The sequence below is a fragment of the Streptomyces sp. NPDC002573 genome, from assembly GCF_042889625.1.
GTDB lineage: Bacteria > Actinomycetota > Actinomycetes > Streptomycetales > Streptomycetaceae > Streptomyces > Streptomyces gibsoniae.
In genome coordinates this window covers 54,037-167,192 of sequence record NZ_JBIARC010000013.1, presented here as the reverse complement: position 1 = coordinate 167,192, position 113,156 = coordinate 54,037, and the positions used below count along the sequence as shown (strand labels likewise).

The window sequence follows — 113,156 nt, the reverse complement described above, 5'->3', positions numbered from 1 at the left end:
CCCGTCACCGGCCTTCTTCGGCATGTGCTCCGCACTGCGGCCGGCCCTTCGCCGTGCGGCCCCGCGGCTCCCACCGCGGGGCCCCTGGCTCCTTCGCTCCTGGCTCAGCCGCTGTGCCCGGCGTGGGAGTGGTGGTCGACACCGATCTCGACATCGCCGCCGAGCGTGCCGCGCAGCGCCTTGACCACCCCGTTGTCCCCGACGGCGACCCACTTGCGGCCCACGAGGTAGTAACCGCCGTAGTCCTTGGCATCGTTGATCCACTCCCGCTGCCCCCGGTCGGTGGCGAAGGTGGCGAGCACGAACTTGCCGTCGGAGTTGATGCAGATGGCCTGCCGGATCTCGTCGGCGTCCGTCTGGATGTTCGGCTTGCACTTCACGTCCGCCGCCAGGTCCTCCAGGCTGCCGGTCGCAGTCGCCGGAACCTTGCTCTGGGCGGCGGCCGACCCGCCGGACCCGCCCGACCCGGCACAGCCGGTCAGCACCAGCAGGGCGACGGCCGCGCCGGCCGCCAGCTTCTCGCGCGTCCTCATGTCTTCTCCCGGTCGTTCCGGCCCATGCCACTGAAGGCCCCCGCGAGGACCCTGCCTTCTCGTACGGCTGGGACGCCTTCTGTGCTCAACGGCCGCCCGGCTCCCTGTGGGATCACGGAAATCCGGTGCCCCGCCCGGCACACGTGTGCGAAGGTGGGCGGCCTGACACGGGGCGAGGGGGAAGCGTGGACACGCAGGACTGGGACGAGCGCGTGGCGGCCGCGTGGGCGACGTTCGACGACTACGCCGAGGAGGACGCCGCGGACTTCCGGGCCGTGATCGACGCCCTCGCCGCCGAGCTGCCCGACGGCAGTCCGTTCGGCCCCTTCGAGCGGGCCTGCGCCTGGGACTCGACGGGCCACTCGGACCGGGCGGTGCCGCTGTACCGGGAGGCGCTGGCGCGCGGTCTCGACGGCTACCGCGGCCGCCGGGCGAAGATCCAGCTGTCCAGCTCGCTGCGGAACATCGGACAGGCCGAGGAGGGCGTCAAGCTGCTCACCCCCGAACTCGACGCCCCCTCCGACGAACTGGACGACGCCGTGCGCGGCTGCCTCGCCCTGTGTCTGTCGAGCCTGGGCCGTGACCGCGAAGGGCTGTCCCTGGTGCTCGGCGCGCTCGCGCCGCATCTGCCGCGCTATCAGCGGTCGATGGCGAACTACGCCCGGCTGCTGGTCGAGCCCGGCGACTGACCGCCCCGTGCACGCGCACGCCCGGGTACCGCTCCCCCGCGCTCGCCCGTCCAGGTGACCAACCACCGTTTCGCTCGTTCTGCTGAACGTGCAGTCACAGGACGTCGCCCCCCACCCCGCATCGGCCTCCGGTCCGGCCATCGACGTCGAGCAGGCCGAGGCCACGCTCGTCGAGCACTATCCCCGGCTCGTCCGGCTCGCCTATCTGGTGCTGCCGCCGGGCCTCGGCCGCAACCGCCGGGTGCTGACCGCGCACGGTCTCGTCCAGCGGGCACTGCCCCGGGGGCGCGCCCTCTCGGCCGTGAACCCCTCCCAGAGCGGCGGCCGGCACAGCGCCGGGGCATCCCACCGCTCCGGCGGTGCCGGAGGAGCCGGGAGCCAGGCGGAGGGCTGTGACGGCGACCCCGGGTACGCCCTGCTGCGGCTGCGCGTGGTACGTACGGCGCTGGAGGCGGGCCGCCCGCTTCGGGGCACGGCCTGGCCGAAGCGGCCCCAGCTGCCGCCGCTGCTGCCCCTGGTGTGGGGGCTGCGGCTGTTCCCGCGCTCGGGCGGCGCCGACGAACTCGCCTTGGACCAGCGGCTGTCCGCGCTGTCCGCCCCGGCCCGCGCCGCCCATGTGCTGCGCGGGCTGGAGGGGCTCCCCGAGGGCGGGGTGCGCCGGGTGCTGTCCGCGGCAGGGGTCGCGGACCCGGCGGCGGCGATCCGCGAAGCCGCGTCCGTACCGGCCGAGGACGCCCTGCTGCACTCCCCCGAGTTCGACCCGTGTGCGCTCCAGGCCCGGCCGACCGACCTGATGCGGCGCCGGCAGCACACCAAGGCCGCGCTCGCCGCCGCGGCGGCCGCAGCGGTGTGCGGGGCGCTGCTGACGGTGCCGAGCGGCGGCTGGGGCCCGGACGGCGCCGCCGCCCCCGCCGACGCGCAGAACCCGGCCGCCCGGGCCGCCCTGGATCCGGCCCGGGTGACCCGGGTGGCGCCCACCGCGTGGCAGACGTCGGCACGTACCGACTTCTCCGTGTGGCCCGCCCGCGGCGGTCTGACCGGCGACCGGGGGCTGCTGCGGCGCGCGCTCGCCGTCTGGGCGCGGCCCGGGGAGTCCGTACGGGTCTCGGCCACCCCCGGCACGCCCTCGGGCGGCCCCGCCGGCCCGCCGCAGCTGCTGTACGCGGGCCGGGTGGACGCGGCGCGCGTGGTGGTCCTCTACGACGGTCTGCGCATCGTGCGCTACGCCGAGCCGAGCAACGGCACGGACGGGGCCGCGCTCGACCTCGCCCGGGCGGACGCGGCGTCCGGGGCCGAGGCGGAGGCGCTGGTGCTGGACCGCGCCGATGGCAACGTCCGCTATCTGACGGCCCCTTGGGTGCGCGCGGCGGTGCAGCGGGACCTCGCGCGGCCGTCGGCCGGGGCGATGGACCTGCGCCCGGCGGACGGGGTGACCGCGCCGCTCGCGAGTCCGGCCCAGCAGAGCGGCTCGTGCGGGTCGTGGAACGTGCTGCAGCTGACGGACGGTTCGGGTACGCGGGTGCTGGCCGACCTCGGGGAGCTGATGCCGGCGCATCTCACCGTGGGGCGGCCGGCCGGGCCCCGGGAGGCGTCCGGGGCGGCGGACCTGCTTACCTGGGCACCGTTCGCGTGCTCGCTGGCGGCGGTGCGGTCGCAGGGCGTGCGGTCCGTCAACGCGTGGGAGTTCGCGCGGCAGTCGCTGCCGCACGGGTCGGGGGTCGCGCAGTGGGTGTGCACCCGGGCGGACACCTGGCGGGGCGACGCGCCGCGTGTGCTGGCCCAGTTCCGCACGCCGGGCGGGCGGTCCGGGGCGGTCGCGGCGCAGGCCGAGGGCGTCGCGGCGTGCGGGGCGAAGGATCCCCATGTGCTGGCCGGGGTGTTGTGGAAGTCGGCGGGGGGCGCCTGGTACCTGCTCGCCGCGGGCAGCAAGGACACCGTGTCCGTCCGGACGACCGGCCAGGTGAACGGGTCGGCGCGGGGCAGCCTGCTGACGGTGCGGACGAGGCAGGGTGTCCGGGCCGGGCTGAGGGGCACCCTAACCGATGGGAGGACCGTCGGCGGACTGCGGTGAGCACACACCGAACCGGCCCTCGGATCACGGGGGTACGGTGAGGGAGTTGTGCCGGAGGTGTGAACACACCACAGGGATCCGGCCGGTTCAAGGCCGGATTCGATCGGTAAGGTGTTCGTATGACTACCGGGGTACGCCGCAGATTGGGAGTCGAGGAGCGACGGCAGCAGTTGATCGGCGTCGCCCTCGAACTGTTCAGCCAGCGCTCCCCCGACGAGGTCTCCATCGACGAGATAGCGTCGGCCGCGGGCATCTCGCGCCCGCTCGTCTATCACTACTTCCCGGGCAAACTCAGCCTGTACGAGGCCGCGTTGAGGCGGGCCGCGGACGATCTGGCGAACCGGTTCACGGAGCCGCACGAGGGTCCCCTCGGGGCCCGGCTGCTCCGGGTGATGCGCCGCTTCTTCGACTTCGTGGACCAGCACGGCCCCGGCTTCTCGGCGCTGATGCGCGGCGGCCCGGCGGTCGGCTCGTCGACGACGAACGCCCTCATCGACTCGGTGCGCCAGGCCGCGTACGAGCAGATTCTCTCGCATCTGGAGATCGAGGAGCCGCCCGCGCGGCTGGAGCTGATCATCCGCTCCTGGATCTCGCTCGCGGAGTCGACCGCGCTGCTCTGGCTGGACGGCCGGCGCGTCCCGCGCGCCGAGTTGGAGAGCCAGCTGGTGCACGACCTCGGCGCGCTCACGGCCGTCGGCGCCGCCTACGACAAGGAACTGGCCGCCGTGGTGCGCCCCATGTTCGAGGGCGAGCCGGCCGACGGTCCCTTCGGTGACCTGGTCGCCCGGCTGATCGCCCTCGCGTCCTGACGGCTCAGGCGTCGAACCTCTGGTACGACGGGTCGAGGTCGCGCACCTCCGCCGAGGCGTGCAGCGCCAGGCCCTCGGCGGGCTTCACATACTGGCGCAGCAGCTCCAGCGCGGTCTCGGCGAGCCGCGCCCGCGTCTCCTGGGTGCGTCCGGCCAGCAGACCGATGGAGATGCACACGACGGCGTGCCCCTCGCTGTCGGGACCGACCACGGTGTCCTCGGTCCGGCGGAACTGGGTCTTGCAGGCCGGGGGCTTCGCCGTCGCGATCTCCACGGTGGCGGCATGGAGCGCCTTGGCGAACCCGGGCCGGTCGAAGTCCTCGGCGAGTCGGGCCGAGTAGTCGACGATGATCTGCGGCATGAGCACTCCTGTTCTACGACGACACGGCTCACCCTAGCCGCCGTGCCGCCCCTCTCCCCAGCGGCTCCCGCACAGCGCGGGGCCGGGCCCGCGAGCGGTCCCGGCCCCGCTGTCGGGGTGCGTCGTCACGCGCCCCGGGAGAACACCGCCACCGTGCGCGCCGGGACGGCGAAGGTGCCCGTGGCCGCCGCGTAGGCGGAGGTCTTCACCACCGCGTCCGCGCCGGCCGCCTGCACCGGGTGCAGCCGGTAGTGGGCCCCGGCGAGCGTCTGGACGCGCTGCTCCTGCCGCTCGGGCGTCGCGTTGAACACCACGACCAGGTCGCCGAGGGTCATGGTGATCACGCCGGGTGTCTCGTCCTTGCCGGACAGCGGGAAGGCCAGCCGGTCCTGCACCTGCGCGGCCGTGCCGAGGGAGAACGCCTTCTCGGTCGTACGGATCCTCAGCAGGTCCCGGTAGGCAGCGGAGGCACCGTCGATCTGCGGGCACCCCACCTTGACAGTGTCCAGCAGCGGCTTGGCGTAGGCCCACTTGGACAGGTTGTCGGCCGCCGTCGGCAGCCCGCGGCCGAAGCCGTTGCCGTCCGCGCAGTTCCAGTGGATGGCGTTGAACCAGTCGCCGCTGTCGAAGGAGTTGCGGTCCAGCGACTTCGAGCGCAGCAGGTCGGTGCCCGCCTGGGAGAGGGCCGGTCCCTGCGAGAGGGCGGCCGTGGCCATCGCCAGCACCTGCATCCGGGCCCGGTCCGGTGCGCTGGTGGACGCGGGCAGTTTGTAGGTGAGGGCGTCGAACAGGGACTCGTTGTCGTGCGCGTCCACGTAGGCGAGGGCGTCGCCGGGGGCGTCCGCGTAGCCGGCCGGGGCGCCGTTGTAGTCGATCTCCGCCCCGGTGACCTCCTTGCCGTCGTCGTCGGTGAAGCGGTACTTCGCGAGGTTGCCGGTCAGACCGACCTTGATGAGGTCCTGGTAGTGCAGCAGCCGGGCCTTCTGCTCGGCCGGAGTGCCGTTGGCCGTGGACGCGTTGGGGTCGGTGTACAGGCCGGACGCGAAGCCCTGGACGCCCGGGTCGGCGTCGAAGGGGCTGCCGCCGCGCACGGCGTCACGGGCGCGGTCGGAGAAGGTGGCGATGCCGGTGCCGGCCATGTTCTTCTGGGTGGCCTGGACGAAGCGGGCGTCGTTCGCGACCTCGCCGAAGTTCCAGCCCTCGCCGTAGAGGATGATCTTCTTGCCGTCGACCCCGTCCTTCGCGGGGGTCAGCGCGTCCAGCGCCTTGCGCACCGCGAGGATGTTGGCCTTCGGGTGGTGGCCCATGAGGTCGAAGCGGAAGCCGTCGACCTTGTACTCCCTGGCCCAGGTGACGAGCGAGTCCACGACGAGCTTGCCCATCATGGCGTTCTCGGGCGCGGTGTTCGCACAGCAGGTGCTGTTGGCCACCGAGCCGTCGGCGAGCAGCCGCTGGTAGTAGCCGGGCACGATCCTGTCCAGGACGCTGGTGTCCGCCTGGCCGCTCGCCGCCGTGTGGTTGTAGACGACGTCCATCACCACCCTGAGGCCGTCGTCGTTGAGGGACTTGACCATCGTGCGGAACTGGACCGTGCGTCCGGTGCCGTCCGGGTCCGTGGCGTACGAGCCCTCGGGGACCGTGAAGTGGTACGGGTCGTAACCCCAGTTGTAGGCGTCCTTCGCGGCGGTCGCGGCGACGCAGGCCTGCTGCCGGTCGGAGTCGGCGGCGTAGGAGGCGAGGTCGCAGCCAGGGGTCTGCTGCTCGGACTTCTTCTCGGGGATGGTCGCGATGTCGAAGGCGGGCAGCAGATGGACGTACGAGGTGCCCGCCTTCGCCAGCGCGCGCAGATGGCGGGAGCCGTCGCTCTTCTTGTCGGCGAAGGCGAGATAGGTGCCCTGGTCCTTGGCCGGCACGGTCTTGTCCGCGACGGAGAAGTCCCGGATGTGCAGCTCCTGGATCTGGGCGTCCCTGAGCGGCACCGCCTTCGGCTTCCTCAGCTGCGCCCAGCCGCTCGGGGCGAGGGACCGGTCGTTCAGGTCGACGACGAGGCTGCGCGCGGAGTCGGCGGTGAGGGCGAGGGAGTACGGGTCGGTGACCTTGTTGGTGACGATCTTCCGGACGCTGGGCGCCCACACCTTCACGACATACCGGTAGGGCTTGTTCTTCCAGGACGCCGGGCCCGTGACAGACCAGACGCCGGTGGTGGCGTCGCGCCGCATGGCGACCGTGGAGCCGCCCACCTCGAGCCTCACCGACTGCGCGGTGGGCGCCCAGACGGCCAGCGTGGGACGGCCGTGGTGGAACGTCGGCCCGAGATCGGCCTTCGTCGCGTCGTACACGTCATCGAGTACGCCGGCGATCTGGACGCCCGTCGCCGCCAGCACCGCCCCGTTGGCTGCCCGCTGCGAGGCGACGAGCTGGCCGCTCAGGGCCTCGCGCACCCGGCCGCGGTCGCGCGGGTCGACTGACCAGGCGGCGTAGTCCTTCAGATAGGGGAACTTCGCCTTCTGGGCGTCGGTGAGCGTGGTCCTCGACAGCCGCAGCCAGCGCTCGTCGTCGCTCGTCAGCGCCCCGTCCTTGACGGCGATCGAGCCGTCGTGGGAGTAGACCAGCTGGGTGGAGGCGGCGCCGTCGACGCCGTTCCAGGCGAGCGTGTTCCGGTCGATCCAGACGGCCTTCGAGGTGGTCAGGTCGAGGGCGGCCGAGCTGCCCGCGGGCTGCGGCAGCAGGTACTTCTCCTGACCGTTCAGCAACCACACCTCGTGGCCGTTCGCCTTCAGGTCGAGCGACTGGTCGGCGGCGAGGTCCTTCTCGTCGCCCTTGTGGATGATGTAGCTGAGGCTGGTGGCGCCGTCGGCGAGCGGCACCTCGAAGACCGCGCCGTACGCGTCGGTGCGTACCGGCTCGAGCGGGCTGGACCAGTCGGTGGGGTTCGCGGCGCCCGTCCAGACGTGGAGGCCCCAGCCGCCGTAGTTCCCGTCGGCGCGGTGGTAGTGGACGACCGCCTTGGTGGTGTCCTGCGGCGGGTAGTCGGCCGTCGGCTTCTCGGTGAGGACGGTCTCCTTGCCCTGCTCGACCCAGACCTCGCCCGTCTTGGTGACATCGATGGTGCGGTCGGCGGAGACGTCCTTGTCGCCGTTCTTGTCGATGACGAGGAAGCCGACGCTGGAGGCACCGGGCTTCAGCTTGACGTAGGCGAAGGCGCCGTAGGCGTCGCGGCCCACGAAGGGGTGGCTGTCCGGCCAGGTCGTCGCCTCGCCGTCGGCGAGGTCGCCCCAGGCGTACAGGCCCCAGTCGGCGTAGTTCCCGTCGGCGCGCTTGTAGTGGACGATCGCGTAGTCGCGGGAGGAGGCGGTGGGGACCTGTGGGGCCGGCGGGGTGCCGGTCGTGCTGTCCGCCGTCGCGCTCGCCGTGCGGCCCGCCGAGTCGATCACGACCGCCTTGTAGCGCAGGGCGGTTCCGGCCGGGACGTTCTTCGCGAGGGTCTGGGTGACCTTGTACGGGGCGTGGTCGGCGGAGCCGAGGGTCCGCCAGGGGCCGTTGCCGGTCTGGGCGGCGAAGACGACCCGGTCGAGCTGCCCGCCCTCGGCGTCGGCGGAGACCTCGACCGTGCCGGTGGCGCCCGCGTCCGGGGCCTTCAGGGTGATCGTCGGCCTGGTGGCCGGTGCGCCGAGCGGGCGGGCGGCCTTGAGGACGACGGCGGAGTAGGCCGGGACGGTGACGGTGACCTTGCGGTCGGCGTCGCTGCGGACCGACGCGTCCGTCCCGTGGATGCCCCGGAAGGTCATGTCCGCGGAGCCGGTGGCGACGGCGGCCGTCCTCTGCTCGCCGGCGTTGTTGAGGGCGACGAGGTACTCGGTGCCGTCGGTGCCGGTGCGCGAGAAGGCGTAGATGCCCGCGCCGTCGGCCGCGTAGCGCTCGGTCTGGACCCCGTCGGCGAGGGCGGGGTTGGCCTTGCGGAGCGCGGAGAGAGCGGCGATCTGACGGTAGAGCGGCGCACCCGTGTCGTAAGAATCGCTCGCGTGGGTGCGGTCGGTGCCGATCTCGTCGTCGTCCAGATAGTCCGCGACCTTGGAGGCGAACATCGTCTGGCGGGCGTCCTTGTCACCGCCCGAGCCGGTGAAGCCCTGCTCGTCGCCGTAGTAGACGACGGGGTTGCCGCGGCTGAGGAACATCACCTCGTTGGCGAACTCGTCCTTCTTCAGCAGCTCCGCGTCGGACGCCTTAGGGTTGTCCTGCTTCAGGAAGTACCCGATCCGCCCCATGTCGTGGTTGCCGAGGAAGGTGACCTGCTCGTACGCGTTGGCCTTGTCGGTCGTGTACTTGTAGTCGTCGGCGAAGACGCCCGCGAGTTTCCGGGCGCTGCCGCCCTGGGAGGCGTACTCCCGGGCCGCCTCCTGGAAGGGGAAGTCGAGCGTGGCGTCCAGGCGGCCCTGGGTGACGTACGGCGCGGTGACCGACGGGTCGGCGGAGTAGACCTCGCCGAACATGAAGAAGTTCCTGCGGCCGTGCGCGGCGGCGTACCGGTCGAGCGCGGTCGCCCACTGCGTCCAGAAGTCCATGTCGACGTGCTTCACGGTGTCGATGCGGAAGCCGTCGACGCCGAAGTCCCGCACCCAGCGCTCATAGATCTTCTCCATGCCGCTGACGACCTCGGGGCGCTCGGTCCACAGGTCGTCGAGGCCGGAGAAGTCGCCGTAGGTGGCGTTCTCGCCGGCGTAGGTGGAGTCACCTCGGTTGTGGTACATCGTCGGGTCGTTGAGCCACGACGGGACCTTGATGTTCTTCTTCGCGGCGGGCACGACGGGCGTACGCGGGAAGGAGCCGGTGCCGACCGGCGGGAAGCCCTTGGTGCCGTCCGCGTAGTCGGCGTCGTCGAAGGGCCGGCCGTCCTTGGTCAGATACGGGAAGGCGCCCTTGGAGAGATAGTCGTGCGAGGCGCCCTCGTAGGCGACGACGTCGGCGGTGTGGTTGGTGATGACGTCGAAGAAGACCTTCATGCCCTTGGCGTGCGCCTTGGAGATGAGGTCCGCCAGGTCCTTGTTGGTCCCGAAGTGCGGGTCGACCTTGGTGAAGTCGGTGATCCAGTAACCGTGGTACCCGGCCGAGGCGTCGGCGCCGGTGCCCTGCACGGGCTGGTTCTTGAAGATCGGGGCCAGCCAGATGGCGGTGGTGCCGAGGCCCTTGATGTAGTCGAGCCTCCGGGTCAGGCCCTTGAGGTCGCCGCCCTGGTAGAAGCCCTTGTCCGTGGGGTCGTATCCGGTGGCGAGCCGTGAACCGGTCAGACCGCCTCGGTCGTTGGAGGTGTCGCCGTTGGCGAACCGGTCCGGCATCACGAAGTAGAACTGCTCGCGCGTGTCGTCGTGCCGGCCGGGTTCGGCCGCCAGCCGCGCGTCGGAGGGCGGCGCGGGCGGGGTGGCCGCCCTGGCGGCGAGGGGCGGCAGGAGCGCCGCGGCGAGCGCGGTGACGGTGAGGGCCGTGACCCTTCTCCGGCTGGGGGTACGACGCCTCTGGGGCGTCGGCCATCTCGGTATCACAGGCGTGAACTCCTTGCGACTGCGGCTCAATCGGGTCCGACCCCTGCGCCGCGGGACGGCTGCGTCGCCGGGCGCCGGCGCGACCGTACCGCCGACGAAAGCCTTACAGCAAGAGTCTTGAAACTCACGGCAAGTACTTTCAGAGCCAATTCCGCCCGACCCGACTCATGGGCGGTGCAAGGCTGTTGGGCGCGGACACGACGGGGTGCCCTCCGGCGGATCTGCCGGAGGGCACCGCGGCGGTACGGACTGTCAGTGGGTCAGCAGCTCGACTTTCCCGCGTAGAGGGCGAGCGCGGCGTTCGGGGCGACGGACGCCTGGAACCAGCCGCTGCCGTTCACCGTCACGGTCCTGTTGCCCTGCACGTCGCAGTAGGTGCCGGCGGGCAGCGCGGTCTCGTACCACCGGTCGGCCGCGGTGCTCTCATGGTTGATCACCACATAGCCCTTGCTGCCGCGGCCGAACGCGATGAGGTTGTTGCCGTCGTCCCACCACTTGGTGACCGCCTGGCCTCGCGTGGCGTTGCGGAAGGCGACCATGGACCTGATCTCCGGCCACGCGTGCTGACACTTCCAGCCGTCCTGCCAGCAGGCGTTCACCGCACCGCCGTTGGGCGGACCGGCGTCCGCGTCGGACCACTCGTAGCCGGAGTTGATGTCGGGGGAGCCGTAGGGCCAGGCCAGCATGAAGACGTTCGCCAGGGTGTAGTTGGCGCCGTCCTTGTAGTTCAGGGTCGAGCCGTTGCGCTCGGTGTCGTGGTTGTCCACGAAGACCCCGGCGACCGAGTTGCCCAGATAGCCCCAGCCCTCGCCGAAGTTGTTCAGATAGGCGAGCTTCTCGCTGTTGAAGACCCGCTTGAGGTCGTAGGCGTAGCGGAACTCCTGGACGTCGCCGTTGCCCGTGTACTCGCTCGGCTGGACCGCCTCGCCGGCGCCGTAGATGACCTCCTGCTTCCAGTACGCGGAGGGGTTGGTCAGCCGGGACTTGATGTTGGCCAGGTCCTCGGCCGGGATGTGCTTGGCGGCGTCGATGCGGAAGCCGTCCACGCCCAGGCTGAGCAGGTCGTTCATATAGCCGGCGATGGTCGCGCGGACGTGCTCCTCGCCGGTGTCGAGGTCGGCGAGGCCCACCAGCTCGCAGTGCTGGACGTTCCAGCGGTCCTGGTAGTTGGTGACCTGGGAGGTGCAGTCGTCGAAGTCGGCGTACGAGTACAGGCCCGGGTAGTCGTACTTCGTGTACGACGAGCCTCCCGTGCCGGTGCCCGTGCCGCCGCCCGCCGACATGTGGTTGATGACGGTGTCCGCGACGACCTTCACACCGGCCGCGTGGCAGGTGTCGACCATGTTCCGGAAGGCCGTGCGGTCGCCGAGGCGGCCCGCGATCCTGTAGCTCACCGGCTGGTACGACGTCCACCACTGGGGGCCCTGTATGTGCTCGGCGGGCGGGGAGACCTGGACGTAGCCGTAGCCTGCCGGGCCGAGGGTGTTGGTGCACTCCTTGGCGACCGAGGCGAAGTTCCACTCGAACAGAACCGCGGTGACGTCCTTGCTGCCGGGCGGGGAGGCGTACGCGGTCCCGGCGGGGACGGCGAGGGCGACCGACGCCGCCGCCGCGAGGGCGAGGGCGCCGGAGAGCGTTCTACTGGCCATGTGGGGGTTCCTTCTCCGTTGAAGGATCTGCTGTGGGGGTCCCTGACGGACCGTGAGATCCCCTGAAGGTAATTACTGCAAGTTTTCAACTACTTGCAGTGCAGCAGACCGTACGAGCCCCGACCTCGACGGTCAACCCCCCAGACATGTTCCTGTCACATACGCGAAATAGTGGTCGGTTGCGACTGGTTGACGCCGCATCACCCGGTGCGGGCACACGACGGGGCCCGCCGTCCCGGTCGGACGACGGGCCCCTGAAACCCGATGAAAGGCTTGCGCCGGATCAGGCGGTGGTCCACCACACGGTGGTGTCGGCGGGCACCGTGCTCTCGCCGTTCGCCTCCGTCACCTCACCGCTGGCGACCAGGACACGGCCGTACGGCGGGACCGTGACGGCCTCGCCCGTGGTGTTGGCGACGCAGACGAAGTCCCCGCGGCGGAAGGCGAGCACCCCCTCGGGGGCCCTCAGCCACTCCACCGAGTCGCCCGCGCCCAGTCCGGGCTGCTCGCGCCGCACGGCGAGAGCGGTGCGGTACAGCTCCAGGGTCGAGCCGGGGACCCCCTGCTGGGCCTCGACGCTGAGGTCGCCCCAGCTCACGGGCTGCGGCAGCCAGCTGCCGCCGCTGCCGAAGCCGTACGACGATCCGGTGCGGGTCCACGGGATCGGCACCCGGCAGCCGTCACGGAAGCCGTCCTGGCCCTCGCCCCGGAAGTAGGCGGGGTCCTGACGCACCTCGTCCGGGAGGTCCACGACGTCCGGCAGACCGAGTTCCTCGCCCTGGTAGAGGTACGCCGAGCCGGGCAGCGCCAGCATCAGCAGCGTGGCCGCGCGGGCACGCCGCAGCCCCAGCTCGCGGTCGCCCGCCAGCCGGATCTGGGTGCCGAGGCCGGGCTCGTTGGCGAAGCGGGTGGCGTGCCGGGTCACATCGTGGTTGGACAGCACCCAGGTGGCCGGGGCACCGACCGGGCGCATCGCGTCGAGGGTGCGGTCGATGACCGTGCGAAGCTCCGCCGCGTCCCAGTGGGTGCCCAGGTACTGGAAGTTGAAGGCCTGGTGCAGTTCGTCGGGGCGTACGTAGTGGGCGGTGCGCTCGATGGTCGGCGTCCAGGCCTCGGCCACGAAGATGCGCTCGCCCGCGTACTCGTCAAGGATCGTGCGCCACTGCCGGTAGATGGCGTGCACACCGTCCTGGTCGAAGAACGGCATGACATCGTTGCCCAGCAGTTTCAGCTGGTCGTGGCTGCCGAGGTCGGGCAGGCCCGCCGCCTTCACCAGGCCGTGGGCGACGTCGATACGGAAGCCGTCGACCCCCATGTCCAGCCAGAAGCGCAGGATCGAGCGGAACTCGTCGCCGACCGCCGGGTGGTCCCAGTTGAAGTCGGGCTGCTCGGGCGCGAAGAGGTGCAGGTACCACTCACCGGGCGTGCCGTCGGGCTCGGTGACCCGGGTCCAGGCCGGGCCGCCGAAGATGGACTCCCAGTCGTTGGGGGCCAGCTCGCCGTTCGCGCCCTTGCCGGGGCGGAAGTGGTAGCGCTCCCTCAGGGGCGAGCCCGGACCCTCCGCGATCGCCCGCTTGAACCACTCGTGCTGGTCGGAGGAGTGGTTGGGAACCAGGTCGACGATGATGCGCAGCCCCAGCCCGTGGGCGTCGCGGATCAGCGCGTCGGCGTCCAGGAGGTTGCCGAACATGGGGTCGACGGCGCGGTAGTCGGCGACGTCGTAGCCGGCGTCGGCCTGCGGCGAGGCGTAGAAGGGGCTGAGCCACACGGCGTCCACGCCGAGGTCGCGCAGATACGGAAGTCTGGAACGTACGCCCTCCAGGTCGCCCATGCCGTCGCCGTTGCTGTCGGCGAAGCTGCGCGGATAGACCTGGTAGATCACCGCGTCACGCCACCAGTCGCGATGGGTGGCGACGGTGGCGAGGGCGGTGTTCGGGGCCGGGTCGGCGGAGTGCTGGCTCATGGCGTCCTTGATGCGGTGGGGTTCCCCGCCCGGGCGGGGCCGGGCGGGGAGGAGTCGGGGTCATGGAGTCTGCGAAGGGGCGGGGGTGACATGGCGGCCGCGGTGTCAGCGGGGTCGGAACGACACCGCGGCCGCCACCCGCGCGGATCAGGCGCGCGGGGGCTCCGGGAGGCGGGTCAGCCCTTGGTCCCGCCCGCGGTGAGGCCGGTCACCAGGTTCTTCTGCACAAGGTAGAAGAACACGGACACGGGTATCGCGATCAACACCGCGGTGGCGGCCATGTAGTTCCACTGCGCGTCGTGTTCGCTGACGAAGGTCTGCAGGCCGACGGCGAACGTGTACTTCGAGTCGTCGAGCATGAAAGTGGTCGCGAAGGCGACCTCGCCGACGGCCGTGATGAAGTTGTAGAAGGCCGCCACGGCCAGTCCCGGGCGGGCCAGCGGCAGGACCAGCCGGAAGAAGGTGCCGAACGGGCTCAGCCCGTCGACGCGGCCCGCCTCGTCGATCTCGAACGGGATGGTGTCGAAGTACCCCTTGAGCAGCCAGGCGCTGTACGGCACGGCCGTGGTGCAGTTGATGACGATCAGCGCCCAGTAGGTGTCGATGAGATCCAGCTCGCTGAAGATCTCGTACATCGGCACGATCAGGATGGCGATCGGGAAGGCCTGGGTCAGCAGCAGGACCCACATCAGCGGCTTGTAGCCGGGAAAGCGCATCCGCGAGACCGCGTAGCCGGTGGTGGCGGCGACGAAGACACCGATCAGGGTGGTGCCGAGGGCCACGATCATCGTCGACTTGAACCAGTCGAAGAAGCCGGTGTGCTGGAGCACGTAGCTGTAGTTGGAGAAGGTGACCTTGCCCAGGATCTTGCCCGGGTGCAGATAGTCGTCCTTCTCGGGACCGAGAGACAGGAAGATCAGCCACGCCACCGGGGCGAGCGCGATCAGGCTCGCGACGGCGAGGCCGCCGTGCAGCAGGGCGATGCCCAGCGGGCCGCGCTCGCCGCGCCGGCGGGTCCGGCGCGCGGGCCGGGCGGCGGGGGCCGGTGCGGCCGCTGTCTTGTCCAGGGTCGTGGTGCTCATGGCGGCGGCTCCTGCGGCGTCAGACGGCGAGCTGGTCATTGCGCTTCAGCCAGCGGAAGTAGAAGGAGGTGAAGACGGTGATGATCGACAGCAGCAGTACGCCGTACGCGGCGGACTGGGCGAAGTCGCGCGGCTGCTGTCCGAAGCCCAGGAAGTAGGCCCACGTGACGAGGATCTGGGCGTCGGGGGCACTGGTCGGGCCGAACAACAGGAAGATGATGGCGAACTGGTTGAAGGTCCAGATGATGCCGAGGAGCACGACGGTGGAGCTGACGGACCTCAGCCCCGGCAGGGTGACGTGCCGGAAGCGCTGCCAGGCGCTCGCGCCGTCCATCTCGGCCGCCTCGTAGAGCGAGGAGTCGATGGACTGCAGACCGCCGAGCAGCGAGAGCATCATGAACGGCACGCCGCACCAGGTGTTGACCATGATCGCGGCGAAGCGCTGCCAGAAGGTGTCCTCCAGCCACTGCGGCTGGGGCAGGTGCAGGGTGTGCAGGACCTGGTTGATCACGCCGGAGTCGGCGAGCATGATCCGCCAGGAGAAGACCGTGACGAAGGTCGGTACGGCCCAGGGCACGACCAGCAGCAGCCGGTAGATGGTGCGTCCGCGCAGCTTCTCGTTGAGCATGAGCGCGAGGCCCAGGCCGAGGGTGTAGTGCAGGGCCACACAGGCGACCGTCCAGACGACGGTCCACAGGAAGTGCGACCAGAAACGGTCGTACGACAGCGGGCCGAACAGGATGTCCTTGTAGTTGTCGAACCCGATGAACTTGTAGGTCGCCGCGATGTGGTTGACGCCGATCGTGCGCGCCGAGTTGAGGCTGTTGGCGTCCGTGAGGGTCAGGTAGAAGCCGCGGATCAGGGGATAGCCCACGATCACGGCGAGTACGACGACCACCGGGGCGATCATCGCGTAGGCGTACCAGTACTTCTGGTAGCCGTTTCTGATGCGCTGCCCCAGCCCGGGCCGGGGCCCGCGGTCACCGCGGCGCTTGCCGGTCGCGCGGTCGATGGCGACTGTCATGGTTCGACACCTTCAAAACGGTCAGGAGTTGGGCTGGGCCGGGCACAGGGCGGTGGCCGCCGGCTCCCCCTCCCCCCGGTGGGGAAGGTCCGGCGGCCACAAGGGCTCACTTGCTGAAGTCGGGGACCAGCTTGGCGATGGCCACCTCGGCGTTGCTCAGGCCCTTGTCCAGCGGCTCCTTGCCGCCTGCGATCTTGGGCAGCTCGGTGTCGAGCGGGCCCCACAGCGAGCTGTACTCGGGCAGCGCCGGGCGCGGCTGGGCGGCGCTGAGCACGCTCTGGTAGCCGGCGATACCGGGGTCGGCCTTGACCTGGGCGCTGTAGGCGTCCTCGCGCGTCGGCAGCGTGGAGTTCTTCAGCGCGATGGTCTCCTGGGACTTCGCCGAGGTCATGAAGTTGACGAACTTCAGCGCCGCGTCCTGGTGGGCCTTGTCCGAACCCGCGTACACGGAGAGGTTGTGACCGCCGGTCGGGGCGCCCGCCTTGCCGGAGGAGCCGGCCGGGACGGGGGCGATGCCGAGGTTGGACTTGTCCGAGAAGGCCGAGCCCTTGTAGAAGTTCGTGATCTCCCAGGGGCCCTGGATGATCGCGGCGACCTTGCCGTTGACGAACGCGTCCTGGATGTGGGCGTAGGCGTCGGCGGTGGTGTCGGCCGCGTGCAGGCCCTTGCCGGAGAACAGGCCCAGCCAGGTGCCGTAGGCCTTCTTCGCGGGGGCCGAGTCCACGGTGATCTTCTTGGCGGAGGCGTCGACCGTGTCGGTGCCCTCGCCGTAGAGGAAGCTCTGCGCGTAGTAGGCCTGGGTGGAGCCCCAGTAGCCGTCGACACCGGCCTTGTCCTTGACCTTGGCGGCGTCGGACTTCAGCTCGTCCCAGGTCTTCGGCGCCTCGGTGATCCCGGCCTTCTTGAAGAGGGCCTTGTTGTAGACCAGCGCGAGGGTGTCGGTCACCAGCGGCACACCGTAGGTCTTGCCCTGGTACTGGGCCTGCTGGACCAGGCTGGACTGGAACTTGTCCTTGTCCGCGAGGGCCTGCGTGCCGTCCAGCGGCAGGAAGTAGCCCTTCTTCGCGAAGGCGGGGGTCCAGCCGACCTCGGAGCGCAGCACGTCCGGGGCGCCCTTGGAGCCGGCGGCGGTGTCGAACTTGTTCTGCGCCTGGTCGAAGGGGACGTCGACGTAGTTGACCTTGATCTTCGGGTTGGCCTTCTCGAAGTCCGCGACCAGTGCCTTGTACGTCGGCGCCTCATTGGTGGCGTTGGAGGTGTCCCACCAGGTGATGGTGACCGGCCCGTCGGACTTGCTGCTGCCGCTGTCACTTCCGCCGCAGGCCGTCGCCGCAAGGGCAACGGACGCCACCAGCGCGGTGGCCGCTATGCCACGCCGCATGAGTTCTCCTTGAGGGTGAAAGCCCGTGTAGCTACAGGTGGCGGTCCCGTCCGCCGCCCCTGCCGACTGTGCCGATGGGAACCCCGCCCCTCGAGTGAGGTCGAGGGGTGGGGGGCTCCGCCGGGCGACGTGAACGTAACAGCGATGCAACCAACGCGAAAGACCTTGCAGAAAAAAAGTGCAAGGGCTGACGATGGTTACCCGCCCGTGATCTGTCCGTGAGGGTCGGTACACCTGGCTTCCGGGCTGATCTGGGGGACACAGACACTTGTGCAAGACTCTGCAAGCTCTTGCCATGCGTTGCCCGCGCGGGGATCATCCCCTTGCGGACACGGACGCCGAACACGATCACGAGGGAGCGCGATGACGCAGCAACCCGCAGCGGGCAGGCCAACCGCCCGGGCCCGGCGTCCGATTGGTGGGCAAGCGGAGACACCACCGGTACAGTCCAGCCACGTGACCACACGGCTTGCCGACATCGCGGCGCAGGCGGGGGTCAGCGAGGCGACCGTCAGCCGTGTCCTCAACGGGAAGCCGGGCGTCGCCGCGACCACCCGCCAGTCCGTGCTGGCCGCACTCGACGTGCTGGGCTACGAGCGCCCGGTGCGGCTGCGCCAGCGCAGCGAGGGCCTGGTCGGCCTGATCACCCCGGAGCTGGAGAACCCGATATTCCCGGCTCTCGCCCAGGTCATCGGCCAGGCGCTGACGCGGCAGGGGTACACGCCGGTGCTGGCGACCCAGACCCCCGGCGGCTCCACGGAGGACGAGCTGACGGAGATGCTGGTGGACCGCGGGGTGGCGGGCATCATCTATGTCTCCGGACTGCACGCTGACACCAACGCCGACATGCAGCGCTATGAGCGGCTGCGCGCCCAGGGCGTGCCCTTCGTGCTGGTGGACGGCTTCTCCCCCAAGGTGCAGGCGCCCTTCATCTCCCCCGACGACCGGGCCGCGATGTCGCTGGCGGTCACCCATCTGGTGTCCCTGGGGCACAGCCGGATCGGGCTGGCTCTCGGGCCCAGGCGTTTCGTGCCGGTGCAGCGGAAGATCGAGGGCTTCGTCCGCGCGATGCAGGACCAGCTCGGGCTGTCCCCGGAGGACATCGAGTCGCGGCTGATCCAGCACTCCCTGTACACCCTGGAGGGCGGCCAGGCGGCGGCCGGCGCGCTCATCGAGCGGGAGTGCACGGCCGTGGTGTGCGCGAGCGACATGATGGCGCTGGGTGCGATACGCGCGGCGCGGCAGCGCGGGCTGGAAGTCCCCACGGACGTCTCGGTGGTGGGCTTCGACGACTCCCCGCTCATCGCCTTCACGGACCCGCCGCTGACGACGATCCGCAAGCCGGTCCCGGCGATGGGGCAGGCGGCCGTGCGGACGCTGCTGGAGGAGATCGGCGGGACGCCCGCGCCGCACAGTGAATTCGTGTTCATGCCGGAGCTGGTGGTACGGGGATCGACCGCTTCGGCCCCTGGGGACCGGAGTCGTCCCTAGCTAGTGCTGCGACCGGAAAGGTTCGCCGGCTCGCGGCGTCCGGCACGGCACCTCGCCGCGTTGTCGCATCGCCCGAGTACACCCAGTACGCGGGCGATCCTCCGCCTTGCGATGCTTTCCCACTGCCTGAAAGGCGCGGGGGCACCCCCAGCACCGGACGCCACGAGCTGTCCGGCAAACCTTCCCGGCCACAGCACTGGGCAGTAGCCCCCGGCGCCCGCCACGGGTCCTCCAGGTGGAGAACATGCGGCCAGAACCCTTCCAAGGGATGATCGGCAGAGGATGGCTTTTCTGGCAGACTCTGTGCCTATGGGTGATAGGACCGTGTCGACAGTGGAGGGCCGGGCGCCGGCCGAGCCACAGGACGTCACGGACCACGCGCAGGACCGGACGGGTCAGAGTCTCCTGCGCAGAATGCGCACTCCGCGCCGCCCGCGCTTCTGGTTCGAGATCCTGCTCATCGGGGTCAGTTACTGGACGTACTCCCTGATCCGCAACGCCGTGCCGGAGCAGAAGACGAAGGCCCTGGCCAACGCGGACGGGCTGTGGCGCCTGGAGCACCAGCTGGGGATGGCGGTAGAGAACTCGGTCAACCACGCCGTCAACTCGGTGACATGGCTGATCGTCGGAATGAACTACTACTACGCCACCCTGCACTTCGTGGTGACGATCGGGATCCTGGTGTGGCTGTACCACAGCCATCCGGGCCGGTACGCGGCCACCCGGCTCGCGCTGTTCGCCACCACGGCGGCAGCGCTGCTCGGCTACTACTTCTTCCCGCTCGCGCCGCCCCGTCTGATGAACGGGGGGCACTTCGTCGACACGGTGGTGGTGCACCACACCTGGGGCTCGATGGCGTCGGGCGATCTGAAGCACATGTCCAACCAGTACGCGGCCATGCCGTCGATGCACATCGGCTGGTCGCTGTGGTGCGGACTGACGCTGTTCGCCCTGGCCGGCGTGGACTGGGTACGGATCCTGGGCCTGCTGTACCCGGTGGTGACACTGACGGTGATCGTCGCCACGGCGAACCACTTCTGGCTGGACGCGGTCGGCGGGACGCTCTGCCTCTCGGCCGGCATCGCGACGGCCTGGCTGTGGTACGGCGCCCTGCCGTTCTCACTGCCACGCCGGGTGGCCGGGGCCGGCGGCCCGGTGCTGCGGCCCGCGAAGGCGTGAGGGCCGCGCCCGGACCGCTTCGCCCACCGTCACCGGCCGCGGACCGCCGTCACGAGCCGTAGAACAGCTCCTCCACCACGGTCCTGGCCCGGCGGGTCGTCCGCCGGTAGTCGTCCAGCATGTCGCCCGCGTGCCCCGGCCCGTACCCCAGGTAGCGGCCCACCGCGGCCAGCTCCCGGCTCTCCGTCGGGAACGTGTCGCCCGCCCGCCCCCGGACCAGCATCACCGCGTTGCGCACCCGGGACGCGAGCACCCATGCCTCGTCCAGGGTCGCCGTGTCCTCCTCCGACAGCAGTCCGGCCTGGAGCGCGGCGGAGAGGGCGGCGCGGGTGCGGGTGGTGCGCAGCTCCGGCACCTGCGCGCCGTGCCGCAGCTGCAGCAGCTGGACCGTCCACTCCACGTCCGACAGGCCGCCACGGCCCAGCTTGGTGTGGAGTGTCTTGTCCGCGCCCCTCGGCAGCCGCTCCGACTCCATACGGGCCTTCAGCCGCCGGATCTCGCGCACGGCGTCGCCGCCGAGTCCCGCCGCCGGATAGCGCAGCGGGTCGATCAGCTCGATGAAGCGGCGGCCCAGTTCCTCGTCCCCGGCCACGGGCTCGGCCCGCAGCAGGGCCTGCGACTCCCACACCAGCGACCAGCGCCGGTAGTACGCCTCGTACGACGCCAGGGTGCGCACGAGCGGCCCCGACTTGCCCTCGGGCCGCAGTCCCGCGTCGATGAGCAGCGGCGGATCGGTGCTCGGCAGCTGGAGCAGCCGCCGCATCTCCGCCACCACCTTGTTCGCGGCCTCGCCCGCCTCCCGCTCGTCCACGCCCTCCTGCGGCTCGTGCACGAAGAGGACGTCCGCGTCGGAGCCGTAGCCCAGTTCGTGCCCGCCGAAGCGGCCCATGCCGATGACCGCGAACCTGGTGGGCAGGGTGTCGCCCCAGCCGGCCCGCACGACCGCGCGGAGCGTGCCCGCGAGGGTGGCCGCCGTCAGGTCCGAGACCGCGCCGCCGACGAGGTCGATCAGCTCGCCCTGGTCGGCGGGGGCGGGGGCGTCCTCGGTCCCGTACGAGCCGACGATGTCCGCGGCGGCCGTCCGGAACAGCTCGCGCCGGCGTACCCCGCGGGCCGCCGTGACCGCCTGCTCGGCGTTCTCGGCGCGGCGGACGGCGGCGAGGATCTCCTGCTCCAGCGGGGTCCGGCCGCGCGGTTCGAGCCCGCCGCCGCTGCCGTCGCCGTCGCCGAGCAGGGCCACGGCCTCGGGCGCGCGCATCAGCAGGTCGGGGGCGAGCCGGCCCGCGGACAGCACCCGGGCGAGGTTCTCGGCGGCGGCGCCCTCGTCCCTCAGCAGCCGCAGATACCAGGGGGTCTTGCCGAGCGCGTCGGAGACCTTGCGGAAGTTCAGCAGACCCGCGTCCGGGTCGGCGGAGTCCGCGAACCAGCCGAGCAGGACGGGCAGCAGGGTGCGCTGGATGGCGGCCTTGCGGGTGACGCCGGAGGCCAGCGCCTCCAGATGGCGCAGCGCGGCGGCCGGGTCCGCGTAGCCGAGCGCGACCAGGCGCTCCCGGGCCGCGTCGGGACTCAACCGGGCCTCGCCGGGGGCAAGTTGGGCGACCGCGTCGAGCAGCGGGCGGTAGAACAGCTTCTCGTGCAGCCGGCGTACGACACCGGTGTGCTGCTTCCACTCGCGCCGCAGCCCGTCCACGGGGTCGGTGCGCAGCCCGAGGGAGCGGCCGAGGCGCCGCAGATCGTTCTCGTCCTCGGGGACGAGATGGGTGCGGCGCAGCCGGTAGAGCTGGATGCGGTGCTCCAGGGAGCGCAGGAAGCGGTACGCCTCCTCCAGCTGCCCGGCGTCGACGCGCCCGACGTAGCCGCCGGCCGCGAGCGCCTTCAGGGCGTCCAGGGTGGTGCCGCTGCGCAGCGAGGTGTCGGCGCGCCCGTGCACCAACTGCAGGAGCTGTACGGCGAATTCGACGTCCCGGAGGCCGCCGGGACCGAGCTTCAGCTCGCGCTCGACCTCTCCCACGGGGATGTTGGCGACCACCCTGCGGCGCATCTTCTGCACGTCCGCGACGAAGTTCTCGCGCTCGGCGGCCACCCAGACGAGGGGGGCGAGGGTGGCCGCGTACTCCTCGCCGAGTTCCACGTCTCCGGCCACCGGACGGGCCTTGAGCAGGGCCTGGAACTCCCAGGTCTTGGCCCAGCGCTGGTAGTAGGCGAGATGGCTACTCAGGGTGCGCACGAGCGGGCCGTTCCTGCCCTCGGGCCGCAGATTGGCGTCGACGGGCCAGATGCTCCCCTCGACGGTGGTCTCGGAGCAGATCCGCATCATGTGCGAGGCGAGCCGGGTCGCGGCCTGCAGGGCCTTGCGTTCGTCGCCGCCGTCGCGGGTCTCGCCGACGAAGATGACGTCCACGTCGGAGACGTAGTTCAGCTCGTGGCCGCCGCACTTGCCCATCGCGATCACCGCGAGCCGGCAGTGCGCGGCGTCGTCGGGGGCGGCGGTCCGGGCGATGGCGAGGGCGGCGCGGAGGGTGGCGGTGGCGAGGTCGGCCAGTTCGGCGGCGGTCTGGGCGACATCGGTGGTGCCGCACACGTCGCGTGCGGCGATCGACAGCAGACAGCGGCGGTAGGCGACGCGCAGGGAGACGGGGTCGGCGGCCTCCGCGAGCTGCCGTTCGAACTCCTCCACCCCGGGGTGGAGGTCCTGGGGTTCGTAGGTGACCAGGACGTGCCAGTCGCCGGGGTGGCGGGCGAGGTGGTCGGCGAGCGCGGCGGACGCGCCGAGGACGCCGAGCAGCCGGTCCCGCAGGGGCTTGGCCGCGATCAGGGTGTCGAGCAGCTCGCGCCGGGCGGTGGGGTCGGGCTGCGCCTCCACGAGCCGGACCAGTCCGTGCAGCGCCAGATCCGGGTCGGCGGTCGCGCCCAGGGCCTCCAGCAGAACGGGGTCGGTCCTTATCGGCGCCAGCTCGACGCTCTCCAGGAGCCGCTCGGCGGCGGAGGGGTCGGTGAAGCCGTGCCGCAGCAGCCGGGTGAAGGTGCTGCTTCTGCGTCCTTGGGGCACGGTCATCCCTTGGCCTCCCGAGCGTCGATCAAGGTCCTGCGGCTTTGAGCCTAGCCCCAGTGCCCCGCCCAGGCGTCGCGCGGTGCCTCGGGATCGTGTTCCCACCGGCGTATTCCGGGCCACGGGGTCCGGCGGACCGCAGCTGGTGCGGGAGTTGCGAACACGCCCCCACGAGGGCCCGGCGGCGGCCGCGCGGCAGCAATTCACCGGCTCTTCATCCGACGGGTGAGACGCCGAGAGGGGGCGGCATGTTGGCGTGTGCATGATCTGTTCGCACCGCCACCCCGTACCCTCCCCCCACCGGAGGTTGAAGTGTCCGGCAGTTCCGGCCTTTTCGGCCGTTCTAGCAGTTCTGGCAGTTCTGGTAGTTCATTGGTCCGCCGTACCCGCACCGCAGTGGCCTCCGCGACGGCCCTCGCCGCCGCGGCGTTCGGACTGTGGGCGGGGCTCGGCGGCGAGTCCCCCGCGCACGCCGCGGGCGCCGTGCCGACCCCGGACCACGTGGTCGTCGTGGTCTTCGAGAACCACGCCTACAGCCAGGTGATCGGCTCCTCCAGCGCCCCGTACCTCAACTCGCTGAAGTCCGGCGGCGCCAACCTGGCCCAGTCGTACGCCGAGACCCACCCCAGCCAGCCCAACTACTTCGCGCTGTTCTCCGGCTCCACCCAGGGCGTCACGGACGACAGCTGCTACACGCCCGGCTTCTCCTCCGCCCCGAACCTGGCCTCCGAGCTGATCGCCGCAGGCCGGACCTGGGCGAGCTACAACGAGACGCTGCCCAGCCAGGGCTCGACCACGTGCAGCAGCGGCAACTACGCCCGCAAGCACAACCCGTGGTTCGGTTTCAGCAATGTGCCGACGTCGTCCGCGAAGACGTTCGCGCAGTTCCCGAGCGACTACTCGACACTGCCGCAGGTGTCCTTCGTCGTCCCCAACCTGTGCAGCGACATGCACGACTGCTCGGTGTCGACCGGTGACACCTGGCTGAAGAACAACCTCGGCGCGTACGCCACCTGGGCCAAGACCCACAACAGCCTGCTCGTCGTCACCTTCGACGAGGACAACCGGCTCAGCGGCAACCGCATCCCGACGGTGCTGTACGGCCAGCCGGTCACGGCCGGGGCGAGCAGCTCCACCACGTACAACCACTACGACCTGCTGCGCACCCTGGAGGACTCCCAGGGTCTGACGACGCACGCGGGCAACGCGGCCTCCGGCAAGGACATCACCGGCATCTGGGCGTCGTGACGTGTACGTAGCGGACAGCCGCGCGAGTACCCCATCGGCGCCGGCGTCCGCGGACGGCGCCGTCCGGCCCTTCGCCGGGCGGCGCCGCGCCGCGATCGCCCCCACGGTGCTCGCCCTCGGCACGGTCAGCCTGGTCACCGACGTCTCGTCCGAGATGGTCACGGCGGTGCTCCCGCTGTACCTGGTGGCGGGGCTCGGCCTGTCCCCGCTGGGCTTCGGCCTCCTGGACGGCGTCTACAACGGCTTCTCCGCGGTCGTACGGCTGGCCGGGGGCCATCTGGCCGACCGGGGCGGCGGGCGGCACAAGTGGGTGGCGGGCCTCGGCTACGGCATCTCGGCCCTCTGCAAACCGCTTCTGCTGCTCGCGCACACCCTGACCCCCATCGGCCTGGTCCTGGCCGCCGACCGCACCGGCAAGGGACTGCGGACGGCACCCCGGGACGCCCTGATCTCGCTGTCCAGCACGCCGGAGACCCGTGGCCGGGCCTTCGGGGTGCACCGGGCGATGGACACCGCGGGCGCGCTGCTCGGCCCGCTCCTGGCGTTCGTGGTCCTGCGGGCCACCGTGGATGGGTACGACGCGGTGTTCACGGTCAGCTTCTGTGTCGCCCTGGCGGGTGTCCTGGTGCTGGTCCTGTTCGTCCCGAACGGCGGCCGTACCGCGCAACCGCGCGACAGCCGCGTCGCGGAGCCCGGCGGCGGCCACGCCGTGGAACCCGCCGACCGCCGCGCCCCGGCTCCCGAGGACGACGCCCGCCCCACCCTCCGTGCCGCTCTCGCCCTCCTCCGCCGCCGCGAGCTGCGCCGGATCACGGTCTGCGCGCTGCTGCTGGGCCTCGCGACCGTCAGCGACTCGTTCGTCTATCTGCTGCTGCAACGGCGCCTCGGCGTCCCCGACCGCTGGTTCGCGCTGCTTCCGCTGGGCACGGCGGCGGCGTTCCTGGTCCTCGCGGTGCCGCTGGGGCGGCTAGCGGACCGGGTGGGCCGCTGGCGGATCTTCCTGGCGGGTCACGGCGCGCTGCTCGCGGCGTACGCCCTGCTGCTCACCTCCTGGCACTCGGCCGCGTTGCCGTACGCCGTGCTCGCCCTGCACGGCGGCTTCTACGCGGCGACCGACGGCGTGCTCATGGCGGCGGCGTCGGACAGCGTCCCGGAGGCCCTGCGCTCCTCCGGTCTCGCCCTGGTGCAGACGGGTCAGGCGCTGGCCCGGTTCGTCTGCTCACTGGGGTTCGGGGCGCTGTGGACCGTGTGGGGCGACCGCAGCGCGCTCCTGGTGTCGACGGCGGCGCTGGCGGTGTGCGCGGTCTTCGCCCTGACCCTTCGACCGCAGGCCCCGGCGGTCCGGCACCCGGACGCCGCGGCGACGAACCGCTCGGAAGGCACGGCATGACGACCCGCACCCGCATCCTGGTCCTGCTCTCGGCGCTCGTGGTGCTCACCGGGGTCGCCACGGCCTCGGTGCTGCACGCCTCGGCGCGCGCGGAGCGCAGAAACCAGCCCCGGGTGGGCGGCCCGCGGATCACCTCCGGCGCGGTGACCCTGACGGAGCCCGGCCGCGTGGTGTTCCGCAACATGGCGTGGGGCCCGCACCGCGACGAACTGGTGTCGGCCCCCGCCACCGACCCCTCGGGGCCGCGCACGGCGTCACGCGTGAAGTGCCTGCGCTTCTACGCCGCTTCGGGCACCGGGGTCTGTCTCCAGGCGGTCCACGGCCCGGTCTCCGACACCTACCGCGCGGTGATCCTCGACGCCTCCCTGCGCATCAGGGCCCGCTACGACGTCCCGGGCATCCCGTCCCGCGCCCGGGTCTCCCCGAGCGGCCGCTATGCCGCGTGGACGGCGTTCGTGGGCGGCGACTCGTACGCCGGGACGAACTTCTCGACCCGCGCGGCGATCGTGGACACCCGCACGGGCGAGCTCACCGAGTCCCTGGAGGCGTACCGGATCGTCAAGGACGGCCGGACCTACCACGCGGCGGACGTGAACTTCTGGGGCGTGACCTTCGCCTCCGACGACCGCACCTTCTACGCGACGCTCGCCACACAGGGGAGCACCTATCTGATCCGCGGCGATCTGCGCAGTCGCACGGTGACCACCCTCCACACCAATGTGGAGTGCCCGTCCCTGTCGCCCGACGGCACCCGGATCGCGTTCAAGAAGCGCGTACCGGGCCTGCCCAAGGACGCGCCCTGGCATCTGTACGTCCTGAATCTGCGCACGCTCCACGAGACAGCGCTGGCGGAGCCCCGGAGCGTGGACGACCAGGTCGTCTGGCGGGACGACCACACCCTGGCCTACGCCCTCCCCGGCGACTACGGGGCGGATCTGTACACCCTCCCGGCGGACGGCACGGGAAAGCCGCGGCGCATCAGCACCGCGGCCGTGTCCCCGGCGTACGTCAGATGACGCGTTCGGCCTCGGCCGACGGCGCCTCGCCGATGTCCTCGGCCCAGACGTCCGGATAGCGCTTCTGGAATTCCGCCATCAGATCCTTGCAGCGCGCGTCGTCGAGGAGAATGACTTCCACGCCGCGTTCCGTGAAGGCATTCAGATTCCCCGCGAAGGTCGCCGCCTCACCGACCACCAGTCGCTTGATACCGAAAAGAAGAACCGCTCCGGTGCACATTTCACACGGAGACAAGGTCGTGTACAGCGTGGTGCCCTCGTACGACGTCAATCGGCCGGCGTTGCGAAGGCACGCCATCTCGCCGTGGGCAATGGGATCGTTGCGCTGAACCCGCTCGTTGTGGCCTACGGCGACGAGACCGCCGTCCCGCTGGAGGGCGGCGCCGACGGGAACCCCACCGGCCTCCAGCCCCTTCCGCGCCTCTGCCAGCGCGGCTTCGAAGCATTCCCTGTCCACCGTTGTGAGAGTCACGCCCGGCAGCATACGCCAGGAGACCTGACAGGTCGACAGTGCGGGTAAGCGTCCTTTTCAGGGAAAAGAAGCGAAACGCGAGGCGGCGACGAGACTCTTCGGGAAATCCTATCGACGCCGCTTTCACGCCGCCCTTCTCTGGAGGACCACGCCGAGCAGAAGCAGGATCGCCGCCAGTTGCGCGACGATCCAGGAGATCCGATAGCTCAGCGTCCTCCGGTTGCGCACATGCAGCAGTTTCAGAAAGAGGTCCTCGGAGTTCTCCAGCTCGCCCGTGTCGGTCCAGTGCACCCATACGACACTCAGACACAGGGCGGAGGAGACGACACTCACGACAAGGGACGAGAGGACCAGCAAGCTGCCCGTGGTGATGTCCCGCGAGAACAGGGACAGCGTGATCGAACTGGCGGCCATCAGGATTCCGTCGTAGGAGAGAAGCGCCTGGGCCTTGGAATCGAGAACACTGAGGCACGAATACAGATAGTCGTGCTCGAAGGCATCGTCACGCTGCGGCTGAAGCGCCCGAATCGCCTCGAGATGACGTTCCCCGTCCTCGTCCCCCCGGTACACCCCTTCGAACAGCCATGAGAATAAATTGCCGAAAACAGCCACCGTTCCCCCGCCCGCTCTTCGCCCCCGAAGCGGTGAAACCACAGCACCGCCGCGAGCAGCATAGGGGCGGGCCCGGCTTGATCGGTAGATATTCGACCCACCACCGGAAGCGGAAGAAAATCAAACTGTTCGCGACCCACGACGCCCCGGCCACCGGAAAACGAGAGCACCCTGCGTCGCGCCAGGACGGCGGAGACTGCTTTGGGCGCGTCGGGCGGGTACTGGTGCGCTCGGACCGCTACCGTCCAGTAGGTCTCATCGTGCGACTGCCGAGGAGGGCTGATGAGTCCCACTCCCGCGGACGCTGCCGAGGTCACCGTCGAACGGGACGGGCACGTCCTGCTGATGGGCCTGAACCGCCCGGCCAAGCGCAACGCGTTCACCCGGCGGATGCTCACCGAGCTGTCGGCCGCCTACGGCCTGCTGGAGTCCGACGACGACCTGTGGTGCGGGGTCCTGTTCGCCCACGGCGACCACTTCACGGGTGGCCTGGACATGGTCGACGTCGGCGAGGAGCTGGCCGCGGGGAAGCTCGGCGCCGCCGAGGGCGGCCGTGACCCCTGGCGGCTGGACGGGCCCTGGACCAAGCCGGTCGTCGCGGCGGCGCAGGGCTGGGTGATGACGCTCGGGATCGAGCTGCTGCTCGCGGCCGACATCCGCGTGGCGGCCCAGGACGCGCGCTTTGCCCAGCTGGAGGTCCGCCGCGGCATCTACCCCTTCGGTGGCGCCACCTTCCGCTTCCCTCAGCAGGCCGGCCGGGGCAACGCCATGCGCTGGGTCCTCACCGGGGAGGAGTTCGATGCCGCGGAGGCTCACCGCATCGGCCTGGTGCAGGAACTCGCCGCCGACGGACCGGCCGCGATCGAGCGCGCCACGCAGATCGCCCGCGTCATCGCCGAGAAGTCGGCCCCGCTGGGAGTGCGGGCCGTCCTCGGCTCCGCCCACCTGGCACAGGAGCAGGGCGAGAGGGCCGCGATCGGGCGGCTGCGCCCCGACGTCGCCCGGCTCGTCGCCACCGCCGACGGCGCCGAAGGCATCCGGTCCTTCGTCGAGCGCCGCGACGCCGCGTTCACCGGCCGCTGAGTGATGTTCGGCGCCTACGAGATCGCCCTGCAGTACGCAAAGGATCGCCTGCAGTACGGGCGCCCGATCGGGGGCTTCCAGCTCATTCAGGACCTGCTGGCGAAGATGATCGGCAACGCCACGGCCTGCTGCGGGATGATGGTGTGCCTGGCCCAGCTGCAGGACGCCGAGGTGTACCGGGACGAACAGTCCGCCCTTGCGAAGGCCTACTCCACCTCGCTGATGCGCGAAAACATGGGGTGGGCGCGGGAACTGCTGGGCGGCAACGGCATCCTCCTCGACTACAACGTCGGCCGTTTCGTCGCCGACGCGGAGGCCCTCTACTCGTACGAGGGCACGCGGCAGATCCAGACCCTCATCGTCGGACGTGCCGTGACCGGCGGACTGAGCGCCTTCGTGAAGTGACGGCCGACTGTTTCCCCTGCCCACGTCAGAGTTGGTTGTCGTTGAGCTCCCTCGCACGGCCCAGAGACGGCCCGAGAGTCATCAGTCAGGCAACCGAATCCTCGCTCTGGTGTTTGCTGTGAGCATGATCAATCACTGTGTCTGCCACGCGGGACAGCCGACCGGAGAGCCGGACCCGAAGCCAGTTCGCACGCGGCCCTCCCGGCTGTGCCCCTTGGCACGGGGGCCCGCCAGATGACTACTGCCTTGCAAATGGGTCGGTGCCACGTGATCAGGGGGCAACCAATGTCATGACGTCATCAGCGCTTGAAGGAGTCCTTGGTCTTCTCCTTCGCGCCCCGCATCCGACCCTGCGCTTCGAGGGCGGCGCCCTTTGCTGCGAGGGTTTCTTTGTGCACCGCGTGGGCCGTCTTCCGCACGATCTTTCCGGCGACCTGTTCGGCCTTCGCCTTGGCCTTCTCCCCGACACTCATCTCAGCACCTCCGCGGACTCTCACTGGCCGCGTGCCCTTGAAGCAGGGGGCAAAACCATCCTGCGGAACGCGCCGATCGGCGACGGACGGGGTCTTGGGGGCCTGGAGGCGCGTGGCTGGTTTGGAGGACTGAGGCTGGCGAGCATGACCAGATGACCTGCCGATCTGGCAGGGTCATTCGGGGGCGATCATTGGGGTGACCTCTGGCTTGTCATCCTTCTTCGGCCGGTATCGTTCCGTCGCCTTTCTTCTCTTCCCTCTCCGCAGAGGAGCGCCGTTGCGCAGGGTTGCTTGCATCGTCCTCGGTCTGGTGCTGATCGTCGAGGCCATCTGGCTGTTTGTTCTGCTCGCCGGGATCACTGTCATTGCTGTGGCCTTCCCCCGCGAACCTGACCGCCCCGGCCCTACGTGGATGACTTATGTCTACTTCGCCCTCGCCCTGCTCTGGGTCGTCGCATGCTTTCGGGGGGCGTCCCGGGCCTTCGCCTGTGCTTGCGGCCGACCGACCGCGACCTGGTCCCGGGACTTCCTTTTCCTCGCCCTCGGCCACCTCGCCGCCACCGTCCCGACCGCAACCGACGGCCTCCCACTCGCGGCCCTCGCCGAACTCTCGCTCGTGCCTCTTCTCCTCCTGGCAGCCCGGCCCTCGCGTTCCCGCGCCTCGATGCCCACTTGTGATCTTCGAGTCGAGCCCCTCGTGTCTGGGTCATCACCGCAGCTCGGGGAGCCGAAGCGAGACGAATCTCAGTGAGGTGCGGCTCCTCATTCAGCCCACCACTCACCCCGGCTCGGTATGCACGCACTGCTTCACCACTACGCGTCCGTGCTCCTGGACGCCGGCGAGAACATCAAGGCGCTGAGCACGTACCTCGGGCACAGTGACCCAGGGTTCACGCTGAGGGTCTACACGCACCCCATGCCGAGCAGCGAGGGACGGACCCGGAAAGCCGTGGACGGCACGTACGACGCCGCCTCCGCGCCCGACGGCCCGTAGACGGCCCAGAGCCCGAAGAGCGCCCGTGGGGCCTACGACCAGTCGTCGTGGGCCCCACGGCTCTTTTGTCGATCTATGGCCTCTGACCTGCGCCTACAGCACCGGCAGGTTCTTGCGCAGCTCGAACGCCGTGACCTCCGAGCGGTACTCGTGCCACTCGGCCTGCTTGTTGCGCAGGAAGAAGTCGAACACGTGCTCGCCGAGGGTCTCCGCGACGAGGTCGCTGCGCTGCATCAGGTTGAGCGCCTCGCCGAGGTTCTGCGGGAGGGGTTCGATGCCCATCGCGCGGCGCTCGGCGTCCGTGAGGGCCCAGACGTCGTCCTCGGCACCCGGCGGAAGCTCGTAGCCCTCCTCGATGCCCTTCAGACCGGCCGCCAGCAGGACCGCGTAGGCCAGATACGGGTTGGTGCCCGCGTCGAGCGAGCGGACCTCGACCCGCGCCGACCCGGTCTTGCCCGGCTTGTACATCGGGACGCGGACGAGGGCGGAGCGGTTGTTGTGGCCCCAGCAGATGTAGGAGGGGGCCTCGCCGCCGGCGCCCGCCGTGCGCTCGGAGCCGCCCCAGATGCGCTTGTAGGAGTTCACCCACTGGTTGGTGACCGCCGAGGTCTCCGCCGCGTGCCGCAGCAGACCCGCGATGAAGGAGCGGCCGACCTTGGAGAGCTGGTACTCGGCGCCCGACTCGTAGAACGCGTTGCGGTCGCCCTCGAAGAGGGACAGATGCGTGTGCATTCCGGAGCCGGGGTGCTCCGAGAAGGGCTTGGGCATGAAGGTCGCCTGCACGCCCTGCTCCAGCGCCACCTGCTTCATGACCAGGCGGAACGTCATGATGTTGTCCGCCGTGGAGAGCGCGTCCGCGTAGCGCAGATCGATCTCCTGCTGGCCCGGCGCGCCCTCGTGGTGGGAGAACTCGACCGAGATGCCCATCGACTCCAGCATCGTGATCGCCTGGCGGCGGAAGTCCATGCCGACGTTCTGCGGGGTGTGGTCGAAGTAGCCGGAGTTGTCGGCCGGGGTGGGGCGGCTGCCGTCGAGGGGGCGGTCCTTCAGCAGGAAGAACTCGATCTCGGGGTGGGTGTAGAAGGTGAAGCCGAGGTCGGAGGCGCGGGCCAGGGCGCGCTTGAGGACGTAGCGCGGGTCCGCGAACGACGGGGAGCCGTCCGGCATGAGGATGTCGCAGAACATACGGGCCGTGCCCGGGGCCTCGGCGCGCCAGGGCAGGACCTGGAAGGTGGACGGGTCCGGCTTGGCGATCATGTCGGACTCGTAGACCCGCGCGAAGCCCTCGATGGCGGAGCCGTCGAAGCCGATGCCCTCGTCGAAGGCCTGCTCCAGTTCGGCGGGCGCCACGGCCACGGACTTGAGGAAGCCCAGCACGTCCGTGAACCACAGGCGTACGAAACGGATGTCGCGCTCCTCCAACGTACGGAGCACGAACTCCTGCTGCTTGTCCATCTTCCGCTTCCCCATCCTTGCTGGTCAGGCCGCCTGCCGCCCGATGCCACGGGAGAGACGGTCGGGCACCTGAGCATCCCACCACACCACCGTTTCGTGCGCGTTGCGGACCTTGATCGGCCGACCGGCCCCGCACTGAACGCCCGCGCACCGCAGGTGTTCCGCTCTGCCGCCCATCTTGCCTGTTCGTCGGCCCATTCGTAACGGCTGCCCCCGTCCGGCTGCCCCCGAGTTGAAAACTTGCATCTGAGATGCAAATTTTATTACCGTTGGGGACGCCGAACGGGCCGCCCCCACCCCCACGCAAAGGAGACCCGATGCTGTCCGAACAGTCCGCCGCCACCGTGCGCGCCACCCTTCCCGCCGTCGGTGCCGCTCTGGGCGAGATCACCGAGCGCTTCTACGACGGGCTGTTCGCCGCCCACCCGGAGCTGCTGCGCGACCTCTTCAACCGCGGTAATCAGGCGGCCGGCACCCAGCGCCAGGCGCTGGCCGGCTCGATCGCCGCCTTCGCCGCGTACCTGGTGGACCGCCCGGACGAGCGCCCCGACGTGATGCTCAACCGCATCGCCCACAAGCACGCCTCGCTGGGCGTGGCGCCCGACCAGTACAAGGTCGTCCACCAGCACCTCTTCGCGGCCATCGTGGAGGTCCTCGGCGACGCGGTGACCGCCGAGGTCGCGGCCGCCTGGGACGAGGTCTACTGGCTGATGGCGAACGCGCTGATCGCGATCGAGAAGCGGCTGTACGCGGTGAGCGGGCAGACCGGCTGGCGGACCTGGACGGTCGCCGGACGCATCGAGGAGACCGAGGACGTCGCCACCTTCCAGCTCCGCCCGGCCGACGACGGCCCCGTCCCGGAGTTCCTTCCCGGCCAGTACGTCTCCGTCCGCGTCGAACTCCCCGACGGCGCCCGGCAGATACGCCAGTACAGCCTCTCCGCCGCCCCCGGCTCGCCGCTGCGCCAGATCAGCGTCAAGCGCGTGCAGGGCGACACGGGCCCCGACGGCGAGGTCTCCAGCCACCTCCACGCCCAGGTGCACGAGGGCGACACCGTCGAACTGTCGGCCCCGTACGGCGATCTCGTCCTGGAGCAGACGGACCAGCCGCTGGTGCTCGCCTCCGCCGGTATCGGCGTGACCCCGATGATCGCCATGCTGGAGCAGCTCGCCCGCACCGGCCACACCGCCCCGGTCACGGTCGTGCACGCGGACCGCTCCCCCGTCACCCACGCCCTGCGCGGTGATCACGAGGCCTTCGCCGCGAAGCTGCCGGACACCGCCGTGCACTTCTGGTACGAGCAGGAGGCTCCCGAGACCGCGCGCACCGGTCGCGTCGACCTCTCCACGGTGCCGGTCGCCTCGGGCACGCGCGCGTACCTGTGCGGTCCGGTGCCCTTCATGCGGGCGGTGCGCACCCAGCTCCTGGACAAGGGCGTGGCGCCCGCCGACATCCACTACGAGGTGTTCGGGCCGGACCTCTGGCTGGCCCAGGGCTGACCTGCCCGCAATCCCCCAGTGACCCAGCACCCCGGGCCGCGGCGCCCGGGGTGTTCCGCATGGGGTCGGAGCCCTCGGTCAGGGCCTGCGGGAGATGTTCAGCAGGAGCAGTCCCGTCGGCGCCGCCACCACGTCCTCCACCGTCACCGGGTCCAGCGCTGCGAAGAACGCCTCCTGGGCCCGGCGCAGCGCGCCGCGCAGCCGGCAGCCGGTGTGCAGGGGGCACGGCGTGGCCCCCTCGCACTCGACGACGTCGCCCTCCCCCTCGAAGGCGCGGACGATCGCACCGACGGACGCCTTGCGTCCCGTCTCGGTGAGCGCGAGCCCGCCGCCCCGGCCGCGACGGGCCACCAGCAGGCCCATGTGCTGGAGTTCGGCGACGACCTTGGCGGCATGGGTGTAGGGCACGTCCATGGCCTCCGCGACCTCACGGGTCGTGGGGTTGGACTCGCCGACGACGGCGAGCCGCATCAGGACGCGCAACGCGAGGTCGGTGGATCGCAACAGCCGCATGCCACCAGCGTAAATAATGCGCATCTCGTCTTCAAATTATCGGAACGAAAGCCGCTTCTTCGGTCATTCGCGTGTCCGGTCTACGTTCCCGTCTCCCGTCCCCATTACCATCAGCGGTCCCGAACGTCCCTCCTTCCAAAGGACTGGCCATGGGTTCCGCCAACAAGACCGGCTCCGCCGAGCGCAAGGCCCGGATAGAGGAGATGCGACGCGCAGAGCGCGCCCGCGAGCGGCGCAACCGGATCCTCACGATCGCGGCGAGCGTGGTCGTCGTCGGCGGCCTCGTCGCCGGTGGAGTCGTCCTCATCCAGTCGCAGACCGGCGACAAGGCCGTCGCGGCGAGCAGCACGAAGGACGGCATGAAGGGCGACGGGAAGAGCGGTGCGAAAGGCACCACGAAGGGTGACACGGGCCACTTCGTCACCGGCGCGGACGGGGTGAAGACCTGGAAGGGCACCCTGGGCCGCACCCACACCACCGCCCCCGTGACCTACCCCATGGAGCCCCCGGTCGGCGGCAACCACAACCCGATCTGGCAGAACTGCAACGGCGACGTCTACACCAAGCCGGTCAACAACATGAACGCCGTGCACTCCCTGGAGCACGGCGCGGTCTGGGTGACGTACAACAGCAAGGCGGCCAAGAGCGACGTCGAGGCGCTCGCCGCCAAGGTGAAGGGGACGCCGTACACGCTGATGAGCCCCGTCGAGGACCAGAAGGACCCGATCATGCTCAGCGCCTGGGCCCACCAGCGCACGGTCAGGAGCGCGAACGACCCGGCCGTGGACAAGTTCTTCGCCACGTTCGTCCAGGGTGACCAGACGCCCGAGCCGGGCGCCGCCTGCACGGGCGGGCTGGGCCAGTGAGGCACATCGGCTGGATCGCGGGGGCCGCGGCGGCGGCGCTCGTCGCGGCCGGAGCGATCACCTACGCCGCGGCCGAGGACACCCCGCCCACCACGAAGGTGCCCACCGCCGAATCCGCCGACGCCGGCTTCGCGCGGGACATGGCGGTCCACCACCAGCAGGCCGTGGAGATGTCGTACATCGTGCGCGACCGCACGAACAACGAGGAGTTGCGCCGGCTCGCGTACGACATCGCGCAGACGCAGGCCAACCAGCGCGGCATGCTGCTGGGCTGGCTCGACCTCTGGGGACTGCCGAAGGTGTCCGCCGATCCGCCGATGACCTGGATGGGCATGGGCGACATGGCCTCCGGCAAGGACGGCGCGCTGATGCCGGGCATGGCCACCAACACCGAGCTGCAGAAGCTGAACACGCTGCGGGGCGAGCAGGCCGAGATCCTCTATCTGCAGCTGATGACCGACCATCACAAGGGCGGCATCCACATGGCCGAGGGCTGTGTCGCCAAGTGCACCGTGGGCGTGGAGAAGAGACTCGCCCAGGGCATGGTCGACGCCCAGCAGTCGGAGATCGAGCTGATGGCGACGATGCTCAAGGAACGGGGCGCCAAGCCGCGCGACTAGGACCACCGTCCCCCGGGCAGAGACGGCCCGGGGCTGTCACGAGGGGATCGCACGTCTCCGCAAGGGATCCACGACGATCGCAACCTCCCCGCAATCAACGGCAGTTCCCTGAAACCGTGACAAAAACCCCTTACTGACGGTCACTTGGGGTCTTCTTGGCCTTTTCATTCCCCTGGCATGAACGGTTCATCGCCAGAGTGACCCCATCGCGTGATCCATTCACCGCGCCGTCACCACGCGGTTGTCTACGCGGATCATTCGCGACCACATCGTGCGACGCATCGCATAGCAGGGGGTTTTATGAGATCCAACCGCGCCAAGGCGCGCGCCGGGGTGAGCTTGGCTGCCGCATTGCCGCTGCTCACCGGCGCACTGGCGCTCGGCATTCCCGCGGCGCACGCCGCGGACAACCCCGGCCGGGACCTGCTCGCGGGCACCAAGCCCGCGTGGGCCACGGCCAAGGCGGACAAGGGCGCGACCGCGAACAGCGCCCAGGTCTCGGCCCGCGTCTACTTCGCCGGCCGCGACTCCGCCGGCCTCGCCGCCTACGCGAAGGCCGTCTCCGACCCGAGCTCGCCGCTCTACGGCAAGTACCTCGACGCCAAGCAGTCGCAGGCGCGCTTCGGCGCGACCAAGGCGCAGGTGGCCGCGGTCAAGTCGTGGCTGAAGTCCTCGGGCCTCAAGGTCACCGCGGTCACGCAGCACTACGTCGCCGTCACCGGTGACGTGGCCGCCGCCGAGAAGGCGTTCGGCACTCAGCTGCACAACTACACCAAGGGCTCGAAGACGTACCACGCGCCTTCGAAGGCGGCCTCCGCGCCCCAGGCCCTCAAGGGTGCCGTCCTGACCGTCACCGGCCTGGACAACGCCCCGCACAAGTCCGACCACAGCGACCAGCTGCCGCCGCCGGACGCCGTGTTCAAGAACGCGGGACCGTTCTCCTCGTACTACGGCTCCAACGTCGCCTCGACGCTGCCGGACGCGTACGGCTCCAAGATCCCCTACGCCGTCGAGGGCTACACCGGCAAGCAGCTCCGGGCCGCCTACGGCGCCGGGAAGTACACGGGCAAGGGCGTCCGGATCGCCATCACCGACGCCTACGCCTCGCCGACCATCGCCTTCGACGCGGCCACCTACGCGAAGAACCACGGCGACGCCGCGTTCAGCACCAGCCAGCTGCACCAGGTGCTGCCGGCCAACTACACGAAGACCCAGGAGTGCGGGGCCGCCGGCTGGTACGGCGAGGAGACCCTGGACGTCGAGGCCGCGCACGCGGTCGCCCCCGGTGCGAACATCACGTACGTCGGCGCGGCGTCCTGCTACGACGACGACCTGCTCGACTCGCTCAGCAAGGTCGTCGACAACCACCTGGCCGACATCGTCTCCAACTCCTGGGGCGACATCGAGGCCAACCAGACGCCGGACCTCGCGGCCGCCTACGACCAGGTCTTCCAGTTCGGCGCGGTCGAGGGCATCGGCTTCTACTTCTCCTCCGGTGACAACGGCGACGAGGTCGCCCACACCGGGACGAAGCAGGTCGACACCCCGGCCAACTCGGCGTGGGTGACCGCGGTCGGCGGCACCTCGCTGGCCGTCGGCAAGGGCGACAAGTACCAGTGGGAGACCGGCTGGGGCACCGAGAAGGCCACGCTGTCCGCGGACGGCAAGAGCTGGACGAACTTCCCCGGCGCGTTCACCTCCGGCGCGGGCGGCGGCACCAGCAAGACCGTGCCGCAGCCGTACTACCAGAAGGGCGTCGTCCCGAACGCGCTCGCCACGGCGAACAACGCCGCGGGCAACCGCGTCGTCCCGGACATCGCGGCGATCGCCGACCCCAACACGGGCTTCAAGGTCGGCCAGACGCAGACCTTCCCCGACGGGTCGCAGCAGTACAGCGAGTACCGGATCGGCGGCACCTCGCTCGCCGCGCCGGTGATCGCGGCCGTCCAGGCCCTGGCGCAGGAGGCGCACGGCGGCTCGGCGATCGGTTTCGCCAACCCGGCGATCTACGCCAAGTACGGTTCGAAGTCGTTCCACGACGTCACCGACGACCCGACGGGCTCCGGCCTCGCCGTGGCGCGCATCGACTTCGTGAACGGCATCGACGCGACCGGCGGTGTGAGAACCTCCGTCCGCAGCCTCGGCAAGGACAGCTCCCTGCAGGCCGTGAAGGGCTACGACGACGTGACCGGCGTGGGCTCGCCCGCCCCGGGCTACGTCGACTCGTGGCGCCGTCACTGACCGGCTCGCCCTGAGGTGACCGCGTCGCGCCCGTCCCCCTCCCGGAGGGGGGCGGGCGCACGTGCGTGCACGGCCTCGCCCAGCCCCCATTGCGTCTCTCTGACGATTACACTGGGCGGGTGCCTCAACTTCGCCTCGCCCTGAATCAGATCGACTCGACCGTCGGAGACATCGCCGCGAACACCGAGGCGATCGTCCGCTGGACCCGGCACTCCGCCGACCAGGGAGCGCACCTGGTGGCGTTCCCCGAGATGGTGCTGACCGGGTATCCCGTCGAGGACCTGGCCCTGCGGTCGTCGTTCGTGGAGGCCTCGCGCGCGGCTCTGAGGGACCTTGCCGCGCGTCTGGCCGGCGAGGGTCTCGGGGAGCTGCCGGTGGTCGTCGGCTATCTGGACCGCTCCGAGACCGCCCAGCCGAAGTACGGCCAGCCGGCCGGCGCCCCGCAGAACGCGGCGGCGGTGCTGCACCGCGGCGAGGTCGCCCTCACCTTCGCCAAGCACCATCTGCCCAACTACGGCGTCTTCGACGAGTTCCGCTACTTCGTGCCCGGCGACACGATGCCCGTGGTGCGGCTGCACGGCATCGACATCGCGCTCGCCATCTGCGAGGACCTGTGGCAGGACGGCGGGCGGGTGCCGGCCGCGCGCAGCGCGCAGGCCGGGCTGCTGCTGTCGATCAACGCCTCGCCGTACGAGCGCGAGAAGGACGACACACGTCTGGAGCTGGTGCGCAAGCGGGCGCAGGAGGCCGGCTGCACCACCGCCTACGTCGCCATGATCGGCGGCCAGGACGAGCTGGTCTTCGACGGGGACTCGATCGTCGTCGGCCCGGACGGCGAGGTGATCGCGCGGGCCCCCCAGTTCGTCGAGGGCTGTGTGGTCCTGGACCTCGACCTGCCCGCGGCACGGCCGGACGCCCCGGCGGGCGTCGTGGACGACGGGCTGCGCATCGACCGCCTGGTGCTGTCCGAGGAGCCGCTGCCGGCCTACGAGCCCGAGCTGACGGGCGGATACGCGCAGCGGCTCGAGGACCACGAGGAGGTGTACTCGGCGCTGGTCACGGGCCTGAGGGCGTATGTACGGAAGAACGGCTTCCGGTCCGTGCTCATCGGCCTGTCCGGCGGTATCGACTCGGCGCTGGTCGCGGCGATCGCGTGCGACGCGGTGGGCGCGGAGAACGTGTACGGGGTCTCGATGCCGTCGAAGTACTCCTCGGGGCACTCCCGGGACGACGCGGCGGAGCTGGCGCGGCGCACGGGCCTGCACTTCCGTACCGTCCCCATCGAGCCGATGTTCGGCGCCTACATGGACGCCCTCGGGCTGACCGGCCTGGCGGAGGAGAACCTCCAGTCCCGGCTGCGCGGCACGCTGCTGATGGCCGTCTCCAACCAGGAGGGCCACATCGTGCTGGCGCCCGGCAACAAGTCGGAGCTGGCGGTGGGCTACTCGACGCTGTACGGCGACTCGGTGGGCGCGTACGGCCCGATCAAGGACGTGTACAAGACGTCGGTCTTCCAGCTGGCGCGGTGGCGCAACCGTGCGGCGGCCGAGCGGGGCCAGACGCCGCCGATCCCGGAGAACTCGATCACCAAGCCGCCGAGCGCGGAGCTGCGCCCGGACCAGGTCGACACCGACTCGCTGCCCGACTACCCGGTCCTGGACGCGGTCCTGGATCTGTACGTGGACCGGGACCAGGGGGCGGACGCCATCGTGGCGGCGGGCTTCGACCGGGAGCTGGTGGTGCGGACGCTGCGGATGGTCGACACGGCCGAGTACAAGCGCCGGCAGTACCCGCCGGGCACGAAGATCTCGGCGAAGGGCTTCGGCAAGGACCGCCGGCTGCCGATCACCAACCGCTGGCGCGAGCACACGTGACACGAACGCCGGGGGCGCCGTGGTCTCCACGGCGGCGTTCGTGTGCCGCCCGGTCCGTCAGCCGCGCACGCTCTGCGGGTGCTCCGGTACGTGCGCCGCCACCAGGCGTTCCCGCGCGGTCGCCGGAGCGCTCCGGCGGCGGTCCACCGCGTAGGCGACCCCCGCCACCGCGAGGCCCAGCACCGCCAGGGCCGCGCCCGCGAGCGCCGGGGAGGTGGCACCGAGGCCCGCGGCCAGGGCGAGGCCGCCGATCCAGGCACCGCCCGCGTTGGCCAGGTTGAAGGCCGCCTGGTTGGCCGAGGAGGCGAGGGAGGGGGCGGCGGACGCCTTCTCCATCACCATCAGCTGGAGCGGGGAGCCGGTGACGAACGCGGCCGTCCCGAGCAGCACCACGGCCACCGCCGCGCTCCACTCGGCGTGCATGAGCAGTGGGAACAGCCCCAGCACCACCGCCAGCGCGAGCAGGCCGCCGAAGAGGGTGCCGCGCAGCGAGTGGTCCGCGAGCCGGCCGCCCACCAGGTTGCCGATCGTCGCGCCCACGCCGAACAGGGCCAGCAGCAGGGTCACGCTGCCGTCCGCGTAACCCGCCGCGTCCGTCAGCATCGGTGTGATGTAGCTGTACGCCGCGAACAGCGCGCCGAAGCCCGCCACCGTCGTGCCCAGCGCCAGCCAGACCGGCAGGGAGCGCAGCGCGGCGAGTTCGCCCCGCAGGCCGCCCGCCGGGGCGTGGGTGTGGTCGCGCGGGATCAGCAGGGCGAGCGACACGATCGCTGCCACGCCGATCACGCTGACCCCGAGGAACGTCGCCCGCCACCCCAGGTGCTGGCCCATCAGGGTGGCGACGGGGACACCGGCGACGTTGGCGACGGTGAGGCCCATGAACATCAGCGAGACCGAGCGGGCCTTGCGCTCGGGGGCGACCAGGCCGGTCGCGACGACCGCGCCGACGCCGAAGAAGGCGCCGTGCGGCAGTCCGCTCAGGAAGCGGGCCGCGAGCAGCGCGTCGTAGCCGGGCGCGAGGGCCGAGAGCGCGTTGCCCACCACGAACAGGGCCATCAGGCCGATGAGGACCGTGCGGCGGGCGAGCCGGGAGGTGACCGCGGCGAGCAGCGGCGCGCCGATCACCACGCCCAGCGCGTAGGCCGAGACCAGGTGCCCGGCGGTGGGGATGGATATGTGCAGGTCGTCCGCGACATTGGGCAGCAGGCCCATCATCACGAACTCGGTGGTGCCGATGCCGAAGGCGCCCACGGCGAGGGCGAGCAGGGCCAGGGGCATGAGGGACCTTTCAGAGCGGAGTTCTGCCGGAGGCGGTTCGTAAGTTCCCCTACGGAACAAAGGGTCTCACGCCCAGTATTCCGGTGGCCATGGCTCCGCTCAGGACTGCCCGTCGAGCTTCACACGGGCCGCGATCGGAAGGTGGTCGCTCCCCGTGCGCGGCAGGGTCCACGAGCTGACCGGATCCAGGCCCCGGACCATGATCTGGTCGATCCGCGCCATCGGGAAGGACGCCGGCCAGCTGAACCCGAAGCCGCTGCCCACCGCGCCCTGGGTGGAGCGCATCTGCGAGGTGACGGCGTTCAGGGCGCGGTCGTTCATGGTGCCGTTGAGGTCGCCGAGCAGGATCACCCGGCTCAGGCTCTCGTCGGCGATGGCCTCGCCGAGCGCGTCCGCGCTGGTGTCGCGCTGGCGTGCGGTGAACCCGGCCGCCAGCTTGACCCGCACCGAGGGCATGTGGGCGACGTAGACGGCGACCTCACCCGCGGGCGCCTGGACGGTGGCCCGCATGGCACGGGTCCAGCCCAGTTTGATGTCCACGGGCCTCACATGGACGAGCGGGTACTTGCTCCACAGGCCGACCGTGCCCTGCACCGAGTGGTACTTGTACGTCGACGCCAGCGCCTGCTCGTAGACCGGGACCGCGGAGGCCTTCAGCTCCTCCAGCGCCAGCACGTCCGCACCGGAGGCGGCGACCGCGCGGGCGGTGCCGGCGGGGTCGGGGTTCTCGGCGTTGACGTTGTGGGTGGCGACGGTCAGGTCGCCGCCGGTGCCGGTCTTGTCGCCGAGCAGCCCGCCGAAGAGGTTCAGCCAGACCACGGCGGGCAGCAGCACGGCGATCAGCGCGGTCGCCGACTTGCGCACCAGCGCGAGGATCAGCAGCAGCGGGACGCCCACGACCCCGAGCCAGGGCAGAAACGTCTCGGTGAGACTGCCGAGGTTGCCGATGTCGTTGGGGATCCGCGCGTGCAGCAGCATCACCAGCGCGAGCAGCACGGCGAGAGCGGCCGGCACGAGGCCGCGGCGCCAGATGCCGCGGTCGCGCAGACCCTGTCGCAGGCGCCGGAGCCGGGATCCTGGGCGGTGGGGATCCGTGCCGCCGCCACCCGTCTCCGTCATGTACGCCTGCGCCATATGCCGCCTCACACCCTGCCGTGCACACCGTCGTCCCCCCGGACATGACCCTAGGGGATGATCGGCTCGGTTCCGCCGTCCCATGACGGCCGTTCGCGGACGAGGACGGGCGGGGCGGCCGCGAGAGTTCCGGCCGAGGGCGCCAGAAGGGCCTTCTGTGACAAAACCTGCACATACCGGCCGGTGCCCCGGCACCGGCCCGGCTACCGGGAGCTGACGGGCCGTAGTCCTTCGAGGACCGTGTCGACGACCTGCTCGGCGAGGCCCTCCTCCAGCTCGGCGTCGGGACGCAGCATGGAACGCACCAGCAGGGGACCGACGAAGATGTCGTTCATCAGCTCGATGTCCACGTCCCCGCGCAGTTCGCCGTTCTCCTGTCCGCGGCGCAGGACTTCCAGCCCGAGCCGGCGGCGGGGGGCGACGACGGTGGAGTGGTAGGCGGCCCAGATCTTGGGGCTGCTCTTTATCTGGGCGTACACGTTGCGCAGGATCGCCGAGGAGCGGGTGGCCACGCCGCGCTGCCGCAGCGACTCCAGGAGCACGACGAGGTCCTCGCGCAGGGACGTGCCGGGCAGTTCGGGCCCCTCGGGCTCGGCGGCGCGCAGCACGTCGACGAAGAGGTCCTCCTTGTTGTCCCACCGGCGGTAGATGGTGGCCTTGCCGACGCCGGCGGTGCGGGCGATGCGCTCTATGGAGAGGTCCGCGAGGGGCACTCCCTCCTCGATGAGCTTCATCACACCTTCGATGATGGCCCGTTCGACGGCCTCGCTGCGGGGGCGTCCGCGTGTGGGGAGGTCTCGGTGGGGCCGGCTGCCGGCGAGGCTCACATTGCACTCCGTCCTTGCTCGCTGGGGATCATTCTCCCCGGTGCGCGCCGTGCCGGGCACCGGCACCCCGCCGGTGCCCGGTCGATGACGTGCTGTCAGTGGTCGTCAGTGGTCCGCGGCGACCAGTTGCTCCTCCTCCTTGCCGCTCTGTCCCACAGGCGCCTTCCCGGGCAGGAACAGCGCCACCACGATCGCGCCGATCACCGCCACGCCCGATCCCCACAGCGCCGTCACATGCATCGCGTGCAGGAAGGCGTCGTTGGCCGGGGTGACGAGGGCCTTGCCGTTCGGGCCGAGCTTGGCGGCCACGCCGAGCGTCGCCTCGATCGACTCGCCGGCGGTGTGCCGGATGCCCGCCGGGAGGAGGGAGAGCTTGTCCTCGATGCTGGTGCGGTACGTCGTCGACAGCACGGAACCGAGCACGGCGATGCCGAGCGCGCCGCCGACCTGGCGGAAGGTGTTGCTCAGCGCGGACGCGGAGCCCGCCTTCTCGCGCGGCAGCGCCTGCATGATGACGACGCTGGTCGGCGTCATGATGTGGGCCATGCCGGTGCCCATGAGGAAGAAGACGACTTCCAGGATCCAGATGGGCGTGTCCGCCTTCAGGGTGGCGAACGCGGCGAGCATCGCGGCGATGACGATCATGCCGGCGGTGGTCGTGGCCCGGTTGCCGAACCGGTCCACCAGCAGCCGGGCGCGCGGGGCGAAGATCATCTGCGCGGCGGCCAGCGGCAGCATCAGCAGACCCGTCTGCAGCGCCGAGTAGCCCCGGACGCTCTGGGTGTAGAAGACGGAGAAGAAGGTCACACCCATCAGCGCGAAGAAGACCAGCGCGATCGCGGCGATGGCGGCGGAGAAGACCTTGTTCCGGAAGTAGGTGACGTCGATGGACGGGTGGTCGCTGCGCTTCTCGTACACCACGAAGAGCGCGAGGACGGCGAGACCGGCGGCGATCGTCGCCAGCACCTTGGCGTCGCCGAAGTCGGCGAGCTGGCCGCCCTTGATGATGCCGTAGACGAGCAGGACCAGGCCCACGACCGACAGGACCACGCCGACGATGTCGACCCGGCCGGGGCGGGGGTCGCGGGAGTCGGGGACCAGCCAGATCATCAGGCCCAGCGCGAGGACCACGATCGGCACGTTGATCAGGAAGACCGAGCCCCACCAGAAGTGGGCGAGAAGCACACCGCCGGTGATCGGGCCTATCGCGATCGCGAGGCCGACGCCGCCGGCCCAGATGCCGATGGCCTTGGGCTGCTCGTCACGCTCGAAGACGTTCATGAGGACCGCGAGCGTCGCGGGCATCACGAAGGCCGCACCGAGGCCCATGAGCGCGCGGAACGCGATGAGCTGGGCCGGGGAGCCCGACTCGGCCGCGAGCGCCGAGCCCGCGCCGAACACGACGAGACCGGCCAGCAGCGTCTTCTTCCGGCCCAGGCGGTCGCCGAGGAGGCCCGCGGTGAACAGCAACCCGGCGAACACGAGGGTGTAGGCGTTGATGGCCCACTCCAGCTCGCTCTGGGTGGCGCCGAGACCGGTCGGCGCCGGGGTGGAGATCGTCTTGATGGCGACGTTCAGGATCGAGTTGTCGAGCACCACGATCAGCAGGCTGAGCATCAGTACGCCGAGGATGGCCCATCGGCGCCGATGCACCGCCTCCGGCACCCGCCGTTCGACAGAGGCAGTGGGAGTAGTCATGGGCATGAGCGTAGGGCATTTATGAAACGGAACGGTCTCGTATCTAAATCCTTTACAAGACCTTGAGTTCCCTGCGATTGAAACGGGAAACGGGCCGAGCGTGCCACGTTCGCGGGCCCGGTGTCGCGGGTGCCGCGTGGCGCATACCCCCACTAGCCGCGCGTGGCACGAGGTGCCACCATGGGGGTGATCCGGGGACGCCGTCAGGGTGCCTCGAGATGACCGAAGGAGCCGTTGCGATGACGCAGCTTTCCGCTGCCCAGGAGCAGCCCGCACAGGGAGCGCTCAAGCCCTCCGACAGCAGCAAGGCGCTGTACGGGGGAAAGAGCACCCGCCGCATCACCGTCCGCGACATCGCCGCCGCCAAGGAGCGCGGCGAGAAGTGGCCCATGCTCACCGCCTACGACGCGATGACCGCGTCCGTGTTCGACGAGGCCGGCATCCCGGTCATGCTCGTCGGTGACTCGGCGGGCAACTGCCACCTCGGGTACGAGACGACCGTACCCGTCACCCTCGACGAGATGACCATGCTCTCCGCCGCGGTCGTACGGGGCACCCAGCGCGCCCTGATCGTCGGCGACCTGCCCTTCGGCTCCTACCAGGAGGGCCCGGTGCAGGCGCTGCGCTCGGCCACCCGTCTGGTGAAGGAAGCCGGGGTCGGCGCGGTCAAGCTGGAGGGCGGCGAGCGCTCGCACGGCCAGATCGAGCTGCTGGTGCAGTCCGGCATCCCGGTCATGGCGCACATCGGCCTGACCCCGCAGTCCGTCAACGCGATGGGCTACCGGGTGCAGGGCCGCGGCGAGGAGGCCGCCGCGCAGCTGATGCGGGACGCCAAGGCGGTGCAGGACGCGGGCGCGTTCGCGGTGGTCCTGGAGCTGGTCCCGGCGGAGCTCGCGGCCGAGGTGACGCGGTCGCTGCACATCCCGACCGTCGGCATCGGGGCCGGTCCCGAGACGGACGCGCAGGTGCTGGTGTGGACCGACATGCTGGGTCTGACCGGTGGCCGGGTGCCGAAGTTCGTGAAGAAGTACGCCGATCTGCGCCAGGTCATGGGCGACGCGGCGAAGGCGTTCGCCGAGGACGTCGTGGGCGGAACGTTCCCGCTCGAGGAGCACTCGGTGCACTGAGCGGCCGCCCGGTGCACTGACCGACCCACTGCGGGCCGTTTCAGGCCGGCCGCGCAGTTCCCGGCGCCTCCCTGAGGGGCGCCCCGACAGCCCGCCGATCTTCCCCCGTCGGCGGGCTGTCGCGTTGTGCGGTAGGCGATCTGTCGGCGGCTGTAGGCACTGCTGTCGGCGGCCTGTAGGCGGTTTGTCGGTGGCGGCTGGCACCTTGGTCGGCATGACGCGAATCGACAAGAACCCCACCGACGCCGCCCGGGACGCGGCCGTCACCGTACGGGGGCTGGTCAAGCACTACGGCGAGACCAAGGCGCTGGACGGCGTCGACCTCGACGTGCGCGAGGGCACCGTCCTCGGCGTGCTCGGGCCGAACGGCGCCGGCAAGACCACCCTGGTCCGCTGCCTGTCCACCCTCATCACCCCCGACGCCGGCCACGCCGTGGTCGCCGGCTACGACGTCGTCCGCCAGCCCCGCCAGACCCGGCGCGTGATCGGCCTCACCGGCCAGTACGCCTCGGTCGACGAGAAGCTCTCCGGCTTCGAGAACCTGTACATGATCGGCCGGCTCCTCGACCTGCCCCGCAAGGAGGCGCGGGCCCGGGCCGACGGACTCCTGGAGCGGTTCTCGCTCACCGAGGCCGCCAAACGCCCGGTGCGCACCTACTCCGGCGGTATGCGGCGACGGCTGGACCTCGCCGCCTCGATGATCGGGCACCCGGCCGTCCTCTACCTGGACGAGCCCACCACGGGTCTCGACCCCCGCACCCGGAACGAGGTGTGGACCGAGGTCAAGCGCATGGTCACCGAGGGCGCGACCGTGCTGCTCACCACCCAGTACATGGAGGAGGCCGAGCAGCTCGCCTCCGAACTGACCGTCATCGACCGCGGCAAGGTCATCGCCGGCGGCCGCATCGACGACCTGAAGGCCAAGGTCGGCGGCCGTACGCTGCGCATCCGCCCGGCGGACCCGATGGAGCTGCGCCCCACGGCCACCGCGCTCGACGAGTTCGGCCTCACCGGTCCCGGCAAGGCGACCGTGGACGCCGAGAGCGGCACCGTCCTCGTACCGATCCTCAGCGACGAGCAGCTGACCGCGGTGGTCGGCGCGCTCACCGCCCGCGGCATCACACTCGCCGGCATCGCTACCGAACTGCCCAGCCTGGACGAGGTGTTCCTGTCCCTCACCGGCCACAAGGCCAGTGCCCCGCAGGACGCGTCCCCCGCCCGAGAAGAGGTCGCCGCATGAGCACGGCCACCGTCACCGCATCCCCCGCACCGGTCGCCGACGGCCGCATAGGGCTGCGCGGCAATCTGCGCCACATCGGCGCCCTGGTCCGCCGCAATCTGCTGTGGATCCGCCAGGACCCGGAGTCGATGTTCGACGCGATCCTGTTCCCGATCGTCTTCTGCCTGCTGTTCGTGTTCGTCTTCGGCGGCGCGATCGCCGGGTCCGGCAACCGGCACGCGTATGTGAACTACGTGGTCCCCGGACTGATGGCGATGATGGGCATGAACATCGCCCAGGGCGTCGGCACCGGATTCAACGAGGACTTCCAGAAGGGCGTGATGGACCGCTTCCGGTCCCTGCCCATCAGCCGGGGTTCCGTCCTGATCGCCAAGATCACCGTGGAGATCGGGCGGATGCTGGTCGCCACGGCGGTCCTGCTCGTGGTGGGCTTCCTGCTCGGCCTGTCGGTGTCGAACGTGCCCGGCCTGTTCGCGGCCATCGGTCTGTCGATGGTCTTCGGCTTCGGAGTCATGTGGATCTTTCTGACCCTGGGCGTGGTGATGAAGAGCGCCCAGGCCGTCCAGGGAATGGGGTTTCTCGTGCTGATGCCGCTGCAGTTCGGTTCGTCGATCTTCGCCCCGACCAGGACCATGCCGGGCTGGCTCCAGGCCTTCACCGACTACAACCCGCTGTCGTCGCTCGCCGACGCGGCCCGCGGCCTGATGAACGGCCATGAGCCGGTCACCCACGACGTGCTGATGACCCTGGCCTGGTCGGCCCTGCTCACGCTGGTGATGGCCCCCATCGCCATCCGCAAGTTCACGACCAAGAGCTGACGTCCACGGCCGAGAACCGGCCTGCCCCGCGGTACACCGGTCCGCGTCAGACGAGGGCGGTGGCCTCCTCCATGGAGAGGCCGCCGCCCTCGGCGTACGCGGCCTCGTACTCCGCGTCGCCCAGCACCGCCCGCACCTGCGCCTCCGCCACGGCCCGGGCCTCGCGCTCCGCCGTTCCCGGGAAGTGGCCGGGCGGCAGCAGAGCGTCGGCGGCCCCCAGGCAGACCGCCCCGTCCCGGGCACGGCTCCCGCCGTCCGCACCCGCGAGCGCCGTCGCGGCGGTCGTCAGGTGAATCGAGATCTGATGCGGCGCCACCACCATCGCCATCCGGTCCCCGGCCCGCTCGAGCGCCCGCCGCGCCGTGGCCAGGGCCTCGGGGTACCGCTCCTCCAGCAGGTCCAGCCAGGCCTCCAGACCGAGCACGATGCCCTCGAAGACCGGGAAGGCGAGGGCTCTGAACTCGCCGCGCAGCAGGCGTACCTGCTCGCGTGCCTCGGGCACCCGTCCGGTGCGGCTGAACCACATCGCCAGGGACAGCCGTGCGAACGGATTGGCGTCGTTCGTCGTGTCGCGGACTTCCTCGATGACCTGGCGCAGCAGCCGCTCCCCCGGTTCGCCCTGCCCGGCCTCCAGCAGCACACCGCCGAGACGGGCGTCGAGCACGGACATCTGGGAGTGGGCGCCGAGCCGTTCGGCGTACTCCCGGGCGGCCCGGTAGTCGTCGGCGGCGGGCAGGTAGTCGCCACGCCGTTCGCGGGCCTCCCCGCGGGCGGACAGGGCCTCGGCCGCGCCCCAGGCGTCCCCGAGCCGGCGGAAGATCTCCAGCGCCTCGTCCGCGTCCCGGGTCGCGTCCCCCGCCCAGTGGGTGCGGTTGGCGAGGATGTTGGCGCGCAGCTGAAGGACCTGGGCCAGCTCCCAGGTGTAGCCCAGCTCGCGGCAGGTGCGGACGGACTCGTCGAGGAGCTCGCGCATACGGTCGAGGTCACCGCTGAGCACGACGGCGTAGAACCACAGGAAGCCGGGGAACCGGCAGGTCTGGGGCTGACCGGGGCGGTAGGTCTCGCAGACGACGCGCAGCTTCTCCTTTCCCTCGAAGGTGTCCCACGACTGGAACTCCACGTCCGTGGCGAAATGGACGAGATGGGCGCCGCGGCGGGCCTCCTGGAGGATCTCCGGGCGCATCGGCGGCGGGACGTCGGTGCAGCTCTCGGGGAGGTCCGGCACCGGCCGGGCGGGCGCCGCGAAGGGATCGGGGCCGAGCGCGATGACCGCGGTGGACCAGGTGCGGGACTCGACGCGCTGATCGCGGATCTGCCAGTACCAGGCCAGGGAGTGCAGCAGGCACAACGCCTCCTGCTCGTCGCGGTCGGCGACGGCGCGGCGCAGGGCGGTGCGCAGGTTCTCGTACTCCACCTGGAACCGTTCGATCGCCGCGCGCTGGGTGGACGAGCGCAGCAACGGGTCCGTGGTGCGGGCCAGTTCGCGGTAGTAGGTGAGGTGGGCGCGCTCCGCGGCGGACCGGTCGTCCGACTCGTCGAGCTGTTCGCCCGCGTACTCGGCGACGGTCTCCAGCAGCCGGTAGCGCATCTCCCCGTCGCCCGAAGGGGCCGCCACCACGAGGGACTTGTCGACGAGCGAGCCGAGCACCTCCAGTGCGACGGGGCCGCACACGGCCTCGGCGGCGGTGAGGTCGCAGCCGCCGGCGAAGACGGACAGCCGGCACAGCACCGCGCGCTCGTCCGCGTCGAGGAGGTCCCAGGACCAGTCGACCACGGCCCGCAGGGTCTGCTGCCGGGGGAGCAGGGTGCGGCTGCCGGAGGTGAGCAGCCGGAAGCGGTCGTCGAGCCGGTCGGCGATCTGGCGCGGCGACAGCATCCGCAGCCGGGCCGCCGCCAGTTCGATGGCGAGCGGCAGTCCGTCCAGGCGGCGGCAGATCTCCGCGGCGGCAGCGGCGGTGTCCTCGTCGGCGTCGACCCGGAAGCCGGGCCGGGCGGCGGCGCCGCGGTCGGCGAGCAGCTTCAGCGCGTGCGGCTGCGGAAGCGGCTCGACGGGGCGCAGCAACTCCCCAGGTACGCCGAGGGGTTCGCGGCTGGTGGCGAGGACCGTCAGCCCGGGACAGTGCTGGAGGAGGTGCTCGACGAGGCGGGCGGCGGCGTCCACGACGTGTTCGCAGTTGTCGAGGATGAGCAGCATCCGGCGGCGCGCGCAGTGCTCGGCGAGCCGCTGGACCGGGTCGTCGTGCCGGTCGGTGACGGCGCGCATCTCCTCGGCGCCCGCGCCGCGCAGCACCGTCTCGCGTGCCCCGACGGCGGTCAGCACGGCCTCGGGCACCGCCTCCGGGTCGTCGACGGGCGCCAGCTCGGCCAGCCACACCCCGTCCGGTGTCTCCCGCGCCACGGCCTCGGCGGCCTCCTGCGACAGCCGCGTCTTCCCGGCGCCGCCGGGCCCGAGCAGAGTGACGAGCCGCGCGGCCGCGAGGTCGTCGCGCAGGGTCTCCATGTCGGTGTCCCGCCCGACGAAGGAGGTGAGACGGGCCCGGAGGTTGCCGGGGCGGGGTGCCACGGCGAGGCTCGCGCCGCCGAGGGGCGCGACGGCGGTCACCGGTACGTCTGCGTGCGGGGCGGCGGGCGGTGCGGGTGCCGGGGTGTGCGGCACCTGTCCGCGCAGCAGCTCCCCGTGCAGCTCCCGCAGTTCGGGCCCGGGGTCGGACCCGAGGCGGTCCGCCAGCAGCCGTCGTACGGCGTCGTAGGCGGCCAGTGCCTCCGCCGGACGGCCCGCGTCGCGCAACGCGCGCAGCCGCAGCACCTGGAGGGACTCGTCGAACGGGTGGAGGTCGCACAGGGCGGTCAGCTCGGGCAGGTACTGCTCCCCGTCGCCGAGGGCGAGGGCCGCCGCGAGGCGGGCGCGCCGCGCGTCGAGGCGGCGGGTCTCCCAGCGGGACACCTCGACCGCCCGGTCCGGGAGGTCGGCGAGGGCGGGCCCGTGCCACTGGGCGAGGGCGTCGTCGAGCACGACCGCCGCCTTCCCGGGGTCGCCGTCGGCCAGCGCGCGCAGGCCCTCGCCGGTGAGCCGCTCGAAACGGTGCAGATCGACGTCGTCCGGGGCCGCCGCCAGCCGGTAGCTGCCGTCCGCGGACTCCACCGCGTCCGGCCCGAGCGTCCGGCGCAGCCGCCCGACCAGCGCCTGGACGGCACCGGTGGCGTCGGCGGGCGGGTCGCCGTCCCACACCTCGTCGACGAGCAGGGCGACGGGGACCGGCCGGCCGGCCCTCAGCGCGAGCACGGTCAGCAGGGCACGCAGCCGGGCCCCGCCGACCGGGACGGGCGTGCCGTCGGTGCGGAGTGCCTGGGTGGTGCCGAGAATGCGATAGCGCACGGGGTTCATTGTCTCCGGTGGCAGCGAAGGGGCGGACCGCCCGGCCCGGGGGAGCCCCGGCCCCGGCGAGACCGGGAGCCGGGACGAGGGCGGGAGAGCGGCCGGATGCGCGGGCCGGTCACGGTCCCGGCGGGGCGGCACCGTACACGTCGAGGTCGACGAGGACGCCCGACCGCCCCTCGCCGAACCAGCGCGGACAGCGGTACACGTCCTCCAGCCAGCGCCCGCCGGGAACGGGCACATGCGTGCGCGAGCCGGGCGAGACCGGAGCCCAGACCTGATGCACCAGCCGGACGGCGCGCACCCGGCCGGTGGTCTCGGCCCAGCGGTCGCTGTGACGCTCGACACAGAGCAGGCCGCGCCGGCGGCCGTCCGCCGCCGCGGTGTCCTCGGGCACCGCGGCAACCAGCCCGTCCGCCGCCCGCACCAGCCGGAGCGCGCCTGCCGCCTCGCGCTCCTGGGCCACCGGCGCGGCCAGGGTGCCGAGCGGCTCGTCCCAGCCGCCGCCGAGCACGTCCTCGGCGTCCATGAGCAGCAACGGCCAGCTCACCTCCTCCCCCACGGAGAACGGCGTGCCGCAGCACTCCATCTGCCAGTCCGCGTAGAACACCTGCCACATCCCCACGCCCCCACCTTTGCGGAACTCGGACCGCAGGGCGAGACGTTTTCCCGGCGTGGCGGGTACGGTCGGGCCGTCCGTACCCTTCTCGAGTCCAGGGAGCACCATGACCACCGCCGCCACCCGGCGCAGCGACCGGAGGATCAGCCCCGTCTTCGTGGGGCTGCTGGCCGTGACGGCGGTCACCGGCTGGGCCACCTGGAGCGGCTTCGCCGCGCGGCCGGGTGTCGCCGTGTTCCTGTTCGTGACGGCCGCCTGGATCGTCTCGCTGTGCCTGCACGAGTACGCGCACGCGCGCACCGCCCTGCACGGCGGCGACATCTCGGTCGGCGCGAAGGGCTATCTCACGCTCAACCCGCTGAAGTACACCCACGCGCTGCTGAGCGTCGTACTGCCGGTGGTCTTCCTGATCATGGGCGGGATCGGGTTGCCGGGCGGCGCGGTCTTCATCGAGCGGGGCCGGATCCGGGGCCGCTGGCGGCAGAGCCTGATCTCGGCGGCGGGCCCGCTGACCAACGTGCTGTTCGCGGTGGTGTGCACGGCCCCGTTCTGGCTGCACGCACTGGACGGGGTGCCCGCCGAGTTCCAGTTCGCGCTGGCCCTGCTGGCCCTGCTCCAGGTGACGGCCGCGATCCTGAACTTCCTGCCGGTGCCGGGCCTGGACGGCTACGGGGTGCTCGAGCCCTGGCTGCCGTACGACATCAAGCGGCAGGTGGAGCCCTTCGCGCCGTTCGGCCTGCTCGCCGTGTTCGCGATCCTGGGGATCCCGTCGGTGGGCAACGCGTTCTTCGACGCGATCAACTCGGTCCTGAACGCGCTGGGCATCGACAACCTGCACAGCGCCTGCGGCTGGGAGCTGTACCGCTTCTGGAAGCCTGTGCCCGACGGCTGCGTCAGCCCGTGACCGAACGGCCCCCGCTGCGGCCCCGGCGCACGTAGTACCAGGTCATGTTGGACGACACACCGGCGAGCAGCACCCAGACGATTCCCAGCCAGCTGCCCTGGACGAAGGAGACGACGGCCGCGACGGCGGACAGGACGCACACGGCGAGGGCGTAGAAGGCTAGGCGGGGCATGGGGGGCGGCTCCTGACGGACGGACGGTGTGTGGTCGTACGCGGTGGTACGGCGTCCAGTGTCCCCCATGCCCCGGGGCCCGCTAGACGTCGGTCACCCTCAGCCCGGCGTGCGCCTTGTACCGCCGGTTGACGGAGATCAGGTTCGCCGTGAGCGCCTCGACCTGGTGGGCGTTGCGCAGCCGCCCGGAGAAGATGCCGCGCATGCCGGGGATGCGGCCGGCCAGCGCCTGCACGATCTCGACATCGGCACGCTCCTCGCCGAGGACCATGACGTCGGTGTCGATCCGCTCGATGTCCGGGTCCTCCAGGAGGACGGCGGACAGATGGTGGAAGGCGGCGGCGACACGCGAGTCCGGGAGCAGCGCCGCGGCCTGTTCGGCGGCGCTGCCCTCCTCGGGCTTGAGCGCGAACGCGCCCTTCTTGTCGAAGCCGAGCGGGTTGACGCAGTCGACGACGAGCTTGCCGGCCAGTTCCTCGCGCAGGGACGCGAGGAGCGTGCCGTGGCCCTCCCACGGCACGGCGACGATCACGAGGTCGCTGCGGCGCGCGGTCTCGGCGTTGTCGGCGCCCTCGATGCCGTGGCCGAGCTGTCCGGCGGCGGCCTCGGCGCGTTCCGTGGCGCGGGAGCCGATGATCACCTTCTGGCCGGCCCTGGCGAGCCGGTAGGCGAGGCCCTTGCCCTGCGGCCCGGTACCGCCGAGCACGCCGACGACGAGCCCGGAGACGTCGGGGAGGTCCCAGGGGTCCTTGGCGGGGGCCTTGGGTGCACTGTCGCTAGAGGTCATGGGCCGACTCTACGTGCGCCGCGGTCCGGCCCGCCGCTCAGGTGAGAGCCGCCACGGGGATCCGGCGGAAGGTGATCGTCTCGTAGGCGCCGAAGTCTCCGGTCTCGTAGAGCAGGCCGACGGTCGCGGCGTCCACGCGGACCAGGTCGGAGTACGCGGCGGGCAGTCCGTCGACGGTGTACGCGGCCCGCCAGGTGGTCCCCGCGTCGGCGGAGACGCGCACGGTCATCAGGGCGCGGAAGGCGGGGTCCGCGGGGCCGGAGAACAACAGCAGGTCGGGGTCGCGCAGTTGCAGCACGCTGGCCTGGCAGACGGGCGCGACGAGCCCCGCCTGCGGGCGGAAGGGCCTGACCAGGGTGCGGCCGCCGTCGGCGGAGTGGGCGTCGGCGCGGTTGCCGGGGGACGGGGAGTCGTTGCGGGTGTTGAAGTAGACGCGGCCGTCGGGGAGTTCGGCCGCCGTGGTCTCGTTGACGTTGATGTAGCCGTTGGTGTTCTCGTCGAGGTATCCGAGGTACCAGCTCTCGCCGCGGTCGTCGCTGAGCAGGCAGTGGCCGCTGTTGTACCTGGCCTCGGCGCCGGTGTCGCCGCCGGTGGGCGCGAGGGTGTGGTTGCCGGGGACGAGCACGCGGCCCAAGGTGAGCTGGAGGGCGTGCCCGGGGGTGGTGGCGTACCAGCGCCAGCCCTGCTTCTTGACCTGGGCGGTGATCTCTTTGAGGCCGGACCAGGTCAGTCCGTCGTCGTCGCTGTGCTGCATCCAGACGCGGCGCCCGTCGGCGGGCTTGACCTTCCCGCGCAGGACGGCGTCCTCCGTCGCGCCGGCCGCCGCGCGGACATGGACGAGCAGGATGCGGCCGGTGTCCAGGACGACCGGCGCGGGGTTGCCGGCCAGCCCGGTCCCGTTGTGGGCGACGGCCTGGAGCGGGCCCCAGGTGCGGCCGCCGTCCCTGGACCGTTTGAGCACGATGTCGATGTGCCCGTGGTCGGCGGCGGAGGTCACCCGCCCTTCGCAGAAGGCGAGAAGCGTGCCGGCCCGGGTCGCGACGACGGCGGGGATCCGGTAACTGGCGTATCCCTCACGGCCCGCCCGGAAGGGGACGGATCCGGCGACAGGCGCGGGGGACTCCATGGACGCGGGAGACTCGGCAGACCCGGTGGACCCGGGGGACTGCGCCCTCCCGGCTGCGGCTGCGCTCTTCTCGGTCATGCGGCTCCTCGGACAAGGCGGCGGTGGAGCGTGGCGCGACGGTCGTGAACCGTGGTTCGGCTCCATGCCCGGGTCGGGCGAATTCGGGGTGAACTCCGGGTCACGAGTGACCGGTTGCGGCAGGATGCGGTCGCATGGACGCCGTACGGGTCGCGTTGCTGCGGGAAGTGCTCGCCGGGACCGAGTGGCCGGCTGCCACGCGGCGGTTCGCGGGGACCCTGCGCGGTTCCGTGGTGTCGCACGGGGGCGGGCTGCTGCTGGTCGGCACCGAGGAGTACGAGCCCTGGCATCTGGCCGCGCATCTGGTGGACGAGGCGGCCTGGTCGGGCACGCCGGAGCTGTCCCCGACGCTGGTCCGGCACGCGGCGCGGACCTCGGACCCGGCGCATCTGGCGGTGGGGCTCGGACGGCTGTCTGCGGCGCGCCGCGGGGAGACGCTGCTGGTGGTGTCGCCCGCCGCGCCGGAGGCCGGGCTGCTGGAACGGGTCCATGACGCGCGCCGGGCCGGGGCGACGGTGCTGGCGCTGGACTCCGGGGACCGCGACCTCGTGGCCCTGGCGCACGAGGCGCTGACGGTGCCGGGGGACACGGACCTGGATCTGGACACGGTGCAGCATCTGGTGAGCGCGGCGGCCGGGGAGAACGTGCTGCCGGCCCCGCGGGCACACCGTCGCTTCCGGGACCGGCTGTCGCGCCTGGCCGATCTGCTGACGTCACCTCCGCCGTCGCGCTGGTGAGCGCCGGAAAACCTGTTGCCCGGGGCGCCGGAGTCGGCTGAGCATGGCCCGTCGTGACCGACGACGCCCCCGCACCCCCCGCACGCCTCGCATCGGCCCCGGCACCCCCGGACGAGTCCGCCGACGGCTCCCGGCTGCGCGCCCTGCTCCCCGACCTCGCGCCCTGGCGCGCGTCGGCGGACTTCCGCCGGCTCTGGCTGGCCGGGGTGATCACCAACTTCGGCACCTTCCTCACCTTCGTCGCGCTCCCCGTGCAGCTGAAGGACCTCACCGGTTCGGCGGCGGCCGTGGGCGCGATCGGCGCCGTCGAACTCCTGCCGCTGATCGTCTTCGGTCTGTACGGCGGTGCGCTCGCGGACGCGTACGACAAGCGGAAGCTGATCCTGTCCACGGAGGCCGGGCAGGGGCTGCTGTCCGCCGTGCTGCTGCTGAACGCGCTGCTGCCCCGGCCCGCCGTCTGGCCCCTGTACGTCGTCGCGGCGCTGTCCTCGGCCCTCGGCGCGCTCCAGCGTCCCGCCCTGGACGCCCTCGTCCCGCGGATCGTCGCGCACGACCACCTCCCGGCCGCCGCCTCGCTCAACTCGCTGCGCTGGACGGTCGGCGGGGTCGCGGGCCCGGCGGTGGCGGGCGTGGTCGTCGCGTACGCCGGGCTGGGCGCGGCCTACGGCGCCGACCTGGTGACCTTCGTGGTGTCGGTGGTGCTGTGCCTGGGGCTGGCGGCGTCGCCCGCCGCGCACGAGGCCGCGAAACCGTCGCTGCGGTCGATCGCGGAGGGCGCGCGCTACGCGTGGAGCCGCAAGGAGCTCCTGGGCACGTACGTCGTCGACATCGCCGCGATGCTCTTCGCGATGCCGCTCGCGGTGCTGCCGTTCCTCGCCGACGAACTGCGCGCCCCCTGGTCGCTGGGGCTGATGTACGCGTCCTTTCCCGCCGGTGCGCTGGTCGTGTCGCTGACCAGCGGTTGGACCTCGCGGATCCACCGGCACGGACGGATGGTGGTCCTCTCGGCGGCCGCCTGGGGGCTGGCGGTCGCGGCGGCGGGCGTCGCGGGGAACGTCTGGCTGGTGCTGCTCCTGCTGACCCTGGGCGGCGCTTTCGACATGATCAGCGGGATCTTCCGGGGGGCGATGTGGAACCAGACGATCCCGGACGAGCTGCGCGGCCGCCTGGCCGGCATCGAGCTGCTGTCGTACTCCGTCGGCCCGCAGCTCGGCCAGGTCCGCTCGGGCGGTACGGCGGCGTGGCGGGGTGTGCGCACCTCGGTCTGGTCGGGCGGACTGCTGTGCACCGGTGCGGTGGCCCTGCTGGCCCTGTGCCTGCCCGGCCTGATGCGCTACGACGCCCGGACGAACGAGCACGCGGTACGGCTGCGGGCCCGGCGGACGGGCGCGGCCGTCTGAGGCCGGGCGGGCGGGCCGCCCAGCCGAACGGGACCGCTCAGGCGTCTCGGTCTTCCTCCCGCTCCCCCGCGGTCGCGTCGTGCCACCGGGGGTCCGTGTCCCACTCCTCGTTGCGCTCGCGCGCGATGTCCATCGCGTGCTGCGCCTCCTCGCGGGACGCGTACGGACCGAAGCGGTCCTTCGCCGGGCACTCGGGGCCCTCCTCGACCTTCCCGTGGATCAGGCAGTAGTACCACTCGCCCGGCTTCCCGGCCGTCCGCTTCTTGAACAGCGCCATGACAGGAGCTCCTTTCCCCAGGGCCCATGTTCCCGTACACACGCTGGATAGACTCGCTGGCATGTCTGGCCAGTCGCTGCTCGTACCAGGAGAGCTGTCTCCCACCCGTTCCGTACCCGGAAACATCCGGCGCCCCGAATACGTCGGCAAGCCCGCGCCGACCCCGTACACCGGGCCCGAGGTGCAGACGCCCGAGACCGTCGAGGCGATGCGCGTCGCCGGGCGCATCGCGGCCCGGGCGATGGCGGAGGCGGCGAAGCTGATCGCCCCGGGCGTCACCACGGACGAGCTGGACCGGGTCGCGCACGCCTACATGTGCGACCACGGCGCCTACCCGTCGACGCTCGGCTACCGCGGCTTCCCCAAGTCGCTGTGCACCTCGGTCAACGAGGTCATCTGCCACGGCATCCCGGACTCCACGGTGCTGCGCGACGGCGACATCATCAATCTGGACGTGACGGCGTACTACGGCGGCGTCCACGGCGACAACAACGCCACGTACCTGGTCGGCGACGTGGACGAGGAGTCCCGGCTGCTGGTCGAGCGCACCCGTGAGTCCCTCAACCGCGCGATCAAGGCCGTCCGGCCGGGCCGCCAGGTGAACGTCATCGGCCGGGTCATCGAGTCGTACGCCAAGCGGTTCGGCTACGGAGTGGTGCGGGACTTCACCGGGCACGGGATCAACTCGTCGTTCCACTCCGGCCTGATCATCCCGCACTACGACAGCCCGCACGCGACCACCGTGATGCAGCCCGGCATGACCTTCACCATCGAGCCCATGCTCACCCTCGGCAGCCACGAGTACGACATGTGGGACGACGGCTGGACGGTGGTGACGAAGGACCGCAAGCGCACGGCCCAGTTCGAGCACACGCTGGTCGTCACGGACACCGGCGCGGACATCCTGACCCTGCCGTAGACGCCCCGCCCGCACCGCCCGCGCCAGGAAGCCCGCTCCCTCCACGGAGCGGGCTCCGTCATGTGGAGAGGCCCCGGGATCCTGGGTACGGTCTTACCGACAGCCTGTCGGTAAGACCGAGGAGACCCCATGATCGCGCCGGACCCGTCCCGCACGGAGTTCTCGACGCTCCTGCGCACCGCGTCGCACGACCACCACCGGGAGGCGAACAGCTCGGCCTTCATCACCGGACTGCTCGGCGGCAGCTTCGAGGTCGAGGCGTACGCGCGGTACACCGAGCAGCTGTGGTTCGTCTACGAGGCCCTGGAGGCCGGGGCCCAGCGGCTGGCGGGCGACCCGGTGGCGGGCCCCTTCGTACGGCCGGAGCTGTTCCGGCTGGCTGAGCTGGAGCGGGACCTCGCGCATCTGCGCGGCCCCGGCTGGCGGGCGGGTCTCGCTCCCCTGCCCGCGACCCGGACGTACGCGGCCCGGGTCCGGGAGTGCGCCGAGAAGTGGCCCGGCGGCTATGTGGCCCACCACTACACCCGCTATCTCGGCGACCTGGCCGGCGGCCAGATCATCCGCGACACGGCGGAGCGGACCTGGGGATTCACCCGGAAGGGCGATGGGGTGCGGTTCTATGTGTTCGAGGGGATCCCCAACCCGGTGGCGTTCAGGAAGACGTACCGGGCGCTGCTGGACGGGATCCGGGCGGACGACATGGAGAAGCAGCGGGTCGTCGCCGAGTGCCGGCGGGCGTACACGCTCAACACGGCGGTCCTCCAGGCCCTGGGCGAGGAGTTCCCGCTGAGCGCCTGAAGCGGCGTCAGCGCTCCAGGAACACCCGTCCGCCGATCTCCACCCACCCCTCGGGCTGCGGTGCCGTCAGGATCTGCGAGCCCGCCCCCTGGGTGATGTTCAGCGCACGGCCCAGTCGCGCGGTCAGCAGCAGCGCGGCCGCGCCCGTCGCCTCGTCCTCGTCGATGCCGTCGTCGCGGCCGGGGAAGCCGCGCGCCCGGATCCGGCCCGCCGCCTCGTCCTCCCACGCCCAGGCGTAGATCCACTCCCCCGCCGGAGGCACCTCCAGCCCGTCCACCTCGGCGGCCGTCGCGTACTGCCTCAGCGTGCGCGGCGGCGCCCACTCCGGGAGGGCCTCGATCCAGCTGAACTCGCCGTCCTGGCGCGCCCCCACCACCCCGGCCGGGGTCACGATCTCGGGCACGTCGAGCAGCCAGGCCGTGCCGACGCAGGGGTGCCCGGCGAACGGCAGCCGCAGCGTGGGGGTGTAGATGTCGATGACACCGCGCTCGGGGTCGTCGACGAACACGGTCTCGCTGAAGCCGAGCTTGGCGGCCAGCGCCTGGCGGTCGCTCCGCTCGGGAACCGTCGAGCCGTCGCGGACGACACCGAGTTCGTTGCCGTAGCCGCCGGGTCCGCAGAAGACGCGGAGCACGTCGTAGTCAGTCACGCGGGCATTCAAACATCACATCGGCGGACGGGAGCGCCGCCGCGGGTGCCTGGACCCTCCAACCCCCACTTGACCCTCCCTTGACCATCTCTTGGTGTCTGTTTTGAGGCGGCGCGATCAAGCCGTATCTGTGATCTTTCCATGGGGACCGAATCACGACCCGGAGGGTATGAGTGAGGTAAGGCTCAGGTAACTTAGGCAAGCCTCACCACACCACGCGGGCTCCCTCCGTGTGGTGTGTCCGTCGTTCGCCCCTTGGAGCATGCATGCGAGCCGCCCGACTCTCCGTCGTCACCGCCGTCGCCACCGCGGCCGCCCTGACCGCCGTCACGGCCTGCACCGCCAAGAGCGACGCCAAGGACGGCGACGCGATCCACGTGACGGCCGCCGACTCCAAGTGCGACACCTCGGTCGCCTCCGTACCGGCCGGCCAGGTCACGCTGAAGATCGAGAACAAGGGGTCGAAGGCCACCGAGGTCGAGATCCTCTTCCCGGACGACCGGATCGTCTCCGAGAAGGAGAACATCGGCCCGGGCACCAAGTACACGCTGACCGCCGAGGTCAAGGCCGGTTCGTACGAGATCGCCTGCCGTCCGGGCATGAAGGGCCACGGCGTACGGCAGAAGCTGACCGTCACCGGCGGCTCGGCCGCCCAGCGCAACCCGAAGCTGGACAAGGCCGTCGCCGACTACCGCGAGTACGCCCAGGAGCAGGCCGACGCGACCGTGCCGCTCGCCGAGACCTTCGCGAAGGCCATCAAGGCCGGCGACCTCGAGGCCGCCAAGAAGGCCTACGCGCCCTCGCGCATCGGCTGGGAGCGCACCGAGCCGGTCACGGAGTCCTTCGGTGACATCGACCCCAAGACCGACACCCGCGCCGACGGCCTGGAGCAGGGCCAGAAGTGGACCGGCTGGCACCGGCTGGAGAAGGCCCTCTGGCAGGACAAGAAGATCGGCGCCGAGGAGAAGACCCTCGCCGACCAGCTGGTGGCCGACCTGAAGGACTGGCAGACGCGGGTCGGCAAGGCCGCGATCACCCCGACCTCCATGGCCAACGGCGCCAAGGAGCTGCTGGACGAGGTCGCCACCGGCAAGGTCACCGGTGAGGAGGACCGCTACTCGCACACGGACCTGGTCGACTTCAAGGCCAATGTCGAGGGCGCCCAGCAGGCGTACGAACTGCTGAAGCCGGTCGCGTCGAAGAACGACTCCGCGCTCACCACCGAGCTCGACAAGCAGTTCACCGCGCTGAACACGCTGCTCTACAAGTACCGCACCGACAGGAACGGCCACGACTTCGTCTCCTACGACAAGGTCACCAAGGGCCAGCGCAAGGAGCTGTCGGACGCGGTCAACGCCCTCGCGGAGCCGCTGTCCAAGCTCGCCGCCGCGGTCGTGAAGTAGGAGACGGCCATGACCGAGACCCAGGGCACTTCCTCCTCCCCCTCCCGCCGCGCGCTGATCGGCTGGGGCGGCGCCGGGCTCGCGCTCGGTGCCGCCGCGGCCGGCGGTGCGGTGGCGGCGGTCAAGGCGGGCGACGACGTGGACCCGGTGACCGCCCAGACGGGCGCCGCGGTGCAGTTCCACGGCGCCCACCAGGCCGGCATCGCGACCCCCGTACAGGACCGGCTGCACTTCGCCGCGTTCGACGTGAAGACCGACGACCGCGCCGAGTTCGTCCAGCTGCTGAAGGACTGGACGGAGGCGGCGCGGCGGATGACCGCGGGCCGGACGGTCGGTGAGGGCGCCTACGGCGGACTCGCCGAGGCCCCGCCGGACGACACCGGTGAGGCGCTGGGTCTCAAGCCGTCGCGGCTGACGCTGACGATCGGCTTCGGTCCGTCGTTCTTCGAGAGGTTCGGGCTGCGGGACAAGCGGCCGGAGGCGCTGGTCGACCTGCCCCCGTTCCCGGGCGACAACCTCGACCGGTCCCGCACCGGCGGCGATCTGTGCGTCCAGGCCTGCGCGGACGACCCGCAGGTCGCCGTGCACGCGATCCGCAACCTGGCCCGCATCGGCTTCGGCAAGGTCGCCATCCGCTGGTCCCAGCTCGGCTTCGGCAAGACCTCGTCGACCACCCCGGACGCCCAGACCCCCCGCAACCTCATGGGGTTCAAGGACGGCACCCGCAACGTCGCGGGCACGGAGACGGACCGGCTGAAGAGGTTCGTGTGGGTCCAGGACGGCGACGGCGACCGGAACGCGGCCTGGATGACCGGCGGTTCGTATCTCGTCGCCCGGCGCATCCGTATGAACATCGAGACCTGGGACCGCACCTCGTTGCAGGAGCAGGAGGACGTCTTCGGCCGCGACAAGGGCGAGGGCGCCCCCGTCGGCAAGGCGAAGGAGCACGACCCGCCGTTCCTGAAGGCGATGAAGCCCGACGCGCATGTGCGGCTCGCCCACCCCGAGTCCAACAACGGGATCACGATCCTGCGCCGCGGCTACTCCTTCACCGACGGCACGGACGGACTGGGCCGCCTGGACGCGGGCCTGTTCTTCCTCGCCTACCAGCGCGACCCCCGCAAGGGGTTCGTCCCGCTCCAGCGCAAGCTGTCGGCGTCCGACGCGCTCAACGAGTACATCCAGCACGTGGGTTCGGCCGTCTTCGCGGTCCCGCCGGGCGTCCGCGACAAGCACGACTGGTGGGGCCGGACCCTGCTGACCGAGGAGGCGTAGCCCGTGTTCTCCAACTATCTGATCGGCCTGCGGGAAGGGCTGGAGGCCAGCCTCGTCGTCTGCATCCTGATCGCCTATCTGGTCAAGACCGGCCGCAGGGACGCCCTGAAGCCGATCTGGATCGGCATCGCCATCGCCGTCGCCATCGCGCTGGGCTTCGGCTGTGTCCTCGAATTCGGCTCCCAGGAGCTGACGTTCCAGGCGCAGGAGGCGCTCGGCGGCTCGCTGTCGATCGTCGCGGTCGGCCTGGTGACCTGGATGGTCTTCTGGATGCGGCGCACCGCCCGGCATCTGAAGGCGGAGCTGCACGGCAAGCTCGACGCGGCCCTCGCCATGGGCACGGGCGCGCTGGTCGCCACCGCGTTCCTGGCCGTCGGCCGGGAGGGCCTGGAGACCGCGCTGTTCGTGTGGGCGTCGGTGCACGCGGCCAGCGACGGCACCCCGCGTCCGCTCATCGGCGTCGCCCTGGGCCTGGCCACGGCGGTCCTGCTGGGCTGGCTGTTCTACCGCGGCGCCCTGAAGATCAATCTCGCCAAGTTCTTCACCTGGACCGGCGGCATGCTGGTCGTGGTCGCCGCGGGCGTGCTCGCCTACGGCTTCCACGATCTGCAGGAGGCCGACTGGCTCCCGGGGCTGACGCACCTCGCCTTCGACATCAGCGGCGTCATCCCGCCGGACAGCTGGTACGGCACGCTGCTGAAGGGCGTGTTCAACTTCCAGCCCGACCCCACCGTGCTCCAACTCACGGTGTGGGCCCTGTATCTGGTCCCCACCCTCGCGGTCTTCCTCTCCCCGGCCGGGTTCGTGCTGGGCAGGAGCAGGCAGCAGGCCACGCCTCCGCCGGTGCGGGACAAGGTCTGACGGGGCGCCGGGCGCCGTCGGCGGTGTCACGGTGCGGACGCGGTAGGGGAACCGGCCGCCCACCGTTCGCCCCGTCCCGGTAGGGTTCGCCTCCGGGAAGGGGAAGGTGAAGGCCAGTCATGAGCAGGGATCGCGGGGTCGGCGGGGATCGCAGCCCTCGGACGCTTCGTAGTCGCAGCCTACGGACGCCTGGCGGCGGGCCTCGGACGCCTCGCCGTCGCGGCCGGTTCGCCCTGGCCACAGCGGTGGCCGCCGTCGTCTCCATGACGGCGAGCGGCTGCGTCGTCGTCCACGGCGAACGCGAGGTCGTGCCGTCGGCGACCAGACCCGAGGCGGCCCGCGCGCTCAAGGACTTCCTCGCCGCCTACAACAAGGCGGACAAGACCAACGACCGCTCCGCGGACGCGAGTCGTGTCACCGGCGCCCTCGCCGACATCGACGGCGGCAAGCTGGAGGCGGGGCACAAGACCAACCCGGACGGCAATCCCGGCCATGTCCCGCTGCAGCTGACCGACGCCACGTTCACCATCCCGAAGAAGGCGGGCTGGCCCCGCTGGTTCGTCGCCGACACCCACGCCAACAAGGGCAGCGCGAGCGCCCATTGGCTGCTGGTCTTCACCCGCACCGACCCGGACAAGGTGTGGGCGGTGTCGTATCTGACCATCCTCGCGCCGGACGACGTGCCGACGTTCGCGAAGGACAAGGACGGCTGGGCCGAGTCCGTCGCCGCGAACGACCCGTCGCTCGCCGTACGGCCCAGCGCACTCGGGGCGGCGTACGCGTCGTATCTGAAGAGCGGCGGGAACGTGTTCGCGCCCGGCCCGCACACCTCGCAGTTCCGGGCGAGTCGACTGGCGAGTGCGAAGCGGCCCGGGGTGGCCCGGCAGTATCTCGACCAGCCGCTGACGGACGGCGGTGCCTACGCCCCGCTGGGGCTGCGCACCACCGACGGTGGCGCGCTGGTGTTCTTCGCCACGCGCCGCTACGAGAAGCAGACGGCCGCACAGGGCGTGAACATCACCATCACCGACCCGGGCGTCAAGGCCCTGCTGACCGGGGAGATCAAGCAGTCCCTCACACGGGAGTTCGTCTCCAACCAGGCGGTGCTGGACCCCGAGCAGGGTCAGGTGAAGTTCCTCAGCCGGGTGGAGGGGCTGACGGGCGCGAAGGGCGAGTGAGGGCTCAGCCCCCGTGCGGCCAGCCCGCGAGCTGGTCCTCGGCGGCGTCCCCGACATGGCGGGCGCAGGCGTCCGTCAGATGCTCCAGCAGGCTCAGCGGATCCGGCAGCGCGTGCTCCGGCCCCCGTACCCACTCGACCGACAGCTCACCGGGCAGCCGGGCGGGCGGCAGCAGGACGTACGAACCCCGGCAGTGCCAGCGCAGGCCCGGATGCTCGTCCATCGTCTCGGGCCGGCAGTCCAGGACGCACGGCCACCACTCGTCCTCGTCCTCGGGGGTGCCGCGGGTCAGGGTGAAGAACAGCATGCGGCCGTCACCGGTCGCGGCGACGGGACCCACCTCCACGCCGGCGGCGAGCAGCCCTTCGAGGGCCTCCTCGCCGGCCTCCCGCGGGACGTCCAGCACGTCGTGCACCATCCCGGTCGCGGTGATGAAGTTCGCCTCGGGCTGGTGCTGGACCCAGCGCTCGACCTGTGCCCGGTCCGTCGTGGACTGGGTCTGCCAGGCGAAGGAGACGGGGTGCCGGGCGGGCGTGGGACAGCCGATGCGGTCGCAGGAGCAGCGGTAGCCGACGGGGTGTGCGGCGGGCGCGATCGGCAGTCCCGCGGCGGCGGCAGCCAGCAGCATCGCCTCACGGCCACCGTCGCCGGCGTCCTCCTCGAAACGGGCGGGACGGCGTCCGCGCAGCCACTGGGAGATTCTGCCCTGCCGGCCCGGGCGGCGGCCGAACTCTGCGCTCATCTATCCCCTCGCCTCACTGCCGTGGTCGGGACGTATGCCCCATGTTCGCACCATCCTGCGCCCCGGGTGACCGGAGTCCCCATCCGGGGTAGGCAGGGCGATGCCAACCGCGGGCCGGTATCAGGGGGCATTACGGGATTTATCGGCATGCGTACGACCGCAGGGAGACCGGCACGAGTGTCCGACCGCACTCGCGTACGGGCGGGGGTTCCGTGGTCTGCGAGGCGCCCGGTGCGGGTGGGAACCGGGGGGCGGCCTGCTCGACCGAGGCCGCGTGTGTCAGGAGGCCACGCGCGTCGGAGGCCGCGTGTGTCAGGACCTCAGTCCTCCGGCGGCGGGGGCCAGGGGTCGCCCCAGTCGGTGTCACGGGCCGCCCGGTAGAGCGGTCCGTGGCGTTTGGTCACCGTGTCGCGGTGCAGGGACTCGTCCGGGCCGCACAGGTCGAGCAGCACCTGGCCCTTGCGGATCTGCGGCCGGCGGACGACCCGGGAGGCGGCCGGGTGCACCGGGAAACGGGCCGCGGCGACATAGCTGAACTTCTCGTCCTCGTACGCCAGCGAGCCGCCCTTGACCTGCCGGTGCAGCGAGGAACGGCTGACCCGGGCCGAGAAGTGGCACCAGTCCTCGCCGGGCACGATGGGGCAGGCCGCGCTGTGCGAGCAGGGGGCGGCGACCTGGAAGCCGGCGCCGATCAGCCGGTCGCGGGCCTCGATGACCCGGGCGTAGCCCTCCGGGGTGCCGGGTTCGACGACCACGACGGCCTGCGCGGCGCTCGCGGCGGTGTCGACGACCGCCGCACGGTCGGCCTCGGTCAGCTCGCCGAGGACGTAGGAGACGGTGACGAGATCAGTGCTCTCAAGTGCGAGCGCCGATCCGATACGAGAGCGGTGCCACTCGGCGGCCTTCAGCGCCGGGTTCGCGGCGGCGATCTCCCGGCCCAGCGCGAGCGCGGGCTCGGCCCAGTCGAGCACGGTGACCGGGCGCTGTCCGTCCCAGGTGGCGCTGACGGCCCAGGTCGCCGCGCCGGTGCCACCGCCGATGTCGACATGGCTCCCCGGCGTCCAGCCGGGCACGGCGTCGGCGAACTCCGCCAGCGCCGCGGACACCGCCTCGAACGTCGCGGGCATCCGGTACGCGGCATACGCGACCACGTCCGAACGGTCCCGCAGCACGGGCGCGTCGGTCGGGGTGGGCCCCCGGTAGTTGACGATCAGCCGCTCCACGGCCTGCGCGGCCTGCTTGGGCGGCAGCCCGTCGAGCAGTCCGGCGAGGGCGGCGCGCAGGGTGTCGGCTGGGGAGACGGGGGCGTTCACCCGCCGATTCTCTCAGGTGCCCCGGACCGCCCGCGCCAGCCGATCCCCCATCGCCACCCGCACCCGGTGGTCCGGGTCCCGGCGGCGGGGATGGACCGTGTTCGCGAGCAGGACGAGGAAGGTGTCCGTCGCCGGGTCCAGGACCAGGGACGTGCCCGTGAAGCCCGTGTGGCCCGCCGCGCCCCGGCCCGCCAGGGCACCCATGAACCACGGCTGGTCGACCGCGAAGCCCAGGCCCGGCGGGGTCAGCATCAGGTCGACGAGGTCGGGGCCCAGGATGCGCGCGGTCCCGTAGGACCCGCCGGACAGCAGGGTGCGGCAGAAGACGGCCAGGTCCCGTGCCGTCGAGAAGAGGCCCGCGTGCCCGGCCACCCCGCCGAGCGCCCAGGCGTTCTCGTCGTGGACCACCCCGCGCAGCATGCCCCGGTCCGCCTTGGCCCACGGTCGCCGCTGGTCCTCCGTCGCCGCCGCGTCCGGGCTCGGTCCGAAACCGGTCGACGCCATGCCGAGCGGGCGGGTAATGCCGTCGTGGACGAGCACGTCGAGCGGGTGCCCGGTGACGCGTTCCAGGACGTACTGCAGGAGCAGCAGGTTCAGGTCCGAGTAGCGATAGGTGCCGGGCACGCCGACCGGGGCCTCCGCGCGCAGCAGATCGAGCCGGGCCGCGTCCGACGGACAGTCGTACAGCGGGAGTTCGGGCCGCAGTCCGGAGGTGTGGGTGAGCAACTGCCGCACGGTGATGCCGTGTTCCGCCGCCGCGCGGAAGTCCGGCAGATACGCCGCCACCCGCGCGTCGATGCCGAGCGTGCCGCGCTCCAGCTGCTGCATCGCGGCCACCGCCGTGAACAGCTTGGTGAGCGAGGCCAGGTCGAAGGGGGTGTGCACGGTCATCGGCACCCGTGTCCCGGGCGGCAGTTCGACACCCCGGTCCGTCTCCGCGTCGTAGGCGGCGTACCGGACCGCCCAGCCCGCCGCCTCCTCCAGGGCGATCACCGGGCCGCGCCCGGCGAGCACCACGGCACCCGCCGCCCAGGGGCGCTCCCCGCCGACGGCGGCATGGAGGTCCCGTACGGCCAGACGCAGTTCCTGCGGATCGAGCCCGGCCTTCTGCGGTGTGTCGATGCGCAGTCTCGGTGCGCTCAGCTGTCCTCCCCGAGGCTCTCCACGCCCGCGCGGGTGCGGGTGTGCCAGGGACGGCACAGTGCCACGAAGCAGGCCAGGGCCACCAGTGCGGCCGCCAGTTGGACGACGGCCATCGGGACGGCGGTGTGCTCGCCGGCGATCCCGACGAGCGGCGAGGCGCCCGCCGCGATGACGAAGGAGGTGGCGCCGAGCAGCGCGGAGGCGGAGCCGGCGTGCTGCCGGGTGCGCATGAGGGCCAGCGCCTGGGTGTTCGGGAGGGTGAAGCCCATCGCCGACATGAGGACGAAGAGCGCGGCCGCGACCGGCGCGAGTCCGACGGGGCCGAGGGCGCCCGTCGTCAGCAGCAGCAGCGCGGCCGCGGCGAGGGTGACGACGGTGAGGCCCGCCGCCAGCACCTTGCCGAGGGCGACCCGGCCGACCAGGACCTTGCCGTTGATCTGCCCGGCGGCCATGAGGCCGACGGAGTTGAGGCCGAACAGCAGGCTGAAGGTCTGCGGGGAGGCGCCGTAGATCTCCTGGATCACGAACGGGGAGGCGCTCACATAGGCGAAGAGCGCGGCGAAGGCGCAGCCGCCCGCGAGGGTGTAGCCGGTGAAGGCCCGGTCGGTGAGCAGGCCCCGCAGGGAGCCGAGGGCCGCGCCCGCTCCCCCGCCGTGCCTGCGGTCCCGCGGCAGCGTCTCGGGCAGCCTCGTCCAGACGAGCGCGGTGAGCGCGATCCCGACGGCCGTGAGGACGACGAAGACGCCCCGCCAGTCCGTGAAGCGCAGGATCTGGCCGCCGATCAGCGGCGCGACGATCGGCGCGACCCCGGAGATCAGCATGAGGGTGGAGAAGAACCGGGCCATGGCCACGCCGTCGTACAGATCACGGACGACGGCGCGCGCGATCACGATTCCGGCCGCGCCCGCGAGCCCCTGCACCAGCCGGAAGACGACGAGCGCCGCGATCGAGGGGGCGACCGCGCACAGCGCGGTGGCGACGACATACACGGCCAGCCCCACGAGCAGGGGGCGCCGCCGCCCCCACTTGTCGCTCATCGGGCCGACCACCAGCTGGCCGACCGCCATGCCCGCGAGGCACCCGGTGAGGGTGAGCTGCACCGTCGCGGCGGGCGCGTGCAGGGACGTGGTGACCTCCGGCAGCGACGGGAGGTACATGTCCATGGCGAGCGGGGGTGTGGCGGTGAGTCCGCCGAGGAGGCAGGTGACCAGGAGTCCGGTGCGGCGAGGCGCGGTGGTGGTCGGCGGCGGTGGGGCGGGGGCGGTCACCTCCGCCCCGGGTATGTGGTCTTCCGGCTCGTTCTGGTGACGCGTGGGGCGGCCACCCTCGGGCATGAACCCCTCCCTCTCCTCGCGGTCCGCCCCCATGGTCTCAGCCCTCCGGGGCCCGCGTGAACCTGCACAAGCGGAATGTGAATCTCCGCGCCGTACGGGCATGTGGCGGGCTTATGCTCAACACTCCTCCACCAGAACTTCACACTTGGAGTGGCGAGGTTCCGGAGACCACACCAGGGGGGAGGAGGCAGCCGTTCCGCGGACCGGCAGGGGGTGGACCCCGCCTGGGACCGCGGGGTGCGCACGGATCGCGGAACGGCTGCCCACTTGCCGCTCGTCCCCACCGACCGCCGCTCGACCGGCCGGCTCGTCAACGCCGACCAGGACTCGCCAGGCTCGTCAACGCCGGTGGCGGCCCTCCTCCGTCGCCTCCCGCCGCCTGCGGCCCCCCGCCGCCGTCGCCCGCCGCCTGCGCCCCCGCAGCGCGTACGCCCCGCCGGCCAGCAGCGCCACCACGCCCGAGGCCCCGCCGGCCAGGCCCCACGAGGAACGGTCGCGCGCGGTGGCGGACCCGGCCGCCCCGGCGGGCGCCGCCCCCTTCGGCCCGGGCGTCGCCTTCGCCCCGCCCTCGCTGAGCGGTTCCACCAGCGCGCCCACGGACCGGGCGGTCCCGCCGTGCCCGAAGCCCCAGTCGAGCAGGGCGGCGGTCTCCTCGTAGACACCGTTGCCGCCCGGCTCGGGGTGCATCACGGTCACGAGGAGGGTGCGGCCCCCACGGGTGGCGGCTCCCGTGAAGGTGTTGCCCGCGTTGCTGGTGTAGCCGTTCTTGACGCCGATGAGCCCCTTGTAGGCGCCGAGACCCCACGCACCGGTGAGCAGGCGGTCGGTGTTCTGGATCTGGAAGGTCTTCTTGCCGCCCGCCGGGAAGTCGGCGGTCCTCGTGGCGCAGTAGCCGCGGAAGTCGGCGTTCTTCAGGCCGTGGCGGGCGAACAGCGTGAGGTCGTACGCGGAGGACAGCTGTCCCTTGTGGTCGAAGCCGTCGGGGCTGACCACATGGGTGTCGAGGGCCTGCAGATCCTCGGCCCTGGCCTGCATCTCGGCGACGGTCTTCGCGATCCCGCCGTTCATATGGCTGAGCACGTGCACGGCGTCGTTGCCGGAGCGCAGGAAGACACCGAGCCACAACTGCTCGACGGTGTAGGTGATTCCGGGCTTGATGCCGACCAGGCTGGACCCGGCCGGGACGTCCGTGACCTCGGCGTCGGCCACCTTGTGGGTGAGACGGTGGTCGAACTTCCCCAGCACGGTGTCCGCGAACAGCATCTTCAGCGTGGAGGCGGGCGCGAGCCGCCGGTGCGCGTAGTACGACGCCAGCACCTCACCGCTGTCATGGTCGGCGACGAGCCAGGAGCGGGCGGTGAGTTTCTTCGGCAGGGCGGCCGCGGGCCCCTGCACCTGGACGCCGGGGCCGCCGAGACGTGTGCCGCCGATGATCGCCGGGCGTCCGGGGCTCGCGGAGGCGGGCGCGGCGACAGTCAGCGGCGCGGCGGCGGCGAGCCCGAGAACGGCACGCCGGGACACCCCCGCGGCAGGAGGGGAGGGCGAAGAGGAATCACGCACCCCGGGACCGTACAAGGCAGCCCTCAACAGCAGACAGCAGGTCCCCAAAGGGGCGGCAAAGCCAGGGTCATGACGGAGTCACTCGCGCCCGCCTCCTGCCCGCTCAGCCTTCCGGAAGCGTCAACACCGAGTCCGCGTGGAGCGTGATCCGCACCGGTACGAAGGTGGTGGCGTCCACCGGCGACTCCCCGGTGCCGGTACCGCGGACGAAGCGCGGATGGGCGCCCCCGCTGAGCTGCCAGCGGATGCGGTGCCCGACGGCGAAGCGATGGGCGGTGGCACTCATCGGCACGGTGACCCGCGAGGGCGTCCCGGCGGTCGTCCGAACCCGGCCCAGCCCGTCACAGACGTTGACGGAGCGGCCCTCTTGGTCCACGTCGCACAGGCGGGCGAAGACGTGGGCGTGGCCGGTGTCCGTGGAGATGCTCAGCCGCGCGGTGACCGGGCCCAGGATGTCCACGGGCTCGGTCAGCGGCGGGCCGGTGAACGTCACGACGTCGGTCCGGGATTCCAGGGTGCGGTTGTCCCGAGGACCGGCGGTACGGGAGAGCAGCGGGCCGCCGAGGGACGGGGTGGGGTCGTCCGGGTCGTAGCGAAACGTCGTCAGCGGCGCGGAGTCCGTGGGGGCCTGCCGGGTGAGATGGCCGTCCGGGGTGGGGTACCAGGAGGTGGTGGCCGGGGCCGACGGCCAGTCGTCGAGGTCGCACCAGGCGTCCTCGCCGCCCATGTGCACACGCACCGTGCTGGGGCGCAGGCCGGAGGGGTCGCCGCACAGATGCGCGCGCAGCCACGCGAGGCTCTCGGCGAACACCTCGGGCCATCCCCGCTGGAGGGCCGAGGTGTGGGTCCAGGGGCCGACGAGCAGGGAGGTCTCGCAGCCGGCCCGGCGCAGCCGGTCGTACTGCTCGAAGGTCTGGTCGGCCAGCGCGTCGTACCACCCGGTGATCAGGCTCGTGGGCACGCGGAGCCGCTCCGCCGCCTCCGCCGACGCGCCGCGCCAGTACGCTTCCCGGGCGTCCGGGTGTGTCATCACCTCGTCCAGCCAGGGCACCTCGCCCCCGAGGGCGGACACGTACGCCCCGCGCAGGGGCCGCGCGGTGGTGACGTCACGCAGGCGACGCTGCAGTCGCAGTGTCGCCCTCAGGAACGGGGCGATGCCCCGGTGCTGGTAGGTCATGCCCAGGCCGTCGAGGAGGGCGTTCTCCAGGCGCAGCACACCGTCCGTGTAGAACAGGGCGTACGGATCGTGCAGGCCCACCTGCACCACCATGGCCTTCAGTTCCGGCGGCGGGTCCAGGGCGAGGGCCCATTGCACATAGCCCAGGTAACTGGGGCCGACGGTCCCCAGCGTTCCGTCGAACCAGGGCTGTTCGCGCAGCCAGGACACCGTGGCCCGGCCGTCCGCCGCCTCGTTGCGCCACAGGTCGAAGGCACCCCCCGAACCGCCGGTGCCGCGGCAGCTCTGCAGGACCACATGAAAGCCCTGTTCGGCGAAGAGCAGGCCGTACATGGGGGACCACGGCAGGCCGCGGCCGTAGGGCGAGCGGACCAGCAGGGTGGGGAAGTCGCCCTCCGCGCGCGGGAAGTAGTGGTCGGTGAGCAACGGGCTGCCGTCGGCGGCGGGCACCACCAGCCCCGGCTCCCAGCCGGCCTCGTACCGTTTCGCCGGGAGTCCTCGCCAGCTCGCTCTCATCAGCCGTGCGGACAGTGGCGGCTTTCCGGCCGGTGGCGCCCAGGACGGTCCGGCCGCGGTGCCGGGCATGCGTGATGGCATCGTTCCCCTCCTCGATTCCGTACGATGTACGAGAATAGAGGATGCTTGGATGGCCTTGGCAAGGGCCGCCACGACGACCGGGGAAAGGAGCGCGAGACCGTGCCCCAGGACGGAGGACCCGGCACCGCGGGCGTCGACCCCGAACAGCTCTGGCTACCCCCGGCCGAACCCCGCAAGGGCCGCAGGCCCTCCTTCAGCCGTGCGGCGATCACGGCGGCGGCCGTCGCCCTGGCTGACGCGGAGGGACTCGACGCGGTCACCATGCGGCGGGTCGCCGCCCAGGTCGGGGCGGGCGTCATGTCGCTCTACAGCTACGCCCCCGACAAGGAGACCCTGCTGGAGCTGATGGTCGACCACGTCAGCGGGGAACTGCCGACCACCGACCCCCTCACCGGCGACTGGCGGGCCGACCTCAAGGCCATGGCCCACCTCCAGCGCGCCCTGATGCTGCGGCACCGCTGGCTCCCGGCCGTCCTGATGTCCACGCGCCGCACCCTCGGCCCCAACGCCCTGGCCTTCCTGGAACGCGTCCTCGCCGCCCTGCGGCCCTCCGGGCTGGACGGTGCGGCGAGGCTGGAGGTCTTCGCCCAGCTCACCGGCTTCGTGGCCGGGCACGTCGGCTACGAGATCGCCCAGGCGGCGGCCGTACGATCCCCCGACCGGGGCGCGGCCGAGGCCCGCTACCTCGCCACGGTCGCCGCGGACGGCCGCCACCCGGAACTCGCCGAGGTCCTCTCGGCCCCCGGGCGCCCCCTCACCCCCGAGGCCACCTTCACCCGGTTCCTCAACCGCCTGGTCGACGGCCTCGACACCGACGGCCAGAGCTACTGATCCGTGCCCTCCGGGTCCGTTCCCCTGCCGAGGATCCGGTCGGCCTCGCCAAGTTGCCCGGGGGTGAGCGGTCCCTTCGCGAGCGCGCCCGCGTTCTCCTCCGCCTGGGCCACCGAACGGAAGCCGGGGATCGGGACGGTGCGCGGGCTGCGGGCCCAGATCCAGGCCAGGGCGCCCTGGGCGGGCGTACGGCCGCCGCTGGTGAGGACGTCCCTGAGGGCTTCGACCCGCCGCAGCCACTCGGCGTCGGCACCCTCGCCCTGCCGGAAGCCCGGCAGCCACGCGGGCGGGGTGTTGCGGATGTCGCCGGATCCGAGGGCGCGTCCCGCGCTGTGCCTACCGGACAGCAGTCCCATGGCGAGGGGGCTGCGGTTGATGCTCGCTAGGTCGAACTCCTCGCACACGGCGAGCAGCTCCGGCGCGTCCTGAAGGACGTTGAGACGGTGCTGTACGGCCGCGCAGTGCGGGCCCTCGGCGAAGACGGCGGCCCGCGCGGGGTCGTCGGTGCTCCAGGCGTAGGCCCGTACGAGCCCCGCGCTGACGAACTCCTCGCAGGTGTCGCGGAGTTCGGCGGCGCGCTCGGGGTCGGCTTCGGACAGGTGCAGCTGGTAGAGGTCGATGTAGTCGGTGCCGAGGCGGCGGAGGGAGGCGTCCAGCGCGCGCCGGGCATACGCCGGGGAGTCGTCGCTGCCGAGGTGCAGCCGGCGTTCCTCGTCGGTGACCGTGCCCCACTTGGTGGCGATGACCACGTCTGCCCGCCGCTTGCCGAGGGCGCGGGCGAGAACGCGCTCGCTGTGTCCGGCCCCGTAGGCGTCGGCCGTGTCGAAGAAGGTGACACCGAGGTCGAGGGCCCGCCTGACGGCCCGTACGGACTCCTCGTCGTCGACCTTGCCCCAGCCGAGGGGCTGCCCGTCCGGGGTGCTCCACTCCCCGCCGATGGCCCAGCAGCCGAAGCCGAGGGCACTCACGTCGATCCCGCTGCGTCCCAACGTCCTGTTGTGCGCCATGGTCTCCATGCCCGACGACGCTAGGAGTTGGAGTGCGCTTCAGGGCAAGGGCCGAGACCGGATGATCAAGGGCTGTCCGTCCCCATGGGGCGTGTCGATGGATCCCGCCTCGCCGCCTCGCCACCCGAACGGCGCCGTGGACAGGCCGGACGGACGGGCCCGGTGGGACGGTGGGAAGGCGGAACCTTTCCTGCCGTCCGGCCCTGGAGTGATCGTGAACTGTGTCGACCGACGTGACGTGGGGCTACTGCTGCTCCGGCTGGGCACCGGCGGGGTGCTCGCCGCGCACGGCACGCAGAAGCTGTTCGGCTGGTTCGGCGGCGGCGGTATCGAGGGGACCGGGCAGTTCATGGAGTCGGTGGGCTACTGCCCGGGCAAGGCGAGCGCGCTGGCGTCCGGGCTCACGGAGACGGGCGGGGGGGTGCTGCTGGCGCTCGGTCTCGCGACACCGGCGGCGGGCGCGGCGGCGGCCGGCGGGATGGCGGGCGCGGCGGCGGTGCACCTACCGAACGGGTTCTTCGCCCAGGGCGGCGGCTACGAGTACGCGGCGACCCTCGGCCTCACGGCCGCGGGACTGGCGATCTCGGGACCCGGCCGGCTCTCCGTGGACGCACTGTTCGGACAGGCCGTGAACCGCGAGTGGATGGTCCCGGCGGCGTTCGCGGTGACGGGGGCGGTGACGGCCCTGGTGATCGGAGCCCGGAACAAGCGGCTGCGGAGGACGTCGGAAGGGCAGCAGGAGGCCCTGTTCGAGGAGTAGTGGCGGGCGGGACGGGCCGACGGCTCGCCCCGCCGCCTCTCCTACGAACCGCCGGACGCGTCGGTGGCCGCGTCCGGACCGCCCAGCGAGCGTGCCGTCACCCGTTCCAGATGCGCCGTGAACACCCCGCGCGCGTCCGGGGTCATCGTACGCAGTGCCACCAGGGCCGTGATCACCACGTCGCACAGCTCCGCCTGGACGTCCTCCCAGCTGTGCGTGGTGCCCTTGCGGGGGTTCTGCCCCGTCGCGCCGATCACCGCCTCGGCGACCTCGCCGACCTCCTCCGACAGTTTCAGCACCCGCAGCAGCAGCCCGTCGGCGCCACCGTGCGCGCGGTTGGCGTCCAGCCAGGCGTGCAACCGGCCGATCGAGTCCCAGAGATCCGCGGATGTGCCGTGCTCGTTCATACCCGCAGCGTGTCATGCGGCCCGCCTCAGCGGTCAGGCACGGCGGCCGAGGCGTACCCCCGAAGCCCCCCGTCCGATTTCGTATACGAGCCGTCGCCCGTCGAGGCACCGAAGGATCGTTTCAGCGGCCTCGCCCCCGCAGCCGGGGGATGAACGGGCGTGAAAGCTTCGTGTCCATGTGGCCAAGTAAGCGTTCCTGGGCGGACGTTGGCACTTACCTGACTGATAAGATCGTCGGACTTTCAGCAGGCTGGTATCGCGTCAAGTACGCGCAAACGGGGGACAGTCTCGCAGGCCCCATCGCGAAGGAGTAGCCGTTGGTCCGCCGATAAGGCCCGCGGCCCGCGATTCGGGGGCCGCGGTCGTGTGGCCGGCAGTTACTCACTTCCGCGAGGCGACTTGAAGAGAGTCTCATGACGTCACTGATCAAGGATCCGATCCTGTGGATCCTGCTGGTAGTACTGATCGCTGCGGTCATCGCAGTGAATCGAGCCCGGAGAACCAACATGGCGCTCCGGAAACAGAACACCGACCTGCGCACCGTCCGGGACGGACTCCACATGGAGACCCAGCGGCTGCACGGCGAGTACGCGGCGCTGCGGGCCGACCAGGAGCGAGCCCTGGCCGAGGTGCGCGGCGACGCGGAAACGGAGACCAAGGACGTCCTCAAGGCCTGGATGCGCAGCCTCCAGGTGCTGGCCGACCAGCAGCAGCGCTCCATCAGCGACCTGGCCCGACTGAAGTACGGCGACGATCCGCTGATCCTCGCCGACCTGATGACGATCGACCACACCAACAGCCAGTTCGGCCGGCGCGCCCAGGGCATCGCCGCGCTGTGCGGCGGCTGGCTGGGGCGCCGCGAGACCGCCGCGTCGGTGTACGACGTCGCCCGCAGCGCCACGGGCCGGATCAAGCACTTCGACCGGGTGAAGATCCACAGCCGGGTCAACGTCCATGTCGCCGCCACGGCGGTGGAACCCGTGGCCGTCGTGCTCGCCGAGCTGCTGGACAACGCCACCAACTACAGTGCGCCGGGTACCCCCGTCGAGATCAACATCCAGGCCGTCCCGACCGGTATCTGCCTGATCGTCGACGACGCCGGTCTCGGGATCAGCCAGGAGGAGAAGGACCGTGCGGCCGCTCTGCTGAGCCCGGCGGCACCCATCTCGATCACCAGCCTCGGCAACCCGCCCCGGGTCGGTTTCGCTGTCGCCGGAGTGCTCTCCGACCGGTACGGCTTCAAGGTGTCCGTCGATTCTGTGTCGCCGTACGGCGGTGTACGCGCGGTCATCCTTCTGCCGGAGAGCCTCTTGACCAACGAAGCGCCCGAACCCGCGGCCGAGACCGGCCTGTCCGTCGAGACCGAGGCCCCGGCGGCCGCAGCGCGCGTGGCCCGGATCCCCGCCCCGGTGCCGATCATCGGGACGACGGCGGGCGGGCTGCCCAAGCGCCGACGGGCGGTCGCGGTGGTTCCGCAGCCTGCCGTCACCGAGCCGGCCCCGGAGCCGGTGTCGGAGCACAACAGCGAGGTGACCGCGTCGCGCATCGGTGCCTTCGCACGCGGAACGCTCCGCGGACGGGACACCACCACCACGGAAGGAACTCAAGAACAGTGAAGCCGGATCTGTCGTGGGTGCTCGACGACGTGCTGACGGTGAGCGGCGCCCGCCATGCGATTCTCGTCTCGGCCGACGGCCTGCTGCTGGAACGCTCCAGCGGCATCTCCCGGGACGACGCCGAGAAGAACGCCGCCGCGATGAGCTCGATGCAGTCCCTGAGCCGCGCGGTCGCCCCCTTCGTGGCAAGTGGCAAGGGGATCTGGAAGCAGACCCTCATGGAGTACGACGGCGGCTGGATCTTCCTGATCGCTGCGGGCAGCGGGTCCTACATGGCGGTCTCCGCCGCCCTGGACGTCGACATGGAACTCATGTCGATCCGGATGCAGCAGCAGGTGAAGGCACTGGGTGTCGCTCTGAGTACACCGGAGCGCCAGAGCGCTGGTGCCGAGGCATGACCATGCCCGGCGAGGAAGCTCCGGTCTCCAGCGAACTCGTCCGCTCCTACGTCATCACCGGCGGCCGGCGGCTGCCCTCCGCTGACGACCTGTCGCTGCACACCCTGGTCACCCTGGCTCCCGACCGCGAACTGCCCCTGGGAGCCAGCCCGGAGGTGCGCGCGATCTGGGAGCTGTGCGGCGGAGGCTATCTGGCCGTGGCCGAGGTGGCCGCACATCTGGGCCTGCCGGTGGGTGTCGCCCGTCTGCTGCTGAGCGACTTAGCCGAGCAGGGACACCTCTTGCGCCGCGCCGCGCCTCCCCCTGCCCAGGCCGTCGACAGAGACCTGATCGAAAAGGTGCTGTATGGACTCCAATCCCGTTTCGCCTGAGACCCGTTACGTCTCGGGTGCGGTGACCACCACGGCGAAGATTCTCGTGGTGGGGCACTTCGCCGTGGGCAAGACAACGTTCATCGGCTCGCTGTCCGAGATCGCCCCCCTGCGCACCGAGGAGAAGATGACGCAGGCGTCCATGCACGTGGACGATCTGCGCGGTGCGCCGGACAAGATGACGACCACCGTGGCCCTGGACTTCGGCCGTCTCACCCTCAGCGACGAGGTGGTGCTGTATCTCTTCGGCACGCCTGGTCAGCAGCGGTTCATGCAGCTGTGGGAGGACATGGCCCGGGGTGCGATGGGAGCGCTGATCCTGGTGGATCCCGTCCGGCTCGCCGACTCGTTCCCGGTGATCGAGCTGGTCGAGAAGTACGGCCTCGAGTACTCCATCGCGGTGAACAGCTTCACGCCGGACGAGTACGAGGAGGACGAGATCCGTGAGGCGCTCGATCTCCTGCCGCACACGCCCGTCTCGTACTGCGACGCCCGCAAGCGGGAGTCCTCGGCCCAGGCGCTGATCACCCTCGTCCAGCATCTCCTCGTCCGGTCGGCCTGAACCGACCGCCTTTCGACACCACCGCCCGGGGCGCCGAGCGCTCCGGGAACTCAAAGGAACATCTCATGGACCTTCAGCATTCGGCCGCCGTATCGGGCGTCCCGGCGAGATGCCCCATGCATGGCCAGGACTTCGCCGACGACCCCCAGGGCGTGTACGACGCCCTGCGTGCGTTCGGGCCCGCGGCCCCGGTCGAGCTCGCCCCGGGCGTGGACGCGACCCTCGTCACGGACTACCAGGCGGCGCGGACCGTTCTGCAGAACACCACGGACTTCAGCCGGGATCCCCGCCGCTGGAAGGCCCTCAACGAGGGCCGAATAGCCCTGGACAACCCGGTGCTGCCGATGATGGCGTACCGTCCGAACTGCCTGTTCACCGACGGCGCCGTCCATCTCCGGCTGCGCAAGGCCGTGACGGACAGCCTCGACCGGCTCAACATCGGCAGGATCCGCCGTGACGTCGAGCCCATCGCGGCCTTCCTGATCGACCAGTTCAGCGAGCGCGGGCGCGCCGACCTCCTCAACGACTACGCCAAGCTGCTGCCACTGCTGCTGTTCAACCGGCTCTTCGGCTGCCCCGCCAGCATCGGCGACCGGCTCACCAGCTCCATGTCCGCGATCTTCGACGGCAAGGACGCCCTCAAGGCCAACGAGGAGCTGACCGCCTGTCTCATGGAGCTGATCGCGCTCAAGCGGCGTGAGCCCGCGGACGACGTCACCTCCTGGCTCATCCAGCACCCCGCCGGGCTGAACGACGAGGAGCTCAAGGACCAGTTGGTCATGCTGATGGGCGCCGGCGTCGAGCCCGAGCGCAACCTCATCGGCAGCGCTCTGCTCCTGCTGCTGTCGAGCGGCTCCTCCGCCCGCGGCGCGGGGATGCTGACCGAGGAGGCGCTGGACCACGTCCTGTGGAACAACCCGCCCATCGCCAACTACGCCACCCACTACCCTGTCCACGACGTGGACCTGGGCGGCGTTCCCGTCGAGGCCAACACCCCCCTGGTCATCAGCTTCGGGGCGGCCAACAACGACCCCTCGCTCCGGGAGGCCCGCCAGTCCCTGAGCAAGGGGGCGCACCTGGCCTGGGGTGCCGGGCCGCACGCCTGCCCGGCGAAGTCGCCGGCCACGGTGATCGCCCTGACCGCGATCGAGGCGATCCTCAACGCGCTGCCGGACCTCACCCTCGATGTCCCGGCGGAGCATCTCCAGTGGCGCCCGGGTCCCTTCCACCGTGCGCTGGTCGCCCTGCCCGTCCGGTTCACGCCGACCCCCGGCACCCGGGTGGCCGCGCTCCACGCCCCCGCGCAGACCACGCGCACGGCGGCGGCGGAGCCGCCGCGGGCCCGCACCGCACCGGTCCCCCGTCAGGAGACCAGGCCGGCCAAGAAAGGGTTCTGGAGCACCTTCCTCGACGTGTTCCGCGTGTGAGGCACGGAATGTGACAGGGGCAACACTCAGCGGGGCATGACCCAAGGTCGTGGAAGGGTAGATTCCGCCGGAATCACTTCGGTAACGCCCCGCCTAAGGAGCCCCGCGTGACCGCTGTTGACGACATAGGTGGCATAACCAACGACCGCCGCGCCGTCATCTCAGTACTCCGGCGTCTTCGCTCCACCGACGGACAACACACCCCACCCCCCGTCTGGGCAGAGCTACGCGCGTTGGGAGACGTTGTCCCCGCCCCCTGGGGCGGCTACTTCATCACCGGTTTCGAGGCATGCAGCCAGGTCCTGCGCGGCAGGAACTGGCTGGTGCCCGACATCGCGTGGCAGGAGCGGCAGCCCGATCCGGAGCGCTGGCAGTCCCTGGCCATCCAGGAGATGAGCCACGTACTGTCCCGGCTCAACGCTCCTGTCCACACCTGCCAGCGCCGCGCTCTCGGCAATCTCTTCGACCGTCACACCCTCGACGCCATGCGGCCCGACATCGAAGAACACGTCGACGAGCTCCTCGACGACCTCGACGCACTGCTGCGCGACCACGGCGAGGCCGACTTCGTCGCCGCCGTCAGCGAGCAGCTGCCGGTCCGCACGGTCGGACGCTGGCTCGGCATCCCGCCCGAGGACCACGCGCACATCCTGGACATCACCCACCGGCAGGTGCACGCCCAGGAACTCCTGCCCACCAAGAGCCAACTCGACGTCTCCGCCGAGGCGACGCTCCGGCTCCGGGATTATTTCACCGACCTCGTCCGGCAGCGCCGCGCCCGTCCCGGCAACGATGTCGTCTCCGGCTGGATCCGCCACTGGGACGCCGAGATGCCCGGCGACCAGGAAGCCGCGGACCGCCTCCTCTACTACCTGACGATGTTCATCACCATCGCCTCCCTGGAGACCTCCGCGACCCTGCTCTCCGTCGCCGTCCGGCTCCTGCTGGAGGACCCGGCCCGCTGGGACTGGCTGCGCCGCCACCCCGAGCACATCGACGACGCCATCGACGAGGCCCTGCGCTACGACCCGCCCATCCACCTCAACACGCGGGTCGCCGCCGACGACACCGTCCTCGCGGGCGTGCCCATCGCCAAGGACACGATGGTCCACGTCCTGTACGGCGCCGCCAACCACGACCCGCGCCGCAACGAGAACCCCCACACCTTCGACATCCTCCGCAGCAACCGCGGCCATCTCACCTTCGGCGGTGGAGCCCACTACTGCCTCGGCGCGGCACTCGCCCGGCTCGAGGCCCAGACCTTGCTGACCCGTCTGCTGAATCGATTCCCGACCCTCCGACTCACCGCCGGACCCTCCTACGCCCCCCGTATGGTCTTCCGGCGCGTGACCTCCCTGAAAGTGACGACATGAGTGCCCTGCCCACCCCCACCAGCCAGTCCCTCAAGACGCTGCGGACCGACCGGCAGGGACCCGTGCTGTCCATCGAGCTGAACGCCCCCGACCAGGGCAACACGGTCACCGAGACCCTGCTCGACGAACTGCTCGACGTCCTCGACGCCCAGGACGCCGGCACCCGGGTCATCGTGCTCTCCGCCGCAGGCCCCGACTTCAGCCTCGGGGGAGACCGCACCGAGTACGCCGAGCACCTGGCCGAGGATCCGGCGGGCAGCGGCATTCGCGCCTCGGGCGTCAAGGCGCGCCGCGTCTGCGCGGCCCTCACCGACAACCCGGCCGTCACCATCGCACGCGTCCAGGGCAAGGCCATCGGCGCGGGCCTCGCCCTCGCTCTCGCCTGCGACCTCAGGGTCGCGGCCGACACCGCGACCTTCCGGCTCCCGGAACTCGCCCTCGGCCTGCCCACCGCCTGGGGCGGACTGCTCCCCCGGCTCCTGGCCGAGGTCGGCGCCGCCCGCGTCCGCGAACTCATCCTCACCAGCCGCGCGTTCACCGCCCAGGAGGCCCTGACGCTCTCCGTCCTCCAGAACGTCGTACCCGAGGAAGACCTCGACGCGGCGGTGGCGGCCTGGTACCGGCCGATCCTGCGCCGCTCCCCCACCGCTCTGCGGGTCAACAAACTCCTGCTCAACGCCCACGCCGCGCCCTCACGCCTGGCCGACGCCTCCACCCTCGACTCCGAGCTGATGGCATCGGTGCTCGCCGAGGCCGAGTACACCCGGGGCCAGCGGCGCACCGGGCATCTGGTCTGAGCGGTCCTACGGCACGGCGACGCGGTCAACGCGCCGTCGTGCTTTTCCGTGTACGGCCGCCGCGGTCAACTCCGGTCCGCGGGGCGGCGGTCCGGGGGGAACACGTCGGCGACTCGGGGCGAGGAGAGGGCCGTCAGTCGCCGTAGGCCGGCCCGTCGCTGCACCAGGCTCAGCCCGGTGACCCCTGCGCCGAGCGCCAGCCAGCCCGCCGGGCCCGCCGTCATCACCGCGCCGGTCAGGAGCAGGGGGCCCACCGACTTCTGCACCGACTGGGCCATCCCGGCCACTCCCAGATAGGAGGCCCGGGCCCGTGGCGGTGCCAGGCTGACCGCAAGCTCCCAGGAACTCACCGAGCGCATCAGTTCGGCGAGGGTGACCAGCATCGCGGCCGCGAGCATGGCGAGTGAGGCCGACCAGGCCCCACCGCCGGTGGCGGTCGCCAGTACCAGGCAGCAGGCGAACAGGATCACGCCGTACCAGCCCACGGCCGCGGCCGCCCCGCCCGGGCCCTCGACCCATGCCGAGACCCGCAGTTGCAGAACCACCACGAGCACGGTGTTGAGCACCAGGAAGGCGGGGACGACCGCGTGCGGCGCGCTGGTGTGGTGCACCAGCCACAGCGGCAGGCCGACGTTGAGAACCGAGTCGTCCAGGTTCATCGGGATGTCGAGCAGGACGAAGAGGAGATAGCCGCGATCCCGCCAAGGGCTGGGAGCAGTTGACGGTACGTCGACGACCACGCCGTCGCCCTGCGCCACGACCAGCCCGTGGCCGGCCGGCTCCCGGGTCCGCCAGACCAGTGCGGCGGCCAGGACGAAGGAGAGTGCGTCGGCCAGGATCAGCGCGCGGTAGGCGTTCGTGGTGCCGACGCCGAGGCCGATCGCGGCGATGCCCGCGCCGACCGCGTATCCGGCGTTGGCCACACTGCGGGACAGCGCCTGGTAGGTGGCTCGTTGCTCGCCCGCGACCCGGGTGGCGAAGAGCATCTCCAGCGTCTTGGCCGCTCGCTCCCCCAGGCACGTCACGGCGACCACGGGCAGCAGGGTGGCGAAGTCACGGGCGACCAGCAACAGGCCCATCGTGCCGAGCCGCAGCAGATGACAGCCGATCAGCAGACCACGCACCGGGAACCGTTCGGCGGCGCGCCCGGCCAGCGGTGACCCGGCTATCCCGGCGACCGCCCCGACCCCGAGCAGCAGTCCGAGCCGGCGCGCGTCCAGCCCGCTGACGAAGGTGAAGTACAGCACGGAGGCCGCGGCCCACACCCCGGTCCCGGTCCGGTCCACGCACTGCGCGAGCAACATGATCCGCGCGTCCCGCCCACCCGGCGGCCGCCGCAGCTGCGCTATCAGTCCGTCCCCGGCCCGTGACATGGCTGACCCCGTTCCCCCGCCCGAATAATCTCGACATCAAGATACTTGATGTCGACAGACTTCGCAGCCGATGGCGGGGACGGCGGGGCGGTGGCTCGCCGACACTGCGGCCGAGACTGATCCCGAGTGCGCCCAGAAACGCCGGATGCCCCGGAGGATTCCTCCAGGGCAACAGTTGGCGCGCGTCGATCGAGCGGCAGACGAGTCGGGCTGTACGCCGGGTTCTGTCCCGGGGGGTCCTCGCGGGCCCCTCGGTGACGGCCATCCATCTAGGGCCGACGTTGCCGCCGGCCTCGTGCGGTCTACCCGCGGACTCGGGCGAGCAGCCCTCCGACGTCCGCGCAGGGCGCCTGTTACAGCGGCCCCTTTTGACCTTGCTCCGGGTGGGGTTTACCTAGCTGCCCAGGTCACCCTGGGCACTGGTGGTCTCTTACACCACCGTTTCACCCTTACCGAGGACCGAGGTCCCCGGCGGTCTGTTTTCTGTGGCACTGTCCCGCGGGTCACCCCGGGTGGCCGTTAGCCACCACCCTGCCCTGTGGAGCCCGGACGTTCCTCGGGAAGGTCCACAAGAACCTCCACGCGGCCGTCCGCCCGGCTCGTCTGCCGTAGCGACCATGGTACCGGGCGGCCAGGACCTCCCGGTCCGGCGGTCAGCGGAACGCCGCCGTCTCCAGCTCGAAGGCGAAGGGCTCCGGCAGGGTCAGCGGCTTGCCGAAGGGGATCGTGCAGTGCTGGCGGTAGTCGTCGCGCTCCGGATCGCTGAACAGCGTGAGCGAGGAGTCGTCGCGGTCGCCAGCAGATAGAGCGGGATGCCGCCGCGGGCGTAGCAGCGCCGTTTGCCCTCGGGGTCGATCCCGGGCTTGGTGGACGTCACCTCCAGGACCATCGCGACGCCGTCGCAGGGCATCCAGGAGCCGGCACCCCGAAAGATCCGCAGTTCCCCGGGGGCGAATGTGCCGTCGGGGATCACGTGGTCCCGTGGGCAGCCGCCGCCGCGGAGTTTCAGACCTTTGTTCCCTGAGGAGTCCATGTCGGTCCGGGACCGACGGATCACCTGCTTCATGATCAGGCTGATGCAGTCCTCGTGGTCCCCGTCCGGCGGCGGTGTCACCACGATCCCGCCCTCGACCGGTTCGGCCCGGAAGCCCTCCGGGGTGTCGATGCTCCGGAAGATCTCCAGCAGGCCCTCCGCCGGCGTGAGCGGCCCATGGGCCTCGGCAGTCATGTCACGCCCCTCCTTCGGTCGCTCGCCAGACTGTGGCGTCGGAAGATCGCCTGTCCGAGGGATCGGCGACCGTTCCCTCGATCGTGGGCCGGGCGCATGGGCTCCTCCGGCCCGGGCGCCAAGGCCCCTCACCCGTCCGACCCCGTAACCTGGCGCGAGTCCCGCTGTTCGGTATCGAGGAGAATTCGTGCTCGTCCTGCTGCCGCCCTCCGAAGGCAAGGCCCCCTCAGGGAGCGGTGCCCCGTTGGAGCTGGAGTCGCTGTCGCTGCCCGGGCTGAGCGCCGCGCGGGAGGCCGTGCTCGGTGAGCTGGTGGAGCTGTGCTCGGGGGACGAGGACAAGGCGCGCGAGGTGCTGGGGATCGGCGAGGGGCTGCGCGGGGAGGTCGCCAAGAACGCCGGGCTGCGGACGGCGGGGGCGCGGCCCGCCGGGGAGATCTACACCGGTGTGCTCTACGACGCCCTCGACCTCGGTTCGCTGGACGCGGCGGCCGCCCGGCGCGCGGCCGGGTCCCTGCTCGTCTTCTCCGGCCTGTGGGGGGCGGTCCGCATGACGGACCGCATTCCCTCGTACCGCTGCTCGATGGGGGTGAAGCTGCCCGGTCTGGGCGCCCTCGGCGCGTACTGGCGTACGCCGATGGCCGGGGCCCTGCCCGCCGCGGCCGGCGCCGGGCTGGTGCTCGATCTGCGCTCCTCCGCCTACGCGGCCGCGTGGAAGCCGAAGGGCGAGGTCGCCGGGCGGACGGCGACCGTGCGGGTGCTGCACTCCCGGATGGTGGACGGGGTGGAGAAGCGGTCGGTCGTCAGCCACTTCAACAAGGCCACGAAGGGGCGGATCGTGCGCAGTCTGCTGACGGCGGGGGCCGTGCCGAAGGACCCGGCGGAGCTGGTGGAGGCGCTGCGGGACCTCGGGTACGCGGTGGAGGCCGAGGCACCGGGCCGGGCGGGCAGGGCGTGGACGCTCGACGTGGTGGTGACCGAGATCCACTGAGGCGCAGCGGCTTGCACGAGCGGTCGTTGCAGCATGTGCAACGACCTTTGCGCATAGTGCTTTCCGTGGGCAGGATGAGGCCATGGCCTCACCCCTGCCCCCGTCGGCGTCCGCGCTCTCCGTCCTCGACGTCGCGCCCGTCCTCCCCGTGGTCGTGGTGACGGACGCCGCCGACGCCGTCCCGCTGGCCCGCGCCCTCGTGGCGGGCGGGCTCCCGGCCATCGAGCTGACACTGCGGACCCCGGCCGCGCTGGAGGCGATCCGGGCGGCCGCGGCCGAGGTCCCGGGCGCGCTGGTGGGGGCGGGCACGGTCCTCACGCCGGGGCAGGTCGGCGACTGTGTGGCGGCGGGCGCGCGCTTCCTCGTCAGCCCGGGATGGACGGACGCGCTGCTGACGGCGATGCAGGCGTCCGGGGTGCCGTTCCTGCCGGGGGTCTCGACGACATCGGAGGTCGTCGCGCTCCTGGAACGCGGCGTCACGGAGATGAAGTTCTTCCCGGCGCAGGCCGCGGGCGGCACGGCGTATCTGAGGTCGCTGGCCGGACCGCTCCCCCGGGCGCGCTTCTGTCCGACGGGCGGGATCGGCCCGGTGAACGCCCCGGACTATCTGGCGCTGCCCAACGTCGGCTGCGTGGGCGGGACTTGGATGGTGCCCCAGGACGCGATCGCGGCCCGGGACTGGGCGCGGATCGAGGGGCTGGCCCGGGAGGCGGCGGCGCTGCGGAAACAGACCCCTCCCGGCCGGCGGGCGTTCAGCGCAGGTGGGACGTGTCGTTGAGGAGGCGGACGCTCGCGTTGCCGTCCGCGTAGTACGCCACCGCGGTCAGCGAGGCCGCCGACAACTCCATGCGGAACAGCGCCTGCGGGGGCGCCTCCAGGGCGAGGCGGACCAGGGTCTTGATCGGCGTGACATGCGAGACGAGCAGGACCGTACGGCCCGCGTACGCGGCGACGAGCCGGTCCCGCGCCGCGGCGACCCGGCGGGCGACGGCTGCGAAGCTCTCGCCGCCGCCGGTGGGTTCGGCCTCCGGGTCGCGCAGCCAGGCGTTCATGTCGTCCGGGTACCGCTCCCGCACCTCGCCGAAGGTGAGGCCCTCCCAGGCACCGAAGTCGGTCTCCCGCAGCCCCTCCTCGATGCCCACCTCGCACCCGAGCCGGGCGGCGACGGCCTCGGCCGTCTCGCGGCAACGGGCGAGGGGCGAGGAGACGACGGCCTGGACGGTCCCGCGCGCGGCGAGCACCCCGGCGGCCAGTTCCGCCTGGCGCCGGCCGACGTCGGACAGCGACGGATCGCTGCCGCCGCTGCCGGAGAACCGCTTGAGCGGGGTGAGCGGGGTCTCGCCGTGCCGCAGCAGCACGAAGGTGGTCGGGGCGCCGAGGTCGGGCGGGGCGGCGGCGACGTAGCGGGCGGCCCGCACATCGGCCGCCGTGGAGCCGACGGTACGGGCGTCCCCCGGCGCGGTGGCGGTGGCGCCCGCCAGGGCCGCACGGGCCTTGGCCGCACCCACGGCCGCGTCGCCCGGCGGGCCGGCCGGTTCGGGGAGGGTGACGGCGCGCGCGTCCGACTCCGCGGTGGACCGGGACGGTTCCCACCGCTCCCCCCGGCTCCCCGCGTCCATCGCCTCGTTGGCGAGCCGGTCCGCGTGCTTGTTCTGCTCGCGCGGGATCCACTCGTAGGTGACCTGCCCGGCCGGGAACAGGGCGGCGGCCTGCATGGCCAGCGGCCGCATCGCCGGATGCTTGATCTTCCAGCGGCCCGACATCTGCTCCACGACCAGCTTGGAGTCCATGCGGACATGCACCCGGGCGGCCGGGTCCAGCTCGTGGGCCGCGCTCAGACCGGCCAGCAGCCCCCGGTACTCGGCGACGTTGTTGGTGGCGGTACCGATGAACTCGGCCCGCTCCACGAGCGTCTCGCCCGTCGCCGCGTCCAGCACCACGCTGCCGTAGCCCGCGGGCCCCGGGTTGCCCCGGGAACCGCCGTCGGCCTCGACGATGAACTCCCGCACGCCCGACGCCTCTTACAGACCGGACTCGGACGTACGCACCAGGATGCGGCGGCAGTTCTCGCAGCGGACGACCGTGTCGGGGGCGGCCCCGCGGATCTCGTTCAGCTCGGTGATCGCCAGCTCCTGACGGCAGCCCTGACAGGTGCGCTGGTACAGCTTGGCCGCGCCGATGCCGCCCTGCTGCTCGCGCAGCTTGTCGTACAGCTTCAGCAGGTCCGCGGGCACCGAGCCGGCGACGACCTCGCGCTCCTTCGACACCGTCGCGGCCTCGCCGTCGATCCCCTCGAAGGCCGTGTCCCGGCGCGCGGTCGCGTCGTCGATCCTCGACTGCACCGACGCGACCCGCTCGGTCAGCTCGGCGACCCGCTCCTGCGCGGACTCGCGGCGCTCCATGACCTCCAGGACGACGTCCTCCAGGTCGCCCTGGCGCTTGGCGAGCGAGGCGATCTCGTGCTGGAGGTTCGCCAGGTCCTTCGGCGAGGTGACCGCACCCGAGTCGAGCCGCTGCTGGTCACGGACGGCGCGCTGACGCACCTGGTCCACGTCCTGCTCCGCCTTGGTCTGCTCGCGGGCGGTGTCGCTCTCCTCGGTCTGCGCGGCGACCAGCAGGTCGCGCAGCTGCGTGAGGTCCTTGGTCAGCGACTCGATCTCGGCGTGCTCGGGCAGGGACTTCCGCTTGTGCGCGAGCTGCTGCAGGCGCACGTCCAGGGCCTGTACGTCGAGGAGTCGGATCTGGTCGGCGGGCGCGGCGTTCAGTTGGGGGCTCCAGGGGTCTTCGTCGGGTTGGACGACGCCGCGTGGGCGGTCCAGGGGTCGGTGACCGTCTTCGAGACGTGGACGCGCAGGTCCCATCCGTGGCGGTCGGAGATCTCGTCGAGCTGGGCGGCGGCCAGCTCGCACCAGGGCCACTCGGTGGCCCAGTGCGCCGCGTCGAGCAGCGCGAGAGGACGGTGGGCGTCGGCGGCCATGAACTCCGACGCGGGGTGATGGCGCAGGTCCGCGGTGAGGAAGGCGTCGACACCGGCCGCGCGGACGTCGTCGAAGAGGCTGTCGCCGGAGCCGCCGCTGACGGCGACCGTGCGCACCAGCGCCTCGGGGTCGCCGGCCACCCGGATGCCCTGCGCGGTGGCGGGCAGCCGCTCGGCGGCGCGGGCGGCCAGCTCGCGCACGGTCACGGGGTGCTCCAGCTCGCAGATCCGGCCGAGGCCCCGGCGGCCCTCCGGGTCGGTCGTGTCCGGGACCAGGGGGCGTACGACCCGCAGGTCGAGCGCGCCGGCGAGGGCGTCGCTGACGCCGGGGTCGGCCCGGTCGGCGTTGGTGTGGGCGACGTGCAGCGCGATGTCGTTCTTGATGAGGGTGTGCACCACGCGGCCCTTGAAGGTGGAGGCCGCCACCGTCGTCGTACCGCGCAGATAGAGCGGGTGGTGCGTGACCAGCAGGTCCGCGCCCAGCTTCACCGCCTCGTCGACGATCTCCCGGACGGGGTCGACCGCGAGCAGGACCCGGGAGACCTCCTGGTCGGGGTCGCCGACGACGGTGCCGACCGCGTCCCAGGACTCGGCCCGCTCGGCGGGCCACAGGGTCTCCAGCGCGGCGATGACTTCAGACAGACGGGGCACGGGGAAAGGCTACCTGCCCCAGGTCCCTGCCCGGCCGGTCACGGGTGACTCCCCGGGCCGGACGCGTCCCGGGCGCCCCGTGCCGAGTGCCGGGGTTGTGCACGGGTGCGGTGCGCGCCCTCTTGTGCAGCACAGCCGCCCCTGTTTCCTCAGGCGATTGGCTGCACGAACACCCTTATGTGTGAAGCGAGCGTCCGCGCAGGTCACGTCCGTGCGTACGAAAACTAGCTTCGTCGCCGGAGGTGACCGAAAGATGACGGCCTGTGCCTTCGAGTCCGCCACGGCGGACGGGAACGAGTGGGCGACCCGGCCCGGATGTGTGATCACCGCGGACGGGTCCTACGCGGCCCGTCTCGCCCTGAGCGGTGTGTCCTGGTATCCGGAGCGCTGGACCCTGGACGGCCCCGAACCCTACGCCGTACCGCTGCCCGGCAGTCAGCCGGAGGAACCCGGCACCGGGGTCCAGCCGCTGGCCGACGGCCGGGTGCTGATCCACCGCCTCGTGGCGGGGCGCCATCTGTTCTCGCTGCTGTACCCGGCCGGACCGGGGACTGGCGAGCTGCCGCTGGGTGCGGTGGACGACCCCGGGGAGGGGACCCGGCTGGAGCTGCTGCCGCCCGCGCCGACGGGCGACCGGGCGTTCGCGCTCGCGGTGGGCCCGCGGTCCACCGCGGTGTGGCTGGTGGCGGGCGGGGCGGCCGGGCCCGAGCGCCTGGCGGAGCTGCCCGGCCGGTGCACGGGCGGGGCCTGGCTGGACCGGGCCGGCCGGCTGCTGGCCCTGGACCGCACCCGGGACGGGGGTCCCACGAAGACGGTGGTGGTGGATCTGGCGCGGGGCGGGGAGGTGTCGCCGCTGCTGCAGATCGCGGACGGGAGCAACGACCGGCTGCTGCTCGCCGATCCGGACAGCGGACTGCTGCTGATCCGTTCCGACGCGCCCTCACCGGGCCGGGAGCGGCTCGGCTGGGGGGTGCTGGGGAGCACGCTGCCGGTGCGCTTCCCCGACTGTCTGCGCCTGGACTGTCCGGTGACCCCGTTCGCGATCCAGCCGGGGCAGGTGCTCACACCGGAGAGCTGCGCGGTGGCGCTCAGGATCGACGGGGCGGCGGGCAGCTGGATCGGGGTCTGGCGCCCCGCGCACCGCAGGATCCTGCATCTCGCCGCGCCCCAGGGGTGGTTGGCCGGGGCGGGGCTGTGGACCCGGGAGGGGGAACTGCGGCTGCCGTTCACCACGGATGCGGAGCGCTGCGGGGTGGCGCGGCTGGAGGCACCGGTGACGACGGTCGAGCCCCCGGCACGGGAGCAGGGGCCGGTACGACCGGTACCGCTGCAACAGGCGCCCCTGCAACGGACGTCCTCCCGTCAGGCGCCTTCCCGTCATACACCGTCCCGACAGGCGCCGTCCCGACAGGCGCCACTGCAACGGACACCCCAGCAACAGGCGCCCTCCCCCCGGGCGCCCTCGCCACAGACACCCCTGCACCGCCCGCCGACAGCACAGCCCCCGACCACAGAGCCGATGCCGAGCCCGTCGATGCCGAACCCGTCCGTGCCGCACCAGCCGGCGCCACCCCCACGCCCCCGCAAGACCCCCGCATCGGCCGGCGTCTCCCTCCGCCGCACGCTCACCTGGCCCCGCCCCGACCCCGGCAGCACCACCGGCACCGGACGGTCACGGCCCCCGGCGGCAGCCCTGCCCACAGCCGAGGCGGCCTCCGCACTCCCCGGCCCGGACGCCGTCACTACCCCCGACACGACGGTCGTGACAACCCCTGTCACAACTGTCACCGCAGCCCGTTAGACTCGCCCGGCTGTACGAAGGATCATGTTGACGGGGTGAACACTTCTCATGAGCGACACCAGCACCGCATCGCCGCTGTCCGCCGAGGACCAGGACGCCCTGGTTCACGGCCGGCACCGTGGCCCGGTCTCGGCCGAGGACCACGAGGCGGCCCCGCACGGCCGGCACCGCAAGCCGGCCGGGCAGCAGGGGGCATCCGACACCGCGGCCTGACCGGCACGAGGGAGCGCGAACCGTCGGCGCCCACCACCATGGGCGCGCCGACACCCCGGTGAGCGCGGTCGACGCACCGGACACGGCCCCGCCCGTCGTACGACGGGCGGGGCCGTTCCGTACGGGGCTCCCCCGTGCCCCCGGCGGTGGCGGCACCCGCGACTCCCCCTTGTCGCGTCGTGCGTCGACCCCCACAATCGAGACCCCACGGTACGGAGCGCTACATCACGGCGGTATCCCAGATTGCTGGGATACGGCGGCGGTCTCCGGCACCACGGCACCACCCGGGACGCGCCGATGATCCTGTCCGAGACCGTCAGACGCCTGGAGCGCGCCCTGCGTGGCGCGGCCGGCGCCCTCTCCGTACTCGACCGCACCGCCGAGGTCCTGCTCGACGCCGTACCGGCCGATGTGTGGTGCGCGGTGATCCTCGACCCCGCCACGCTGCTGGACACCGGCGGACAGCACGCCCACGGCTTCCCGGAGGGGAGCATGCGGCGCCTGTTCGAGATCGAGCACGTGGAGCAGGACGACATCGACAATCTGCGGGCTCTCGCTCGGCGTTCCGGCGCGGCGAGCCTGCTGAGCCGCTCCACGCACGGGCGCCTCGACGACAGCAAGTACTACCGGGAGATCCTCGAACCGCTCGGCCTGGCGGACGAGTTACGGGTCCTGCTGCGGCACGGCCCGCACACCTGGGGCCTGTTCGTGCTGTGCCGCGACACGCACTCCCCGCCCTTCTCACCCGCCGAGTTCGCCGCCGCCGAGGCGCTGAGCGTGCCCGCGTGCGCGGCGCTGCGCCGTTCGCTGCTGTTGTCGGGGGTGGACGGCGTGGACTCCCGCCCGCTGCCGGACGCCCCGGGCTGGGTGGTCCTCGACGGCGACTTCAGGGTGCGGCGGATGTCCCCGACCGCCCAGCACTGGATCGACCAGTTGCAGGAGGCGAACGCCCAGGACGCGATGCCCGACGGGGGTTCCGGGCCGGTGGGCTCCGGCCACTACGTCCTGCGGGCCCTGGCCGTGCGGGCGCGCGGTGAGACCGCCGGGGCCGGGGCGCACGTCCGGGCGCCCACGGGCGCCGGGCGGTGGATCTCGCTGCGGGCCTGGCCCGTCGAGCAGGGCGGCGAGCCGACCACCGTCGTCTCCGTGGGCCCGACCGAGCCCGCCGAGCTGACCCCGCTGGTCCTGGACGTCTACGGGCTCACGCCACGCGCCCGGCAGATCGCGCAGAAGATCCTGGTGGGCCGCTCGACCGGTGAGATCGCCCGCGACCTCGGGGTGAGCGAGTACACCGTGCAGGACCATCTCAAGCAGGTGTTCGACAAGGTGGGGGTGCGCAGCAGGCGGGAGCTGGTTGGCGAGCTGTTCTTCCGGCACTATCTGCCGCAGCTCGCCCACCCGCCGCTGGCCACGGACGGCCGGCTGCTCAGCGATCCGCCGCCCCCGCGTGTCTGAGCCCGAGCACCTCGGCGGCCGCGAACGTCTCGCCCGGGGGCCGCTGCGCGTAGTGCGGGGTGAGCAGCGCGTCGAGTTCGTCGTAGGTGAAGACATCCTGCCCGGTGTCGAACCTGGCCTGTATGCGGGGCCGTTCGACGATCGCGACCATGCCGCCGTGCACGACGAGAAGCTGCCCGTTCACCTGTGCGGCGGCCGGTGCCGCGAGATAGCCGACGAGCGGGGCGACATGCTCGGGGGCCAGCGGGTCGAGGCCCTCACCGGGCCGCTGAACCCCGGCGAAGACGTCCTCGGTCATCCGGGTGCGGGCGCGCGGGCAGATCGCGTTCGCCGTCACCCCGTACCGGGCGAGCGCGAGGGCGGTGGAGGTCGTGAGTCCTACGATCCCGCCCTTGGCTGCCGCGTAGTTGGGCTGCCCGGCGGATCCGGCCAGGAACGCCTCCGAGGACGTGTTCACGATCCGCCCGTACACCGGGCCGCCAGCCGCCTTGGCCCGGGCCCGCCAGTGCGCGGCGGCGAAGCGGGTGGTGTTGAAGTGGCCCCGGAGATGGACCCGGATCACCGAGTCCCACTCGTCCTCGGACATCGAGAAGACCATGCGGTCGCGCAGGATGCCCGCGTTGTTGACGAGGATGTCCAGCGGACCGAACTCCGCGACGGCGAACTCCACCAGCGCGCGGGCCTGTTCATGGTCGCCGACGTCCCCGCTGTGGGCGGCGGCCCGGCCGCCGGCCGCGCGGATCTCGGCGACGACCTCCTCGGCGGGTGCGGCGGAGGCCGCGCCGGAACCGTCGCGGCCGGACTGTCCGTAGTCGTTGACGACGACCGACGCGCCGAGCCGGGCCAGTTCCAGCGCCTCGGCCCGGCCGAGGCCCCGCCCGGCACCCGTGACGATCGCGGTCCGTCCCTCGAGGGGCCGTGACGGCAGTGATGGCGGTGTCATCAAGTTCGGTTCCCTTCCCGTCCCTTCGCGGAGGTTCAGATCTCGATGCACGTACGCAGCGCCGTACCGGTCCGCATCTGTTCGAGTGCCTCGTTGATCCCGGCCAGCGGCACCCGGTGGGTGATCAGCCCCTCCAGGTCGATCCGGCCCGCCCGCCACAGCGCGATCGTCCGCTCGTAGGAGCGCAGGACGTCCCCGCCGCCGTACAGCGAGGGCAGGATCCGCTTCTCGTCAAAAAACAGCTCGAACATGTTGAGCTTCAGGAAGTCGTCCAGTGCGCCCGCGCCGACGACCACCAGGGTGCCGCCGCGCCGGGTGTTCTCGTACGCGGTCCGGGCGGTGGCCGACCTTCCGACGACCTCGAAGACATGGTCGAAGCCCTCGCCCCCGGTCACCTGCTGCCTGGCGTCGGGCAGCCCGTCCGGGGCGACGGCCCGGGTGGCGCCGAACCTCAGGGCCGCCTCGCGGCGGGAGGCGACCGGGTCGACGGCCACGATCTCGGCGGCTCCCCTGAGCCGGGCGCCCTGGATCACGGACATGCCGACGCCTCCGCAGCCGATGACGGCGACCGACGAACCGGCCGCCATGTCCGCGGTGTTGAGGGCGGCGCCGAGCCCGGTGGTCACCCCGCAGCCGATCAGGGCCGCGATGTCGAAGGGCACGTCGTCGGGGATGGGCACCGCACAGCCCGCGTCGACGACGACCTCCTCGGCGAAGGTGCCGGTGCCCGCGAAGCCGAACAGGTCGGCGGAACCGCCCGTGGTGCGCCGGAAGTTGGGAGTGGCCGCGTTCATGAACCCGGCCAGGCACAGCTCGGTCTGCCCCCGCCTGCACGCGGGACAGGCGCCGCAGGCGGGCAGCCAGCACACCACGACCCGGTCACCGGGCTTCACCCGGCTCACACCCTCGCCGACTTCGAGGACCTCGCCCGCGCCTTCGTGTCCCGGCACGAAGGGGGCGGGCTGCGGCAGTACGCCGTTCATCGCGGACAGGTCCGAGTGGCACAGCCCCGTGGCGCGCACCCGGATCCGCACCTTGCCGGGCCCGAACCCCGCCGCCTCGATGTCGTCGAGCACCTCCAGCTTGTCCTGGCCGATCTCGTGCAGTACGGCTGCGCGCATGGTGCGGCTCCCCTCGGAGTACGGAACTCACAGGTCCGGAAGTGCCGGCCGGCCGGGCCGGCACTCAGGTGTGCTCGACGACGGTGTCGGCGAGCACGGGCGCGTCGTCCCGCTCGACGGCGCTCACGGCCACCCGCACCGCGCCGTCCCGCCGCCACATACGGATGCGCAGGGTCTCGCCGGGGTACACGACCCCGGCGAAGCGCGTGACGTAGGAGCGCACGCGGGTGACGTCGCCGTCGAACAGGGTGTCGACGACGGCCTTGAGCGTGCTGCCGTAGGTGCACAGGCCGTGCAGGATGGGCCGCTCGAATCCGGCGAGCTTGGCGAACTCGGGGTCGGCGTGCAGCGGGTTCCAGTCGCCGGAGAGGCGGTAGAGCAGGGCCTGGTCCTCGCGCAGCGGCCGTTCGACGGTCCGGTCGGGCTCGCCGGTGGGCGCGTCGAGCCGCAGGGAGGGCCCGCGGTCGCCGCCCCAGCCGCCCTCTCCTCGTACGAAGATCTGGGAGTCGTTGGTCCACAGCGGGCCGTCGGCGTCGGCGACCTCGGTGCGCATCACGAGGACGGCCGCCTTGCCCTTGTCGTACACGGCGGCGACGCGGCCGGTGGCGGTGGCGGTGCCCGCGACGGGCAGGGGGCGGTGCACGGTCAGGGACTGGCCGCCGTGCAGGACGCGGGCGAGGTCGACCTCGATGCCGGGCAGGGACAGTCCGCGGATCACGGCGGGCGCGCCCGCGCCGGCGACGGTGGCGAAGCTCGGCAGGACGTGCAGCCGGGACTCCAGGGTGTAGCGCAGCTCGTCGGGGTCGGTGGCGGGGCAGTCCTTGTCGGGGCGGGCGCCCGCGCCGATGCCGAGGTGGTACAGCTGGACGTCCTTGTGGTCCCAGGTGATCTCGCTGGATCGGGGTTCGGCGGCGAGGGCCTTGGCTGCGTCGATGGGCATGGGGCTCCTGACACTCGCGGGGATGACCCCGGTGCGGCCGTCCGCACCGTCGGCCGCACCGGGGTCGTCACGGGGCCGCGGGAACCCGTCCGTTCTAGAACGCGTTCCAGTACGGCAGACCTCTGTATAGCCCAGGGCCCCTTGCTTGTGAAGGCTCCTGACATAGCGTCAGTTCTACGGGCGGCACCGCGCCGGGCCCGTCGGCCATGACATTTGTCCTGCCCGAGTCCGTACAACAGCATCTGCCGGACGCACCTGGGCAGCCCGTAGCGTCGGGGACATGACGAAGAAGACCGGGACACCACCTGCCGTGTCCTTCACGGGGGCGGTCAAGACCTACGGGACCGTACGCGCCGTCGACGGTGTCGACCTGGAGATCGGGACGGGCGAGACGGTCGCCCTGCTCGGCCGCAACGGCGCCGGCAAGTCGACCACGATCTCACTGCTGCTCGGCCTGAACGAGCCCGACTCGGGCACGGTGGAGCTGTTCGGCACCTCCCCGGAACGGGCCGTGCGCGCGGGCCGGGTGGGCGCCATGCTCCAGGAGGCGCGGGCCGTGCCCCGCGTCACCGTCCGCGAGCTGGTGTCCTTCGTGGCCGGGCGCTACCCCGACCCGCTGCCCGTGAACCGGGCGTTGCAGCTGGCCGGGATCACCGAGCTGGCGGGGCGGCGCGTGGACCGGCTCTCCGGCGGACAGACCCAGCGGGTGCGGTTCGCGGTGGCGCTCGCCGGAAACCCGTCGCTGCTCGTGCTGGACGAGCCGACGGCGGCCCTGGACGTGGAGGCGCGGCACGCCTTCTGGGACTCGATGCGGGCCTACGCCCGGAGCGGCCGCACCGTGCTGTTCTCCACGCACTATCTGGAGGAGGCGGACGCGTACGCCGACCGGATCGTCGTCATCGACCGCGGCCGGATCGTGGCCGACGGCACGGGCGAGGACCTGCGGCGGTCCGCGGGCGGCAACCTGGTCTCGATCGACCTGGCGGGCCGTGCCACCGACGGGCTGGACCTGCTTCCCGGCGTGCGGTCGGTGGAGATGCGCGGGGACCGGGCGCTACTGCGCACCGACGACTCCGACGCGACGGTGATCGCCCTCGCCCGGCTGGACGCGATACGCGGCCTGGAGGTCGCCCCTGCGTCGCTGGACGACGCGTTCCTGGCCCTGACGGCACGCGAGAAGGAGACGGTGTGATGTGGGACTACCTGCGGCTCGAGGTGCGCCGGACCCTGCGCGACGTCGGCTTTGTGATCGGCGGGGTCGCGATGCCGGTGATGATGTACCTGCTGTTCACCAACATCGGTGACAACGACGGCGCCTGGAAGGCGGCGTCCATGGTGGGCATGGCGGCCTACGGCGCGGTCGGCTCGGCGCTGAACACCGGCGGCGGGGTCGCCGAGGACCGTGCCATCGGCTGGCTGCGGCAGCTGAGGGTGACCCCGATGACCCCGCGCCAGGTCGTCGTCGGCCGGGCCCTGACCGGTGCGGTGACGGTCCTGCCCGCGATCGTCGCGGTGCTCCTGGCGGGCGCGCTGGTCAACGGGGTGCGGCTGGCCGCCTGGCAGTGGGCGGCGATCGCGCTGCTGCTGTGGTTCGGCTCACTGCCCTTCACCCTGCTCGGGCTCGGCAACGGCTACCGGATGACCGCGCAGACCACGGGCGTGACCAACATGGTGTGCAATCTGGGGCTCGCGGTGCTCGGCGGTCTGTGGTTCCCGGTCACCCTGTTCCCCGGCTGGCTGCGCACCCTGTCCGCGTACACCCCGACCCATGGTTTCGCCCAGCTCGGCACGGCGGTCGCCGACGGCCACGCCCCGGCGCTCACCGCGGTCGTGATCCTGACCGCTTGGCTGCTGGCCTTCGGTTCGTACGCTGTCCTGTCGTACCGCCGGAGCGCGGCGACCAGCTGAACGGGGAGAGAGATGTCCTGGATGCGCGGAATTTCCTGGCAGTGCGGTGCGTGGCAGCTCGCGCGCGAGGCGTACAGGAAGGACATGCGGCAGTTCCGGGCCAGGCAGAAGACGGCCCAGAAGTGCGACGAGATGCCGGGCCCGCCACCCAGCGGATTCACGCTGCTGCCCTGGCTGCTGATGGGGTTGGGCGCCTTCTCGAACCTCTTCCAGGACAAGTCCACGAACCCGTGGATCGGCGCTCTGGGTCTGCTCGCCTTCAACTCGCTCTACATCTACGTGACCTTCCGCGCCTTCGACAAGAGCAGGCGCGAGGCACGGTCCACCAGGGTGGCGCTGCTCCTGCTGGGCGTGGTGACCTGCGCCCTGGCCATCGGATACGGCGGTACCTGGCTGTTGTTCTTCCCGCTGCTCGGCCTGGCGACGGGCGCGATCGTGCGCGGCCCCTGGCTTGGCAAGGCCGCTCTGGGGCTGGCCGCACTGGCCGGCACCGTCTCGGCCGTACGCGACGGCTGGAACGCGATCAACGTCACCTACGGCACCTTCCTGTCGACGATGGTGACGGCCGCGATCCTCTCCCTCGCCGAGGCCGTACGGGAACTGCGCGCCGCCCGCGAGGAGCTGGCCCGGCGTGCGGTCGAGGAGGAGCGGCTGCGCTTCTCCCGCGATCTGCACGATCTGCTCGGCCACACCCTCTCGGTGATCGTCGTGAAGTCGGAGGCGGCCCGCCGACTCGCCCCCAGGAACATGGAGGCGGCGCTCGCGCAGGTCACGGACATCGAGTCGGTCGGCCGCCAGGCGCTCACCGAGATCCGTGAGGCGGTGACGGGCTACCGCGAGGGCAGCCTGGCCACGGAACTGGACCGGGCCCGCTCCGCCCTGACCGCCGCCGGCATCGAACCCCGCGTACGCCGGTCGGGCGCTCCCCTGGCCCCCCAGGCGGAGGCCCTGCTCGGCTGGGTGGTGCGCGAGGCGGTCACCAACGCGGTGCGCCACAGCGGTGCAGCCCACTGCCGGATCACCATCGAGGGCACCCCCGAGCGCGTGCGTCTGACGGTCGACGACGACGGGGCCGGGGCACCCGCGCAGCCCGCCCCGGAGGGCGTCGGCGGCACCGGTCTGCAGGGACTGACCGAACGCCTCGCGGCGGCGGGCGGCTCCCTGCGGGCCGGCCCGTCGCCGCGCGGCGGCTTCACGGTCACCGCCGAGCTCCCCGTGGACGGCGAGCGCCCCGCGGAGCCGGTGGAGGTGTCGTTGTCTACGGCGCCCAGGGCGACGTGACCGCCCAGCTCACGTCGTCCGTCCACGAGGTGGCGCTGTCCCAGGTGTTGGAGCCGCCGTCACTCGCGAGGTAGAGGCCGTAGTCGTAGTGGCGCAGATACTTGCTCGGATAGTTGTACGACGCGAACGACGTCCCGGTGCCGCTCCTGCCGGTCACCGGGCAGAACGTGGCGTCGGCCCGGAACAGCGCGCTGCCGTTCATGGGCTGCCGGTAGAGCCGGAAGTTCTGGTGCCGGAGGAAGTCGCCCGGGTAGTTCCTGGACTCGAAGGAGACGCAGGAGCTGTCGGCGAGGCCGCGGCGGACGATCCAGGTGGCGTCGTTCTTGTCGAGAACGGAGCTGCTCGACGTCACCGAGGAGATGACCGCCGCGCCGTCCTGGTGACGGATGTAGTCACCGGTGCAGCAGGAGGTGGTCGCGCGCAGCGAGATCTCCGAACCCGGGGTCAGCGTGCCGGTGGAGCCGGTCGGGCCGCCGTAGCCGACGGAGACGATGTTCGCCTGCACGGCGTTGTCGGCCGCGTCCGTCGGGATGCCGGCGGTCATCACGCCCTCGAAGAAGGACCCGATGGAGCCGTTGCTGTTGTCGCCGCCCGTGCCCAGGACGATCGCGCCCTCCTGCTTCATCGGGGAGTAGCCGCCGCCGTTGACGCTCGGCTCGGGGCCGGAATACGTCGTCGTGAGAGCGCCCGTCTGGGAATTGCCGTATTTCAGCGCGAAATGGTCCTGACCGTTGTTCTTGAGCAGCGCGGTCACGAACGGCAGCGGGCCCGTGCCGGTGTTCGCCGTGTTCTTGCTGTAGCCGGAATCCGACTGGAACAGCCCGTTCTCCAGATCGGCCTGCACCCAGGGGCCCTGGCCGTAGCAGGGCGCGAACCAGCACTCGGTGCCGAAGTTGATGGCGTCCATGTGGCCGTTGCCGGTGTCCGTGTTGTTGGTCTCGGCGTTGCCGTAGTCGAAGCAGCAGCTGCCGTTCACATGGGTGCCGGAGGTCACCATGTACATCCCCTCGGCCTGCCCGTTGACCGCGACCCCCGAGGTCGAGTTGTCTCGGTAGCCCATGCCGGCCGAGATCTCCAGGCCGTAGACCTGGTGGCCGCCGACGGTCACCGGCAGCGCGTCCGCGGGCGCCCCGACATCGGCCGCGCCCGCGCCGCCCGCACCCTCGACGGTGAGGTCGTTGTGGCGCGCGGACTGGTCGTAGATCTTGGAGATGAGGCAGGTCGTCCCGGCGCAGAAGGAGTCCTGGGCGGCCGCGTCGGCGTAGCCGCCGGCCGACAGCACGCCGATGTTCGCCGTCGCGCCGTCCGAGGCGCGCTGCACCTGGTAGAGCGGGCCGTCGTACGCCGAGTACAGCGCCCGGACGAGGCTGTGCGCGGCGACGCAGGGCGTGCCGGCGGCGGCGTAGATGTCGCACGGGAGCGAGCCCGCGGCGGCGGCCCCGGGCGCGCCGGCGGCGAGCATGACGACGGCTGCCACCGCCGCGAGCGCGGCTGTCACGGCTCTGCGGAGTCGTAAGAGCACGGTGTTTTCCTTTCGTTCCGAGAAGGGCGGTCAGGCACCTGGTCGAAATACCGGACGTTGTTCGGACGAGATACCGAACGATTCCCGGATCTGAAATGCCGAACAATGCGGGAAGGCGGGATCGGCACAGGAACGACAAAGACAGGTGCCGAATGCCGAGCCGATTGTTTTCCCGGCTTTCCGGTCCGTCAAGACGCAGGGATCACAACGGCACGGTGTTTCCCTAGGATTGGGCCGTGAACGAGATGCCCCGGGACCACCGGCCCGCCCCGTCCGTCCGTGTCCTGCTCGCCGAGGACCAGGGCATGATGCGCGGCGCCCTCGCCCTGCTGCTCGGCATGGAGGCCGACATCGAGGTCGTCGCTCAGGTCGCGGCGGGCGACGCGATCGTGGACGCCGTACTGACCCACCGCCCCGACGTGGCCCTCCTGGACATCGAAATGCCGGGCATGAGCGGCCTGGACGCGGCGGCCGTGCTGCGCGAACAGGCCCCGGACTGCCGGGTGCTGATCCTCACCACCTTCGGCCGGCCCGGCTACATGCGCCGCGCCATGGAGGCGGGGGCCGCGGGGTTCCTGGTGAAGGACGGGCCGGTGGAGGAGCTGGCCGCCGCGATCCGGCGGGTGCTCGCCGGTGAGACCGTCATCGACCCGGGGCTGGCCGTGGCGGCGCTGAGCGCCAAGCCCAATCCGCTGACCGCGCGCGAGTGCGATGTCCTGAAGGCGTCCGTGGACGGGGCGACGGTCGCCGACATCGCCGCGAAGCTCCATCTCTCCGAGTCCACCGTGCGCAACTACCTCTCCTCCGCCATCGGCAAGACGGGCACCCGCAACCGCATGGAGGCGATGCGGGAGGCCCGGCAGCAGGGGTGGCTGTAGGGAACGAGTGGGGCCGGATTGCCTGACGTCGGGTCAGTTCATCACGGGATGGTCAAGGATTCGTTAGCGGGCCAAAGCAACGGAATAGTTGCCCGTGCATACGAGGTTTACCCGGCACTTATCGCACGCGGATCGCGTCGAACCGACCTCGTCCGCACGTCTTCACTTCCGGCCTGGAGGCCCCACCCCATGACGCACACGACGGCCGACCAGCCCACACGGAGGCCCTCCGGCGCGCTTGTGCCGGTACTCGCCTTCGCGGGCATCGTGGTCGCGGTGATGCAGACCCTGCTGGTCCCTGTCATCAAGGATCTGCCCCAGTTGCTGAGCACCGCGCCCAGCAACGCCACGTGGGTCCTGACCTCCACCCTCCTGGCGGGCGCCGTGGCCACCCCGATCATGGGCCGCCTCGGCGATCTCTACGGCAAGCGGCGGATGCTGCTCGCCAGCCTGGCCGTCATGGTGATCGGCGCACTGATCAGCGGGTTCACCGACGCCCTGCTGCCGATGATCGTCGGCCGTGCGCTCCAGGGCTTCGCGATGGGCGCGATACCCCTCGGCATCGGCCTGATGCGCGACATGCTGCCCCGCGAGCGGCTCGGCTCGGCGATGGCCCTGATGAGCTCCTCGATCGGCGTCGGCGGCGGACTCGCGCTGCCCGCGGCGGCCCTGGTCGCCGAGCACGCCGACTGGCACGCCCTGTTCTTCGGCGCCGCCGGACTGGGCGCCCTCTCGATCGTCCTCACCCTGCTCGCCGTGCCGGAGTCCCCGGCCCGCGCCGGCGGCTCCTTCGACCTGCCGGGCGCCATCGGCCTGTCCGCCGGTCTCGTGCTGCTCCTGCTGCCGATCACCAAGGGCAGCGACTGGGGCTGGTCGTCCGGCACCACGCTCGGCCTGTTCGCCGCGTCCGTCGTGGTCCTCGTCCTGTGGGGCCTGTACGAACTGCGCGTGGCCGCCCCGCTGGTCGATCTGCGGACCACCGCCCGCCGCGAGGTGCTGCTCACCAACCTCGCCTCGATCATGGTCGGCGTCTCGTTCTACGTCGTCTCGCTCGTGCTGCCGCAGCTGCTCCAACTGCCCGCCGCCACCGGCTACGGCCTCGGCCAGTCGATGGTCGTCGCGGGTCTGTGCGCCGCCCCGCTCGGCCTGACGATGATGTTCACCGCGCCGGTCTACGCCCGTCTCTCCGCCCGCTTCGGCCCCAAGGTCACCCTGATCATGGGCCTGCTCATCATCGCGATCGGCTACGGCGGCGGCCTCGGCCTGATGGACGCGCCCTGGCAGACCATCATCACCTCGGTGATCCTCGGTGCGGGCATCGGTCTCGCCTACTCCTCGCTGCCCGCGCTGATCGTCGGCGCGGTCCCGGCCTCGGAGACGGGCGCGGCCAACGGTCTGAACACCCTGATGCGTTCCATCGGCACCTCGGTCTCCAGCGCCGTCATCGGCATGGTGCTCGCCAACACCGCGCAGCACGTGAACGGCCTGGCGATCCCGACCATGCACGGCTTCCGCCTCTCGTTCCTGATCGCGACCGGTGCGGTGACGGTCGGCCTGCTGCTCGCCCTGTTCCTGCCCGGGCAGCGTCCCTCGGCCAAGCCGCAGCTGCGCGCGAGCAGCGAGGAGGACGCCAACCTGGAGCGCGCCGAGGAGATCCTGCGGGGCTTCCGCGGCCGGGTGCTGGACGCCGAGGGCACCCCGGTCGCCCGCGCCAAGGTCACCCTGATCGACCGGCGGGGCCGCCAGGCGGGTGCCACACTCTCCGCGGAGGACGGCAGCTATGTGCTGGCCGTGCCGGCGCGGGGCCCGTACGTCGTGGCCGCGCGGGCCGTGGGCCACGCCCCGCACGCCTCGTCGGCCACCCACCCGGGCGAGGAGCGCCCGGTGGACCTGGATCTGTCCCTGCCCGCCGAGACCGTCTCGGCCTGACGCACAGCGCCCAGCCGCACCCCCCGTCGCCGACGCGACGGGGGGTGCGGCAGCATGGGGCGCCTACAGGTCCGTACGGCGCCTTCGCGGCGGTACGCGCCTGACCGCACGTACGACCGAAAGGACCCCCATGCCCGCGGCGCCCTCCCCCGAGATCCTGGCCTCGTTCGAGGCCGCGAAGGGGTTCATGCCGCTGCGCGAGGGACTCGCGCTGTACTCGGCCGCCGTCGAGGCCGGGCGGCTGGGGCTGCCCCTGCTGGAGGTCGGCACCTACTGCGGGCGCTCCGCGATCCTGCTCGCCGACGCGGCCCGCGCCGCCGGGGTGACCGCCCTCACGGTCGACCACCACCGCGGCAGCGAGGAGCAGCAGCCCGGCTGGGACTACCACGACCCGGACACGGTCGATGCCGAGGTCGGGCTGATGGACACCCTGCCCACCTTCCGGCGCACCCTGCACAAGGCGGGCCTGGAGGACCACGTGATCGCGCTCGTCGGCCGTTCGCCGCAGGTGGCCGCGGTCTGGAACAGCCCGCTCGGCCTCGTCTTCATCGACGGCGGCCACACCGACGAGCACGCGAACGCGGACTACGAGGGCTGGGCCCGCCATGTGGCCGAGGACGGCCTGCTCGTCATCCACGACGTCTTCCCGGAGCCGGAGGACGAGTTCACCGGCCAGGCCCCCTACCGCGTCTACCTCAGGGCCCTCGGGTCCGGCGACTTCACGGAGGTCTCCGCGACCGACTCGCTGCGCGTCCTGAGGCGGACGCGGGCGGCGGGCAACTAGGGCGTGTTGCGGGCCATGACACGTTCGGTCGCGCGCCCGGAGGTCAGTTCTCCTGCCACCAGCCGGTGACGGCCTCGGCGTGGGCGTCCGCTGCCTCCTCCCAGACGAAGTGGCCCGCGTCGATGAGGTCGAGCCTGCTGTGGGGCAGGTGCCGGTGGAAGTACTCGGCGTTCTCCACCGGCACCACCGGGTCGTTGCGGCCGGCGACGATCCGGACCGGCGTCTCGATGGTGGGCAGCAGGTCGCCGAGGGCCGGCAACTCGGCCGGATACGCACGGACGTAGGGCAACTGGTCGACGAATCGGCCGCCCGTGTATGACGCCAGATAGTCCTCGCGCACGGCCTCCGGCAGCTCGTAGCCGTGGATGTTGCCGATCGCGGCCGTCACGGCGGCCTTGGGGCCCATGGCCCGGTACGGGGCCAGGTCCTCGTCGTGCACCCACTCGTTCAGGGGGCTCCCCAGCTTCAGGGGAACCGCCGCCCCACCGGTGCCCACGACCAGGCTGCGGATCCGGTCCGGGTGCCGGGCCGCGGCGAACAGTGACGCGGCCGTGCCGATGTCCGGGCCCACGAAGTGCGGCCGCGTCAGCCCGAACCCGTCGATGATCCGGACGATGAAGTCGCCCATCGCCGTGGGGGACAGCAGGTCCTGCCGGAGCTCGGACTGCCCGAATCCCGGCAGGTCCACCGCGATCAGGTGCGCGTGCCCGGCCAGCTTCGACCAGGTCGCGTCGTAGGAAACACACTCTGCGCGGCGGATCCCCGCGGCCGCCGCGGTGATCGTGGACCTGCTCAACACCCGGCCGCACGGAGCTGATGATCTGTTCCCGGAGGCGCTGGACACCGCCGAGGAGGCAGGCGCCGCCCTGCGCCCGTTCGGCGAGAGCGACACCGCGGCGCCGACGCCGGAACGGATCGCCGAGGTCCGCGGCCTGCGCACGATCCTCATGGACCTCGTGCGCGCGCCGGACAGCGCGGAGGCGGCGGCCCGTCGGGCGGAGCTCACCGAACGCGCGTCCTCGGTCACGCTGCGCCAGGACTTCTCGGAACCCGGCAAGGTGCGGCTGCGGCAGGTGGGCGGTGATCCCGTGGTCGGCGGCATCACCCGCACGGTGGCCGAGCTCATGGCCGACGGCACATGGACCCGCATCCGCGTCTGCGACAACGAGGGATGCCGGCACGTGTTCTACGACACCACACGCAGCCGCACCCAGCGCTGGCACTCGTACGCGACCTACGGCAACAGGAGCAATGTGGCCTCGTACCGAGCGCGAAAGAAGGCCGGCCCCGAAGCCAGACCATAAGGTGGCAGGCATGTCGTACGTTGGCCCGGACTTCGATGCCCCCGAGCCCCGCCGTCCCCGGCGCGGGCCGCTGATGATCGCCGCCGCGGCGCTGGTACCGGCCGCGCTGCTCGGCTGGCTGGTCTACGAGGCGGTCGCGGACAGCGGCGGCACCCCGGCCAGTGCGACGCCCCGGACGGGTCCGTCGTCCGCCGCGGACTCCCCGGCGGACGACGGCAAGCTCACCGGCTCTCCCGCGGCCGCCGGGGCGGCCTCGCTCAAGGGCAAGGTCGTCCTCGTCGACCCGGGGCACAACCCCGGGAACTTCCGGCACACCACCGAGATCAACCGCAAGGTGGACATCGGCACCAACCGCAAGGAGTGCGACACCACCGGCACGTCCACCAACTCCGGTTACACCGAGGCCCAGTTCACGCTGGACGTGGCGCGCCGACTGCGCACGATCCTCGAACAGCAGGGCGCGACCGTGAAGTTCACCCAGGACGGCGACCGCGCATGGGGGCCCTGCGTGGACGAGCGGGCGCACATCGGCAACGCGGCCCACGCGGACGCGGCCATCTCCATCCACGCGGACGGGGCGGCGCAGGGCGACCGCGGCTTCCACGTCATCCTTCCGGCCTCGGTGCACCAGGGCTCCGCCGACACCCGCCCCATCGTGGGCCCCTCGCGCGCCCTGGGCACCCGCATCAGGGACGGCTTCAACCACGTCACCGGCAGCCCCCTCTCCAACTACCTGGGCAAGGGCACCGGCCTGGTCGTACGCAGCGATCTCGGGGGCCTCAACCTGTCCACGGTTCCGAAGGTGTTCATCGAGTGCGGCAACATGCGCGACAGCAAGGACGCCGCACTGCTGACGAGCGGCGCATGGCGGCAGAAGGCGGCGCAGGGGATCTCTGAGGGAATCGTGAGTTTCCTGCAGGGGTAGCTCTCACCTGCCCGGGCCCGGCGGACACCCCGACCGGGCGGACGATAGTGTCGTCCCTACGATGAGGGGCCGTCCGCGCGCTTCACACCGCGGCCCGAGGGCGACATGGTGACAGCGACGCCTCCAATGACGAGACGACAGACGAAGGACCCGAAGTGAATATCCGCTCCCTCACTAGAGGCGACGGCGTGGTGATCGGAGCAGCGGTAGTGCTGTTCATCGCGTCGTTCCTCGATCTCGCCGGCTGCGGCAGCGTCGACGCCGCGATCTGCTCCCGGCTCGACCTTCCCAGCGCCTGGGACAGCCTCGGGCTCGGGCTCGGCACCTACATGGCCGGGGTGATCGGGGGCGGGCTCGTCGTGTTCGCCCGGCTGCTCCCCGCGCCGCGCAAGGTCGCGGGCCTGGAGCTGGGAGCCTTCGGGACCGCGCTGACCGTCGCCACCGCGTGGGTGCTGCTGTGGACGCTGATCGACGCCGGCAACGCGGGCGCCGGTCTCATCCTCGGCTTCATCGCCGCCCTCGTGCTGGCCGCCGCCGCGGTCGCCGCCCCGCTCGTCCCGGCCCTGCAGGCCGCCCTCGTCCCCGCCCCCAAGCCCGCCGCGCCCCAGCCCTACGGCGCGCAGCCGCCGGCCGGCTACGGCTACCCGGGCGCCCAGCAGCAGCCCTACGGCGGCCAGCCCCAGCCTCAGCCCCAGCAGCAGACGCAGGCCTACGGCGGCCAGCCGCAGCCGGCGCCCGCCGCGGAGTTCTCCCCGTTCTGGTTCGCCGTCCCGGTGCCGCGCCCGCTGTACGCGGAGGACGGCTCGCCCGTGCCGATCGCCGAACTCGCCCCCGGCACCTGGTACCTGGCCGTCGAGCAGCGCGGCCCCGGCCTGGTGGCGCAGACGCAGGACGGCCGCCGCGGCGTGCTCCAGGACACGAGCGGCATCCAGCGCGGCTGAGCGTCCCGACCGCTTCCGCACGGCCCCTCGCCCTTCCGGGTGGGGGGCCGTCGTCGTACAGTCGCACCTCCGGCAGGGTACTGACGCACCGTCAGTCATGGACGTCTGGAGGCGTGATGCGGCTGGGACTGGCGCTCGGCTACTGGGGTCGCGACCCCGACGCGGACCACATCACGCTGGCGCGGGAGGCCGAACGGCTCGGCTACGACTCCGTCTGGACCGCCGAGTCCTGGGGCTCGGACGCCTTCACCCCGCTGACGTGGATCGCCGCGCGGACATCGAGGATCAAACTCGGGACGGCGGTCGCCCAGATGGCGGCCCGCTCCCCCACCGCCACGGCGATGCACGCGCTCACCCTCGACCATCTCTCCGGCGGCCGGATGATGCTCGGCCTCGGTCTGTCGGGGCCCCAGGTCGTCGAGGGCTGGTACGGACGGCCCTTCCCCGCCTCCCCGTTGACCGCGACGAGGGAGTACGTGGACGTCGTCCGCCAGGTACTGCGGCGCGAGGGCCCGGTCACGCTGGACGGCCGCTTCCACGCGCTGCCGTACCGGGGCGCGGACGGCACCGGGCTCGGGAAGCCGCTGAAGCCGATCACGCATCCGCTGCGGGCGGGCCTTCCCGTCCTGCTGGGCGCGGAGGGTCCGAAGAACGTGGCGCAGACGGTGCGGATCGCGGACGGCTGGCTGCCGCTGTACTGGTCGCCGACCCGTCCGGAGGTCTACGAGGCGTCGCTGGCCGGGCTGCGGGAGAGCGGCGGGGAGGGGAGCCCGCGCCGGTTCCTCGTCGCGCCGATGGCCCGGGTCAAGGTCTGCGACGACGTGGCCGAGGGACTGCTGCCGGTGAAGGCGATGCTCGGCTTCTACGTCGGCGGGATGGGGCACGCGGCCCGTAACTTCCATGCCGACCTCATGGCGCGCATGGGCTACGAGGAGGAGGCGGACCGGATCCAGCGGCTGTTCCTGGAAGGGCGGCGGGAGGAGGCGGTGCTCGCCGTGCCCGACGCCTTCGCGGACGAGATCTCCCTCGTCGGACCGCGCCGGCGGATCGCCGAACGTCTGGAACTGTGGCGCAAGGGCCCGGTCACGGACCTGCTGGCCCTGTCCCCCGACCCGCACACACTCCGCGTACTGGCCGAGCTGAACACCTAGGACGTGTTGCGAAAGTCCCGTCGTTCGCCCGAAGGGCGGGCCTCGCGGCGGCGTGGGGGCCCCTCCCGCTCGAGCGAAGCCGAGAGTGGGGGAGCGTGCTCTGGGGGTACCCCAGGGTGGTCAGCCCCGTGCGAGCTGGGGCCCCGACGGCACCTGGTTGTGCACGGGGACGCCCGCGCTCTTGCCCGCGGCCTTCACCTTGCGGATCACGGCGTCGAAGGCGGCGACGGCCGCGGCGTCGCCCTGGCGGAGCTTGCCCGGCAGATACTTCAGGGCGTCGATGGAGGCGCTGACCGGCGCGAGGGCCCGGGCCAGCGCGGGGTCGCCCTTGGCGTTGTACCGCGCGCCCTTGAGCCGGTCGTAGGCGAAGGTGCCCGCGAGGCCCGCCTTGAGCAGCGTGGCCGCGCGTCCCTGCGCGCCGTCGGCGAACTCGCCGCTCTTCCACGGCTGCACGATCCACTCCCGGACCGTCCCGGCCGCGAGTCCCGCGCTCAGTGCGAACCGGGACCTGGCGAGTTGCTGCCGCTGCGCCGGGGTGCTCGGGGACGGCGAGGGGACCGTGATGTAGGCGGCCACCTGCCGGGGGGCGCTGCCGCTCGCGCAGGCGGCGGCGCCGACCGACAGGGTGCTGCACACCGCGAGGACGGGGGCGAGGGCGCGTATCGGCGGGACGGGCACAGGGGTCCTCCGGGTCGACCAGGGTGGCTGCTCCACCGGCAGCCTCACCCGGCCCGCCGCGACGCGCCGCCCCGGCGCGGCTGATCGGGTGAAACCCTTGTCCCGCAAGGCCTCCAGGGCCCCCGGCGCGTTTCAACACAGGCCGACGGGCAATCCGGAGAGCATGTCCCCTCGATATCGCAACGGTGCCAATCAGGCCGGCACGGTCATAGCGGTCGTCGCCGATGTCATGGCCCTCATCCTGGGCCTGTGGATTCTGATGTATCTGCTGCACGCGAATCCGGCCAACGCCCTGGTGCAGTTCGTCCACGACACCGCCCAGTGGCTCGCGGGCTGGTCGCGTGACCTGTTCACGTTCAACAAGGCCTGGGCCCGCGTGGTCGCCGGGTACGGTCTGGCCGCGGTGGTCTACCTCTTCATCGGCCACACCATCGCCAACCGCATCCAGCGCCACTGAGCCCCCGACCGGGGCCGGACCGGGCGACCAGGGCGTGTTGCGCCCTAGTCGCAGCAGTCGGGGTCCAGCCCCCTGGGCAGGTGTTCGCCGCCGAAGACCGCACAGGTCGGCTCGTGGCCGCCGAGCGCCGCCACGGCCAGCAGCAGCGAACCCGCCGTCCAGGTGGTGAGTTCGCGCGGCCAGATCACCTGGTCCTCGAAGACGTAGCCGGTCCAGTACAGGCCCGTCTCCGGGTCCCTCAGATGCTGGATCGACTGGAGGATCTCCAGCGCGCGGTCGGACTCGCCCATCACCCACAGCGCCAGGGCGAGTTCGGCCGACTCGCCGCCGGTCACCCACGGGTTGGGGACGACACAGCGCACCCCGAGCCCGGGCACCACGAAGCGTTCCCAGTCCGCCTCGATGCGCTCCTTCGCCGCCGCGCCGGTCACCGCACCGCCGAGGACGGGGTAGTACCAGTCCATCGAGTAGCGGCCCTTGTCCAGGAACCGCTCGGGGTGCCGGCCGATGGCGTGCCGCAGCGCGCCCACCGCCAGCTCCCAGTCCGGCTGCGGCTCCTCCCGCTGCTCGGCGATCGCGAGGGCGCAGCGCAGCGCGTGGTGGACGGACGAGCACCCGGTCAGCAACGCGTCCGCGACGTCCGTGCCGTCGTCCTCGCGCTTCCAGCCGATCTGCCCGCCGGGCTGCTGCAGCCGGAGCACGAACTCCACGGCCGCGTACACCGTCGGCCACATCCGGTCCAGGAACGTGTCGTCGCCGGTGGCCAGGTAGTGGTGCCAGACGCCGACGGCCACGTACGCGACGAAGTTCGTCTCCCGGCCGCGGTCGGTGATGTGCTCCGGGTCTCCGTCGGCGTAGGCCGCGTACCAGGAGCCGTCCTCGTTCTGGTGCCGGGCCAGCCAGTCGTACGCCCGCTCGGCCGCCGCGTGTTCGCCGGCCGCGTCGAGCGCCATGGCCGCCTCGACGTGGTCCCACGGGTCGAGGTGGTGTCCGCGGAACCACGGTACGGCTCCGTCCTCCCGCTGTACGGCGAGGATCCCGCCGACGGTCGCGGCGGCCTCCTCGGCGGTGAGGACCCCGGGCAGGACCAGGTGTTCCGTCCGGGGAGTCGTCACTTGGCGGCCGCCTCGGAGCGCCCGGAGGACGCGGCGGACGCGGCGGGCTCGTCGACCCGCGGCAGGTGCGGCTTGGTCGCGTAGGCCACGAAGCTCTTGCCGATCAGCGGGTTCAGGGCCTGTTCCGTGACCCGGGTCGCGAGCGGCTTCTTCATGATGTCCCAGACGAGGAGCTTGTGGTACGCGCGCACCGGCAGCGCCTTGTCGTTGTCGACGCCGAACGCGCACTTCAGCCACCAGTACGGCGAGTGCAGCGCGTGCGCGTGGTGCGTGCCGTACGGCCTCAGGCCCGCCTCCCGTATCTTCGCCAGGAGTTCGTCCGCCTTGTAGATGCGGATGTGGCCGCCCTCGACCTCGTGGTAGGCGTCGGACAGGGCCCAGCAGACCTTCTCGGGACCGTAGCGCGGCACGGTGATCGCGATACGGCCGCCCGGCTTGAGCACCCGGACCATCTCGGCGAGGACGCCCTTGTCGTCCGGGATGTGCTCCATGACCTCGGAGATGATCACGACGTCGAAGGACTCGTCCGGAAAGGGCAGCGCGAGGGCGTCGCCCTCCATGGCGGTCGCGGTGGCGCCCTCGGGGGCCTCCCCGGCCTCCTTCATCGCCGCGAACCACTTGGCGACCTCGCGGATCTCCTCGCCGTTCTGGTCCAGGGCCACGACCTGGGCGCCGCGCCGGTAGCACTCGAACGCGTGCCGTCCGGCACCGCAGCCGAGGTCCAGGACACGGTCGCCCGGGGCGAGCGGGAACCGGGAGAAGTCGACGGTCAGCACGTGGCCCTGCTTTCGCGGTTGGAATCGACGTCGGACACCGCAGCGGCGGTCGCCCCGACGGCGGCCTCACCGCCTGCGGAGGCGGCGGAGGGCGCGGCCGCGCCCGTCGTCCTGGCTACGGTCGTGAAACGGCTGGGAGGCGTGGCCGGCGAGCGGTGGGCGGCCGGGCCCGCGGCGGCGATCGCCTCGCGGTACCGCGTCACCGTGCCCTGTGCCGCCTTGGCCCAGGTGAAGTGGCGCAGCACCCGCCGGCGGCCCGCCGCGCCGAGGCGCGCCCGCAGCTCCGGGTCCCCGAGCAGCCGGCTCAGGCCCGCGGCCAGGGCGCCGGCGTCACCGGGCGGCACCGCCAGACAGGTCTCGCCGTCGGGTCCGGCGACCTCCGGTATGGCGCCACCGGTCGTGGCCACCAGCGGTGTACCGGTCGCCATCGCCTCGGCCGCGGGCAGCGAGAAGCCCTCGTACAGCGACGGCACGCACGCCACCTCGGCCGAGCGCACCAGGTCGACCAGTTCGGCGTCCGAGATGCCCTTGACGAACTCGACGGCGTGTTCGAGCCCGTAGCGCTCGATCGCCTGCGCGACCGGGCCGTCCTCCGCGCGCTTGCCGACGACGACGAGATGCGCCCCGGGGTGCTCGGTCCGCACCTTGGCGAGCGCCTCGATCAGGAAGACGAGTCCCTTGAGCGGCACGTCCGCGCTGGACGTGGTCACGATCCGGCCGGGCACCTGCGGCACCGAGGGATCCGGCGAGAAAAGGTCGGTGTCGGCGCCGATGTGCACGACATGGATCCGGTCGCGGGAGACACCCAGATGGTCCACGATCTCCTGCTGGGAGGTGCCGGAGACGGTGAGCACCGACGGCAGGCGGCGCGCGACCCGCTTCTGCATACGGGTGAACGCGTACCAGCGCCGGACGGACGCCCGCCGCTTCCAGCCCTCGGCCGCGTCCAGCTCCAGCTGGCGGTCCACGGTGATGGGGTGATGGATCGTGGTGACCAGCGGCACGCCCAGGTCGCCCAACAGGCCGTAGCCGAGCGTCTGGTTGTCGTGCAGGACGTCGAAGTCGCCGCGCCTCGCGCGCAGATGGCGGCCGGCCCGCAGCGAGAACGTCAGGGGCTCGGGGAAGCCACCGGTCCACATCGTCGCGACCTCGACGGCGTCGATCCAGTCCCGGTACTCCTCGCGCCGCGGGGTGCGGAAGGGGTCGGGCTGGCGGTACAGGTCGAGGCTCGGCAGTTCGGTGAGGGACAGGCCCTGAAGGTCCTCGCCCTCGTCCAGTACGGGGTACGGCTGGGCGCCGATGACCTCGACCAGGTGGCCGAGCCGGGCCAGCTCACGTGAGAGGTGCCGTACGTACACGCCCTGGCCGCCGCAGAACGGGTTTCCCTTGTACGTCAGGAGCGCGATGCGCAGCGGGCGGTCGCCGTCCGCGGCCGAGTCCTCCTCGGGCCCTGCCTCCCTGGCCTCAGCGGTCACTCGTGGCCCCTTCTCCCTGCCATTTCCCGCGAGACTACGACGGGACGGTAATCTAGAACAAGTTTCAGACTTGATCGTTGAAGAGGCTCTGAATCTACCGGCAGGTAAGGGCAGTGTGAGCAGTGGATCAGGTGATTCGCGCCACGGGACGGACCCCTGCCATGCTGTCTGATCACTCACCCTCACCGACTGTCACGGAACACGGAACGGGACCCATGCCAGCGGAAGCCAAGGTGCCATCCAGTACCGCGCGACCGGCGGCGCAGCCGGCCACACCTCCGCTCACCGAGCGGCAGGAGGCGCGCCGCCGCCGGATCCTGCACGCGAGCGCGCAGCTGGCCGGCCGGGGTGGTTTCGACGCGGTGCAGATGCGTGAGGTGGCCGAGTCCTCGCAGGTGGCGCTCGGCACGCTGTACCGCTACTTCCCGTCGAAGGTGCATCTGCTGGTCGCGACCATGCAGGACCAGCTGGAGCATCTGCACCGCACGCTCAGGAAGAAGCCGCCCGCCGGGGAGACGGCGGCCGAGCGGGTCGCGGAGACCCTGATGCGCGCCTTCCGGGCGCTCCAGCGCGAGCCTCATCTCGCCGACGCCATGGTCCGTGCCCTGACCTTCGCGGACCGCAGTGTCTCGCCGGAGGTGGACCAGGTGTCCCGGCAGACGACGGC

The 113,156-nt window shown here is 71.7% G+C and carries 98 protein-coding genes, 1 other RNA gene and 3 pseudogenes (1 of these 102 running past the window's edge); 54 read left to right on the top strand and 48 right to left on the bottom strand.

All coding sequences use genetic code 11. The annotated features are described in order from the left end of the window. Positions 1–104: 104 nt before the first annotated feature. Positions 105–533 (bottom strand): hypothetical protein, encoded by a 429-nt coding sequence (locus tag ACFYX0_RS15615; RefSeq protein ID WP_355916773.1) that lies wholly within the window; start codon positions 531–533, stop codon positions 105–107. A 185-nt stretch (positions 534–718) separates the two neighbouring features. Between ACFYX0_RS15615 and ACFYX0_RS15610 the strand changes: the two genes are divergently transcribed. The 3 genes from ACFYX0_RS15610 (at position 719) to ACFYX0_RS15600 (ending at position 4,102) form a co-directional block, all read left to right on the top strand. Next, positions 719–1,222 carry a tetratricopeptide repeat protein gene (locus ACFYX0_RS15610; protein ID WP_388970535.1) on the top strand — a complete coding sequence of 168 codons (504 nt, stop codon included), beginning with the start codon at positions 719–721 and terminating at the stop codon, positions 1,220–1,222. 88 nt (positions 1,223–1,310) lie between these two features. Beyond that, complete coding sequence (locus tag ACFYX0_RS15605; RefSeq protein ID WP_388970533.1) at positions 1,311–3,293, top strand: hypothetical protein; 1,983 nt, start codon at positions 1,311–1,313, stop codon at positions 3,291–3,293. A gap of 119 nt (positions 3,294–3,412) precedes the next feature. Then, on the top strand, positions 3,413–4,102 hold the full coding sequence (locus tag ACFYX0_RS15600; protein WP_355916781.1) for a TetR/AcrR family transcriptional regulator: 690 nt from the start codon (positions 3,413–3,415) through the stop codon (positions 4,100–4,102). A gap of 4 nt (positions 4,103–4,106) precedes the next feature. Here ACFYX0_RS15600 and ACFYX0_RS15595 read toward each other — a convergent pair whose 3' ends face one another. The 7 genes from ACFYX0_RS15595 to ACFYX0_RS15565 all read right to left on the bottom strand — a co-directional run bounded on the left by ACFYX0_RS15595 (position 4,107) and on the right by ACFYX0_RS15565 (position 17,099). Further along, on the bottom strand, positions 4,107–4,463 hold the full coding sequence (locus ACFYX0_RS15595) for a 5-carboxymethyl-2-hydroxymuconate Delta-isomerase (protein ID WP_311690626.1): 357 nt from the start codon (positions 4,461–4,463) through the stop codon (positions 4,107–4,109). Between the two features lie 125 nt (positions 4,464–4,588). Further along, positions 4,589–10,000: a pullulanase-type alpha-1,6-glucosidase gene (gene pulA / locus ACFYX0_RS15590; RefSeq protein WP_388970531.1), complete on the bottom strand. Its 5,412-nt coding sequence runs from the start codon at positions 9,998–10,000 to the stop codon at positions 4,589–4,591. A gap of 260 nt (positions 10,001–10,260) precedes the next feature. After that, on the bottom strand, positions 10,261–11,649 hold the full coding sequence (locus tag ACFYX0_RS15585) for an alpha-amylase family protein (protein ID WP_388970529.1): 1,389 nt from the start codon (positions 11,647–11,649) through the stop codon (positions 10,261–10,263). Between the two features lie 283 nt (positions 11,650–11,932). Next, the gene (locus tag ACFYX0_RS15580) at positions 11,933–13,612 is read right to left on the bottom strand and encodes a glycoside hydrolase family 13 protein (protein WP_388970527.1); all 1,680 of its coding nucleotides are present in this window, start codon (positions 13,610–13,612) and stop codon (positions 11,933–11,935) included. Between the two features lie 176 nt (positions 13,613–13,788). Continuing rightward, the gene (locus ACFYX0_RS15575) at positions 13,789–14,694 is read right to left on the bottom strand and encodes a sugar ABC transporter permease (protein ID WP_388970525.1); all 906 of its coding nucleotides are present in this window, start codon (positions 14,692–14,694) and stop codon (positions 13,789–13,791) included. 19 nt (positions 14,695–14,713) lie between these two features. Beyond that, positions 14,714–15,718: a carbohydrate ABC transporter permease gene (locus ACFYX0_RS15570; RefSeq protein WP_388970523.1), complete on the bottom strand. Its 1,005-nt coding sequence runs from the start codon at positions 15,716–15,718 to the stop codon at positions 14,714–14,716. A gap of 106 nt (positions 15,719–15,824) precedes the next feature. Beyond that, entirely contained in the window at positions 15,825–17,099 is a 1,275-nt protein-coding gene (locus tag ACFYX0_RS15565) for an extracellular solute-binding protein (protein ID WP_388970521.1), read from the bottom strand. 456 nt (positions 17,100–17,555) lie between these two features. Between ACFYX0_RS15565 and ACFYX0_RS15560 the strand changes: the two genes are divergently transcribed. Both ACFYX0_RS15560 and ACFYX0_RS15555 read left to right on the top strand, forming a co-directional pair. Continuing rightward, complete coding sequence (locus ACFYX0_RS15560; RefSeq protein ID WP_388970519.1) at positions 17,556–18,590, top strand: LacI family DNA-binding transcriptional regulator; 1,035 nt, start codon at positions 17,556–17,558, stop codon at positions 18,588–18,590. A gap of 309 nt (positions 18,591–18,899) precedes the next feature. Next, entirely contained in the window at positions 18,900–19,769 is an 870-nt protein-coding gene (locus ACFYX0_RS15555; RefSeq protein WP_388970517.1) for a phosphatase PAP2 family protein, read from the top strand. 49 nt (positions 19,770–19,818) lie between these two features. Here the strand turns inward: ACFYX0_RS15555 and ACFYX0_RS15550 are convergent, their stop codons facing one another. Beyond that, a complete protein-coding gene (locus ACFYX0_RS15550) occupies positions 19,819–22,824 on the bottom strand; it encodes a bifunctional [glutamine synthetase] adenylyltransferase/[glutamine synthetase]-adenylyl-L-tyrosine phosphorylase (protein WP_388970515.1) in 3,006 nt (1,001 codons plus the stop codon). 366 nt (positions 22,825–23,190) lie between these two features. On the opposite strand from ACFYX0_RS15550, the gene ACFYX0_RS15545 reads away from it, so the two are divergent. Genes ACFYX0_RS15545 through ACFYX0_RS15535 form a run of 3 tightly spaced genes read left to right on the top strand, consistent with a single transcriptional unit; the run spans position 23,191 to position 26,472 of the window. Continuing rightward, on the top strand, positions 23,191–24,066 hold the full coding sequence (locus ACFYX0_RS15545) for an alkaline phosphatase family protein (protein WP_388970513.1): 876 nt from the start codon (positions 23,191–23,193) through the stop codon (positions 24,064–24,066). A gap of 1 nt (position 24,067) precedes the next feature. Next, positions 24,068–25,456: an MFS transporter gene (locus ACFYX0_RS15540; RefSeq protein ID WP_388970511.1), complete on the top strand. Its 1,389-nt coding sequence runs from the start codon at positions 24,068–24,070 to the stop codon at positions 25,454–25,456. Then, entirely contained in the window at positions 25,453–26,472 is a 1,020-nt protein-coding gene (locus ACFYX0_RS15535) for a TolB family protein (protein ID WP_388970510.1), read from the top strand. Before ACFYX0_RS15540 ends, ACFYX0_RS15535 begins: the two co-directional genes overlap by 4 nt. On the opposite strand, the gene ACFYX0_RS15530 is transcribed toward ACFYX0_RS15535, so the two are convergent. Then, positions 26,465–26,944: a nucleoside deaminase gene (locus ACFYX0_RS15530; RefSeq protein WP_388970508.1), complete on the bottom strand. Its 480-nt coding sequence runs from the start codon at positions 26,942–26,944 to the stop codon at positions 26,465–26,467. The genes ACFYX0_RS15535 and ACFYX0_RS15530 overlap by 8 nt on opposite strands. 123 nt (positions 26,945–27,067) lie before the next feature. Beyond that, entirely contained in the window at positions 27,068–27,556 is a 489-nt protein-coding gene (locus tag ACFYX0_RS15525) for a hypothetical protein (RefSeq protein WP_388970506.1), read from the bottom strand. Positions 27,557–27,838: 282 nt separating this feature from the next. Between ACFYX0_RS15525 and ACFYX0_RS15520 the strand changes: the two genes are divergently transcribed. Next, on the top strand, positions 27,839–28,639 hold the full coding sequence (locus ACFYX0_RS15520) for a crotonase/enoyl-CoA hydratase family protein (RefSeq protein ID WP_388970504.1): 801 nt from the start codon (positions 27,839–27,841) through the stop codon (positions 28,637–28,639). Further along, positions 28,640–29,044 (top strand): annotated as a pseudogene (locus tag ACFYX0_RS15515) (acyl-CoA dehydrogenase family protein); the annotation flags it as partial. It abuts the gene before it with no gap. 299 nt (positions 29,045–29,343) lie between these two features. Here the strand turns inward: ACFYX0_RS15515 and ACFYX0_RS15510 are convergent. Beyond that, positions 29,344–29,517, bottom strand: a complete 174-nt coding sequence (locus ACFYX0_RS15510; protein ID WP_355916830.1) for a hypothetical protein — start codon at positions 29,515–29,517, stop codon at positions 29,344–29,346. 790 nt (positions 29,518–30,307) lie between these two features. Between ACFYX0_RS15510 and ACFYX0_RS15505 the strand changes: the two are divergent. Further along, positions 30,308–30,511: pseudogene (locus ACFYX0_RS15505) on the top strand (site-specific integrase); the annotation flags it as partial. A gap of 93 nt (positions 30,512–30,604) precedes the next feature. Here ACFYX0_RS15505 and glnA read toward each other — a convergent pair. Continuing rightward, complete coding sequence (gene glnA, locus ACFYX0_RS15500) at positions 30,605–31,966, bottom strand: type I glutamate--ammonia ligase (RefSeq protein WP_355916836.1); 1,362 nt, start codon at positions 31,964–31,966, stop codon at positions 30,605–30,607. A 317-nt stretch (positions 31,967–32,283) separates the two neighbouring features. Here glnA and ACFYX0_RS15495 point away from each other — a divergent pair, with 317 nt between their 5' ends. Then, the gene (locus ACFYX0_RS15495) at positions 32,284–33,465 is read left to right on the top strand and encodes a globin domain-containing protein (RefSeq protein WP_388970502.1); all 1,182 of its coding nucleotides are present in this window, start codon (positions 32,284–32,286) and stop codon (positions 33,463–33,465) included. Between the two features lie 78 nt (positions 33,466–33,543). Here ACFYX0_RS15495 and ACFYX0_RS15490 read toward each other — a convergent pair whose 3' ends face one another. Further along, complete coding sequence (locus tag ACFYX0_RS15490) at positions 33,544–33,978, bottom strand: RrF2 family transcriptional regulator (protein WP_388970500.1); 435 nt, start codon at positions 33,976–33,978, stop codon at positions 33,544–33,546. Positions 33,979–34,127: 149 nt separating this feature from the next. On the opposite strand from ACFYX0_RS15490, the gene ACFYX0_RS15485 reads away from it, so the two are divergent. The 4 genes from ACFYX0_RS15485 to ACFYX0_RS15470 all read left to right on the top strand — a co-directional run bounded on the left by ACFYX0_RS15485 (position 34,128) and on the right by ACFYX0_RS15470 (position 39,579). Continuing rightward, on the top strand, positions 34,128–34,844 hold the full coding sequence (locus ACFYX0_RS15485) for a DUF3105 domain-containing protein (protein WP_388970498.1): 717 nt from the start codon (positions 34,128–34,130) through the stop codon (positions 34,842–34,844). Continuing rightward, positions 34,841–35,464 (top strand): DUF305 domain-containing protein, encoded by a 624-nt coding sequence (locus tag ACFYX0_RS15480; protein ID WP_388970496.1) that lies wholly within the window; start codon positions 34,841–34,843, stop codon positions 35,462–35,464. Before ACFYX0_RS15485 ends, ACFYX0_RS15480 begins: the two co-directional genes overlap by 4 nt. 300 nt (positions 35,465–35,764) lie before the next feature. Next, the gene (locus ACFYX0_RS15475) at positions 35,765–37,705 is read left to right on the top strand and encodes a protease pro-enzyme activation domain-containing protein (protein WP_388970494.1); all 1,941 of its coding nucleotides are present in this window, start codon (positions 35,765–35,767) and stop codon (positions 37,703–37,705) included. A 119-nt stretch (positions 37,706–37,824) separates the two neighbouring features. Further along, positions 37,825–39,579: an NAD+ synthase gene (locus tag ACFYX0_RS15470; protein ID WP_355916854.1), complete on the top strand. Its 1,755-nt coding sequence runs from the start codon at positions 37,825–37,827 to the stop codon at positions 39,577–39,579. Between the two features lie 57 nt (positions 39,580–39,636). On the opposite strand, the gene ACFYX0_RS15465 is transcribed toward ACFYX0_RS15470, so the two are convergent. From ACFYX0_RS15465 to ACFYX0_RS15450, 4 genes are all read right to left on the bottom strand, one after another. Beyond that, a complete protein-coding gene (locus ACFYX0_RS15465) occupies positions 39,637–40,857 on the bottom strand; it encodes an MFS transporter (RefSeq protein WP_388970492.1) in 1,221 nt (406 codons plus the stop codon). A 99-nt stretch (positions 40,858–40,956) separates the two neighbouring features. Further along, the gene (locus ACFYX0_RS15460) at positions 40,957–41,991 is read right to left on the bottom strand and encodes an endonuclease/exonuclease/phosphatase family protein (protein ID WP_355916860.1); all 1,035 of its coding nucleotides are present in this window, start codon (positions 41,989–41,991) and stop codon (positions 40,957–40,959) included. Between the two features lie 203 nt (positions 41,992–42,194). Further along, positions 42,195–42,818 carry a TetR/AcrR family transcriptional regulator gene (locus tag ACFYX0_RS15455; RefSeq protein WP_311690577.1) on the bottom strand — a complete coding sequence of 208 codons (624 nt, stop codon included), beginning with the start codon at positions 42,816–42,818 and terminating at the stop codon, positions 42,195–42,197. 105 nt (positions 42,819–42,923) lie between these two features. Next, complete coding sequence (locus ACFYX0_RS15450) at positions 42,924–44,516, bottom strand: MFS transporter (RefSeq protein ID WP_355916864.1); 1,593 nt, start codon at positions 44,514–44,516, stop codon at positions 42,924–42,926. Positions 44,517–44,755: 239 nt separating this feature from the next. On the opposite strand from ACFYX0_RS15450, the gene panB reads away from it, so the two are divergent. The 3 genes from panB to ACFYX0_RS15435 all read left to right on the top strand — a co-directional run bounded on the left by panB (position 44,756) and on the right by ACFYX0_RS15435 (position 47,701). After that, positions 44,756–45,643 (top strand): 3-methyl-2-oxobutanoate hydroxymethyltransferase, encoded by an 888-nt coding sequence (gene panB / locus ACFYX0_RS15445; RefSeq protein WP_388970491.1) that lies wholly within the window; start codon positions 44,756–44,758, stop codon positions 45,641–45,643. 214 nt (positions 45,644–45,857) lie between these two features. After that, positions 45,858–46,883 (top strand): ATP-binding cassette domain-containing protein, encoded by a 1,026-nt coding sequence (locus ACFYX0_RS15440; RefSeq protein WP_355916869.1) that lies wholly within the window; start codon positions 45,858–45,860, stop codon positions 46,881–46,883. Continuing rightward, on the top strand, positions 46,880–47,701 hold the full coding sequence (locus ACFYX0_RS15435; protein ID WP_388970489.1) for an ABC transporter permease: 822 nt from the start codon (positions 46,880–46,882) through the stop codon (positions 47,699–47,701). The genes ACFYX0_RS15440 and ACFYX0_RS15435 overlap by 4 nt, the downstream gene beginning before the upstream one ends. A 46-nt stretch (positions 47,702–47,747) precedes the next feature. On the opposite strand, the gene ACFYX0_RS15430 is transcribed toward ACFYX0_RS15435, so the two are convergent. After that, the gene (locus tag ACFYX0_RS15430) at positions 47,748–51,086 is read right to left on the bottom strand and encodes a BTAD domain-containing putative transcriptional regulator (RefSeq protein WP_388970487.1); all 3,339 of its coding nucleotides are present in this window, start codon (positions 51,084–51,086) and stop codon (positions 47,748–47,750) included. A 109-nt stretch (positions 51,087–51,195) separates the two neighbouring features. Then, positions 51,196–51,696: a DUF6578 domain-containing protein gene (locus ACFYX0_RS15425; protein ID WP_388970569.1), complete on the bottom strand. Its 501-nt coding sequence runs from the start codon at positions 51,694–51,696 to the stop codon at positions 51,196–51,198. A 106-nt stretch (positions 51,697–51,802) separates the two neighbouring features. On the opposite strand from ACFYX0_RS15425, the gene ACFYX0_RS15420 reads away from it, so the two are divergent. After that, a complete protein-coding gene (locus ACFYX0_RS15420) occupies positions 51,803–52,600 on the top strand; it encodes a site-2 protease family protein (RefSeq protein WP_355916878.1) in 798 nt (265 codons plus the stop codon). Here the strand turns inward: ACFYX0_RS15420 and ACFYX0_RS15415 are convergent. The 3 genes from ACFYX0_RS15415 to ACFYX0_RS15405 are packed head-to-tail and all read right to left on the bottom strand — an operon-like array spanning position 52,590 to position 54,685. After that, positions 52,590–52,841: a hypothetical protein gene (locus ACFYX0_RS15415; protein ID WP_355916881.1), complete on the bottom strand. Its 252-nt coding sequence runs from the start codon at positions 52,839–52,841 to the stop codon at positions 52,590–52,592. The two genes, ACFYX0_RS15420 and ACFYX0_RS15415, sit on opposite strands and share 11 nt — an antisense overlap. 13 nt (positions 52,842–52,854) lie before the next feature. Continuing rightward, positions 52,855–53,559 (bottom strand): NADPH-dependent F420 reductase, encoded by a 705-nt coding sequence (gene npdG, locus ACFYX0_RS15410; protein ID WP_311690562.1) that lies wholly within the window; start codon positions 53,557–53,559, stop codon positions 52,855–52,857. Between the two features lie 37 nt (positions 53,560–53,596). Beyond that, complete coding sequence (locus ACFYX0_RS15405; protein WP_388970567.1) at positions 53,597–54,685, bottom strand: exo-alpha-sialidase; 1,089 nt, start codon at positions 54,683–54,685, stop codon at positions 53,597–53,599. A 212-nt stretch (positions 54,686–54,897) separates the two neighbouring features. On the opposite strand from ACFYX0_RS15405, the gene ACFYX0_RS15400 reads away from it, so the two are divergent. Continuing rightward, the gene (locus ACFYX0_RS15400; RefSeq protein WP_355916885.1) at positions 54,898–55,500 is read left to right on the top strand and encodes a hypothetical protein; all 603 of its coding nucleotides are present in this window, start codon (positions 54,898–54,900) and stop codon (positions 55,498–55,500) included. Positions 55,501–55,553: 53 nt separating this feature from the next. Further along, the gene (locus tag ACFYX0_RS15395) at positions 55,554–56,900 is read left to right on the top strand and encodes an MFS transporter (RefSeq protein WP_388970485.1); all 1,347 of its coding nucleotides are present in this window, start codon (positions 55,554–55,556) and stop codon (positions 56,898–56,900) included. A gap of 37 nt (positions 56,901–56,937) precedes the next feature. Here the strand turns inward: ACFYX0_RS15395 and ACFYX0_RS15390 are convergent, their stop codons facing one another. Further along, positions 56,938–57,177 carry a hypothetical protein gene (locus tag ACFYX0_RS15390; protein WP_388970483.1) on the bottom strand — a complete coding sequence of 80 codons (240 nt, stop codon included), beginning with the start codon at positions 57,175–57,177 and terminating at the stop codon, positions 56,938–56,940. Positions 57,178–57,238: 61 nt separating this feature from the next. Here ACFYX0_RS15390 and map point away from each other — a divergent pair, with 61 nt between their 5' ends. Next, entirely contained in the window at positions 57,239–58,096 is an 858-nt protein-coding gene (gene map, locus ACFYX0_RS15385; RefSeq protein ID WP_355916888.1) for a type I methionyl aminopeptidase, read from the top strand. 129 nt (positions 58,097–58,225) lie between these two features. Further along, positions 58,226–58,894: a biliverdin-producing heme oxygenase gene (locus ACFYX0_RS15380; protein ID WP_355916891.1), complete on the top strand. Its 669-nt coding sequence runs from the start codon at positions 58,226–58,228 to the stop codon at positions 58,892–58,894. A 7-nt stretch (positions 58,895–58,901) separates the two neighbouring features. Here ACFYX0_RS15380 and ACFYX0_RS15375 read toward each other — a convergent pair whose 3' ends face one another. Further along, complete coding sequence (locus tag ACFYX0_RS15375; RefSeq protein WP_388970481.1) at positions 58,902–59,543, bottom strand: PhzF family phenazine biosynthesis protein; 642 nt, start codon at positions 59,541–59,543, stop codon at positions 58,902–58,904. A 266-nt stretch (positions 59,544–59,809) separates the two neighbouring features. Between ACFYX0_RS15375 and efeO the strand changes: the two genes are divergently transcribed. From efeO to ACFYX0_RS15355, 4 genes are all read left to right on the top strand, one after another. Next, the gene (gene efeO / locus ACFYX0_RS15370; protein ID WP_388970479.1) at positions 59,810–60,946 is read left to right on the top strand and encodes an iron uptake system protein EfeO; all 1,137 of its coding nucleotides are present in this window, start codon (positions 59,810–59,812) and stop codon (positions 60,944–60,946) included. A gap of 9 nt (positions 60,947–60,955) precedes the next feature. Beyond that, positions 60,956–62,221 (top strand): iron uptake transporter deferrochelatase/peroxidase subunit, encoded by a 1,266-nt coding sequence (gene efeB, locus ACFYX0_RS15365; RefSeq protein ID WP_388970477.1) that lies wholly within the window; start codon positions 60,956–60,958, stop codon positions 62,219–62,221. 3 nt (positions 62,222–62,224) lie between these two features. Beyond that, complete coding sequence (efeU, locus tag ACFYX0_RS15360; RefSeq protein WP_388970475.1) at positions 62,225–63,082, top strand: iron uptake transporter permease EfeU; 858 nt, start codon at positions 62,225–62,227, stop codon at positions 63,080–63,082. Positions 63,083–63,345: 263 nt separating this feature from the next. Continuing rightward, a complete protein-coding gene (locus ACFYX0_RS15355; RefSeq protein ID WP_355907760.1) occupies positions 63,346–64,260 on the top strand; it encodes a hypothetical protein in 915 nt (304 codons plus the stop codon). A gap of 4 nt (positions 64,261–64,264) precedes the next feature. On the opposite strand, the gene ACFYX0_RS15350 is transcribed toward ACFYX0_RS15355, so the two are convergent. The 6 genes from ACFYX0_RS15350 to ACFYX0_RS15325 form a co-directional block, all read right to left on the bottom strand. Continuing rightward, positions 64,265–65,002 carry a bifunctional DNA primase/polymerase gene (locus tag ACFYX0_RS15350; RefSeq protein WP_388970473.1) on the bottom strand — a complete coding sequence of 246 codons (738 nt, stop codon included), beginning with the start codon at positions 65,000–65,002 and terminating at the stop codon, positions 64,265–64,267. A gap of 320 nt (positions 65,003–65,322) precedes the next feature. After that, positions 65,323–66,315, bottom strand: a complete 993-nt coding sequence (locus ACFYX0_RS15345; protein WP_388970471.1) for a small ribosomal subunit Rsm22 family protein — start codon at positions 66,313–66,315, stop codon at positions 65,323–65,325. A 12-nt stretch (positions 66,316–66,327) separates the two neighbouring features. Further along, positions 66,328–67,515: a serine hydrolase domain-containing protein gene (locus ACFYX0_RS15340; protein ID WP_388970469.1), complete on the bottom strand. Its 1,188-nt coding sequence runs from the start codon at positions 67,513–67,515 to the stop codon at positions 66,328–66,330. Continuing rightward, a complete protein-coding gene (locus ACFYX0_RS15335; protein ID WP_388970467.1) occupies positions 67,455–68,792 on the bottom strand; it encodes a multidrug effflux MFS transporter in 1,338 nt (445 codons plus the stop codon). Before ACFYX0_RS15335 ends, ACFYX0_RS15340 begins: the two co-directional genes overlap by 61 nt. A gap of 339 nt (positions 68,793–69,131) precedes the next feature. Then, positions 69,132–70,352, bottom strand: coding sequence for a D-alanyl-D-alanine carboxypeptidase family protein (locus ACFYX0_RS15330; RefSeq protein WP_388970465.1), 1,221 nt, complete (start codon positions 70,350–70,352; stop codon positions 69,132–69,134). A 103-nt stretch (positions 70,353–70,455) separates the two neighbouring features. Next, positions 70,456–72,045 (bottom strand): CocE/NonD family hydrolase, encoded by a 1,590-nt coding sequence (locus tag ACFYX0_RS15325; RefSeq protein ID WP_388970565.1) that lies wholly within the window; start codon positions 72,043–72,045, stop codon positions 70,456–70,458. Positions 72,046–72,225: 180 nt separating this feature from the next. Between ACFYX0_RS15325 and ACFYX0_RS15320 the strand changes: the two genes are divergently transcribed. Next, entirely contained in the window at positions 72,226–72,957 is a 732-nt protein-coding gene (locus ACFYX0_RS15320; RefSeq protein ID WP_388970463.1) for a TetR/AcrR family transcriptional regulator C-terminal domain-containing protein, read from the top strand. Here the strand turns inward: ACFYX0_RS15320 and ACFYX0_RS15315 are convergent. After that, positions 72,951–73,973 (bottom strand): aldo/keto reductase, encoded by a 1,023-nt coding sequence (locus ACFYX0_RS15315; RefSeq protein WP_388970461.1) that lies wholly within the window; start codon positions 73,971–73,973, stop codon positions 72,951–72,953. The two genes, ACFYX0_RS15320 and ACFYX0_RS15315, sit on opposite strands and share 7 nt — an antisense overlap. Positions 73,974–74,178: 205 nt before the next feature. Between ACFYX0_RS15315 and ACFYX0_RS15310 the strand changes: the two genes are divergently transcribed. After that, complete coding sequence (locus tag ACFYX0_RS15310) at positions 74,179–74,724, top strand: DoxX family protein (protein ID WP_388970460.1); 546 nt, start codon at positions 74,179–74,181, stop codon at positions 74,722–74,724. 41 nt (positions 74,725–74,765) lie between these two features. Here the strand turns inward: ACFYX0_RS15310 and ACFYX0_RS15305 are convergent, their stop codons facing one another. Further along, on the bottom strand, positions 74,766–75,131 hold the full coding sequence (locus ACFYX0_RS15305) for a MazG-like family protein (protein WP_388970458.1): 366 nt from the start codon (positions 75,129–75,131) through the stop codon (positions 74,766–74,768). Between the two features lie 413 nt (positions 75,132–75,544). Between ACFYX0_RS15305 and ACFYX0_RS15300 the strand changes: the two genes are divergently transcribed. From ACFYX0_RS15300 to ACFYX0_RS15270, 7 genes are all read left to right on the top strand, one after another. Then, a complete protein-coding gene (locus ACFYX0_RS15300) occupies positions 75,545–76,747 on the top strand; it encodes an ATP-binding protein (protein WP_311690526.1) in 1,203 nt (400 codons plus the stop codon). Beyond that, positions 76,744–77,145 carry a roadblock/LC7 domain-containing protein gene (locus ACFYX0_RS15295; RefSeq protein WP_311690524.1) on the top strand — a complete coding sequence of 134 codons (402 nt, stop codon included), beginning with the start codon at positions 76,744–76,746 and terminating at the stop codon, positions 77,143–77,145. Before ACFYX0_RS15300 ends, ACFYX0_RS15295 begins: the two co-directional genes overlap by 4 nt. Continuing rightward, positions 77,142–77,516 (top strand): DUF742 domain-containing protein, encoded by a 375-nt coding sequence (locus ACFYX0_RS15290; RefSeq protein WP_355907729.1) that lies wholly within the window; start codon positions 77,142–77,144, stop codon positions 77,514–77,516. The genes ACFYX0_RS15295 and ACFYX0_RS15290 overlap by 4 nt, the downstream gene beginning before the upstream one ends. Further along, positions 77,491–78,078, top strand: a complete 588-nt coding sequence (locus tag ACFYX0_RS15285) for an ATP/GTP-binding protein (protein WP_355907726.1) — start codon at positions 77,491–77,493, stop codon at positions 78,076–78,078. Before ACFYX0_RS15290 ends, ACFYX0_RS15285 begins: the two co-directional genes overlap by 26 nt. A gap of 116 nt (positions 78,079–78,194) precedes the next feature. After that, complete coding sequence (locus ACFYX0_RS15280) at positions 78,195–79,505, top strand: cytochrome P450 (RefSeq protein ID WP_388970563.1); 1,311 nt, start codon at positions 78,195–78,197, stop codon at positions 79,503–79,505. 233 nt (positions 79,506–79,738) lie between these two features. Further along, positions 79,739–80,878: a cytochrome P450 gene (locus ACFYX0_RS15275; RefSeq protein WP_388970456.1), complete on the top strand. Its 1,140-nt coding sequence runs from the start codon at positions 79,739–79,741 to the stop codon at positions 80,876–80,878. Then, positions 80,875–81,675, top strand: a complete 801-nt coding sequence (locus ACFYX0_RS15270; RefSeq protein WP_355907720.1) for an enoyl-CoA hydratase/isomerase family protein — start codon at positions 80,875–80,877, stop codon at positions 81,673–81,675. The genes ACFYX0_RS15275 and ACFYX0_RS15270 overlap by 4 nt, the downstream gene beginning before the upstream one ends. Before the next feature lie 65 nt (positions 81,676–81,740). Here ACFYX0_RS15270 and ACFYX0_RS15265 read toward each other — a convergent pair whose 3' ends face one another. The 3 genes and pseudogenes from ACFYX0_RS15265 to ACFYX0_RS15255 all read right to left on the bottom strand — a co-directional run bounded on the left by ACFYX0_RS15265 (position 81,741) and on the right by ACFYX0_RS15255 (position 84,276). Next, positions 81,741–83,048 carry an MFS transporter gene (locus ACFYX0_RS15265; RefSeq protein WP_388970454.1) on the bottom strand — a complete coding sequence of 436 codons (1,308 nt, stop codon included), beginning with the start codon at positions 83,046–83,048 and terminating at the stop codon, positions 81,741–81,743. 197 nt (positions 83,049–83,245) lie between these two features. Then, an RNA gene (rnpB, locus tag ACFYX0_RS15260) (RNase P RNA component class A) lies at positions 83,246–83,650 on the bottom strand. A 51-nt stretch (positions 83,651–83,701) separates the two neighbouring features. Beyond that, positions 83,702–84,276 (bottom strand): annotated as a pseudogene (locus tag ACFYX0_RS15255) (Uma2 family endonuclease). Between the two features lie 187 nt (positions 84,277–84,463). On the opposite strand from ACFYX0_RS15255, the gene yaaA reads away from it, so the two are divergent. Next, entirely contained in the window at positions 84,464–85,264 is an 801-nt protein-coding gene (gene yaaA, locus ACFYX0_RS15250) for a peroxide stress protein YaaA (RefSeq protein ID WP_388970453.1), read from the top strand. 82 nt (positions 85,265–85,346) lie between these two features. Then, positions 85,347–86,042 (top strand): bifunctional 4-hydroxy-2-oxoglutarate aldolase/2-dehydro-3-deoxy-phosphogluconate aldolase, encoded by a 696-nt coding sequence (gene eda, locus ACFYX0_RS15245; protein ID WP_388970451.1) that lies wholly within the window; start codon positions 85,347–85,349, stop codon positions 86,040–86,042. Here eda and ACFYX0_RS15240 read toward each other — a convergent pair. From ACFYX0_RS15240 to ACFYX0_RS15230, 3 genes are read right to left on the bottom strand one after another with little or no spacing between them, the layout of a single operon-like run. Continuing rightward, positions 86,017–87,273, bottom strand: coding sequence for a bifunctional RNase H/acid phosphatase (locus tag ACFYX0_RS15240; protein ID WP_388970449.1), 1,257 nt, complete (start codon positions 87,271–87,273; stop codon positions 86,017–86,019). The genes eda and ACFYX0_RS15240 overlap by 26 nt on opposite strands. 12 nt (positions 87,274–87,285) lie before the next feature. Beyond that, on the bottom strand, positions 87,286–88,029 hold the full coding sequence (locus ACFYX0_RS15235) for a zinc ribbon domain-containing protein (protein ID WP_388970561.1): 744 nt from the start codon (positions 88,027–88,029) through the stop codon (positions 87,286–87,288). Next, positions 88,026–88,892, bottom strand: a complete 867-nt coding sequence (locus ACFYX0_RS15230) for a Nif3-like dinuclear metal center hexameric protein (protein ID WP_388970447.1) — start codon at positions 88,890–88,892, stop codon at positions 88,026–88,028. Before ACFYX0_RS15230 ends, ACFYX0_RS15235 begins: the two co-directional genes overlap by 4 nt. Before the next feature lie 253 nt (positions 88,893–89,145). On the opposite strand from ACFYX0_RS15230, the gene ACFYX0_RS15225 reads away from it, so the two are divergent. From ACFYX0_RS15225 to ACFYX0_RS15215, 3 genes are all read left to right on the top strand, one after another. Next, the gene (locus ACFYX0_RS15225) at positions 89,146–90,693 is read left to right on the top strand and encodes a hypothetical protein (protein WP_388970445.1); all 1,548 of its coding nucleotides are present in this window, start codon (positions 89,146–89,148) and stop codon (positions 90,691–90,693) included. Positions 90,694–90,741: 48 nt separating this feature from the next. Next, positions 90,742–90,906, top strand: coding sequence for a hypothetical protein (locus ACFYX0_RS15220; RefSeq protein ID WP_355907703.1), 165 nt, complete (start codon positions 90,742–90,744; stop codon positions 90,904–90,906). Positions 90,907–91,203: 297 nt separating this feature from the next. Next, positions 91,204–92,361: a LuxR C-terminal-related transcriptional regulator gene (locus tag ACFYX0_RS15215; protein ID WP_388970443.1), complete on the top strand. Its 1,158-nt coding sequence runs from the start codon at positions 91,204–91,206 to the stop codon at positions 92,359–92,361. Here ACFYX0_RS15215 and ACFYX0_RS15210 read toward each other — a convergent pair. The 3 genes from ACFYX0_RS15210 to ACFYX0_RS15200 form a co-directional block, all read right to left on the bottom strand. Then, a complete protein-coding gene (locus ACFYX0_RS15210; protein ID WP_388970441.1) occupies positions 92,333–93,304 on the bottom strand; it encodes a 3-oxoacyl-ACP reductase in 972 nt (323 codons plus the stop codon). The genes ACFYX0_RS15215 and ACFYX0_RS15210 overlap by 29 nt on opposite strands. Before the next feature lie 35 nt (positions 93,305–93,339). Next, a complete protein-coding gene (locus ACFYX0_RS15205) occupies positions 93,340–94,425 on the bottom strand; it encodes a Zn-dependent alcohol dehydrogenase (protein WP_388970439.1) in 1,086 nt (361 codons plus the stop codon). 64 nt (positions 94,426–94,489) lie between these two features. Next, entirely contained in the window at positions 94,490–95,365 is an 876-nt protein-coding gene (locus ACFYX0_RS15200; RefSeq protein ID WP_388970437.1) for a MaoC/PaaZ C-terminal domain-containing protein, read from the bottom strand. 280 nt (positions 95,366–95,645) lie between these two features. Here ACFYX0_RS15200 and ACFYX0_RS15195 point away from each other — a divergent pair, with 280 nt between their 5' ends. Genes ACFYX0_RS15195 through ACFYX0_RS15185 form a run of 3 tightly spaced genes read left to right on the top strand, consistent with a single transcriptional unit; the run spans position 95,646 to position 98,554 of the window. After that, entirely contained in the window at positions 95,646–96,557 is a 912-nt protein-coding gene (locus tag ACFYX0_RS15195) for an ATP-binding cassette domain-containing protein (RefSeq protein WP_388970435.1), read from the top strand. Continuing rightward, complete coding sequence (locus ACFYX0_RS15190) at positions 96,557–97,273, top strand: ABC transporter permease (RefSeq protein WP_388970559.1); 717 nt, start codon at positions 96,557–96,559, stop codon at positions 97,271–97,273. The genes ACFYX0_RS15195 and ACFYX0_RS15190 overlap by 1 nt, the downstream gene beginning before the upstream one ends. 12 nt (positions 97,274–97,285) lie before the next feature. Further along, positions 97,286–98,554: a sensor histidine kinase gene (locus tag ACFYX0_RS15185; RefSeq protein ID WP_388970433.1), complete on the top strand. Its 1,269-nt coding sequence runs from the start codon at positions 97,286–97,288 to the stop codon at positions 98,552–98,554. Here ACFYX0_RS15185 and ACFYX0_RS15180 read toward each other — a convergent pair. Further along, entirely contained in the window at positions 98,532–100,016 is a 1,485-nt protein-coding gene (locus tag ACFYX0_RS15180) for an alpha-L-arabinofuranosidase B (RefSeq protein WP_388970557.1), read from the bottom strand. The two genes, ACFYX0_RS15185 and ACFYX0_RS15180, sit on opposite strands and share 23 nt — an antisense overlap. A gap of 305 nt (positions 100,017–100,321) precedes the next feature. Between ACFYX0_RS15180 and ACFYX0_RS15175 the strand changes: the two genes are divergently transcribed. The 3 genes from ACFYX0_RS15175 (at position 100,322) to ACFYX0_RS15165 (ending at position 103,667) form a co-directional block, all read left to right on the top strand. Continuing rightward, positions 100,322–100,954: a response regulator gene (locus tag ACFYX0_RS15175; RefSeq protein WP_388970555.1), complete on the top strand. Its 633-nt coding sequence runs from the start codon at positions 100,322–100,324 to the stop codon at positions 100,952–100,954. A gap of 189 nt (positions 100,955–101,143) precedes the next feature. Next, a complete protein-coding gene (locus ACFYX0_RS15170; RefSeq protein ID WP_388970431.1) occupies positions 101,144–102,883 on the top strand; it encodes an MFS transporter in 1,740 nt (579 codons plus the stop codon). A gap of 130 nt (positions 102,884–103,013) precedes the next feature. Next, a complete protein-coding gene (locus tag ACFYX0_RS15165; RefSeq protein ID WP_388970429.1) occupies positions 103,014–103,667 on the top strand; it encodes a class I SAM-dependent methyltransferase in 654 nt (217 codons plus the stop codon). Positions 103,668–103,710: 43 nt separating this feature from the next. Here the strand turns inward: ACFYX0_RS15165 and ACFYX0_RS15160 are convergent, their stop codons facing one another. Beyond that, positions 103,711–104,463: an alpha/beta fold hydrolase gene (locus tag ACFYX0_RS15160; RefSeq protein ID WP_388970427.1), complete on the bottom strand. Its 753-nt coding sequence runs from the start codon at positions 104,461–104,463 to the stop codon at positions 103,711–103,713. Between ACFYX0_RS15160 and ACFYX0_RS15155 the strand changes: the two genes are divergently transcribed. From ACFYX0_RS15155 to ACFYX0_RS15140, 4 genes are all read left to right on the top strand, one after another. Then, positions 104,450–104,971, top strand: coding sequence for a CGNR zinc finger domain-containing protein (locus ACFYX0_RS15155; protein WP_388970425.1), 522 nt, complete (start codon positions 104,450–104,452; stop codon positions 104,969–104,971). The genes ACFYX0_RS15160 and ACFYX0_RS15155 overlap by 14 nt on opposite strands. A 10-nt stretch (positions 104,972–104,981) precedes the next feature. Continuing rightward, complete coding sequence (locus ACFYX0_RS15150) at positions 104,982–105,896, top strand: N-acetylmuramoyl-L-alanine amidase (RefSeq protein WP_388970423.1); 915 nt, start codon at positions 104,982–104,984, stop codon at positions 105,894–105,896. Between the two features lie 155 nt (positions 105,897–106,051). Beyond that, complete coding sequence (locus ACFYX0_RS15145; protein WP_355907672.1) at positions 106,052–106,837, top strand: DUF5336 domain-containing protein; 786 nt, start codon at positions 106,052–106,054, stop codon at positions 106,835–106,837. Positions 106,838–106,953: 116 nt separating this feature from the next. Then, positions 106,954–107,988: an LLM class F420-dependent oxidoreductase gene (locus ACFYX0_RS15140; RefSeq protein ID WP_388970421.1), complete on the top strand. Its 1,035-nt coding sequence runs from the start codon at positions 106,954–106,956 to the stop codon at positions 107,986–107,988. A 120-nt stretch (positions 107,989–108,108) separates the two neighbouring features. Here the strand turns inward: ACFYX0_RS15140 and ACFYX0_RS15135 are convergent, their stop codons facing one another. Then, on the bottom strand, positions 108,109–108,666 hold the full coding sequence (locus tag ACFYX0_RS15135; RefSeq protein ID WP_388970419.1) for a hypothetical protein: 558 nt from the start codon (positions 108,664–108,666) through the stop codon (positions 108,109–108,111). A 163-nt stretch (positions 108,667–108,829) separates the two neighbouring features. Here ACFYX0_RS15135 and ACFYX0_RS15130 point away from each other — a divergent pair, with 163 nt between their 5' ends. Further along, positions 108,830–109,123 carry a hypothetical protein gene (locus ACFYX0_RS15130; protein ID WP_355907665.1) on the top strand — a complete coding sequence of 98 codons (294 nt, stop codon included), beginning with the start codon at positions 108,830–108,832 and terminating at the stop codon, positions 109,121–109,123. Between the two features lie 44 nt (positions 109,124–109,167). Here the strand turns inward: ACFYX0_RS15130 and ACFYX0_RS15125 are convergent, their stop codons facing one another. From ACFYX0_RS15125 to ACFYX0_RS15115, 3 genes are read right to left on the bottom strand one after another with little or no spacing between them, the layout of a single operon-like run. Next, entirely contained in the window at positions 109,168–110,238 is a 1,071-nt protein-coding gene (locus ACFYX0_RS15125; RefSeq protein WP_311690471.1) for a prenyltransferase/squalene oxidase repeat-containing protein, read from the bottom strand. Continuing rightward, entirely contained in the window at positions 110,235–111,014 is a 780-nt protein-coding gene (locus ACFYX0_RS15120; protein ID WP_355907662.1) for a class I SAM-dependent methyltransferase, read from the bottom strand. Before ACFYX0_RS15120 ends, ACFYX0_RS15125 begins: the two co-directional genes overlap by 4 nt. Beyond that, the gene (locus ACFYX0_RS15115) at positions 111,008–112,489 is read right to left on the bottom strand and encodes a glycosyltransferase family 4 protein (protein ID WP_388970417.1); all 1,482 of its coding nucleotides are present in this window, start codon (positions 112,487–112,489) and stop codon (positions 111,008–111,010) included. Before ACFYX0_RS15115 ends, ACFYX0_RS15120 begins: the two co-directional genes overlap by 7 nt. Positions 112,490–112,704: 215 nt before the next feature. Between ACFYX0_RS15115 and ACFYX0_RS15110 the strand changes: the two genes are divergently transcribed. Continuing rightward, positions 112,705–113,156: the 5' portion of a TetR family transcriptional regulator gene (locus ACFYX0_RS15110; protein ID WP_388970415.1), read on the top strand. It continues 193 nt past the right edge of the window; only the first 452 of its 645 coding nucleotides appear in the window; the start codon lies at positions 112,705–112,707; its stop codon lies off the right edge, out of view.

What these genes read in the sequence shown, in the direction of transcription:
- ACFYX0_RS15615 (WP_355916773.1), bottom strand. Translation starts at nt 533, where the DNA reads ATGAGGACGCGCGAGAAGCTGGCGGCCGGCGCGGCCGTCGCCCTGCTG.
- ACFYX0_RS15600 (WP_355916781.1), top strand. Translation starts at nt 3,413, where the DNA reads ATGACTACCGGGGTACGCCGCAGATTGGGAGTCGAGGAGCGACGGCAG.
- ACFYX0_RS15595 (WP_311690626.1), bottom strand. Translation starts at nt 4,463, where the DNA reads ATGCCGCAGATCATCGTCGACTACTCGGCCCGACTCGCCGAGGACTTC.
- ACFYX0_RS15585 (WP_388970529.1), bottom strand. Translation starts at nt 11,649, where the DNA reads ATGGCCAGTAGAACGCTCTCCGGCGCCCTCGCCCTCGCGGCGGCGGCG.
- ACFYX0_RS15580 (WP_388970527.1), bottom strand. Translation starts at nt 13,612, where the DNA reads ATGAGCCAGCACTCCGCCGACCCGGCCCCGAACACCGCCCTCGCCACC.
- ACFYX0_RS15575 (WP_388970525.1), bottom strand. Translation starts at nt 14,694, where the DNA reads ATGAGCACCACGACCCTGGACAAGACAGCGGCCGCACCGGCCCCCGCC.
- ACFYX0_RS15570 (WP_388970523.1), bottom strand. Translation starts at nt 15,718, where the DNA reads ATGACAGTCGCCATCGACCGCGCGACCGGCAAGCGCCGCGGTGACCGC.
- ACFYX0_RS15565 (WP_388970521.1), bottom strand. Translation starts at nt 17,099, where the DNA reads ATGCGGCGTGGCATAGCGGCCACCGCGCTGGTGGCGTCCGTTGCCCTT.
- ACFYX0_RS15555 (WP_388970517.1), top strand. Translation starts at nt 18,900, where the DNA reads ATGGGTGATAGGACCGTGTCGACAGTGGAGGGCCGGGCGCCGGCCGAG.
- ACFYX0_RS15550 (WP_388970515.1), bottom strand. Translation starts at nt 22,824, where the DNA reads ATGACCGTGCCCCAAGGACGCAGAAGCAGCACCTTCACCCGGCTGCTG.
- ACFYX0_RS15535 (WP_388970510.1), top strand. Translation starts at nt 25,453, where the DNA reads ATGACGACCCGCACCCGCATCCTGGTCCTGCTCTCGGCGCTCGTGGTG.
- ACFYX0_RS15520 (WP_388970504.1), top strand. Translation starts at nt 27,839, where the DNA reads ATGAGTCCCACTCCCGCGGACGCTGCCGAGGTCACCGTCGAACGGGAC.
- ACFYX0_RS15510 (WP_355916830.1), bottom strand. Translation starts at nt 29,517, where the DNA reads ATGAGTGTCGGGGAGAAGGCCAAGGCGAAGGCCGAACAGGTCGCCGGA.
- glnA (WP_355916836.1), bottom strand. Translation starts at nt 31,966, where the DNA reads ATGGACAAGCAGCAGGAGTTCGTGCTCCGTACGTTGGAGGAGCGCGAC.
- ACFYX0_RS15495 (WP_388970502.1), top strand. Translation starts at nt 32,284, where the DNA reads ATGCTGTCCGAACAGTCCGCCGCCACCGTGCGCGCCACCCTTCCCGCC.
- ACFYX0_RS15490 (WP_388970500.1), bottom strand. Translation starts at nt 33,978, where the DNA reads ATGCGGCTGTTGCGATCCACCGACCTCGCGTTGCGCGTCCTGATGCGG.
- ACFYX0_RS15485 (WP_388970498.1), top strand. Translation starts at nt 34,128, where the DNA reads ATGGGTTCCGCCAACAAGACCGGCTCCGCCGAGCGCAAGGCCCGGATA.
- ACFYX0_RS15475 (WP_388970494.1), top strand. Translation starts at nt 35,765, where the DNA reads ATGAGATCCAACCGCGCCAAGGCGCGCGCCGGGGTGAGCTTGGCTGCC.
- ACFYX0_RS15465 (WP_388970492.1), bottom strand. Translation starts at nt 40,857, where the DNA reads ATGCCCCTGGCCCTGCTCGCCCTCGCCGTGGGCGCCTTCGGCATCGGC.
- ACFYX0_RS15460 (WP_355916860.1), bottom strand. Translation starts at nt 41,991, where the DNA reads ATGGCGCAGGCGTACATGACGGAGACGGGTGGCGGCGGCACGGATCCC.
- ACFYX0_RS15450 (WP_355916864.1), bottom strand. Translation starts at nt 44,516, where the DNA reads ATGACTACTCCCACTGCCTCTGTCGAACGGCGGGTGCCGGAGGCGGTG.
- panB (WP_388970491.1), top strand. Translation starts at nt 44,756, where the DNA reads ATGACGCAGCTTTCCGCTGCCCAGGAGCAGCCCGCACAGGGAGCGCTC.
- ACFYX0_RS15440 (WP_355916869.1), top strand. Translation starts at nt 45,858, where the DNA reads ATGACGCGAATCGACAAGAACCCCACCGACGCCGCCCGGGACGCGGCC.
- ACFYX0_RS15435 (WP_388970489.1), top strand. Translation starts at nt 46,880, where the DNA reads ATGAGCACGGCCACCGTCACCGCATCCCCCGCACCGGTCGCCGACGGC.
- ACFYX0_RS15430 (WP_388970487.1), bottom strand. Translation starts at nt 51,086, where the DNA reads ATGAACCCCGTGCGCTATCGCATTCTCGGCACCACCCAGGCACTCCGC.
- ACFYX0_RS15425 (WP_388970569.1), bottom strand. Translation starts at nt 51,696, where the DNA reads ATGTGGCAGGTGTTCTACGCGGACTGGCAGATGGAGTGCTGCGGCACG.
- ACFYX0_RS15420 (WP_355916878.1), top strand. Translation starts at nt 51,803, where the DNA reads ATGACCACCGCCGCCACCCGGCGCAGCGACCGGAGGATCAGCCCCGTC.
- ACFYX0_RS15415 (WP_355916881.1), bottom strand. Translation starts at nt 52,841, where the DNA reads ATGGGGGACACTGGACGCCGTACCACCGCGTACGACCACACACCGTCC.
- npdG (WP_311690562.1), bottom strand. Translation starts at nt 53,559, where the DNA reads ATGACCTCTAGCGACAGTGCACCCAAGGCCCCCGCCAAGGACCCCTGG.
- ACFYX0_RS15405 (WP_388970567.1), bottom strand. Translation starts at nt 54,685, where the DNA reads ATGGAGTCCCCCGCGCCTGTCGCCGGATCCGTCCCCTTCCGGGCGGGC.
- ACFYX0_RS15400 (WP_355916885.1), top strand. Translation starts at nt 54,898, where the DNA reads ATGGACGCCGTACGGGTCGCGTTGCTGCGGGAAGTGCTCGCCGGGACC.
- ACFYX0_RS15390 (WP_388970483.1), bottom strand. Translation starts at nt 57,177, where the DNA reads ATGGCGCTGTTCAAGAAGCGGACGGCCGGGAAGCCGGGCGAGTGGTAC.
- map (WP_355916888.1), top strand. Translation starts at nt 57,239, where the DNA reads ATGTCTGGCCAGTCGCTGCTCGTACCAGGAGAGCTGTCTCCCACCCGT.
- ACFYX0_RS15380 (WP_355916891.1), top strand. Translation starts at nt 58,226, where the DNA reads ATGATCGCGCCGGACCCGTCCCGCACGGAGTTCTCGACGCTCCTGCGC.
- efeO (WP_388970479.1), top strand. Translation starts at nt 59,810, where the DNA reads ATGCGAGCCGCCCGACTCTCCGTCGTCACCGCCGTCGCCACCGCGGCC.
- efeB (WP_388970477.1), top strand. Translation starts at nt 60,956, where the DNA reads ATGACCGAGACCCAGGGCACTTCCTCCTCCCCCTCCCGCCGCGCGCTG.
- ACFYX0_RS15355 (WP_355907760.1), top strand. Translation starts at nt 63,346, where the DNA reads ATGACGGCGAGCGGCTGCGTCGTCGTCCACGGCGAACGCGAGGTCGTG.
- ACFYX0_RS15350 (WP_388970473.1), bottom strand. Translation starts at nt 65,002, where the DNA reads ATGAGCGCAGAGTTCGGCCGCCGCCCGGGCCGGCAGGGCAGAATCTCC.
- ACFYX0_RS15335 (WP_388970467.1), bottom strand. Translation starts at nt 68,792, where the DNA reads ATGCCCGAGGGTGGCCGCCCCACGCGTCACCAGAACGAGCCGGAAGAC.
- ACFYX0_RS15325 (WP_388970565.1), bottom strand. Translation starts at nt 72,045, where the DNA reads ATGAGAGCGAGCTGGCGAGGACTCCCGGCGAAACGGTACGAGGCCGGC.
- ACFYX0_RS15315 (WP_388970461.1), bottom strand. Translation starts at nt 73,973, where the DNA reads ATGGAGACCATGGCGCACAACAGGACGTTGGGACGCAGCGGGATCGAC.
- ACFYX0_RS15305 (WP_388970458.1), bottom strand. Translation starts at nt 75,131, where the DNA reads ATGAACGAGCACGGCACATCCGCGGATCTCTGGGACTCGATCGGCCGG.
- ACFYX0_RS15300 (WP_311690526.1), top strand. Translation starts at nt 75,545, where the DNA reads ATGACGTCACTGATCAAGGATCCGATCCTGTGGATCCTGCTGGTAGTA.
- ACFYX0_RS15290 (WP_355907729.1), top strand. Translation starts at nt 77,142, where the DNA reads ATGACCATGCCCGGCGAGGAAGCTCCGGTCTCCAGCGAACTCGTCCGC.
- ACFYX0_RS15285 (WP_355907726.1), top strand. Translation starts at nt 77,491, where the DNA reads ATGGACTCCAATCCCGTTTCGCCTGAGACCCGTTACGTCTCGGGTGCG.
- ACFYX0_RS15280 (WP_388970563.1), top strand. Translation starts at nt 78,195, where the DNA reads ATGCATGGCCAGGACTTCGCCGACGACCCCCAGGGCGTGTACGACGCC.
- ACFYX0_RS15270 (WP_355907720.1), top strand. Translation starts at nt 80,875, where the DNA reads ATGAGTGCCCTGCCCACCCCCACCAGCCAGTCCCTCAAGACGCTGCGG.
- ACFYX0_RS15265 (WP_388970454.1), bottom strand. Translation starts at nt 83,048, where the DNA reads ATGTCACGGGCCGGGGACGGACTGATAGCGCAGCTGCGGCGGCCGCCG.
- eda (WP_388970451.1), top strand. Translation starts at nt 85,347, where the DNA reads ATGGCCTCACCCCTGCCCCCGTCGGCGTCCGCGCTCTCCGTCCTCGAC.
- ACFYX0_RS15225 (WP_388970445.1), top strand. Translation starts at nt 89,146, where the DNA reads ATGACGGCCTGTGCCTTCGAGTCCGCCACGGCGGACGGGAACGAGTGG.
- ACFYX0_RS15220 (WP_355907703.1), top strand. Translation starts at nt 90,742, where the DNA reads ATGAGCGACACCAGCACCGCATCGCCGCTGTCCGCCGAGGACCAGGAC.
- ACFYX0_RS15215 (WP_388970443.1), top strand. Translation starts at nt 91,204, where the DNA reads ATGATCCTGTCCGAGACCGTCAGACGCCTGGAGCGCGCCCTGCGTGGC.
- ACFYX0_RS15210 (WP_388970441.1), bottom strand. Translation starts at nt 93,304, where the DNA reads ATGACACCGCCATCACTGCCGTCACGGCCCCTCGAGGGACGGACCGCG.
- ACFYX0_RS15205 (WP_388970439.1), bottom strand. Translation starts at nt 94,425, where the DNA reads ATGCGCGCAGCCGTACTGCACGAGATCGGCCAGGACAAGCTGGAGGTG.
- ACFYX0_RS15200 (WP_388970437.1), bottom strand. Translation starts at nt 95,365, where the DNA reads ATGCCCATCGACGCAGCCAAGGCCCTCGCCGCCGAACCCCGATCCAGC.
- ACFYX0_RS15195 (WP_388970435.1), top strand. Translation starts at nt 95,646, where the DNA reads ATGACGAAGAAGACCGGGACACCACCTGCCGTGTCCTTCACGGGGGCG.
- ACFYX0_RS15190 (WP_388970559.1), top strand. Translation starts at nt 96,557, where the DNA reads ATGTGGGACTACCTGCGGCTCGAGGTGCGCCGGACCCTGCGCGACGTC.
- ACFYX0_RS15185 (WP_388970433.1), top strand. Translation starts at nt 97,286, where the DNA reads ATGTCCTGGATGCGCGGAATTTCCTGGCAGTGCGGTGCGTGGCAGCTC.
- ACFYX0_RS15180 (WP_388970557.1), bottom strand. Translation starts at nt 100,016, where the DNA reads ATGCTCGCCGCCGGCGCGCCCGGGGCCGCCGCCGCGGGCTCGCTCCCG.
- ACFYX0_RS15175 (WP_388970555.1), top strand. Translation starts at nt 100,322, where the DNA reads ATGCCCCGGGACCACCGGCCCGCCCCGTCCGTCCGTGTCCTGCTCGCC.
- ACFYX0_RS15170 (WP_388970431.1), top strand. Translation starts at nt 101,144, where the DNA reads ATGACGCACACGACGGCCGACCAGCCCACACGGAGGCCCTCCGGCGCG.
- ACFYX0_RS15165 (WP_388970429.1), top strand. Translation starts at nt 103,014, where the DNA reads ATGCCCGCGGCGCCCTCCCCCGAGATCCTGGCCTCGTTCGAGGCCGCG.
- ACFYX0_RS15150 (WP_388970423.1), top strand. Translation starts at nt 104,982, where the DNA reads ATGTCGTACGTTGGCCCGGACTTCGATGCCCCCGAGCCCCGCCGTCCC.
- ACFYX0_RS15140 (WP_388970421.1), top strand. Translation starts at nt 106,954, where the DNA reads ATGCGGCTGGGACTGGCGCTCGGCTACTGGGGTCGCGACCCCGACGCG.
- ACFYX0_RS15130 (WP_355907665.1), top strand. Translation starts at nt 108,830, where the DNA reads ATGTCCCCTCGATATCGCAACGGTGCCAATCAGGCCGGCACGGTCATA.